The sequence below is a fragment of the Marinifilum sp. JC120 genome, assembly GCA_004923195.1.
Taxonomy (GTDB): Bacteria; Desulfobacterota; Desulfovibrionia; order Desulfovibrionales; family Desulfovibrionaceae; genus Maridesulfovibrio.
This window is the reverse complement of sequence record RDSB01000013.1, coordinates 1-115,343: the sequence shown is the minus strand read 5'-3', so window position 1 is coordinate 115,343 and position 115,343 is coordinate 1. Positions and strand designations below refer to the sequence as shown.

Here is a 115,343-nt window from a genome sequence, read left to right as displayed (position 1 = left end):
TGATCCATGATATGCGCAAGGGTTTTTCCCAGATTCGTCTGGCTGAAACAGGTCGTTTGTTTATTTTTGATAATGAAAAGAAGATACTGGTTCCGCCAAGGGGAGCCGGACCTGAATTTGCCAAGGCTTTGAATTTGAATACCGGTAAGACTTTAATCCACGATCTGAAAGAGATCGGTAAATTGGGTGAATGGCGTCTGGATTATAAGATTCGCCGTCAGGACGGCGAAATTGTCGGAAGGCAGTCCTACGTGCATTATTTTGCCCCTCTTGGCTGGTTTGTTGCTTCGACTGTGCCTATGCATGAAATTTATGCTCCGGTTAAGGATTTGATAGTGAAACAGGGGGCGATCAGTTTTATCATTCTGCTGCTGACTATCGGGGTTATTTATTATGTAATTCGAAGAATTTGTTTGCCAATTCGCAGCGTTTCCAAAGTGGCCTTCCATGTTTCCAAGGGTGATCTGCGTGAGGCCAAAAGGGTCTTTGCTATGGCTACGGATAAGGGGCATTTGAAGAAAGTTGTTGATTCTTTTGAAACTGGCAAGGAAAAGCGATTTGACGAAGTCGATCATCTTGTAAAATCTATTCACACTATGCTGCTGACGCTGAATTCGCTGGTCAGTCAGGTTCAGGTCTCCGGGGATCAAGTTACCGGTTCGGCCTTGAAGCTTGGTACCGCCATTAATCAACTTGAAGCCGCTGTGGAGAATCAGGCCGCGGCAACTCAGGAGCTTGGCAGTTCTTCTCGCGAAATCTCAGCAACTTCGCAGGAACTTGCGAGAACTATGAATGAATCAACCACTGTCGCTGTTTCTACCGGGGAATTGGCCACTCAAGGAGTTCAAGACCTCAGTGAAATGGGCGTAACCATGGATGCCATGCGTGATGCTTCCGGTGGTATTTTCTCAAAGCTTTCAGTTATTAATTCCAAGGCTGCCAACATCAGTTCTGTGGTGACATCTATTTCAAAGATTTCGGAGCAGATCAATTTGCTTTCCCTAAATGCAGCAATCGAAGCTGAAAAGGCTGGAGAGTTCGGGCAGGGTTTTTCTGTTGTAGCCCGTGAAATACGTAAACTTGCTGATCAGACCGCTATGTCCACCCTTGATATTGAGAAGATAGTGGCTGAGATGCTTTCCGCAGTTTCCGCCGGGGTTATGGAAATGGATAAGTTCCGCAAGCAGGTTGAGACCGGGGTCAGCAATGTGGCTCTACTTGGAGATGGTATTTCAGGTGTGGTGACTCAGGTTCAGACTTTAACTCCGCGTTTTGAGTCCGTAAACGAGGGCATGCAGAACCAGAGTGAAGGGGCGGAGCAGATCAGTAAGGCCATGATTCAGCTCAGCGAAACCTCCATTCAGACCAAGGATGCTCTCACTGAATTTGTTTCTATTACGGAGCAGCTTTCAAGTTCAGTTTCCAGTCTTGAAGAGGAAGTTGCGGCTTTTCAGGTTGATCAAGATTAGCCGGAGAGAAGTTCGGAGAGAATCCCGCCAGCATTGTGTGGCGGGATGTGTTCTGTGCCGAGAAATTCAGGGAATGATTCCTTAAACTTTGGCTCCAGCAGGGATTTCAGGCGCGGGTCATCTGCCAGCAGTTTGAATCCGCATTGAGGCTTTTTGTACATGACTTTAAAGCGTGCCGGGACGGCTGGGGGCAGGTCCAGAGAGTAGAGAAGCTCGTAGAATGAGTTGTCGGGGTTGTCAGTATCTGTTCTGGTCTTGATCACTATTTCCTGATTGAGTCCGCAGGGAACCAGCCATGGCATGTAGTAAAGCTTTGTTGATCTGAGTATTGAGTTGAGCTTAGCAGCGCATTCGAGCGTCTTGAAAAAAAGGACCGCTGTTTTTATATCTTCTTCCAACAGGCTCAAAAATCGTTCTTTTCGTTTTTTCGCACTGGCGATCATTTCTTCGTTCAGTTGTTTAAATATAGGATTGGCCTGTGATTGAAATGAGGACCGGAGGCTGACGAATTCGCGGGTTACGGCTGCCGGATTTATGTACATTCCCTGACCGTTCAGATGGTCGGGGTTTATTTCTTTAAGGATAATGCCCGGGTAAAGTTGCTGGACGTGGAAGGTGAGAATATCGCCGATGGCGGCATTGGTTTGAATGTTGGCCAGTAGTTCCAGATCCTGGATAACCACCCAGCCAAGTTTAGGCTGATGCCATTTGAGCAATTTGCCTTGTAGAATATCGCCTACAGAAAATTTCTTGCGGAACATGGCAGAGCGTGCCGAGGATTTGTTGCCGCTTCCGCCGAAGCCCTTATTACCAGATCTGGAAATTTTCATGGCATCTTAACTATGCTGATCAAGAATCAGTTCTACTTCTTCAATAGACAGCCCGGTAGCTTTGGCGAGCCTGCTGACGGGCTTTCCTTCCTTGTGTCCGGTAAGGATTATCTGGCGCAGGAATTGCGGTGACCGTGAAAATTCTTCGGCCTGAGCGAGGATTTTTTTGAGCTTTTTAGATTTACGATCCAGCATCATATCCAGCTGAGCCAGTTCTTCCTGCCTTTCGGCAAAGGTATTCATCAGTTCGTTTTCAAGCTGGGTGTTGAACTGAAGTTTCTTGATGAATTCTTCCTGCTTGCTCTGGAGCTGGGTTACCAGTTCTTCGGACTTGCGCAGCCTGAGGAAGAAAAAGATCACAGCGATAAGCAGGGCGATCTCAGTTACGGAAAAGAAAATGAGCAGGAATACAGTCATAATTAGCTAAGGTAGAGGTTCGTTGAATCCGTAACAGTTTGCCCTGTTTAATGAAGAAGGGCAATAGGTGTGGCTAATCAAATCTTTACATTGATGATATTGCCGGACCATGGAGACTTCTTGGGCTGCGTTTCATCTTCAGGCTCTTCTTTTTTCTTTCTTTTGCGTCCGGAGTGCTGCTGTCCGCCCTTGTTGCCGTCCTCATCTTTGACGGAGATGGCAGCTTCGTCTCTTTCGGTCTTCTGGACTTGCGACTGGGCTTTTTTGTTTTTGTCCTGTTCCTCGGGATTGATCATGAGGGTCTGCTGAAGCCCAGATTTGGTAACTTCTGAATTGGAAATCTTCTGTACATTCGCAAGCTGCGAAATGATCAGGGGCATATCCACAGGACCGGGCATGACGTTTACCTCACGAGATACTCCTCAAACAGGATTTTCTCAAATTCGCCTGCCACAATGTATTGGTTGATCACCATGAGCAGGTCTTTTTTTAGTTTCTCTACATTCTTCTCATCGGCTAAAAACTGTAAATCTTTATTTTTGAGATAGAAGTATACTGCATCGCGTAGAATAAGGGTCTTGCGTCCGTATTCGGCCACAACACGTTCATCGGTTGTGGTCATTGCAAAACGGGCAATGAGAAATCTGGTGCGGCTGTCCTTGTCTTTCTGTTCGATCCAGAACGGGTCCATACGCAGTAGGGTTACTCCGGGTTCTTCGGGCGGAGGCGGCGGAATATCATCAGGTATTTCCAAGGGGATTTCTTCCATTGTTTCTTCAACAGCGGTTTCTTCCTTGGACGGTGGTGGGGGAGAATCGAAAAAGAAAAGTTTTACCAGAATAGCTGCAAGCAGGAGTATTATTACTCCGATTCCGATGAAAATTAAGAGTTTTGTTTTTGGTTTTTTTCAGTGGGCTCTTCTTCAAGAGCATCCAGTTCTTCCGGTTCTTCGTCCGGAATATCATCTTCCTCGTCCTCATCTTCGAGAAAAGGCGCATCATCAAGGTCCAGCTCTACCTTTTGAGCTGCCTTGCTGGCAGGGGCTGAAGATTGAGTATCCTCCCCGGATTCAGATTCATCAATATCATCAACAGCGAGGAAGATCATGCACGCATCCTGATAAACAAGGTTCCGGACGGAAGTTTTTTAGCTGCCGTCTGAAATAAGGTTCAGCGGACATGCCGGGACATGTCCGCTGAACAATGAATTTTTATTCAAAAATTTTATTAATTTTCTGGCCGAGGGTGTCAGGGGTGAAAGGTTTGACAATGTAGTTGGAAACCTTGGCCTGAACAGCCTCAATGATGTTTTCCTGCTGTGCTTCCGCAGTAACCATCAGGAAAGGGAGGTCGGCGAATTCTTCACTTGCTCTTACTTTGCGCAGCAGTTCAATGCCGGTCATCTGGGGCATGTTCCAGTCGGATACGATGAATTCGATACTGTCATCCTTATTCAGGGTTTCCCATGCTGTTGTTCCGTCGTCAGCTTCCACAATATTTGTGAAGCCGATCTGGCGGAGGATGTTTTTGATAATACGACGCATGGTTGCGAAGTCATCCACAACAAGAACTTTCATAGAGTAATCAATCGCCATTTATTTCTCCTTAAGGTTCCGTATGATATTTATCGTGGAACATTTTTCTCAATTTTTTTAAAGCCTGAGAATGCAGCTGGGATACCCTGCCTTCAGTAATATCCATAACTTCGGAGGTTTCTTTCATATTGAGTTCCTCCCCGTAGTACAGTGATAATACCAGTTTTTCTCTCGGCGTCAAATTATCAATCAGATCAGCTACCTTGTCCACTGTTTCTTGAAAAACAGCAGACTGGAAAGGTTCGTCATTAATTTCGGAATCTTTGTTGCTTGGAATATTGTCGTTAAAAGCGTCAAGGTTTACACAGAGTTGATTCTGAAGAGCTTCAAGTCCTTGCTGGACTTCTTTAGCTGAAAAACCGGTTGCTTTTTCAATCTGGGCGCTGGTCGGTTTTTCACCTGTTTCGTGTTCGATATCTCGGATGCTGCTTTCTATCGTCTTAACTTTCTGGCGCAGCCCGCGTGAAAACCAATCCATGCGCCGGAGTTCGTCGAGCATGGCACCTTTGATGCGGTTCTCAGCGTAGGTTTCGAACTTGATTTTCAGCTCAGGACGAAATTTTCCAAGCGACTCAACCAGCCCGAGACTTCCGGCACTGATAAGTTCTCCCAACTCCACGTTTTGCGGGAGCTTGGATTTCATGCGGAGCGCGATTATACGGATTTTGGGTGAGTAATGCCGTACTATCGCCTCTTGATCTGAGGGCGAAAAATCTTCCCAATCAGTAGTTCCGGACTCTAAGTTAAGCCACGGACTGTTCTTGGAAGAGAAGTTTTTTCCAGAAGAACTTGATATTACCATCTAGCTCGGATGTCGCTTTCCATTTAGTTATTTTTTTAGCAGCTTCAGCAATCTGGGCACAAGCCGGGCTTGAGGGGGCAATCTTGCACAACGGTGTCTGTTTGATAACAGCCTGCCGCATGTTGAGATCGCGGGGGATGACTCCCACCAGGTCCAGTGAAACTCCACTCAGGAAATGGTCGCAGGCCATATACAGCTTCTTGAACACTTCCTTGGCTTCTTTCATGTCAGGTGCCATGTTTACCAGAACTTTGAATTTGTCAACCCCGTGTTGCAATTTCATGACCTTGATAAGGGCATATGCATCGGTCAGGGAAGTTGGTTCCGGGGTCAGTACCAGAAGTCGTTCCTGAACGGCAAGGTTGAAGTAGAGAACGTTGTCGTTGATTCCGGCACCGGTATCAACAATAAGGTAATCAATTTCTTCTTCAAGGTGGTCCATAGCTTCCAGTAGGTCAAGTTTCTGGCCTGTTGACAGGGACACCATATCACTTATGCCGGAAGAAGCAGGGAGAATGTCGAATCCATAATCAGTCTTGTAAATTACTTCCCGGATTCCTGTTCCGTCATGGAAGAGATGGAACAGGTTGTATTTGGGAGCAATTCCCAGCAGAACGTCAACATTGGCCAGGCCAAGGTCGGCATCCAGCAGTAAGACTTTCTTGCCCATGCGGCTTAAGTTGTAGGCCAAGTTAACGGAAATGTTTGTCTTGCCTACGCCCCCCTTACCGGAGGTTACTGAAAATACCATGGGAAGATTGGAATTCATTTGTATCACCCTGTTCTTATTTATCTATACTGTTTACGTTGCCAGCGTTTTTTATGCAACGAATATTGTGCCTGATTTATCTTATTTTCGGGAATAAGACGGTTAGACCGCCTTGGCGAATTTCAGTTTTTCTTCAGTGGGAAGCTGGTGTTTGAATACCAGTCTCCAGAAATCTTTTTCACATGCCGGTTTCATGCTGTTGCGGAGCCCTGAACCGTACGAGAGTAAGGAAACCGGAAGGCCGCTTTCGTATGATGTGTTGACCAGTGCTCCGTAGTTGCAGGCTTCATCCAGTTTGGTCCAGATGAGGCTTTTTACTTTGGAGGATTTGAATTTTTTGAGGAATGCGGTGTACTGCGCCGGAGCGTAGTAGGGGTTCATGACCAGATGAACGGCCAGATCGCACGGACCGGTCATGCCGCAAGCGGCCAGCCAGCCTTCAAGTTCAGCGTTTCCGGAGAGTCCGGGTAGGTCTATGAATACTCTGTCAAAATTTCGGCTTTCACCGATAAGTTTTGCAAAATCTTCACGGCTGGCAAGTTCCCTGAAATCGAGACCTGATAGGTCGGCGTAGTGACGAAGAACTAAACGTCCCTTGCCTTGTCCCTGATCTGCCGAGGCTAGACAGATGCGGGCTGCGGGGTTCTCTTTTTTTTCTTTGAGTGCAAGGCGGATAATAGTGGAAGTTTTTCCTGCGCCGTGCGGTCCGGCGAGGGCTTGAAATTTTTGAGGCCAGTTGTGTGAATCCAGTGCACGGACCGGAGCTATATTTTCCAGTTCGGGCAGGATGGCTTTGGACTTGTTGCCACGCAGCTGCTGGAAAAGATCGAGGATGACTTTGCTTTCAACTCCCTCACGCTCAAGGTATTCCAGTGCGAGGCGCTGGCGGGGGGCAAGCAGGTTCAGGTTCATCTGAGGCTTGAGCAGGGCCATCATGTGTCCCTTGATCTGGTTCCATTCCTGATTCCAGTCAGGGATGTTGCTCATGGCATCGTCAATTACTTCTTCCCTTGTATCCTGAGCAGGGACAGGTGCTTCCTGACCGTCAACGCCGACCATGATCTCGTGGATCTTACGCCCGCCCTCTTCAACCGATTTGTTGCTGAGGATTATTGCGTTGTCACCGAATTCCGCTTTGATTTCGGCGAAGACCACTGCAGTGCTGTTGCCTCTGAATGTTTTTACCCGCATATTACCAACCTTTTTAGAACTCTACGGTACCCGCAGACATGATTCTTACACTCGCAGGAATCTCGGCCTGCGATATTACAGGTATGGTAGGCAAGAAGCGTACCATCAGTTGTGCCAAGTGGCTTCTCAGCTGAGGAGCGCACAGGAGGACAGGTTGACCGTCAGTATCCAGTACATTTTCAGCCGCAGAGTTGACACTCTGGATGAGTTGCTGGGCACTGCCGGGGTCCAGAGCTAGAAAACCGCCATTCTCGGAGGAGCGAACCGCCTCGTTGAGCTTGGCATCCACGCTGGGGCCGAAGGTCAAGATAGGCAGGCTGCCGTCGCTGGCAAGGTAGGGCTTAATGATGGTCCTACTCATGTGGGAGCGGACATATTCAGTAAGCTGGTTTGGGTCCTGAATAGACGGACCGTAGTCAGCCAGAGCTTCTACAATGGTCAGCAGGTCGCGGATGGAAACGTTTTCGCGCACAAGATTTTGGAATACTTTCTGAACTGCGCCGAGAGAGAGGATGTTGGGGACGAGGTCTTCAACAGCCTTGGGCGCACGCTTGGAAAGGTTGTCCAGCAGATCCTGTGTTTCCTGTCTGCCGAGGAATTCGCCGAGGTTGCGGCGGAATACTTCGGTGAGATGGGTTGCGATAACAGTAGAAGGATCGACTACGGTGTATCCGGCGAGCATGGCTTCTTCCTTCTGGGTATCGGGAATCCAGATAGCGGGAAGGTTGAAGGCCGGTTCAACGGTGTCAATGCCTTTGATTCTGTGCTTTGCATCGCCCGGGTCCATCGCAAGCTGATGGTCGATGAGAATTTCCGCGGATGCCACAGCGTTACCTTTAATGAGTACACGGTATTCACCGGGTTTGAGCTGCAAGTTGTCACGCAGGTGCAGTGACGGAATAATGACACCCATATCCAGTGCGTATTGGCGGCGGATGGAACGGATGCGTGAGAGCAGGTTGCCACTTTGTTCTTCGTCTACCAACGGGATAAGTCCATAGCCCACTTCCAGCTCCAGAGAGTCCAGTGGCAGCAGGGCTTGAACTTCTTCGGGGCTGTCCAGGGAAGGTTGTTCGGACTTTGCTTTCTGGGCTTTTGCTTCGGTTTCCTGTTCATCTGCTTCAAGGTCGCGGTTCATCGTTGATACCCCGTAAATAATCGCGGCAAGGCAAAGGAAAGGAATAGTGGGCATACCGGGAACAATGCCGAATACAACAAGGATGATTGAGACCAGCTTGAGCGCACGGGAATGAAAAGTAAGCTGTCCGATGAATTCTTCACCCATCTTGGCTTCGGCTGCGGCGCGTGAAACAATGATACCTGCGGAGGTGGAGATAATCAGTGAAGGGATGGTGGATACAAGACCGTCACCGATAGTCAGCAGGGTGTAGGTCTGAGCTGCATCAGTCCAGTGCATTCCTTTCTGGAGAACACCGATGAGGATTCCGCCGATGATGTTGATGGCGGTGATGAGCAGACCCGCGTTTACATCCCCCTGTACGAACTTACCGGCACCGTCCATGGCACCGTAAAAGTCTGATTCACGGCGTAGTTTTTCACGTTGGTCCCGTGCTTCGTCTTCATCAATCAGGCCGGAGTTCAGATCTGCTTCAATTGCCATCTGCTTACCGGGCATGGCATCAAGAGTGAATCGTGCGGCAACTTCCGCGATACGTGTGGTACCGGTTACGATAACGGTTTTGTTCAGGATGAACAGGATCATAAAAATTACGATACCGATGACATAGTTACCGCCGACAACAAATTCACCGAAACTCTGAATAACATTACCCGCAGCCGAGGTTCCTTCATCACCATGGAGAAGGATGGCACGGGTGGTAGCTACGTTCAGGGACAGACGTAGTAAAGTGGTTACCAGCAGAAGTGAGGGAAATATGGAAAATTCGAGAGGGGATTGCAAAAACATAGAGGTAATCAGGATTACCAGTCCCAGAGAGATACTTACAGTCAGCATGAAGTCGAGAAACATGGTCGGCAGGGGGATGAGCATAACGAAGAGAATTACAACAACACCGCCCGCGAGAAGGACATCGCCCTGTTTGGCAAATTTTTCGTAATTTATTGCTTTTGATCCGGCCATGATTTTGACACCCCTTTCAGGTCTTTTTCTGGTGAGTTTGTTTTTCCCCGGAAGAGGTGTTCAGGCCTTTATTTGCGGGTAAATTTATTCAACTTAGCAAGTATTGCCGCAACGGCCTTGTAGAGTTCTTCCGGGATGATGTCACCGATCTCAACCTGTTTATACAAGGCCTGTGCCAAAGGTTTATTTTCACGGATGGGCACCTTGTTTTCGCGAGCTATTTCTTTAATGCGCTCAGCAACTTTGTTCATTCCTTTGGCTAGGACCAGCGGGGCAGGAGCTACCATAGGATCATACTTCATGGCAATGGCGTAGTGGGTGGGGTTGGTGATAACAACATCAGCTTTGGGGACTTCAGCCATCATGCGTTGCTGGAGGACCGCCATCATTTTCTGCTTCTGTTGCTGTTTGATCTGAGGGTCACCTTCCGCCTGCTTGCGTTCGTCCTTGACCTCATCCTTACTCATTTTCATTTCTTCTTGATAATTGTAGCGCTGGTACCATAGGTCTGCCAGAGCAAGGACGAGCATGGGCAGCATGGTGTAGGTTATCATTTTGTAGCCTATTTGCAGGATATAAATAGAAAGTTCGTGGGCACTGGAATAGAATAGGGGGATGAAATTCCCTACCTCATTCTTGATGATTATATAGGGAGCAATCCCCACAATTATGGCGAAGAGCAAGCTCTTAACAAGCCTGACCGCTGTTTTGAGGTTGAACATCAGTCTTTTCATGCCCTGTACAAGATTGAACATCTTGCTGAATTTTGGCTTGAATACTTTGGTGGTCCATAGACTTCCCACTTGCAGACGCAGGACGAGGAACGCAATAAAGGAAATAAAAATAAACAAGGGCAGCAGTAGGACAGCCAGCTTTCGGGAACACCATTGGAAAAGCTGATAAATCGATTGCTTATCCACCTCTATGAATATTCCTTTAGTGAGAAACCATTGAAATATTTCATAGAATTGTTCGTAGTACATATCCATGATGGCCCGCAGGCAGATGACCCCCGCAATGAGGGTCATTATCTTGCCCATTTCCTCCCCTTTGGCGACGCTCCCGTCTTTTCGGGCCTTGTTAATTCGTTTGGGAGTCGCCTTCTCGGTTTTACTAGGATCATTAGCCATATAGCTTCCTCCTAATTACCAATAGGCAGGGCCGGCGGACTTCCGGCCTTGATTATGCTTAATAAATATTGGGGCAGGTCGGCGACAAATTCTCCGACATGCAGTGCAAGAACATTAAAGACAAGGCCAAGGACAAAGAAACCGGCAACGATTTTAAGTGGAAAGCCGAGCATGAGTACGTTCATCTGCGGAGCCATCTTACTGATCAAAGCGAGGCCGAGGTCGACCACAAAGATGGTGGCAATAATAGGGGATGCGACTTTGGCTGCAAGGACAAACAGGTCCTTGGAGATTATCATTATCTGGCTGGTCAGGGTGGACGATATAAAAACCTGCCCTGGTGGTATATATTTAAAGCTCTCCGCCATGGCCGACATCAGGTAAAGGTGTCCATTGATGCTCAGAAAAACCAGAATCGCACACATGTACAGGAAGTGAGCTGTAACAGCCTCGTTAGTCCCGGTTAAAGGGTCGAGAACGTTTACCATGGAAAACCCCATCTGCACGCCTATCAGGTTACCCCCGGTTTGGATTGCGGCAAACATGACATGTACTGATATGCCTAGGACCAGACCGAGCACCAACTCTCCGAGAATCATCAGGGCTATATTGTAAGGACTGGCAGGCATGAGGCTGCCGTCAAAGGTGACGTGGGGCCAGATGCCGAGAGTCAAAACAATGGTCAATGCGGCTTTAACTGTTTTAGGAATGGAGTTACCACCAAAGAAAGGAAGCAAAAACAGCACGATACTCACCCTGAATAGGGTGAGGTAAAAGCTCATCAGGTCGCTGGGATTGAAATCGAAAAAAGTCATGCTGTCCTCATTTTAGATGGGTCTGCAAGATAAGGACCCATTCTTCCAAGTCTATTATCATCAAGAGGGAAAGAGGGCAAAGGCTGACTGTGGGGAATGGTTGTTTTTTATAAACAAATTCAATGAAAAAGCCCGTAAGAAAAATCTTACGGGCTTTGATTTGTTTTTGAATGTCACTCTTTAATTGAGAATGTAGCGCATGGGGTTTACCGGAACTCCGCCAAGTCGCACTTCGTAATGCACATGCGGTCCGGTGGAACGTCCGGTGTTTCCTGCGTAACCGATAAGTTCTCCTCGGGTTACGACTTGTCCTTTCTTAACGATGGGCTGCTTCATGTGCCCGTAGCGGGTGCCAAGGTTTGCTCCGTGGCTGATTTTGACCAGCTTGCCGTATCCGCCTTGGGTGCCGGAAAAGGATACGGTTCCTTTAGCCGGAGCGTAAATGGGGGTGCCGGTGGGACAGGAAATATCAATGCCCTTATGGTATTCACGCTTACCGGTGAAGGGGGAGCTTCTCCAGCCGAAGGGAGAGGTTACCCAGCCTTCAGCGGGCCAGATGGACGGGGTGGCATCAAGCGCGTCCTGCTTGGAGCGCATTGAGTGGATGATTTCTTGCTGTCTGACTTCTTCCAGTTTGGCTTCTGTGCTGAGCTGGGCAAGAAAATCATGCATTTTGCGGACAAGAAGTTCTTGTCTGTACAGCGGCAGGTAGTTTTGGGAAAAATCAGCTCCGGTTGATCCGCCTTTAGGGGCTACGTTTTGCACATTGCCCTGATCGAGGTTGATCATTACGCGCAACTTGGAGTCGAAGTTGCGGACCCGGTCCAGATCTTGCGAAATGTTCTTCATCTTTTGGGAAAGGGATATCAGTTGAGCCTTCTGCTCCTGTACCGCCTTTTCCGAATGGGCTAGGTTTGTTTCTAGTCCAGCGTAATTTTGATAGTATTTCCAGAGGTATACATTTCCTCCGGCAAGTCCGGCGATTAAAGCAAAAATGAAGAAAAATATCCAGCCTCGCAGCTGGAACTTGCGGGCATTGTCGCAGGGGTTTTTAAATATTACTATGTGATATTTTTTTAATAGCATGATTCAGTTTTGGCCTTGCTTAATTTATGACGTTAAGGTTGTCTCTGGTTAACAGGCACAATAAATTTGTGAAATTTTTAAGATGTTTTCATGTTTAAGTCAAGCTGCCAACGTCTTAAAGCATTAAAAGTATTGTTTCTTGAGCCGGGCATTTTGCGCCATTCCTCTTCCAGCCAGTTGTTAATTTCGCTGCGTTTGGTGTTGTCGTTGGAAGGGCATTTGTTGTTCCAGATTGGAAGATTCCATTGACGCGCTGCAGCTTTAATGTATTTTTTTTCCAGCATGAGTGTGGGGCGAATAACGTGCAGTTTTCCTTGAAAAAAAGACTCTTTTGCTGAAAGTCCTTGAACGCGTCCGCTCTGGAGCATGTTCATGTGAAATGTGGTTACCAGATCATCTGCTGTATGGCCCATAGCAAGATGGGTCAGGTCGTATTGGTCGCACAGTTCGAACAGTCTTTTGCGTCTCAAGCGGCTGCAATAAAAACATGCGGATTTTTTTTGGTTTTCCGGTCCGTGCGCCCTTGGTCCGTAGTCTGTAAGTTCAATGTGGGAGGCTACGCCGTTGTCGCGGCACCACTCTGAAAGCGGGTGGTGGTTTTCCGGGACAAATCCGGGATTAACATGCAGGACCATAAGTTCTATATTAAAAGGTAGGATGGCCTGCCTGATGAGCATAGTGCGGATAAGTACAAAGCTGTCCACCCCTCCGGATACGGCAATGCCGATACGGTCTCCATCTTTGATCATCTCAGTCTTCTGCATGAGCATGCCGACTGTAGATACGCATTTTTTTTGGGCAAATTTCAACTTTCCCCATTTGGCCATGATCTGCTCCGGATCGATTTAATAAGTTGTGGAAAAAATCGTTTTTATACTTTATTGATACTTATGATATCTCTGTCAGGGTGAAATGCTGACGGGATGGGGATTCTGCCTTAAAATAGGTTGACATGCAAGTTTATATCTCTTATTTTAGCAAATTGCTCCGTTGTTGAATAATGTCGTGAGTCTAGTAATCCCAAGGTGCTGTTTGTGCTGAAAAGGTTTTTAATATTTTTGACTCTGGTCTCCATTGTTTGCGGAGCCTTTTATTTAAGTTCGCCTAAAAAACCGGTCGAACGTGCTGAGCCTGTTTGGCCTGTTCTGGATAAGGGGCGGGTGGACAGGCTAGACGTGTGCCCGTTGGGACAGGACTGTTTTTCCCTTGTCCGCAGGACGGACGGTTGGGGTGTTGTACAGCATGGTTGGAATGGGACTGTTGAGGCAGACAATGAGAAAGTGGATTCTCTTCTCGGAGTTTTGGCTCAGGATAAGGCCCTTCGGTTTATGGGGGACGTTACAGAAGCTGTTCCCACTGAATATGGTTTTGAAACTCCCCGGATACGTATTGCCGCCGGTGGGGGGCAGGAATTGACCATGATAGTGGGGGCTGAGAGTGCTTCCGGTGAAGGTTTTTACGCTTTTAATTCCAAGGAAAAGGGTAGTCTTTTCCTGCTTGGTAAAGATTTTGTGAGCCGATGCGAATTTCCGGCTGAGCATTACTATAATATGCATCTTGTTTCAGGTAAAACAGCCGAAGTCAGCTCTATTTCTCTGGGGCACGGCGGTTCTTTTTCTTGGACTCTGGGCCGCAAGGATGGAAACTTTTTGTTTTCATTTCCCGCCTCCCTTGGGGGGAAGCAGGCCAGTAGCAGCGATGTTGATCTTTTTCTTCATTCTCTGCTCGCTGTTCCAGCGAAAGGTATTGTTGCTGAAATTCCTGACAGGGAAAGCAGAGTTCTTTTGAATATTGAAATTTTACAGCCCGGAAAGAAAGTGGAAACCTTGGAGGTTTTCAAGCCGGGTGAGGGTGAAAATTTTTATTTTGCCCGTTCTTCATCCCAAAACGGATATCTGGTGCTCAGCAAAGAACATTATGAGCAACTTGATAAAAAGGCTTTTGCAATGCAGCAGCGAAATATAGTTTCTGTTGCTACCGGAAAGCTCGGTTCTGTAAGGGTTGTGCAAGGCAATCAGACTTTTACCGGAATCAAATCCGATAAGAGCTGGGTTAATTTTGAGGATAAAAAGCCGCTGCTGGGCATTGACATGTCTCTATGGCGACTTAATGAATTAAAATTCGAGGCGGAACCGGCGGCTGTTCTTTCGGAAACTTCCGAAAAGGTCATGGATCTGGATTTGCTGGACGAAAACGGCGTAAGTGTCGTTAAAGTGTCTTTCTTTTCCGATCCTGAACTGCCCGACGGGCAATGCTGGCTATCATTAGGCGATGGCAGCGGATACTATCCTGTGTCCGACAAGCTGCTTGAAGACCTACAGGGTCAGATTCCTCTCAGAAAATAACCGGGAACACCCGGTAAAACCATTGTGTTGGAGATCGCATGGCAAGAATCACAGTTGAAGATTGTCTGGCTGAGGTTGGTAACAGATTCCTTATTGTCCAGATGGCCATTAAAAGAGTGAAGCAGTACCGTGAAGGCTACGCTCCTCTTGTTGAATCCAAAAACAAAGAAATTGTAACCGCACTCCGGGAAATTGCCGCTGCCAAGGTTCTTCCTGAGAGCTACCACACTGCTGACGGTAAAAAACCCGGCAGCGAATAAGTCATGACAAAACGTTGTTATTATGAAGTATTAGAAGTTTCCCGTGAATCCCAGGAAGGGGAAATTAAAAGGTCCTATCGTAAGAAGGCCATGGAATTTCACCCTGACCGTAATCCGGGTAATGCGGAAGCTGAAGAGAAATTCAAGGAAGCTGCGGAAGCTTATGATGTTCTGCGGGACCCTGAAAAAAGGAGTCGTTACGACCGCTTCGGCCATGAAGGCATGAACGGGATGAACGGCGGATTCGGGGGATTCCAGTCTTCCGAGGATATCTTTGGAGCTTTCGGCGATATTTTTGGCGATATCTTCGGATTCGGCAGCGGACGTGGCGGAAGCCGTATGCAAGCCGGTTCCGATCTCAGGTACAATTTGACCGTTTCTTTTCGTGAAGCGGCCAAGGGTACTGAGATTGAGCTGAATCTCCCGGTTACCGATACCTGTGAAACCTGTTCCGGCAGTGGTTCCGCTCCCGGAACTTCTCCTGAAACCTGCTCCCATTGCGGCGGCAGGGGGGCTGTTGAGCAGACTCAGGGATTTTTCCGCATTTCTGTTCCCTGTCCTTCTTGTAACGGACGCGGTAAGGTCATCACCAATCCCTGTTCTGAGTGCCATGGGGCAGGTTATGTGCGCAAACAGAAAGATCTGAATGTGCGCATCCCGGCCGGTGTGGACAACGGTTCCCGCCTGCGTCTGCGCGGAGAGGGGGAAGCCGGAATGAACGGCGGTCCCCACGGTGATCTTTATGTGGTCATTACTGTGGAGCCGGACAAGGTCTTCAGGCGTCAGGGACAAGATCTTGTCCTGAGCACCGAAATTAGCTTTGTTCAGGCCGCATTGGGGTACAAGCTTGAAGTTCCTACTTTGGATGAACCTATTGAGATGGACATTCCAAAGGGAACTCAGAGCGGCGAAGTTTTTCAGCTTCGCGGACTCGGCCTTCCTTATCTCGGCAGTTCCCATAAGGGCGACCTGCTGGTTGAAGTAAAGGTCGTAACTCCGACCAGCTTGAACGGTAAACAGGAAGAGCTTCTTAGGGAATTCGAAGCCCTTGATGAAGAGAAGCCCATGAAGAAAGTTAAAAAGCTTTTCAAAAAAGCAAAAGATAAAGTGATGGGTGAGTAGCATGAGTGAGTTTTCCCACATTGATGCCGAAGGCAATGCCGTAATGGTGGACGTGGCTGCCAAAGCCGATACCAAGCGCACTGCCATTGCCAAAGGAAGGGTCATCCTCAATGAGGAAACCTTCAATCTGTTGCAGAAGCAGGCTTTGCCCAAAGGGGACGCCCTTGCTTCCGCCAAGATCGCAGGTATCATGGGGGCCAAGGAAACTCATCGTCTTATCCCGCTCTGTCATCCCATTGCTCTCAGCTATGTTGATGTGCGTTTTGCAGTCAACGAAGCCGAACTGACCATCGAGGTGGAAGGCGAAGCGCGCTGTACCGGTAAAACCGGGGTCGAAATGGAAGCTCTCGTGGCCGTTCAGGTCGCATGCGCTACTATTTACGACATGTGCAAGGCCGTACAGAAGGACGTAATTATTTCCGACGTACGACTCGTCTACAAAGAAGGCGGCAAGTCCGGGACTTTCAGGGCAGAGTAAACTTTAGATTTTATAATCAAAAGCAGACCGCAATATCCTTCGAGATATTGCGGTCTTTTTTTATGGATTATAAATTAATTCCAAATGTCTTTGCGCAGGAGGTAGTGTCCGTCCTGCCGCGCCCCCCTTGCTTGAACATTGGTTTTGGAATACGGTAAATATAAAATTTATCATAAACCTACTAAAATAAGGGGTTGATTATGCTTATGACTGATTTGTTGTCTAAGGAAGAATGGAATGCTCTGGAAAAAAAAGTTCATGAGGAATGGGGTTTCAATGCGAGTGTTTACAACGCCGATGGGATGACTTTTACCGGTTATAATAATTTTGTTAACCCGCTGTGTGCTGAAATAAAATCTCATCCTGAAGGCATTCAGGCTATCTGTTCTGTGGCCCACCAGCACATGGCTCAATTGGCCCGTAATTCCGGAAAGACCGTCATTGAAGAGTGTGATGCCGGGATGGTCAAGGTCTGTACTCCGGTGATTGTCGACGGTGAATTTATAGGTATTGTAGGTGGCTGTGGAAGAATTGCTGATGATTCTGAGATCGAATCTTTCACCGTACATAAGGCTATCAATGTTGAACTGGAAAAAGTAGAAAACCTTGCTGATGAGGTGCCTGTCCTTTCAATGGAAAAAATTGAAAAGCTTGCAGATTTTTTGGAGAATTTTGTTGGTGATATTGATCGCACATAATTTGTGGTTTTAAACGATTTAGAGCTGATCAGGTTTAAGCCGTTTCTGCGGAGATCTTGTAAGATTTTGGCAGGGGCGGCTTCGTTGTTTTGTGTCTATGCTACTTGCGTTTATTCTTTAAAATGATTAGTTCGTAAACCAAAGACAATTCCCCTACTGCTTAGGATGCTATTCAGTAGTTATGTAAATCTCAAAACAGAGGTTCAGTTCATGTCAGAACATGTAGTTGTCATCGGTGCTGTGGCACTTGGGCCCAAGGCGGCCTGCCGTTTCAAAAGAATCAGACAGGACGCCCGCGTAACACTTATCGATAGAGACGAAATTTTCTCTTACGGCGGTTGCGGTATTCCTTACTATGTTTCCGGTGATGTGTCCGAGGCCAACCAGCTTCGCACCACTGCTTTTCATATGGTTAGGGACGAGCCGTTTTTTAACGATATCAAAGGCGTGGAAGTGCTTTCTTCCACAGAGGCCACCAAGATTGACCGTGAGAACAAGCAGGTTCAGATAAAGAACCTGAAAACCGGCGAAGAAAGCGTACTTGATTACGATAAGCTCGTTATTGGGACCGGCGCCACTCCGCGCAAGCTTGGTTTGCCCGGTGAAGATCTTGATAATGTTTTCTATGTCGGCAATATGCATGACGCTGAAAAAATTAAGGAAGGTATCACCAAGGGCCAGTACGGCAAGGCTGTAGTTGTCGGTGCCGGTTTTATCGGCCTTGAAATGGCTGAAGCTTTTTCCGACATGTGGGGCATTGAAACCACTGTTGTCGAAATTTTTGACCAGATTCTGCCCCGTATGTGCAGCCCTGTGCTGGCAAAGATGGGCCAGAAACACATGGAAGATGAGGGCGTTTCCTTTAAACTCGGTCAAACTGTTTCCAAGATCGAAGGCGACGGCAAAGTTGAGCGTGTAATTACCTCCGACGGAGAAGTTGAAGCTGATATCGTAATTATTTCCGCAGGTGTTATTCCCAATGACCAGTTGGCCCGTGAATGCGGCCTTGAGTGCAGCGAACGCGGCGGCATTATGGTCGATGAAGGAATGCGTACTTCCGATCCTCTGATTTTTTCCGGCGGTGACTGCGCAATTATCAAGAATGCTGTTGATGACTCTCCATTGTTTTTGCCCATGGGGTCTATGGCTAACAGACAGGGCCGTGTAATCGGCGGAAACCTTGCCGGACGTAAAGAGACTTTCCCTGCGGCAGCGGGTTCCTGGTGTGTGAAGATTTTCGAGCGGGCCATGTCCGGTACCGGAATGAGTCTTGGCGCAGCGCAGCAGGCTGGATTTGATGCTATCAGTGTTATGCTGATTATGGCTGACCGTGCTCATTTTTATCCTGAAAAGGATATGATGACTCTTGAAATGGTCGTGGACAAGGCTACCCGTCGTGTTCTCGGTATTCAGGGTATCTCCGCTGGTGGTGACGCTCTTGTGGGGCGTATCAATTCTGTGGCTGCAATCATGAAATTTCAGCCTAAGATCGAAGATGTCAGTAATCTCGAGGTTGCCTACTCTCCGCCGTTTGCATCAGCTATGGACGTTCTCAATGCCATTGCCAATATGGCTGATAACGCAGTAGCCGGAATGAACCATGGTCATGGTCCTGATACTTTTGCTCAGTACTGGGCTGATCGTGAAAGCGGTGAATACTGCTTCCTTGATGTTCGTGAAAAAGCCGATGCCGAGCCTTTTCTCGAAAAGTATCCCGAACACTGGCACAATATTCCGCAGGGTGAGATTCCCAGAAGGTACGAAGAGCTGCCCAAGGATAAAAAGCTGGTGTTGGTCTGCAATACTGGTGGACGTTCCTACGAAGCTCAGATTATGCTGGATGCCCTTGGATTTGAAGAAGTTCATAACACTCAGGGTGGAATGGCTGTTATCAAGGCCTACGGCGTTGATATTTAGGTTTTCCTAAGATTTATTGAAACGCCGTCTTTCTTGAAAGGCGGCGTTTTTTCGTTTGATATCAATAGGTAATTAAGCTTGCAGTCATTGTGTTATTTTTTGGGGATGCGGAAGTATTTTTTTGAATTTGACGTTGCTATGGTTTTTTATTTATTTTATTGTATAATATAGAAGTTAAACAAAATGTAGGTCTTGAACTATATTTAACTATTATCTTGTGCCAAGTGAGGGGATATGAGGTTTCTAATAATTGACGATGACGAAACCGTCCACATGTACCTGAGTAAATTGCTATCACCGTATGCTCGCTGTGAAGCAGTGTTCAGCGGAACTGATGCCATTGAACAGTACAAAAAGGCTTATGAAGATAATGACCCGTTCGATACGGTGTTCATGGATATTCTTATGCCCGAAATGGACGGCCACGAAGCAACCAAGCAGTTGCGTGATCTGGAGAAGGAATTGAAAATCGACGGTCCAGACGAGTTTAAGTTGGTCATGATTACTTCCCTGAAGGATACGAAAAATGTCAGTCAGGCCTTTTTCAAGGGATACGCCAGCTGTTATATAGTAAAGCCTTTCAATAAGGTGCAGGTCATGAATGAGCTGCGTGAGAATAGTATACTTTAATTTTTTTGATGAGTCTGAAAACGGGACCTTTTTTAAAAGGCCCCGTTTTTTTTATAAAAGCTCGTCAATAACGGATATGAAGAAACTTGCTGCAACAGGCAGGATTTCATCGTTGAAATCATATCTACTGTTGTGCAGGGCAGCGGAGTCGGAACCGTTACCGATCCAGACATAGCAGCCCTTGGTGTGTTTCATGAAGAAGGCGTAGTCTTCCGCAGCCATGGAAGATTTCATGTCAGTGACTACGTTTTCAGTACCCACTACCTTTTCGGCGGCTTTCAAGCCTATCTCAGGCACTGAGTTGACCAGTACCGGGTGTTTGCGGACATAATCAAGCTCCGCTTCAACTCCGTACATGGTTGCTACACCTTTTGCCACCTGTCCTATTGATTCCTCAATAAGATCCTGAACCTTTTCGTTGCAGGTCCGTACATTACCCTGAACCATTACGCGGTCGGGAATGCCGTTGCGCATGCTGCCGCCATGAACCTGTGTGATGGATATCACACCGCGTTCATGGGAAGGCACTTTGCGCACTATAATGGACTGCAAGCCTTTAATGATATCCGCTACTGCGGCAAAGGGTTCGTTGCTCACGTGAGGCATGGAAGCATGCCCGCTTTTCCCGGTTACATGGATTTCAAAGCGGTCCTCGGAAGCCATGCAGGCCCCGTTGTGGACGGCAATCTTTCCGGTTTCAAGTCCGGGCCAGTTATGGAAACCGAACATGTAATCCACTTTGTATTTATCAAAGAAACCGTCTTCGATCACCTTGAGCGCGCCCTCGTATCCTTCTTCCCCGGACTGGAAAAGAAGCAGCACTGTGCCATTAAAATCACGGTGCTTGGAGAGATAGGCAGCAAGGGCGATCAAAGAGGTGCAGTGACCGTCATGACCGCAGGCGTGCATCTTGCCTTCCACCTGAGATTTGTGGGCAAAGTCGTTTTCTTCGCACATCTCCAGAGCGTCGAAGTCCACCCTGAAGGCCACAGTGGTGTCACCGTCACCACCTTTTACTTCAGCCACAACTGAATTAACACCGCAGTCGGAATGGGGGATGTCGTATTCATCAAGCTTGGACTTGATCAGCTTTGCGGTTTCCACCGTATCAAGACCCACTTCTGGGTGGCGATGGATATTCCGGCGGATCTCCTTCATTTCATCAAGAAGGGCTAGAACTTCGGAATTCAAAGCCATCTAGATGTCTCCCATGAATTTCAGCACGCCCTGCGCGATGGCGGCAGAACCGATGTAAGTGGAGATCATTACGAAGAGACTTACGATAACGATGCGCCAGCCGCTTTTTTTGAAAGTGTCGAGATCCTTACCGATAGCTACACCTGCATAAGCGAGGATGGGAGTGGTCAGAGCCAGAAAATGAACTTTGGCCACGTATGCGTTAACAGTTTCGGACAGGGGGAATCCCGGAAGGCTGACAATTACGCCGTAAGTGATGACGAAGAGCACAGAGGGAATTTTTTTAAATACAAACATATTGGTGGCTACACCTGCAACGCAGAGCAGAAGCAGGATGCCCATGCCGGGCAGGGCTTCCACTATGTTGTTGTTGAAGCCTACATGGTTACCGATAAGAACCATGACGCTCACGAGAATGAGAACGGCAATTGATTCGATAAGGTTTTGCTGTTTAGTCATTACGCGGCCTCCGGAGCAGTTTTGTACTTGAGTTTGTAGATGTAGTTGTAAAGCTTGTTGGACATGGGCAGGGCCAGAATGAGGGACATGTATACGCCGTCAATTCCGGACAGGGTGTTACTTGCCACGCCGAAAGCCTGAATCTGCTCAGCCATTGCCGGGTATGCGGCACTGAGACTACCCACGGATGCGGTCATCATACTTGCGCTACCCACGCCGGATGCCATGGCCAGTGCGTAGGGATGGAAGATTTCAAAGGCTGCGAGAAAAGAAGCCATCAGCCCAAAGAAGATGGTGCCGAAAACGGTTCCGCAGATATATACGCCCATAACGCCGCGCCCTTCAGCGGAATCGAGGCCGTAAATATCGCCGATGAGGGCTACGTTAGGCTCACGTGCGATGGAGTGGGCTGCTCCGATGGTTTCGCGTTTCAGGCCGAGGTACATGGCAATGGGAATACCTAATAGCAGTGTCGCGATGTTACCGAATTCCTGAAGAACCAGAGCGGGACCGGCTTTAAGGATTTCATAGAATTTAGGACCGACAAGGGTGCCGTAACGGGCCATGAGCAGGAGCAGGGTCAGGCTTACGAGAGTACTGGCCTGAACCATATCCTTTTGCTTGACGATCTTTAAGAATTTGGGGCCGAGGAAGATACCCATGAACATGGCGTAAAGCATGGGCAGCAGAACCAGTTTGCCCGGTCCTACTTTGAAAGTCATAATTCCTATGAGTTCTGAAACTACAACTAGGGCCAGAACCACAAGGTGCAATTTTACATTTTTCACAGCTTCATTCATAAAACACTCCACTGAAGTTGGCTGCATGGGCAGCCGGAAAGTTGTTGAACAAAATGCCTTTTCAGGCAAGACCATAATTGTGTTTCGGACACGACACAAATATGTCCGAAATTCCGCCAAAAAAACAGACTCCCTTAAATCAACAAGCGGACCATCTTTTTAGGACGACCTACCTGATTAGCCACTTCCCTGCCGTGGATTTCGGCAAAACCGCTGTCGAGAAACTTTTTCAGTACCCTGCGTGCACTGCGCTCACCTATTCCGAGGCAGGCAGCAAAGTCTGATGAATCAAAAGTATCCTTGCGGGCTTTGTCCATAAGGGATCTGATTTTATCCAGATAGCTGGGGCTGATGCCTATTTTTTTCGACATTTCAAGCAACCTGTCATCAACGACATGGGTGCTGTACTCCAGCTCATCTTCCTCACCGATGGGGCCGCGTATCTGGGTGCCCTCGACAACAAAAAGGCCTCCTTTGTCGAGTTTTGCGGCGTTATCCAGAGCTTTGCGGGCTGATTTCTCAGCCTCAAAAGCGGTGGCCCCGATACCGATGCCGGAAGAAAAAATTATATTGCGCTCACGTCCCCAGCTGAGCAGTCTTTCAAAATGATCCCGGTGCGGTGAGCTGTCGATCAGTCCGCGGGTGGCGAAAATTACGTATTCCTCAGTTCCGAAATTGAAGAGGCTGCCCTGAATGGTCCGGACATATTCGAGGAGTTCAAGGTAGAACCTGCCGCCGTTTTTCATATCGTCATACTGGTTGATGGAACTGCGGGTGATGGATTTCAATTTGATGAGCTGAATGGCTATTCCGGCAGAGCGGAGACTCAGGTTTTTGATTCTCCCGGTCAACCGGGTCAGCGAATCTCTGATCTGCAAGGTGCTGGCGTAAAGCCTGAAGACCGGCAATCCCAGTTTTTTCAATTCGGTGTATACGTATCCGAATCCGGTGGCGATGGCCTCAACTTTGCCGGATTCGTAAAGCCCCACATGGCGGTCGAAATATTCCTGTTCGCTCAGGTGCAGGGCAAAGGGCATGGAGTGAATGTTTTCGAGTTCAACACCGAATTCGCGTACAACTTCCACCAAAATGTCATCATTGACTACGTCGATACTGAGTCTGCCGGACTTTATGCCCTTGCGGTTCATTTCCGAGAGGACCCGCAGCAGACTGTATCCTCCGCGCTGGATGTGCTCGTAGGGGTTGGTTATAGTCCCTCTGGCCTTGGCTCCTTCCTGTACCGCAATACCGGTAAAGAGAGTTCCGCTGGTTTCACGCTGGCACTGTTCAAGTACTTCCCATGAGTCTTCGGCCCGCTCTCTGATATAGGTGAGCAGAGTGATATCCGGGCAGCATCTGGCGGTGACTTCTTTAACAAGCCTGATGGAGTCGGAAGGTCCTATGCAGCCGATTTTCATGCTAACACCTGAAGATTACTTTATGATAAATTTATTGCGTTTTACGCAGTGTTTGAGTCTATTTTGAATTTTGGACATGTCACAAATATGCCCAAAACAAGGCTAATCTGCCTGTAAGAGATTTATCTGTCAAGCAAGTGAGTAGTTGATGATTTTGCAGAATAGCAATTATTGTGCGGGTAGATGGCTGTTTTGCGTGACTTAGAAGGGGGTGAAATTGTTGTTGGTTATTATTTGTGAATCGAGATTTCGTATTTCGTAATGAAATAGTTTTTAATCTCCAGAAAATGAAATGAGAATAAGTGTGAGTGCTCCCGTTGGCGGAACATAATTTTATGTGTGATCACTTTTTAAGCAGGGAGGTGTTGACCCGTTTCAGGTGAGAGGATAACTAAGTTAGCAAATGCTTATGCCAAGGAGTTTCATTATGCTTAAGAATAGAATTTTAGCACTCTGCCTTGTTTTTTCCATGTGCGTGGCCCTTTCGGGGTGTGCAGCTATCGTTCTTGGCGGAGCGGCAGCAGGTGGCACCTATGTTTATGTGACCGGTCAGGCTAAACAGAAATTTAATGCCGATCTGGGCAGTACATATCAGGCTGCGCTTAAGGGCTGTCAGAGCCTTGGTTTAAAGGTGAAAGAGAAAAAGAAAAGACTCAGCGATGCTTCCATAAAGGCTGTTGATGTTGATAAAGATGTCTCTATTGATTTTACCTATGTGTCTACAAAGGTAACTGAAGTGACCGTAAGGTACGGTATCCTTGGCGATGAGAATGCTTCCCGAAGAATTCTTGCTGCAATCAACAAAAATTTCTAACTGCTTTTAGAAACTAGTATATCTTTTAGCATCCTGCCCAACGGGCAGGGTGCTTTTCTTTTGCCTTCATCCCCCCTTTAAGGATTAGTTTCAAAGGGGGGGGCGGCCAATGTGATTGTGTCTGTTTTTTGAGAAGAGGCGGGAAGACGGTTAAAGACAATTTATTTATTGTCTCTTGCTGAATCCATCTGGCGGAAATCCGCATTCATAATGAAGGTACGGCTGTCTTGGGTATTCCAGTTGTCATTTGAGATCATGAACAGATCGTTTTTGTCCTTGAGTTTCATGATTGGGCAGGCCGTGATTTTGGGCTTCTTTTCCGGGTGCTTGCTTTGTTTCATGGCTTTCTCCATTGGTTAAATATAATTTATACCTATTAAGAAGATAACCTCTGTCGACAAACAAAACAACGGTTAAGAGCAAAATAAATGGATAAAAATCCGATCCTCTTGAATTGTTTGTGTATTTTATTTTAGTTGTAACTAGTTGAAATAAATAATTTAAAATTGTAACCGCGTGCCTAGGGATATAGAATATAACGATTAATTCGAGGTCAATTGTTCAGCTCGAATAAACTTAATAAGGTCCGTTGAAGCGGAGAGAAATTATCATCCGAAATGATGTAAATCCATTGTCTGCCGTTCGGGTCTGAAATAATGTCCATACCCTCATAATTATCGCGGGGAATGGGGAGATCTATTTCACAAAACAATTCAGGCTTAAGTATAGCCCCTTCTTTCAGATCTGTTTTTTTAATGGTGCTAAAGCGTATTCCCAACGTTCCGGGGCCGTCATACCGACGCTCTAAAATAAGGATTTTGTTGCCGTTAAGGTTGCCTGCTGAGGTCGGACGGTAGCTGGAGTTGCGTTGGTATTTAAAGCTGACCCATTTGCCTTCTTTTAGCAGCGCGGCTTCGGAAAGCGGGCCTGCTGAATCATCCCCTTCGGTGAGTGCGAAAAGAGTATTATCCGGGAGCAGGAGCATGGTTTCAATGCCACCGTTCAAGGGTGAATTTTTCAGTTGTTTCGTCAGAGGCAGGGCGGTTGCTTTTCCGGAGAGATCTAGCTTTTTATCTGTATGGTAACGGTTAATAAGGTGGACCCGTTCAAAGGCCACAAGATAGCCGGACCCCGGAGCACGGCATAGGGCTTCGGCATCAGCATCATACTTAACGGTAAAGGTTTTGCCCTTGGTGTTGAGCAATTGCCCTAATTCAGCTTTGTTTCGAGCCGCTTTTAAAGAGCCGTCAGGCTTGTAAAGTAATGAGCCTTTCAGCCAGAACCCCATATCAGATACAGCTAGAAAGGTTTTGCGGTCTTTGCTGACCAGCAGATCGGAAAAGCCCCCGAAAGCCGGATGCGGGCTGTTCAGGAGCAGGGTACCACGATATTTAAGTTTTATTTGTGATAAATCTACAGCTTCATTTGCCTGTGGGCCTTCCAATTCACTTACAAGAGTAACTTGAACCGGATTAATTTGCGGCTGGGCCGGATTGTCCAGTTTACTTGAAGCTCCGAAAAGCAGTGTAAGGGGGGTGCTGCACAGGATGAGAATGAAGATAATGATTTTTTTCATTTTTTTCTCCAGAATTGGAAGTTTTTGAATTATAACATATGCAGATGACGTGAAATTATACTCATTACGGTACGTTTCTTGTATATTGTAAAAGCTGGACAGGGAAGCCTCTGAGGGAGAACATTTGATAATATCCCGGCTTCACCCCTGCATTTAAGTATATTAACCGGAGAACATGGAAAGTGAAACAGATATTCACTATAACCTTTCTAATTATAAGCATATTTTTATCTTCTGTAGCTCTGGCTGAAAGTGAGAAGCGCAATGTCCTTTACCTTAATTCTTATCAGAACGGCTATAGGTGGTCTGATGATATACTGGATGGTGTGCGCAAATCTTTTTCAAAAAGCGGGCTGAATATTGACCTGCATATTGAATACATGGATACAAAGCGATTTAAGGAAATGGATTTCATGGAAATCCTGCATTCCTACTATGTCTTTAAATATCAGAAGTATAAATTTTCAGCCATTGTTGTATCTGATAATAACGCCCTTAATTTCATGCTTCGCTACCGGGATACTTTCTTTCCCGGTGTGCCTGTAATTTTTTGCGGAATTAATGACTTCCGCCCTGAATTGATCAAAGGTTTGGATAACTATTGCGGGGTTCTGGAGAATCCGGATATCAAGGATAATATCGATCTTGCCCTTAATATTAATCCCAATGTGGACAAGGTCGTTGTAGTCGGTGACCAGTCTGTTACTTCGCGTGCCATCAGGGAACAGATCAGAAAAGTGGAGCCGCTGTTTAAAGGTATTTTGAATTTCGAATATTGGAATGACATGCCGCTGGTGGATTTGCTGGCTAATTCACGGACTATGACTAAGAACGAGGTCCTGCTTTTTACCCCTTTTTACAAAGGTGCACATGGCGAACTCTTATCTTCGGAAGAAGTACTCAATATAATTTATCAGAATTCTCCGGTGATGATTTTCAGTGTTTGGGAATTTCTGCTTGGGCATGGCATTGTAGGCGGTAAGCTGCTCTCCGGTAATGATCAGGGCCGCAAGGCCGCGGAGATGGCACTGCATGTACTCAAGACCGGAGAAATGCCGAAGCAGAGGGTGGTCAAAGCCACCAACGAATATTACATGTTTGATTATAACGTGCTGGAGCGGTTCAATCTCAGCAGTGATTTGCTTCCTGAAGACAGCGTTATAATTAACGAACCGGATTATTTTTACAAACTGGATAAACAGGTTTTCTGGACCATCATCGTTTCTATTCTCGGATTGAGTATGATTTTGGTCATGCTGGTCATTTCTATTTTGCAGCGGCGTAAAGTGGAAAAACGTATCAAAGCCCAGCTTTCTTTTCAGGAAATCCTCATGGATACCATCCCGCTTTTGATTTGCTGGAAAGATAAGAAACAGCGCTATTTGGGTGCCAACCATTCTTTTACTGACTTTTTCGGGCTTGGTTCGCCATGGGCATTGGTGGGCTTGACTGACTCGGAGGTTGAGGTTCACCGAAGGTTTGCGGAGCAGGCCGCGGTCTGGGATAAGAAGGTGCTCCAGTCCGGTAAACCGCGTATGGGGATTAACTGGTCCCTGATCCGTGAAGGTGACGACCCGGTCTGGCTGGAGATAAACAAGGTGCCCCTTTACAATGAAAAAGGGGAGGTTGTGGGAACCCTTTCCACCGCCGAAGACGTAACCCGTAAGGTCAACCTTGAGAAACAGCTTCTTCAGTCTCAGAAGATGGAGGCTATCGGGACGCTTGCAGGTGGAATTGCCCACGATTTCAACAATATCCTTACTTCTATTATGAATTCGGTGGAACTTGCCTTAAGTGATATTGAGAAAGGGACCATCACTTGGAAGGATCTTGACCGGGCCATCAAGGCAGCCCAGCGTGGTAGCCGGGTGGTCAAGCAGATCCTGACTTTCAGCCGCCCATCGCAGGAGGGATTTAAGGCCACTGATATCGGCGAAGTTGTGAAGGAAACCGTGGATTTTATTAAGGCTTCCCTGCCGCGGAATATTCGAGTATCAGCCAATGTTCCGGAAGGCGCGCCGCATGTTATGGCCGACCCGACCCAGATCCATCAGGTTATCATGAACCTGTGTACAAACTCTTTCCATTCTTTGAAGGGTAGGGGCGGAAGCATAGATGTAACTCTGACCACTGTTGAAGTCGAGGATGAGCAGGCCCAGTTCATGCGTGTGGCTCCCGGTATCTATTTAAGACTGGAAATTGCGGATAATGGTCCGGGAATACCTGTTGAAATACTTGATAAAATTTTCGATCCATTCTTTACCACCAAAGGCAAAGCCGAAGGTACCGGACTGGGCTTGGCTGTTGTACATGGCTTGATTAAAGGTCATGGCGGCGGAATTTCAGTGAGCAGTACCCCGGAAGTGAGGACCTGTTTTGAGATTTTCCTTCCGGTACAAGGGCAGCTGCGTGATACTGCTCGCAAGATTTACGGGGCACTGCCCATGGGTCAGGAGAATATCCTTTTTGTTGAGGATGATGAGGATCAGTTGGAGACCACGCCCCGTATTCTGGAAAGTCTCGGCTATATGGTCACGCCTCTTGCTTCCCCGGAGAAAGCGTTTAACTTGATTGTTGACGAGCCCGGACGATTTGATTTGATGATAACCGACTACGATATGCCGCATACTAACGGGCTAGAGCTGGCCCGCATGGTTCAGGATGTGGCCCCGGACTTGCCTATTCTGGTTGTTTCCGGCAGGCGCAATGTGCTTAGTTACGTGGCCGATGTTGAATATGATGTTAAGAGTGTCAGGAAAGTTTTGATGAAGCCTTATAATAAAATAACGATAGCTGACGCGATTCGAGAAGTTCTGTCTTCGACGGAGAACATAGATGGGTAGAATTCTGATTATAGACGATGATGTGCAGGTCTGTGAAACAATTGAGAGTCTTATTGCCCGAACCGGGCATGAGTCTGTCAGTGCTTACAATCTGCGGAACGGTCTTTCCAAGGTTCAGGGCTCTGACTTTGATCTTGTCTTTTTAGATATTTCATTACCTGATGGTAATGGTCTCGATTATTTGCAGCAGGTTAAGGATTCCTCCGGTAGCCCTGAAGTGATCATCCTGACCGGGAAGGGTGATGCAGATGGAGCGGAACTGGCTATTCAGGGCGGGGCCTGGGATTTTTTGGTTAAGCCATCGTCAGTGAAGCAGATAACACTTTCCATGCGTCGCGCACTTGAATTTCACAATGAGAAACAGAACAAAGCTCAATGCGTGGCTTTGATTCTTGATAATATTGTTGGGAAAAGTACTGAAATAAAAGATTGTTATGATCTGGTTGCCCATGCATCCGGTTCAGATGCCAACGTACTTGTCAACGGTGAGACCGGGACCGGTAAGGAACTTTTCGCCCAGACCATTCACGAGAATTCTAGACGTTCTGTGAATAATTTTGTGGTGGTCGACTGTGCCTCTTTGACCGAGACGTTGGTGGAGAGCACTCTTTTCGGGCACAAACGCGGTTCTTTTACCGGAGCACAGGCCGACCGCAAGGGACTTATTCCGCTGGCTGATAAAGGGACCTTGTTTCTTGATGAGGTAGGGGAGATGCCGATCTCGGTGCAGAAGTCTTTTCTTAGGGTTTTGCAGGAGCGTACTTATCGCCCGGTGGGTGAGAATAAAGAATTTAAAAGTGATTTCAGGCTTATCGCCGCAACCAACCGTGACCTTGAATCCATGGTCGCTCGTGGTGAGTTCAGGCAGGATCTCCTTTACCGTATTCAGACTATCCACATTCATCTGCCGCCATTGCGAGCTAGAGAAGGGGATATTCGCGAACTGACTGCTTTTCATCTCTCACGGCTCAGCTTGCAGTACGGTGTTCCGCCCAAGGTTGCCAGTTCTGATTTTTATGAAGTGCTCGAGAACTACGATTGGCCCGGTAACGTGCGGCAGTTGTTTAATATAGTTGAGCAGGCTTTTGTGGCTTCAGGGTCTGGAAATACCATTTACGCAATGCACCTTTCTGATAACCTGCGTATTAAATTGGCTAAGTATAATCTCAAGAAAAGCGGAAGTGTCTCTTTGAAGGATATTCCAACTGAATCTGTAGCCAATTCAGTGTCTGAAAAAAAAGACACTCCTGAGTTGAACCGCAATTCAGTCTTTGACAATACTGTGTCGAATATCCTCACCGGAGAGTTGCCTCCTCTTAAAATTTTTAAGGGCATGGCTGAGAAGAAATATCTTGAAGAACTGCTGCTTAGATATGCCGGAGAAACAGCTACAATCCTTAAAATATCAGGTCTTTCACGTTCACATTTTTATGCATTGCTGAAGAAACATGGAATAAATGATTAACGTAAGTGAGTGCTTGATGTGAAATGTGCGTCACTATATAATCATTGAATAAGTGTTCAGTCTGGTTTTTAAGACTAAGCCTTGTCTTTTTTTGAGGACAAGGCTTTTTTTGTGTGCTCTGGGCTGAAATCGTTGGGGTGCGGGCTTTTGTACCAATGTTTTAGTTCAGTAACGGGAAAATGAAATTTTAAAGACGGTTTATTTGTCTTAAATTTCGGACAAAAAATGAGCGGTTACTATTAAGAGCAAAGACAAAAGTTCTTTAAGTGACTGAATCTCCTTGTCTTTATGCGGTTTCCGAAACTTGGCACGCAAATTGATAACTAGGGCTTATGTGAGTGTTCAACCTTGCGCCGTGGGTTCCGATTGTTTTTGCAAGGTTTTTAATTACTCGGTGAGGTTATTACATTAATTCTCTTAAGGAGCTTTTTTAATGGCTAAGAACATGAAAACTATGGATGGTAACACAGCTACCGCTCACGTTTCCTACGCGATGAGTGACACCGCTGCCATCTATCCCATTACTCCTTCATCCACCATGGGTGAAGTTGCTGAAGAATGGGCAGCGCAGGGCCGTAAGAACATCTTCGGTCAGGTCCTCAACGTAAAACAGCTTCAGTCTGAAGCTGGTGCTGCCGGTGCCGTTCACGGTGCTCTCGCAGCAGGCGCGCTTACTTCTACTTATACTGCATCGCAGGGTCTCCTGCTTATGATCCCCAACATGTACAAAATTTCCGGCGAACTTCTTCCCGGTGTTTTTCATGTTTCCGCCCGCGCAATCGCTGCACAGGCACTTTCCATCTTCGGTGATCATCAGGACGTAATGGCCTGTCGCCAGACCGGTTTCGCGATGCTGGCATCCAGTTCTGTACAGGAATGTATGGACATCGCCCTTATTTCCCATCTCGCATCCATTGAATCCAGCGTGCCTTTCCTGCACATGTTCGATGGTTTCCGTACTTCTCACGAAATCCAGAAGATCGAAGTCATCGATTACGACGACATGAAATCTCTGGTTGACTGGGATGCAGTTGCAGCTTTCCGTTCTAGAGGAATGAATCCTGAGAATCCTTCCATTCGCGGTACTGCACAGAACCCCGATATTTACTACCAGGCTCGTGAAGCAGCTAACGGTTTCTACGATCAGCTTCCTGCTATCGTTACCAACTGCATGAAGAAAGTCGGCGATCTCACCGGTCGTTACTACAAGCCTTTCGACTACGTGGGCCACGAAGAAGCTGAAAGAGTCATCGTTGCCATGGGTTCCGGCTGTGAAGCCATTGAAGAAGTCGTCAACAAGCTCGTTGCCGACGGTGAAAAAGTGGGTCTCATCAAAGTACGTCTGTACCGCCCCTTCCTCACCGAGTACTTCCTCAATGTACTCCCCGCAACTACCACCAACATCACTGTTCTGGACCGCACCAAAGAGCCCGGCTCCCTCGGCGATCCTCTGTATCAGGACATCTGTACCGCATTCATGGAAAGCGGCATGAACCCCGTTGTTACCGCCGGCCGTTACGGTCTCGGTTCCAAAGAGTTCCGCCCCAACATGGTTAAATCCGTGTTCGACAACATGAAAGCAGCTGGTCCCAAGAACCACTTCAACGTCGGTATTGAAGATGACGTTACCAACACTTCCCTCGCAGTAGGTCCTGAAATGGACACCACTCCTAAAGGAACTGTTCAGTGTAAATTCTGGGGTCTCGGTGCTGATGGTACTGTCGGTGCAAACAAGCAGGCTATTAAAATCATCGGTGACAAAACCGACATGTACGCACAGGGATACTTTGCTTACGACTCCAAGAAGTCCGGCGGTATCACCATGTCCCACCTGCGTTTCGGCGACAATCCTATCCAGTCCACCTATCTGGTAACCAGCGCTGACTTCATTGCTTGCCACAACTCCAGCTACGTACATCAGTACGATTTGCTCGAAGGCATCAAAGAAGGCGGAAGCTTCCTGATTAACTCCCCTTGGTCTGCTGAAGACATGGAGAAGGAACTTCCCGCAGAACTGCGTCGCACTATCGCTGAGAAGAACCTCAAGTTCTACACCATTGACGCTGTTAAAATTGCAGCTGAAGTAGGTCTCGGCGGTCGCATCAACATGGTTATGCAGACTGCATTCTTCAAGCTTGCTGATGTTATTCCTTTTGAAGACGCAGTTGCGTACCTCAAAGAGTCCATCAAAAAAGCATACGGCAAGAAGGGCGACAAGATCGTCAACATGAACAATGCTGCTGTTGATCAGGCTGTTGCCAACCTTGTTGAAATCAATGTTCCCGAATCTTGGAAAGACCTCACTGAAGGAGAGGCGGCCGTATCTGATGAGCCGGCTTTCATCACTGATGTTGTCCGTCCCATCCTTGCTCAGAAAGGTGACAACCTGCCTGTTTCCGCTTTTGAGCCTGACGGCCTCTTCCCTCTTTCCACTGCTCAGTTCGAAAAACGCGGCGTTGCTATCAACGTTCCCGAATGGCTGCCTGAAAACTGCATTCAGTGTAACCAGTGTGCATTTGTCTGCCCGCACGCAGCAATTCGTCCCGTACTCGTAACTGAAGAAGAACTGAAAGAAGCTCCTGAGTCTTTCGTAACCATCGATGCAAAGGGTAAAGAGATCAAAGGTCTCAAATACCGCATGCAGGTTTACGCTCAGGACTGCCTCGGTTGCGGTAACTGCGCAGATATCTGCCCCGCAAAAGAGACCGCGCTGGTTATGAAGCCCACCGCTTCCCAGCTCGGCACTGAAGTTCCCAACCTTGATTTTGCCATGACCATTCCTGAGAAGGACACCCTCATGAGCAGAACCACTGTTAAGGGTTCTCAGTTCCAGCGTCCGCTGATGGAATTCTCCGGCGCATGTTCCGGTTGTGGTGAGACTCCCTACGTTAAAGCTATCACCCAGCTCTTCGGCGAACGCATGATCATTGCAAACGCCACCGGTTGTTCCTCCATCTGGGGTGCATCCGCTCCGACCACTCCTTACTGCACCAACAAGAACGGTCACGGTCCCACTTGGGGCAACTCCCTGTTCGAAGATGCAGCTGAGTTCGGATACGGCCTTGAAATGGGTGTTTCCCACCGCCGTGAAAAACTGGCTGACCTCGTTGGCGAAGCTATCGAAGCAGGCGTTCCCGCTGAACTCGAAGCTGACATGAAGGGCTGGCTTGAAAATAAAGATAACGCAGCTCTCTCTGAAGAGTTCGGTCAGAAAGTTCTGGACGGTGTTTACTCCGTTCCCCAGACCGAAGTTCTGGCTGAAATTACTGAGATGGAAGACCTCTTCACCAAGAAATCCCTCTGGGTATTCGGTGGTGACGGCTGGGCATACGACATCGGCTTCGGCGGTGTTGACCACGTGCTCGCTTCCGGTCGCGACATCAACATCCTCGTAATGGATACTGAGGTATACTCCAACACCGGTGGTCAGTCCTCCAAGGCAACACCTCTCGGCTCCATCGCCAAGTTTGCTGCCAGCGGTAAGAGCACCGGCAAGAAAGACCTCGGCCGCATGATGATGAGCTACGGTTACGTATACGTTGCATCCGTATCCATGGGCGCAAACAAGCAGCAGTTCATGAAGGCAATCCAGGAAGCAGAAGCTTACCCCGGTCCTTCTCTCGTAATCTGCTACGCTCCCTGCATCAACCAGGGTATCCGCAAGGGTATGGGCAAGACCCAGCTCGAAATGAAGCTGGCAGTAGATTCCGGTTACTGGCCTCTGTACCGCTTCAACCCCCTGCTTGCTGACGAAGGCAAGAACCCCTTCGTTCTGGAGTCCAAAGCTCCTGACGGAACCATGCAGGAGTTCATGGCTGGCGAAAACCGCTACGGCCTGCTCGAGCGTCTCAACCCCGAAGCATCCAAAGAATACCGCGCGAAAATCGAAAAAGATTACAACGAACGGTATGAAATATTGAAATATATGGCTGAAGCTGATTACAGCGGAAGCAAATAGCACCACCCGCGCCTGCGGACGGGCCTGCACAGGTGCCCGTCCGCAGCACCCCCTCTCTCTGCGAATTGTGGAAGGTCTCGTAGCAAGAGGAGGGCAGGGCAGAAGTCATTTCAGCAGACTTTAAAAAAAACGTTGAGCCTATGCCGTACTTATGTGGTATGATGAAAGTGTTTTCGTCAGAGTGCGGCAAGAACAAAAGTGATTCTTTTGCTTTTAAGGAGGAAACATGTCTGTAGGAATTTTAGCCCTCGTTGCGATCATCCCGATCGTACTGGCATTGGTACTCATGGTCGGCCTGCGCTGGCCCGCTACTAAAGCTATGCCCGTTGCATGGCTCTCTGCTGTTGCAGGCGCAATTGCCGTCTGGAACCTGCCCGCATCTTATGTTGCAGCTCTTACCGTTCACGGTTTTATCACTGCTATCGGCGTCCTGATCATTGTTTTCGGGGCCATCATCATTCTATACACTCTGCAATATTCCGGTGGTATGGAAACCATTCAGTACGGTTTTCAGGGTATCAGCCGTGACCGCCGCGTACAGGTTCTGATCATCGGTTACCTGTTTGCCGCATTCATTGAAGGTGCCGCAGGTTTTGGTACACCCGCAGCTCTGGCAGCTCCGCTGCTCTTAAGCCTCGGGTTCCCCCCTCTGTGCGCAGTTGTAATGTGTCTGGTATACAACTCTTTTCCCGTAACTTTCGGTGCTGTCGGTACTCCGGTTATTCTCGGTTTTAAATACCTGACCACTTATGTTGATCAGGCTGTTGCCGCTGCTGTTCCCGGTCTGAACTTTCACTCCATGGAAGCTTTCGACGCAGTAGTAGGTCAGTGGGCAACCGTAATGCACCTTCCCATGATTTACCTCCTGCCCATCTTCATGCTCGGCTTCATGACTCGCTACTTCGGTGAAAACAAGAGCTGGTCTGAAGGTTTCGGCGCATGGAAATTCTCTCTTTTCGCATCCACCGCGTTCACCGTTCCTTACCTTTTCACTGCATGGTTTGTCGGACCTGAGTTCCCCTCTCTGCTTGGTGGTCTCGTTGGTCTCGGCATTGCTGTACTTGGTGCTAAAAAAGGTTTCTGCGTACCTGAAAAGACTTGGGACTTCGGCGCACCCTCCACTTGGGATGCTGAATGGACCGGTTCCGTTTCCGCTGAAAACTCCGGTGAATTCAAAGCCCACATGAGCCAGCTTAAAGCATGGACTCCTTACATTCTTATCGGTCTCATCCTCGTTGTTACCCGTATCCCTGAGCTTGGCCTCAAAGGCATGCTCGCCGGTGTTGCAATTCCCTTTAAGAATATTCTCGGTTTTGAATCCGTAAACAACTCCATCAAAGTTCTGTACCTCCCCGGTACTATTCCTTTCGCTCTCGTTGCAGTACTGACCATCTTTATTCACGGTATGCCTGCTGCTAAAGCTGCTACCGCATGGAAAGAAGCTATTGCAAAAATGAAGAACCCCACTATCGCGCTGTTCTTCTCCGTAGCACTGGTCTCCATCTTCCGCGGTTCCGGTATTGCTGATGCAGCACTTAACCCCAATGGCTACATGTCCATGCCTCTGGCATTGGCTGAAGCCGTATCCGGTATCGCTGGTCAGACCTGGCCCATGTTCGCATCCTTTGTTGGTGGTCTCGGTTCCTTCATCACCGGTTCCAACACTGTATCCGACTTGCTCTTCGCTGAATTCCAGTGGGGCGTAGCTGCTAAACTTGACCTGCCCCGCCAGCTCATCGTTGCATCTCAGGGTGTTGGTGGCGCAATGGGTAACATGATTTGTATCCACAACATCGTTGCAGCATGTGCGGTTGTAGGTCTCTCCGGTATGGAAGGCCAGATCCTTAAGCGTACCGTATGGCCCTTCCTGCTCTACGGTCTCGTAGTAGGTGTTGTTGTGTCTCTCATGTCCTTCGTATTCCTCCCCGGATTGTACTAATTAAATAACGTCCCCCTCAGGACCGGAGACGGCTCCGGTCCTGAGAGTTTAATTTGTCCGGGTTTGTTTTATAAATGATTGTTTTTTAGATTCAGGAGCAAAAAAAACATGTCCAACGCTAAATTAGCAAAAGACTTTGAAAAGATTGTAGGTGCTGGAAATGTCATGCACGAAGAAGCTGACCTCCATGCATATTCTTACGATTCCGCGGTACTCGATCCCCAGGTGCCCTCACTCGTAATCAAGCCTACTACTACCGAGCAGATCGGCCCCGTTACCGCACTCTGTAATGAACATGGCCTGCCCATGACCGTTCGCGGCGCAGGAACAAACCTTTCCGGCGGTACCATTCCCCACCCCGGCGGAGTTGTTGTTCTGACCAACGGTCTCAATAAAATCCTCGAAATCAATGAGCAGGATCTCTACGCAGTAGTAGAACCCGGTGTTGTAACCGCGCAGTTCGCAGCTCAGGTTGCCGCTAAAGGACTTTTCTATCCCCCGGATCCGGGTTCCCAGGCAGTTTCCACCATCGGTGGTAACGTTGCTGAGAACGCAGGCGGACTCCGCGGACTTAAATACGGTGTTACCAAAGATTACGTCATGGGCATGGATTTCTATGATGTAAACGGTGACCTGATCAAATCCGGTTCCCGCACCGTTAAATGTGTAACCGGCTACAACCTTGCCGGTCTTATGGTTGCTTCCGAAGGTACTCTGGGTGTGTTCTCCAACATCATCCTCAAGCTCGTTCCGCCGCCGAAAGCATCCAAAGCTATGATGGCTGTGTTCCCCGATGTTCACAAAGCATCCGAAACCGTTGCTTCCATCATCGCGAACCACATTGTGCCTTGTACTCTCGAATTCCTTGATAATTCCACCATCCGTTACGTGGAAGACTTCACCAAGGCCGGACTGCCCACTGATGCTGGCGCAATTCTGCTTATCGAAGTTGACGGCCATCAGGCTGAAGTTATCGAAGATGCTGAAAAGGTTGTTAATATTTGTAAGAAATGCGGTGCCAACGAAGTTAAGATGGCAGAAACCGCTGAAGAGCGTGAAGCTCTCTGGACCGCACGTCGTAACGCTCTGCCTGCTCTTGCTCGCGCGAAACCGACTACCGTTCTTGAAGACGCCACTGTGCCTCGTTCCCAGATTCCTGCAATGATGGAAGGCCTGGAAAAGATTGCTCAGAAATACAAAATCGACATCGGAACCTTCGGTCATGCCGGTGATGGTAACCTTCACCCCACCATCCTGTGTGACAACAGAAACAAGGAAGAGTTCCACCGTGTTGAAGAAGCGGTTAATGAAATCTTTGACGTTGCCCTTTCCCTTAAAGGAACCCTGTCCGGCGAACACGGCATCGGTATGGCAAAATCCAAGTGGATGGAAAAAGAAACTTCCAAGGCTACCCTTGAGTACTCCCTGAAAATGAAGCGGGCTATTGATCCGAAAGGCATCCTGAATCCCACCAAGATCATCGGAGACGTCTAGGATGGAAGATCTTAAGCAATTAGCTCAAAATCTCATGGAGCTGGATGACCAGATGGTCGCCTGCATGAAGTGCGGTATGTGTCAGGCTGTATGTCCTGTATTCGCCGAAACCATGCAGGAAGCTGACGTGACCCGCGGCAAGATCGCTCTTCTGGAGAAACTTGCCCATGAAATGGTCAAAGACGCTGATCAGGTTAACGAAAAGCTGAACAGGTGTCTGCTTTGCGGTTCCTGTGCAGCCAGCTGTCCGTCCGGCGTTAAGATCATGGACATCTTCATGAAGGCCCGTGTTATTGTTACCTCCTACAAGGGACTTTCTCCGGCCAAGAAGATGATCTTCAAGGGACTGCTTACTCGTCCCAAGCTTTTTAACACTCTGACCGAGATGAGCGCGAAGTTTCAGGGCCCGTTTGCAAAGATTGCCGACAAAGCCTCCGGTGCAGCAAGCTGTGCCATGCTGAATCCGCTCCTTGGTGAACGTCACTTCATGCCTCTGGCCAAAAAGCCTTTCCGTAAGGATTATCCTGAACTGGATAGCCCCCGCGGTAAGAGCGGCCTCAAGGTAGCTTTCTACCCCGGCTGTGTTGTGGACAAAATGTTCCCCAATGTTGGTCATGCAGCAATCAAGATTCTGGAACACCACGGTGTTGGAATCTTCTTGCCCAAGGGGCAGGCCTGCTGCGGTATCCCCACACTGGCTTCCGGTGATGCTGATACCATGGTTACCCTCATGAAACAGAATATCAAAGCTTTCGAAGACGGAACTTTTGATTATCTGGTGACTCCCTGTGCTACCTGCACAGCCACACTTCATGAAACATGGCCTAAGATGATTGATAACGAAGATCCTGTTTTCGTAGAAAAAGTTAAGGATCTCGCAGCTAAGACCATGGACATTAACGCATTCCTCGTTGATATCGTGGGCGTTAAGGCTCCTGCGGAACCCAAGAAGGGCGGAAAAGTCGTTACCTACCACGACCCCTGTCACCTTTCTAAATCTCTTGGTGTTACCGCACAGCCCCGTGCCTTGCTGAAGAGTAACGAAAGTTACGAGTTCAAGGAAATGAACGAAGCTAACCGTTGCTGTGGCTGCGGCGGTTCCTTCAACCTTTACCACTACGACCTCTCCAAGAGTATCGGTGAGCGTAAGGCGGGTAACGTCCGCGACGCCGGTGCACAGGTTGCGGCAACAGGTTGCCCTGCATGCATGATGCAGCTCGGCGATATGCTGTCCCAGACCGGTGGTGGAGTAGAGGTAAAACACGTCCTTGAAATCTACGCCGATTCCCTGAAGTAGTATACGAAAGTAGTCCAGAATGATTTCATTCTGGACTACTTCAACAAAAACAGTTCAAATAGGGATTGGTTGGATGAATTTTCGGGTTAGTAGGACAGTTTAGTAACGTCCGGCCCAATAAAAACTTAATGAAAATGCGTGAACTCTTCAAATGCGGCTCTGAAGGTTCCAGCCGTTCACGCTCTACACAGGAGATAATCCCAGTGTCTAAAAACCTTTACATCACTGCCACCGAAGAGAAGAGCGGTAAATCTGCCATTGCTCTGGGCGTGATGCAACTGTTGCTAAGAGACCTGCAGCACGTAGCCATCTTCCGACCCATCATTAATGATAACCAGACCGGTGCCCGTGATCACGATATCAATCTGATCATGGAACATTTCAAACTGGATATCAGTTATGAGGATACTTATGCCTACACCTTGAAGGAAGCAAGGGAACTCATCAACAGCGGCAAACACTCTTTGCTGCTGGAGAATATTCTCAACAAGTACAGCCAGCTTGAAGAGAAGTATGACTTCGTGCTTTGTGAAGGAACCGACTTTCAGGGTAAAGACCAGAACTTCGAGTTCGACATCAATGCGGAAATCGCCGCCAACCTCAGCTGCCCCGTTCTTCTTGTTGCAAATGGAAGAGGGAAGACCGCTGACGACATTATCGCTTCTACTCAGCTCGTTATCGATGCTCTCGAAGACAAAGGCGTAGACACCGTCGCCGCAATCATCAACAGGCTCACCGCAACTGATGATGAGAAAAATGAGATTCTGTCCAGCATCAAATGCAAGACCAGATGTTCGCAGGAACTCCTCGTTTACGGTATTGATGAAAACGAAAGTCTGGGTAACCCCAGCATGAACGACGTCCGCAAATGGTTGGACGGTGCTGTTCTTTACGGTCATGGAAGGCTTGATACTCTTGTTGATGACTACGTCATCGCTGCTATGCGTATCGGCAACTTCCTTGAGTACATTGAAGACGGCAGTCTGATCATCACTCCCGGTGACCGCTCTGATATTATTTTGAGCTCACTGGCCTCCCGTCTTTCAAGCTCTTTCCCGGATATCTCCGGTATCCTGCTTACCGGCGGACTTCAGCCCAGTGCAAGTGTACACCGTTTGATCGAAGGTTGGACCGGTGTTCCCACTCCCATCCTTTCCGTCTCTACCAATACCTACCGTACCACTCAGCTGCTGAGTGAATTGTACGGAAGAATTGATCCTGACGATCAGCGCAAGACAGCCTCCGCTCTGGGTACTTTTGAAGCCAGCGTGAAGACAGATGAGCTGAGACACCGTTTGATCACCAGCAAGTCCAGCAAAGTTACTCCCAAGATGTTCGAGTACAAGCTGGTTCAGAAAGCCAAAGCCAACAAGCAGACTATCGTCCTTCCTGAAGGAACTGGCGAAAGGGTTCTGCGTGCAGCTGATATGCTTACCCGTCGTGGTGTTGCCGATATCGTCCTGCTCGGTAAGGCTGATGAAATCGCTGGAAAGATTTCCCAGCTCGGCCTTGAAATGAACGATGTGCGTATCCTCGACCCCGAGTCCGCGCCTCAGTTCGATGATTATTGCGAAACCTACTACAAGCTTCGCGAGCACAAGGGCATCCGTATGTCTGACGCCCGTGACCGCATGCTGGACCCCACTTACTTTGCATCCATGATGGTTCAGAAGGGCGACGCAGACGGTATGGTTTCAGGTTCTGTTACCACAACCGCACAGACCATCCGTCCCGCTTTTGAGTTCATTAAGACCAAGCCCGGTGCGTCCATTGTATCCAGTGTCTTCCTGATGTGCCTGAAAGATAGGGTTCTTGTTTTCGGCGATTGCGCAGTTAACCCGAATCCCAATGCGGAACAGTTGGCCGAGATCGCACTGAACTCTGCCGAAACTGCTAAGATCTTCGGTGTTGAGCCTCGCGTGGCCCTCATGTCTTACTCCACCGGTCAGTCCGGTAAGGGTGCTGATGTTGAGAAAGTCAAGGAAGCGGTCAAAATTGCCAAGGAACGCAATCCTGAATTGAAGCTCGAAGGGCCTATTCAGTATGATGCCGCCATCGATCCTTCTGTCGCGAAAACTAAACTTCCCGACAGTGAAGTGGCCGGTCAGGCAACCGTATTTATTTTCCCCGATCTTAACACTGGCAATAATACCTATAAAGCTGTACAACGCTCCGCCGAACAGTCAGTCGCAATCGGCCCTGTACTTCAGGGACTCAACAAGCCTGTGAACGACCTTTCCAGAGGCTGCACTGTTCCGGATATTGTTAACACCGTCGCAATCACAGCAATTCAGGCAGCAGCCGAAAAAGGACTTATTTAAAATGAAAATCTTAGTTATCAACGCTGGTAGCTCTTCTATCAAATACCAGCTCTTAGACATGTCTTCCGGTGACGATCTCGCTTCCGGTATCGTAGAACGTATCGGCGAAGAAATGGGTAGCATCAGCTACAAGACTTCTGAAAAGTACACTGCCGAACAGCCTTTCCCCACCCATAGGGAAGGTATGGTTGAAGTTATCAACCTGCTTACCGATGCAGACAAGGGCGTTGTAAAAGACAAGGCTGAAATCGCAGCTATCGGTCACCGTATTGTTCACGGTGGTGAGCTTTTCTTCGAGCCTGTTGAAGTTGACGAAAAAGTTTTGCAGGGCATCCGCGATTGCATCCCTCTCGCCCCCCTGCACAACCCCGGTCATGTTATCGGTATTGAAACCGCTATGGAACTGTTCCCCGGTGTAAAACAGGTTGTTGTCTTCGACACCTCTTTTCACCAGACCATGGAGCCCAAGGCTTACATGTACGGCGTTCCTTACGAGTACTATGAAAAATGGGGCCTTAGAAAATACGGTATGCACGGCACTTCCCACAAGTTTGTTGCCCGCGAAACCGCAAAGCTTCTGGGCAAGCCTCTTGAAGAGTCCAACATCATTACTGTTCACCTCGGAAACGGAGCTTCCATTTCCGCAGTTAAGAACGGCAAATGCTACGACACTTCCATGGGCCTGACTCCTCTCGGCGGTATCATCATGGGTACCCGTTGCGGTGATGTTGATCCTGCAATCGTGGGTTTCATTGCTGAAAGAACCGGCCAGAGTGCTGCTGAAGTAGTTTCTACTCTCACCAATGAGAGCGGCCTGAAGGGTATCTGCGGTTCCAACGATCTGCGTGATATTCATGCCCGCATTGAAAAAGGTGATGAAAAAGCAGAACTCGCTCTGGAAATGGCTTGCCACCGCGTACGTCAGTTCATCGGTGCTTACGCATTTGAACTCGGCCGTGTAGATGCAATCGTATTCACCGCAGGTATCGGTGAAAACGACGAAATTTACCGTGCAAATTGCCTCTCTGGCCTCGAAAACTTTGGCATCACCATCAACAAAGATAAAAACGAGAACTGGGATAGAACTCCCTCTTTCATCAGTGATGATGACGGTGCCGTTAAGGTAGCGATTATCGCCACTAACGAAGAACTCGAAATTGCTAACGATACTGTAGCAGTTCTCGGACTGTAAGAGTATATATTGAAAAAAAACCGGGGTGAAGTGTGGAAGACTTCACCCCGGTAGAAGAATGGACAGGCCTCCTTACTAGAAGGACTGCCTGAAGGAAACGGTCCGTAACAGCCTTGAAGGAAGGGGCTGTGCCGCCAGTCTTGTGGAAGGGATACGGCGGAATTTACGGAAATATTAACGGACAGTGTTTTAATAACATCGTCCATCGTATTTGGGGGAAAAATGACAGCTAAAGCTGAAAGTGTAAAGCTTTTTACCGATAAAGCTGAGCTTGTATCCGCTGTAGTAACAGAGATTTCTTCTCTGGATGAAGCGTACAAGTACACAATGGATCTTTGCGGAAAAAAAGAAGCCTGTAAAATGCTTATTTCCGGTTGTGAACAGAACCTCTCCAACACTGCTGAGCAGCTCTGTGCAACCAAGACCGGCAAAACCATTGTAGCTCCTGCTCTGGCCAAGAAAGAGGCCGCCGCGCTGGAAAAACAATGTGAAGAAAACGGTTTTACTCTGATTAAAGACAGCGTCCGCAACCATCTCGGCGGTATTGATATCGCGTTTACCCGTGTTGACCACGGTATTGCCGAGACCGGTACTGTCGTTCTCAACTGTCCCAATGAAGAATTGAGACTGGCCACCATGATCAGTGAAGTACACGTAGCAGTTCTGCCCAAGTCCAAACTTGTGGATAACTCTTACGATCTCGAATCATGGATGGAAGGCAACATGATGAAAGGCGACTACACCGCATTCATCACCGGTGCCAGCCGTACTGCCGATATTGAGCGCGTTCTCGCCATCGGCGTACACGGTCCCCTTGAACTTCATATTCTTCTTCTGGAGGGCTAATCATGCAGGACGCTAAAAATCTTAAAGAATATAGAAAAGAGATCAGGGAATCCCTTGATAATGATTTCTTGAGAACTGCAATGGACAATTTTGCTGTTGCCTACCGCGGCAGCCGTGCAAATGCGTTCAAAGATATGGATGAAAAAGCTCTGATCCGCGAAATCGCTGATGCCAAAGACGCTGCCGCATCCAGACTGGACGAACTTTTTGCCCAGTTCAAGGAAGAAGCTGAAAAGCGCGGTGCAGTTGTTCACCTTGCCAAAGATGCTAAAGAAGCCAATGAAATCATCGGCCGCATCGCAATGGATGAAAACTGTAAGACCATCGTTAAATCCAAGTCTATGACTGCGGAAGAGACCCTGCTTAACCACCACCTCGAAGATGATCTGAACCTCAAAGTGGTTGAAACTGACCTCGGTGAGTGGATCATCCAGATGCGTAAAGAAGGTCCTTCTCACATGGTTATGCCTGCTATCCACCTTTCCCGTCATCAGGTCAGTGACCTTTTCTCTGACGTGACCGGCCAGAAGCAGGGTGACGATGTTCAGGCACTTGTTAAGGTTGCCCGCCGCGAACTTCGCCAGGAATTTGTTGATGCCGATATGGGTATCTCCGGCGGTAACTTTGCTATCGCTGAAACCGGTTCCATCGGTCTTGTTACCAACGAAGGTAACGCCCGACTGGTTACCACTCTGCCCAGAGTTCATGTGGCTCTCATGGGGCTCGATAAACTGACCCCTAAGCTTCATGATGCTCTGCGCGTTCTGAAAGCACTGCCCCGTAATGCTACCGGGCAGGCGATCACCTCTTATGTTACCTGGATCACCGGGTCCAACGAGTGTGCCGCGGCTGAGGATGACAGGAAGAAAGTGCACTTCGTGTTTTTGGACAATGGAAGACGCGCTCTCGCAAAGGACCCGGTGTTCTCTCAGGTTCACCGCTGCGTACGCTGTGGCGCATGCGCCAACGTTTGTCCTGTCTACCGTATGGTCGGCGGCCATAAAATGGGCCATATCTATATCGGGGCTATCGGCCTCATCCTTACTTACTTCTACCACGGTACTGAAAAGGCTAAGAACCTTGTTCAAAACTGCATTAACTGTGGAGCATGTAAGGAAATCTGTGCAGGTGGAATTGACCTGCCCGGTCTGATCAAAGACATTCAGGCCCGCATTCTGGAAGAAGAAGGACATCCCATGTACTCCTCCTTCCTTGCGAAAATGATGAAGAACCGCAAACTCTTTCACAAGTTCCTGCGCATCGCCAAGACTGCCCAGAAGCCTATGAAGGGTAAAGACGGCTTCATGCGTCATCTGCCCATGATCTTCATGCCTGATCATGACTTCAGGGCACTGCCTACTGTTGCTGAGGTTCCCTTCCGCGACATGTGGGCTAAGGTTCAGCCTGCAAAGGTTGCTGCTCCCAAGCACAAGGTTGCGCTCTTCTCCGGTTGTGTACAGGATTTCGTATACCCCGAACAGTCCGTTGCTACCGTGGAAAGCATGCGCAATAAGGATGTGAATCTTGAATTCCCTATGGATCAGTCCTGCTGCGGTCTTCCGCTACAGATGATGGGTGAAGTCACAGCCGCAAGAGACGTTGCCATCCAGAACATGGAAGCTTTTGAAGACACTGACTGCGATTACATTCTGACCATGTGTGCTTCCTGTGCATCCCACCTGAAGCATAACTACATGAAGATGCTCGGCAAAGATCCTCAGTACGCAACTCGCGTGCAGGAATTTGCTGATAAGGTAATCGACTACAGTTCTTTCATGAACGATGTGCTTGGTGTTGAAAAAGAAGACTTTCTTGATTCCGCAGGTGATGCTGTCACCTACCATGCTCCCTGCCACCTTTGCCGTGGACTGGATGTTAAAGCCGCTCCTCGCGAACTGATGGCTAAAGCCGGGTTGGATTACAAGGAAAGTGCTGAAGAAGAAGTATGCTGCGGTTTCGGTGGAACTTACTCTGTGAAGTTCCCCAAAATCTCCGAGCAGCTGCTTGCTAAGAAAGTTAATAATGCGAAGGAAAGCGGTGCTAAAGTGCTGCTGACCGACTGCCCCGGTTGCGTAATGCAGATCCGAGGTGGTGCCAAGAAGCAGGGTGCGGATCTCGAAGTTAAGCACATTGCTGAATACATGGCTGAACGCAGAAAATAAAATACGATACACGCTCACTGTCCGCGGCTATGTTTGCCGGTCGCGGACAGTGGTTTAAGCTGCGGCATGTAATAATGCCTCCAAACTCGGTACCTTCACCTCGCAACTGAAAAAACCGGTTACAGGCCGCGCACTTAAGGCTTTTCCATTCGCTCGCCCGATGGAAAAGCCTTTTTTGCGTATATTAGAATGTTTTTGGGTTAGGGGTAATTGCTCATTTATGGCTATCTTTGGGTCAACTTTTATTGTTTAAATGTCGATAGATGTGTATGTTTAAAGCTAAGATTTAAACATGTTTGTTGCGGTTTTGGGGCATAACAGTCTGATCTTTTTATTTTTATGGTGAATTTAGGGAGAGTCCTATGTTGAAAAATCTGTCTATTGGTGGGCGGTTTGTCCTTCTTCTAGCCTCCGTGCTTATTTTTTTGATGATTTGTGGGGCAATGTTTATCGCGGAGATTCGCGAAGTTGAGCATATTGGTCTCAGCGAGATTGAAAACGTCATGCTTCAGGGCCAAAAGGACAAAGTCGAAGTTGCGACTCGCGCTGCGGCTGAGTCTATGGGGTCACAGCTTAGAAGTGTAGATGGTAATGATGCCAAGATTGAATTCATCCGTAAATCCATTGATAGTTTCAGGTTTGAAAATGATAAATCTGGATATTTCTTTGTTTACAAAGGTACAGTAGTTGTTGCCTTGCCGCCTAAAAAAGCTTTGCAGGGTAAAGATCTCAGCGGAGCCAAGGATAAGAACGGTGTGTATTTTGTTAAAGACCTTGATAGACAGGCTCGTAATGGCGGCGGTTTTGTAGAGTATGTTTTTGATAAGCCCGGAAAGGGACTTCAGCCCAAGCTTGGGTATGCAGCGATGATTCCCGGCACGGACATGTGGATAGGTACCGGGGTTTACATTGATAATATCGAAGCGGAAAAAACTCGTGTCGGAACTATTATTGACGACGCAGTTAACAGTGGTACTACTAAGATTATTTTGATCATGCTTGGATTGCTTCTTTTCGCTCTTGCTCCGCTTTGTCTCACTATAGTCCGCTCTATTGTTAATCCTATCAAAGCTGCAACTGAGGCTGCTGTGAATGTTTCTGAAGGCGACTTGACCATTACCCTCAATCCCACCGGTAGGAGTGAAATCTCTACCTTGCAGCAGGCCATCAACACTATGACCACTACTCTTGATGATAACCTTACGGACATCAAGCGTAAGGAAGCTGAGTCTGCCGAGCAGGCCCGCGTGGCCCAAAAAATGGCTGCTGAGGCTGACGAAGCCCGCAAAGAGGCGGAAGGCGCAAAGCGTGAAGGTATGCTGACCGCTGCAAATAAGCTTGAGACCGTACTTAACAACATCGTTAAAATCTCCCGCGATGTTGAAAAGTCTACCAATGAAATTATGAACGGCAGTGACTTTCAGAAGCAGCGTATTGCTGAAACCGCAACTGCCATGGAAGAGATGAACGCTACTGTTCTAGAGGTTGCCCGCAACGCCACCGAGACCAACGAAGATACCGAACAGACCAGAGATAAAGCGACTGAAGGACAAAGTGTTGTTCAGGGGACCATCGAATCCATGGTCAGCATTCAGGACCAGACTAATGAGCTGGAAAGGCTTATGGATCAACTCAACACTCAGTCCATTGAGATCGGTACCGTCATGGGTGTAATTAATGATATTGCAGATCAGACCAACCTGCTGGCCCTGAACGCTGCCATTGAGGCCGCCCGAGCTGGTGATGCTGGTAGAGGATTTGCTGTTGTTGCAGATGAAGTGCGTAAGCTGGCTGAAAAGACCATCGGTGCTACTGATGAAGTTGATAAGTCTATTACTTCCATTCAGGGACTTGCTAAACAGAATATTGAAGGCATGCGCACTGCTGTGGAAGCTATCGGCGGGGCAACAGACCATTCTCGTTCTTCCGGTGAAGTGTTGACTGAGATTGTGAGTCTTGCTTCGAATGCAGCAGGGCAGGTACAGTCCATTGCAACTGCTGCCGAAGAGCAGTCCGCAACCTCTGATGAAATCAACCGCAGCATTGCGGAGATTGATTCCATGACTGAAGATAACGCCCGCAACAGTATGCTTGCAGCCGAAGCCGCCACGGATCTTTCCCGTGAGGTGGATGCGCTGGTAGCGCTTGTTGAAGAACTTAGAAGTTAAGTTTATTTAGGCTTGAATAGCCTGTAAAAATAGGCTCTAATGCAGCTTCGAATTGATAAATCCATTGTCCTGTTCTTCATATGCACTTAAGGAACGGAGGAAAAATGATTAAACATATTGTAATGTGGAATTTGAAAGAGGAAGCTGCCGGAGGAACCGCTGCTGAAAACGGGGTTAAAATCAAAGAAATGATTGAGGCTCTTAACGGCAAGATTGATGAACTCAAGCATGTTGAAGTCGGTGTGGATATTTTTGAAGCCACACAGAATTGGAATATTGTACTTTACTCTGAGTTCGACAGCAAAGAAGACCTTCAGGCTTATGCTGTTCATCCTCTGCATCAGGAGTGCGTTGCATTCATCAAGGAAGTTGTAACTTCTCGTGATGCAATTGATTACGTGATCTAGAAAAAGCGACATAAGTTTTAAAAGGCCGGAGGCAAAATGCCTTCGGCCTTTTTTGTTGCTGGCATTTCGGTTGTTAATGCTTATATTTAGTAAAGGAGATATTTTTTAAAGAGATAAAAATACAATGGTGAATGTTTTGCTGTATGATTTTTTATCTTGAATGTTTTTAAAAACTTTGAATTTCTCCACTAAAGGTGTATATTTTTATTAAGACTGGGATTTTGTCCATGACACTGTGTAAGGAACTTCTTCTCTAAATCCGCAAATACAGGGGGGGCTATGTTGAAGAATTTATCAATAGGCGCAAGGTTTTTCTTGCTGTTGGCTTTGATGGTGCTTTTCCTGATTGTAACAGGAGTTTTTTTTCTTGGAGCCATTCGGGATGTTACGGCTTTTGGTGTAGGTAACACCGAAGTCATTATGCTTCAGGATCAGAAGGATAAGATCAAGGTTGCAACCCGAAGTTTAGCCTTGTCCCTTGGCGAGGAGATCAAGCATTTTACCGATAATGAGGAACGGCTTCAGTTCATCCGTGAAGCTCTTGATCCCGTCCGCTTCGAGAAGGATAATTCCGGTTATTTCTTTGTCTACAAGGGCACCGTTAATATGGTCATGCCGCCTAAGAAGTCCTTACAGGGTAAGGATCTTAGTGGACTAAAGGATAAGAACGGATTGTATGTAATTAAGGAAATTAGCAAGGTTGCCCGTTCCGGAGGCGGTTTTGTAAAGTATTTCTTTGAAAAGCCTGGTTCCGGGGTACAGCCTAAGATTAGCTATGCCATGATGATTCCCGGCACGGATATGTGGATTGGTACCGGGGTTTACATTGATAATATTGATGTAGAGACCGGTAGGATGGGCGATGCCATGAAGGAGAGTGCCGATGGCTATACCATGAAGATTGTTTTCGGTGCCGGTGCCGTTTTGTTGTTGATTGTTCTTCCGCTTTCCATTTATCTGATCCGTTCTATAGTGACTCCGCTTACGGAATCTACAGCCGCAGCGACTCAAGTAGCTGAAGGAAACCTTGATGTTTCCCTTAATCCTGAAGGGCGTAATGAAATCGCCACCTTGCAGCGATCTTTGAATACGATGGTCGAAACGCTGTCGTCCAATCTTGAAAGTATAAAGGTTAAGGAGGCTGAAGCACAAGAACAGGCCCGTATTGCTGATCAGGCAGCATCTGAAGCACGTGCAGCACAGAGTATGGCTGAAGGTGCAAAGAAGGAAGGTATGCTTGCTGCGGCAAACAGGTTGCAGGAAGTAATTGATCGTGTATCCACCATTAGTGATGAGGTTTCCAGCAGTGCTGAGGAAATCCAGCGCGGAAGTGAATTCCAGAAGCAGCGTGTAACTGAAACCGCAACTGCCATGGAAGAGATGAATGTGACCGTCCTTGAGGTTGCAAAGAACGCTACTGAGACCAATGAGAGTTCCGCACAGTCTATGGAAAAGGCCAGTGAAGGAGCCAAGGTTGTTCAGAGTGTGATTGATGCCATGGGTAATATTCAGGAACGTACTTCCAAGTTGAAGGAGTCCATGGAACATCTGGATACTCAGGCCGTTGAGATTGGTAATGTACTGGGAGTGATTAACGATATTGCTGACCAGACCAATCTGCTGGCCCTGAATGCCGCCATTGAAGCTGCCCGGGCTGGGGATGCCGGTAGGGGCTTCGCTGTTGTCGCCGATGAGGTGCGTAAGCTTGCTGAAAAGACTATCGGTGCAACTGAGGAAGTTGAAAATAGTATCAATTCCATCCAGAAGTTGGCTCGTGAAAATGTTAAGGGTATGGATTCCACAGTAGATGCTGTGGAAAGTGCCACGGAGCTTTCACGGTCTTCCGGTGAGATGCTGGCTGAAATTGTTGAACTGGCTGAAAGTTCCGCCGATCAGGTGCGTTCAATCGCAACCGCGGCTGAAGAACAGTCTGCCACCTCGGATGAGATTAACCGTAGCGTTGGTGAAATTGATTCCATGACTGAAGAAAATGCTCAAAATAGCCAGGCAGCTGCGGAAGGAACCCGGGCACTTACCGCTGAAGTTCAAGAACTTCTTAATCTGGTTGAAGAATTACGCAGTGAAGAGTAATGTCAAAGAAGAGGGCAGGACTTCCTGTCCTCTTATCTTCAATTGACGGAGGCCTTCATGGGGTCAGAACTTGTTGAGATCGTTAAAGAACACCTGCTTGAAGAAGGCGGTATGTCCACTGATGAGCTGATTGTTTTTTTGAAAGAAACATCAGTTCAGTTGAAAGTGAGTCTGGACGCTCTTGATGAGGGGATTGATGAAGGTCAGTTTGAGACTGTGGTTTCCAGTGCCCGAATGTTAAAGGGAAGTTTGATCAATCTCGGTCTTGAAGAGATGAGCCAGATTGCGGGGAATTTAGAAGCTGCTGCCGTCAACACTTCTCCTCTTTATTTGAGTTGTTATCATATGCGATTACGCAAGGGGCTTACCTCCCTACTTGATTATGCGGATAAAAATTAAAAAGATCCCGGGACAGATGTCCCGGGATCTTTTTAATTATGTGTTCAGGAATCGTACTGTTCTGTTTTCAGACCAGAGTTGTTTTTCCATGGGCAGGTCCGCGAATCCTACATGTCCTCCGAAGTTGGTGATTTGCAGTGACAGGATCTGGCTGCTTTCAGCTTCCTGAATGGGATAACATTCAGGAGTCAGGAAGGGATCGTCCTTGGCACTCAGGATCAACGAGGGAACTTTGATGTTCTTGAGGTATTGTTTGCAGGATGATTTGCGGTAGTAATCGACAGCATCGGCAAAGCCGTTGATGGGTGCGGTGTATGCGTTGTCGAAATCAACGATATTTTTGATGGAAGGAAGCTTGTCGAGAGGGTAGAGATCCGGGAATTGTTTGTGTTTCAGTTTAATTTTCTGCTTCAATGATCGCAAAAAATAACTAGTGTATATGAAGTTGGATTTATCACAAAGTCTGAAAGCGGACGCTTCAAGGTCACAGGGGACTGAAATGCCGATAGCCCGTTTCACTTTGGCCGGAACTTTATCAGGATTTTCTCCGAGATATTTGAGAACATGGTTTCCGCCCATGCTGAAACCTACGAGGGCGGCATCTTCATATATTCCATGATCTAAACCGTATTCAAGAACGGTATGAAGGTCCCGGGTGTCGCCGCTGTGGTACATGCCGGGTTTTCTATTCATGTCACGGCTGCATCCACGGAAATTGTAGGTAATGCAATCCCATCCTGCAAGCACAAGGGCACGGGCCATGCCGAGCACGTAAGGTCTGCGGGAATTGCCTTCAAGGCCATGGGCGATAATTGCAAGGCGTGAACTGCTTGCAAGGTGCCAGTCAATATCAAGAAAGTCGCCGTCAGGAGTTTCAATTCTTCTTTTTACAACAGGCGGGAGGCTTACTTTCCGAAAAAGTCGAGGAAATATTGTTTGGATATGACCGGATTGGAGAGGAAATTTGGGTTTATAGGGAGGGGGTTGCAATAAAGGCATTTGGTAAAAATATCCGTCCTTTGGCTTGCTCAATTGAAGCCGGTTGATTGTTGCTTACAATTCGGAAGAGAATATACCCTTGAAGGGCTGCTGTCAAAAGGGTTATGCGCAAAGTAATTAATATCCTTTCCTGAATAGTCAAGCGGTTACTGTACGAGCAGTTTCAGGCCGATCAAAATGAGTACCCCTCCGCCGATTCTTTCCGCAATGTGACTGTAGCTGGAGGCTTTTGCAAATGATTTTCCAAGCCAGAGACCGAATGAAGTCAGTACCAGCGCGGTGATCCCGATCATGACGCAGGGAAACATAATGGGGTAATCCATGATGGAGAAGGATAGCCCTACAGCTAGAGCATCAAGGCTGGTGGCAACAGATAGAAATATTAGGGAAAATCCTTTGGTAGGGTCTTTGTAGGTCTCGCAGGAGTCGTCTGCTTGAAAGGATTCCTGAATCATTTTGCCGCCAACAAATGCCAGTAGGAAAAATGAAATCCAAGGTGCATAGGTTTCCACCATAGATTTTACAGCTAAACCTGCCAGCCAGCCTAAAAGAGGCATTAGGGCTTGAAATAGCCCGAAATGAAAGGATAGCCTGAAGTTTTGCCTTCTGCTTACTTCCGGCATGCACAAACCGCAGGCCACGGCTATGGTGAAGGCGTCCATGGCAAGAGCCACGGAGATAATGAATATTTCGTAAAACGGCATGGTTATGATTTGACTCCCTTATTGGTGGTGAGGAATCTTTTACCTTTACTATGGCAGAATGTTAAGTGAAATTGGTGATAAAAAAGGCGCGACCGATCTCGGCCCCGCCTTATTATGCAGGTGGAGGGACCTGCATAAGTTACATGGAAATATTAAAATCCTGCTGCCTTGAGAAATCGTTGCGATACAAGGCCGCTGGCGATATGGCGGCGTGTTTCCTCGGAAAGTTCCAACCTGCCGCTTACGTCAACAGGATGGCTATCATATGCTTCTTTGAGTATTGTCTCAAAGTTTTCCCGTAATTTTGTAAAGGATTCTTCCACTTCAGGGTAGTCGCAATCTGCCCGCCAAGGGAGTGTGAATTTTCCTTCGACTTCACCCTTTTTATGGTCCGGGGTATATAATCGGTAGGTGGTACAGTCTGCACCACATCGTTCACATTTGCCGGGCAAACAACTTGCTGACCATGAGTTCGGAGGTTCTGGTATGCTGGATTCCAGTATTACCTGCGGCAGTCCCAGTTCTTTTTCGAAATCTTCCAGCTTGATTGTGTAGGTCAGCACCGGGCGGAAGTTTCCACGTTTTTTGTTTAAATTCCATTCAATAATCATTTTAGCTCCTCCTTAAAAAAATCAGCAGACATCAATCATTTCACCGAATGGCGGGGCATATCCCGCTCCGCCTGTTCTAGCCCAGAGCACCGGGTAATCCGGTTCATGCTCGGGAAACTGCCCGCATTCCATGTCACTCAAATATACAAGGCAGGCCGGGGCGATGTTCTTGTGTTCAATGAAATTAAAGACGGGGCGGAAATCGGTTCCACCGCCTCCTTGCGGTTGCAGTTCAAGGGGCAGGTCCGCACGGCTGAAAACCTGTTCTCCTGTTATTTCAATGTCGCACCAGAGCACCCGGATGGTGGTGTCGTATGCTTCCAGAATGGAAGATAATTCTGCTGCGAATTGTTCAAGTTCCTGCGGGGCGATGCTTCCTGACGTATCCACAGCCAATACTACTTCGGGCAGCTGTTCGGTTGAAAGCGAGGGCAGGTAAAGCCCCATGTGCAAATAACGGCGGTTGGGCGGGGTCCATGCATAATCGTTGCGTGCCCGTGCACTGATGAATCGATCCAGCAGTTCCCGCCAGTCTAATTTGGGGTAGAGCAGTTTTTCCACCAGCCGTTCAAGGCCGCCGGGCAAATCTCCGCAATCTCGGGCTTGATTGGTGGCCTGTGCAAGAGCCAGCAGCCAGTCTTTATCAGTTTCATCACCGGAATCACCATCGCCGGATTCCGCTTCGTCTGCGTCGCGGACTTCTCCGGTTCCGCCGGGATCTGCGGATTGTTCCTGATCGGTATCACCTTCGGAATCTTCTATTTCGTCCGAGTCCATACCTTCTGCGGATGACTCGCCCTTATCCCCGGTTTGGGAACGTTCGTCATCATCGCCGGATTCAAGATCATTGCCTTCGCCATCGCCGTCTTCGTATTCAACATCAATGCGCTTGGGGCCGTCCTGCTTTTTGCCGATTTCAGGGTTTCCGGCCTGATCGAAATTCTTGGTCAGATCAGTGAAAATATCCTCGGCATTCTTGCCATGGTATTTCTCGTCATCCAAAAAACCTTCGGGAAGGTCGAAACCAGCTTCCAGCAGAATCCAGTTGATGGAGTAGTCGCAGGCCATATTCCAAAGCCGTTCATCGCGGTTCCCGCGTCTTTTGTGATGCTGGCAGGCCGGGTGCATGATGGTATGGGCTAGAACACCCTGCAATTCTTCATGTGAAAGCTTGTCCACGAAATGAGGGTTGTAGGCAAATTTCTTGCCATCGGTCCATGTTCCATCACAGGTGCGGTCTTCCTGTGGCTCCATGCGCAAGCAGAGGGAGCCGAAGAAAGGATGTTGTAAAAGCAGGTCGGCACGAGCCTTGAGTAGTTTGCGGTCAGCGTTCATTCGCAATTCCTAGAAAAGAATGTCCGAGTTGGCAGTGGCCCAGCGATTGAATCCGTCTGATTCAACAATGGAGCGGTCCTTCTTGACCGCATTGCGCACCAGCAGCACTGCGAATTCAGCAGGCAGTCTTGAAGCAAAGATCATGATAGAATCAGCATGTTCCGGGGCGGCCTTGGAGGCCACTGACTCGCAGAGAGCGTAAGCTGTTGCCGGATCTTCAGGGATGGCGACTTTGTCCGGTGATTTGAGTACGAACTCAGGATCGGGAAGTTTACGGTAAATTTTGCAAAATCCACTGAATTCAGCAGCTGCACCTTCTCCCACTGTACCTTTGAAAAGTTCATATTCAACGTCCGGGGAGGGGCTTGATTTGATTATCCCGGATACAAATTCCCAAGAGCGGGGAGAAGGAAATGCTTTCTCGTTGCGGGCGGGATCAAAATCGTGAAGCAGGCCGGGTCTGAATTTTATAAAGGCGAGTAGTTCTTCTGCAATGCCGCTCTCTGCGGCCCAGTCCAGCCAGTCCGTTACGCTGACTTCAAAATCAAGATGCACAAAGCGGTTGGCAAGGGCCGAAGGCATACGATGAGTTACGGCTTTGTCTGACTCGCGGTTACCGGCGGCAATGACGATCCAGCCTTCAGGCAACTCATATTCACCCAGCTTACGGTCGAGGACCAGTTGGTAGCAGGCGGCCTGCACCAGCGGCGGGGCGGCATTCAGTTCATCAAGAAAGAGGATTCCTTTGCCTTCTTTGGGGAGGAAGGAGGGCGGGCACCAACTGGCATCTCCTTCTTCGGAAATACGGGGCAGGCCGCGCAGGTCCACCGGATCAAGAAGCACCGCGCGCAAGTCGGTCAACTCAAGATTCAGTTCATTGGCCACCTGAGCTACAACCTGACTCTTTCCCACGCCGGGAGGTCCCCAGATAAAAGTGGGTTGTTTGGTTTTGAGTAAAGTATGCAGTGAATTGGCTATTAATTTAGGATTCATATGTTCAGACTCTTTTATTTTTTGTTTGGGTTGATGCAAAATCTGAGTTATTGATATTGAAAACGATTTTCGATGTCAACAACGAAGTGTTGAAAAAGCCGGATACAAATTGCATCCGGCTTCGTAGGATCAAATTGGTCAGGGAATATTATTCTATTACTGCTTCAGCCTGATTGCGATATTTGCGGTAGATTTTGAATCCCAACAGGGTGGAGATGACAAAGAGCACCACGGCCATAATCATGCGGAGGGTAGAGGATACTTCCACACCGCTGCCGAACAGAGCAAAAACCATGTTTTGGGGTAGGTAACCAATAGTGGAACCGAGTATGAAAGGCAGGGCCGGGATGCTGGTTACCCCTGCCAGCACGTTAGTGACCACGTTACTACCCAGTGGAAAAAAACGGATAGTCAGAGCCATGTTAAAGGGGCTGCGGCTCAGGAAATCATCTACCTTCTGGATGCGGGCGCCGAACTTTCTTTTAATAAAAGAGCGTCCCACCAACCGGGAATAAACAAATGCCCCGGCACAGCCAAGTCCGGTACCGATGGTCCCGAGCAGGGTTCCTAGGGCGAAGCCGTACGCGTATCCACCCATGAAGCAGATCACCTGTCTGGGAAAGCCGACAGCCGAAAAGAATGCCGCCAGTCCCACATAGGTGAGTACTCCGGTAAGGCCGCGAGAACGCACATGTGTGTCCATCCAATGGGTATCAAGGGCGTCAGCAAGCCCAGCATACCTGATCAGGTAAACCGAAAAGCCCATTACCGCCAGCATAGCCAGACCTTTAATCAGGGCTTTCACGCTGACTTTTGATTCGCTGCTTACTGCACTCATTTATTTATCGTCGCTACGGTCTTTTACACTGTAAGAAAAATGGCGGCCCAGCAGCCAGCGCACACCCAGCAGGTCGTATCCTCCGGCAATGGCCCGGTCGAGGGTGCCGTATTTGGATTCGCCCTGATGGCGAGGACGGTGGTTGACCTTCATTTCCGCAACGGATGCGCCCTGCATTTTCATGAGCGTGGGCAGGAAGCGGTGCATACCGTTGAAGCGGGGGATGGCCCGGACCATGGCGGTATCCATAATTTTAAGGGAGCAGCCTGTGTCCTTAACGGTTTCACGGGTAAGCCTGTTACGGATAGCGTTGGCGACCTTGGAGCCGATACGCTTGATCCAGACATCCTTGCGTTTCTGACGCCAGCCGATGGTCATGGTGTGTCCTTCATTATAAAGAGCATACATGGCCGGAAGATCAGCGGGGTCATTTTGCAGGTCGGCGTCCATGGTGGCAATTCGCGGTGCACGGGCTTCATCAAATCCTGCGCAGAAAGCCGCGGACTGGCCCCGGTTCTCCGCAAAGGAAATATAGCGGGCCTTGGGGTAGGTTGATGAAATATCTTTGAGAACGGCAAGGCTGTTGTCTTTGCTGCCGTCATCTACAAATATAACTTCGTAGGGAATATTGGTGGGTTCAAGGGCCGCATCAATTTCCTGCATCAGTTTTCGTAAATTGTCCTGTTCGTTGTAAACAGGGATCACGAGGGAGAGTTCGTAGTTATTTGTCATGTCGAAAGATGAGATAAGAAAATTTAAATAATTTGTAAATAGCTGTTGACACGAAGCGGCCCCATCTGTAGTTCTTCTCTTCTCAGTGACGCGGGGTGGAGCAGCTTGGTAGCTCGTCGGGCTCATAACCCGAAGGTCGTAGGTTCAAATCCTGCCCCCGCAACCACCGATATTTCCGGTCATGACGGAAATGTTTGAGGCAAAAGGCAGGATCGCTTTAAGCGGCTCTTTTGACTGAGTGTCAGGGTAGGATTTATGTAAAAATCTTTTAACTCCTGGTAATATTTAAGATAATCTGAAAGAAGCTACACCAAGTAGTTGACAGCAGATACCGGAGCATGTAGTTATGCTCTCAGTGACGCGGGGTGGAGCAGCTTGGTAGCTCGTCGGGCTCATAACCCGAAGGTCGTAGGTTCAAATCCTGCCCCCGCAACCACATAGCTTCATATGAAAGGCTCAACCGAAAGGTTGAGCCTTTTTTTGTTGCTAATATTTACTTGATTTTTATCTGTTTTACTCCTCTGGAATCCAATTCTGCTTATATCCAATTCCCCTTTGTTTTGTTTCGTGTTTGAAACAGGTTGCTACTTGTTTTAATCTTTTCTTTGTTGGGAGCATCCTTTGAAATTATGAATACCTTGTCTTCATAGATGCGTTCTCTTCGTGGAATCGTCTCATGAATGAAAACGTAATAAAATTCATTCAGCACGGAAAATATTGATAAAATCATTTTCGGAAACGAAAATTTTAAACTTTTTATAAAAATAATTTTAATGGAAGCGAAAAAAAAGGCGTTCATTTGTCGACAACGCGTTTCAATTGATTTAATGTTCTGTGCACATAAGGAACCTAGAACCAGAGGTGATTTTTACTATGAAAAAATTGATCAATGATGTTGAAAATGTGGTTAAGGAACAGCTTGAGGGTATGGCCCTTGCCCACCCTGAATTGAAAGTCAACTACGATCCCTACTACGTAGTTCGCGAAGACGCTCCGGTTAAAGGAAAAGTCGCTATTGTTTCAGGCGGCGGTTCCGGTCACGAACCCATGCATGGCGGTTTTGTCGGTAAAGGTATGCTTGACGGTGCCTGCCCCGGCGAAGTTTTCACTTCCCCCACTCCTGACCAGATGTATGAATGCGCCAAGGCCGTAGACAGCGGCGAAGGCGTTCTTTTTATGGTAAAGAACTACACTGGTGATGTAATGAACTTTGAAGCCGCAGCCGAGCTGGTTGCCGCTGAAGGTGTTAAAGTTCAGAATATTTTGATTGATGATGATGTGGCAGTAAAGGACAGCCTTTATACTGCTGGTCGTCGCGGCGTTGGAACTACTGTTCTGGCTGAAAAGATTGTCGGCGCAGCTGCTGAAGCTGGCTACGACCTTGAAAAATGCTCCGATCTCTGCCGCAAGGTCAACCAGTATGGCCGCTCCTTCGGCGTGGCTCTGACTTCCTGCATTGTTCCCGCAGCAGGCAAGCCCACTTTCGATCTCGGTGAAGACGAAGTTGAAATGGGTATCGGTATCCACGGCGAGCCCGGCATCGAGCGCATGCCCCTCAAGTCTGTTGATGAAATGACCCAGTATGCTGCTGAGCAGATTATTGATGATCCCGCATATTTCCGCACCGTCCGCGAATGGAACGGCAGCGAATGGGAAGACAAAGATCTTACTGACGAGCCTTTTGCCAAGGGCGATAACGTCATCGCATTTGTTAACAGCATGGGCGGAACCCCGGTTTCCGAGCTTTACGCTGTATACAGAAAGCTTGACGAAGTCTGCAAAGCCAAGGGTATCAACATTGTCCGTAACTTGGTCGGACCTTACATCACTTCTTTGGAAATGCAGGGCTTCTCTATTACTCTGCTCAAGGTTGATGATGAAATGCTCAAGTTCTGGGATGCTCCTGCACAGACTCCCGGTTATGTTCGCTAAGCATAACTTTGCAAAATTATTAGTTTAAAATGCGCAGGCGTGGGAGAGTTCTTTCACGCCTGCGTTCCCATTTTTTCGAAAGAGAAGCTTCAGGGCTGGCGCTGTTACACGTATATGCCCGTCATAATTTAAATCCTGACCCAGTTTTAGATGGCGTCACCTTTTGGAGGATTAAAAATGTCCATGAACAAGGCCCAACTTATTGCATGGCTCGGCAAACTCAACGAAGTTTATGCCGACAAAAAAGAATATCTCACTGAACTTGATGCCGCCATCGGCGATGCCGACCACGGAATCAATATGACTCGCGGTTTCGGTAAAGTTGCTGAAAAACTGCCTACCGTGGAAGAAAAGGACATTGGTACCATTCTCAAAACCGTGGGAATGACCCTCATGTCCAGCGTCGGCGGTGCCAGCGGTCCCCTTTACGGAACTTTCTGGATGAAGGGCGGCATGCTCATGGGTGGTAAAGAGGAACTTAATTCCGAAGATTTTGCCAAGGTTATCGAAGCTGGTGTTGAAGGTATCCTTCAGCGCGGCAGACCTAATCTGGGCGACAAGACCATGTACGATCTCTGGGCACCTGTGCTTGAAGTGATCAAGGAAAAAGCAGGAAACGGTGATGATGTGCTCGCCATCGTAGATGCTGCGTTGCCCGTAGGTGAAAAGGCCCTTGCCGATACCATCCCTTTGCAGGCCAAGAAAGGACGCGCCAGCTATCTCGGCGAACGTTCAATCGGGCATCAGGACCCGGGTGCTACTTCCTCTTTTTACATGCTTGAAACTCTGAAAGAAGTACTTTCATAATATATGATGCCTCCGGCGGCTGGGGAAGGGGAAACTCTTGCAAGAGTTTCCCCTTCCCCAGACCCCATCCCCTTCAGAACCTTTCATTAGGTCTTCGACGCTGGGGGCAGGAATTTGTAGTTTATTTAAATATAATTTTCCCACGCCAATTAGTGCGTTTTATAGAATCAAACTATTAATTTGTTTTTTAACGGGTGATTTTGCGTAATTAGAGGCGAAGCCCTATTAAAAGTTTTTGAAGAGTCCAGAGAAACTTTTTTCAAAAAGTTTCTTTGGCCCTCGGAGAGCCGCCGGAGGCACTTAAATATGGTAGGATTAGTAATTGTTTCCCATAGCCAGACATTGGCTCAGGGTGTTCTGGAACTGGCTGAGCAGATGACTCGCGGTTCCGTGGTTATGGAAGCCGCTGGCGGCATTGACGATCCCGACAATCCCATTGGCACTGACCCTATGAAGGTCATGATGGCCATTGAATCTGTGGCGGCCCAGTCCGAAGAGGGCGTGCTGGTCATCATGGACCTTGGCAGCGCGCTCATGAGTGCTGAAACCGCTCTCGATTTCCTGCCTGATGAGGTTAAGGAAAAGGTGCTGCTTTGCTCCGCTCCTATTGTGGAAGGAACCATGGCTGCTGCTGTGCAGGCTTCTGTTGGGGCTTCACTTAAAGAGGTTAGTGCCGAAGCTGGAACTGCCTTGAATGTGAAGATCGAACAGCTGGCTCCTATTACCGGGGAGACCGTACAACCTGTTGCAGTTGCGCAAGAAGAAGTTCAGGAAGGCGAAGAGCTGAGCGTTGATTTGCTGGTCATTAATAAGCTGGGGCTGCATGCCCGCCCGGCAGCCAATCTTGTTGCCGAGGCTGGAAAATTCCAAGCTACCATTAAGATTCGCAAAGAAGATAAGACCGCATCAGGCAAGAGCATTAACCAAGTGGCTTTGCTGGCGGTCAAAAATGGTGAAACCATTACCGTCACTGCCACCGGACCTGATGCGCAGCTGGCAATTGATGGCCTGAAAGCGTTGCATGCCGATAATTTCGGCGAACGCGATGAAGATGTGGCTGAAGTGGTCATGGAAACCGAGCCTTGCAAGGTCGGCGGTGAAGGATTTGTTTCCGGTGCTCCGGCATCCACAGGTTACGCAGTCGGTCCGGTTTACGCTCATCTGGCGACCCTGCCGGAAGTGAAGCGGACTGAAATTTCCGACAGTGCTGCCGAAGCTGCCCGTCTTGATCAGGCAATAACCACTGCGCTTGCTGATATTCAGGCTTTGCAGTGTGAAACTGAAAAGACTGCGGGTAAGGCCAATGCCGCAATTTTCGAAGTTCATGGATTGATCCTTGGCGATAAGGATATGCGCGACAAGGCAGTATCCTTGATTTCTGATGAAAAGGTCAATGCCGAGTTCGCATGGTTTCAAGTCATGGATAAAATGGCTGCTGATTACCGCGAACTGGATGACAGCTACATGCAGGCCCGCGCCGCAGATGTTATGGATTGCGGTGGGCGTGTGTTGCGCGTGCTGACCGGGGAAGGTGAACAGGCCATCAGACTTGAGCGTGAATCCATCATCGTGGCTCACGACCTTACTCCTTCTGATGTTGCTGGAATGGACCCGGAAAAGGTGCTCGGCATTGTTACCGAGATCGGCGGGGCTACTTCCCACGCCGCTATCCTGTCCCGTTCCATGGGCATTCCCGCTGTTATAGGCACGGGTGAATGCTTCCAGCAGATTTCAGATGGTCAGATGATCGCGTTGAACGGTTTTGAAGGTACGGTTTGGACTGCACCGGATCAGGGCAAACTTGATGAAATCTCTGCCAAGCGTGAGAAGTGGCTAGCTGAGCGAGAGGAGGCTAAGGCCAAAGGTGCTGCCCCGGCTAAGACTGTGGATGGCACTGAAATCATGGTCATGGGTAATATCGGTACCCCGGCAGATGCTCCTCGTGTTCTTGAATACGGCGCAGAGGGCGTAGGGCTTTTCCGTACTGAATTTCTTTTTCAGGATCGTGATCAGGAACCGGATGAAGACGAGCAGTGCGAAGCCTATGTGGAAGCTGCCAAGGCTATGAATGGCAATCCGGTTATCATCCGTACTCTTGATATCGGTGGTGATAAGCCTGTTAAATATTTAGAAACCCCGGTGGAAGAAAATCCGTTTCTCGGTGAACGCGGGGTGCGTTTTTGCATGGCCCGGCCCGAACTTTTCCGTACCCAGTTGCGTGCCTTGCTGCGTGCTGCAAGCGCGGAAAATATTTGGATTATGTTTCCCATGATTTCCGGGGTGGAAGAGCTTCAGGGAGTGCTTGATTTTCAGGCTGAGGTCCGAGAAGGGCTTCTGTCCGAAGGCGTAAAGATCGCTGAAAAGATCAAGACCGGAATCATGATTGAAGTTCCTTCTGCTGTTGCCGAGGCTGAAAAGCTTGGCGCAATTTGCGATTTTTTCAGCATCGGTACTAATGACCTGACCCAGTATGTTATGGCTGCGGACCGCGGTAATAAGTCAGTTGCTAAAATCTGCGACAGCCTTAATCCCGCTGTATTGCGTATGGTCAAGATGACCTGTGATGCTGCCAAAGTTACTGGAATTGAAGTCGGAATGTGCGGTGAGCTGGCAGGGAATCCCAAGGCTTCTGCGTTGCTGCTCGGCCTCGGACTTGATGAACTGAGCATGAGCGGTCCTTCCATACCCGAAGTAAAGGAAGCTATTCGCGCAGTATCTATGGATGATTGCCGTGCGCTGGCTGAAAAGGCACTGGCTGCTAAATCCGGTGACGAGATTCGGGAATTTTTATAGCCTCCGGCGGCCAGAGGGGAAAAACTTTTGCAAAAGTTTTTCCCCTCTGGACTCCCCTTTTCAAAACCTTTCATTAGGGCTTCGCCTATAGCTTAGCAGGGCGGAGTGTTAAATTTTAAAGGCCCGTTCTTATTGAGCGGGCCTTTGTTGTGTGCATCAAACACTCATGGCTTTCTGGGCCAGATTATACGCAATAACCCACATAGTCAGGCATACCGCGCTGTCGAGTACTCGCCATGTTACGGGTTTCTTAAAGAGTGGTGCCAAGGCCCTCCCGCCGAATCCTAGGGTGTAGAACCAGACAAATGATGCTGAAACTGCCCCGAATCCAAAAAGATACCGTTCCATGCCGTCATACTGTCCGCTGATTGATCCGAGCATGACTACCGTATCAAGATAGACGTGCGGGTTGAGTAGGGTGATGGTCAGGGTTAGCAGGATTACGGACTTTAGGCCCGTTGTCGCGGTTTCCTCTGCTTCAAGCTGACCTCCTTTAAGGGCCGAGCGAAAAGAACCGAATCCGTACCATGTTAGAAAAGCTGCGCCGCCCCATGCCGCAGGTTTGAGTAGCATGGGGTTGGAGGCGATAAGTTCGCCTGTTCCCAGTACTCCCAAGCAGATCAGCAACGCATCGCAGATGGCGCAGACCAGACAAATAGTCATATGATGATTTTTCCTGATACTCTGGGTGAGTACAAAAGCATTTTGCGCTCCGATGGCGATGATCAGCCCGGCCCCGGTTCCGAATCCCTGCATATATGGAATGATTGATGACATTGTTTGCTCCGTCGTGTTTTTCAGGAATATAGAGCGATGATGTTAATTAGTAAAATTAAACATTTTCATTTCTGATAAGTTTAACTTATAATCCAGTCATGCTTGATAATATTTTTCTGGAAGCACTGGCAGCGGTAATCGAAGAGGGCGGTTTTGATAAGGCGGCCTTGAAACTGAATATTTCTCAATCCGCAGTTTCGCAGCGTATACGAAATTTTGAAGAACAACTGGGGCGGGTGCTGGTGGTCCGTTCCACGCCACCTGAGCCAACTGAGGACGGGCGCAAACTGATTAAACATTTGCGAACCATCCGGTTAATGGAGTTTGAACTTAGCGATTCCATGGGCCTTAATCCCAGTGGTGAATTCGTAGCTCTGCCCGTTGGAGTGAATGCGGACAGTCTTGCCACATGGTTTCTGGATGCCCTTGATGGCTTTTTGAAAGAACATAATATCTTACTTGATCTTTATGTGGATGATGAAAACCGAACCCATGAAATGCTTCGCCGGGGGGAGGTTGTCGGTTGTATCGGCACAGTGGCTAAGCCTGTGAAAGGTTGTCGCAGTGATTTTTTATCCACATTTGACTATCTTTGCTTGAGTTCTCCTGAATTTCATGAACGGTGGTTCTGTGACGGTTTTAATCGTGAAACCGTGGCTAAGGCTCCGGCTGCTGTGTTTAACCGCAAGGATGAAACTCAGTCTCAGATGCTGGAAAAGATCTTTCCCGGCGAGATGGTGGCGCACCCAATCTTTTATGTACCCTCTTCGGAATCTTTTGTGGATGTGGTTTGCAGGGGGCTGGCTTACGGAATGGTGCCGGAGTTTCAGGCTGAGCAAGAATTGGATTCAGGCAGGTTGGTGGAAATTCTGCCGCAGGGCAGGGTTCCGGTTTCGCTTTACTGGCATTCATGGAATGTGGAAACGCCGTTACTGGATGGGTTGCGCCGTGAACTGGTAAAATACTTTTAGCAAAAAAAACATATAAACCAGCTTTATTGTTGAAATATCTTTCGCTTTCAGTTTTATTTTTGTTTTTTACGTTGACATCCGTTGGGTGTACCTGTAGTTCTACTCCTCTCAGTGACGCGGGGTGGAGCAGCTTGGTAGCTCGTCGGGCTCATAACCCGAAGGTCGTAGGTTCAAATCCTGCCCCCGCAACCACCGATATTTCCGGTCATGACGGAAATGTTTGAGGCAAAAGGCAGGTTCTCTTTTAGGAGTTCTTTTGACTGAGTGTCAGGATGGAATTTATATAAAATTCATTTAACTCCTGAGAATCTTTGAAATAATCTGAAAGAAGCTACGCCAAGTAGTTGACAGCAGGTTCTGGAGCATGTAGACATGCTCTCACAGTGACGCGGGGTGGAGCAGCTTGGTAGCTCGTCGGGCTCATAACCCGAAGGTCGTAGGTTCAAATCCTGCCCCCGCAACCACATAGCTTCATATGAAAGGCTCAACCGAAAGGTTGAGCCTTTTTTTTGGCTTTTCGGTTTATGATTCATTTATCATTTTTTGAATCTTGGACACTGTGCTTAGCACATAATTTTCCGGTGTTCGTTTTTCACGTAGTAAGTAAGCCCGTTCATGAGGGGGCAAGTCCGCTCCCTCACATAGTAGCTTGCAGTCGAGTGAGCCGTGGCTGTCAGCAAACCAGTTTATAAATTCATCTGAGGCAGCAAGTACTCTGATCCTAGCTTTTGTTTCTTCAGGTGATGCTGGGCCCAAGACCAACCCTAATACGATAATCCCTGCGACTACCACGCCGCAGGTTTGTCCCGAGAAACCGATTCCTCCTGCCAGACCGCTAGACAAGCGGATACAATCTTCTTCCGATATGTTTAATTGCGAGTTGAAACTTGCTAATACGGCTTCTGAGCAGGACATACCTTTGTTGAGATTTTTGAGGGCGAGGTTTTGATTCATGGTTTTCTCCTAATTTACTTGCTTAGGCAAATAGTTGGTTAAAAAAAGTGGCGTTCAACCGCAAATGTTTTTTTCAATTGCACTCAACATTCTTGTCAGTTCGGCAAGATCTCTACGGGAGAAGCCAGTGTAAAAATTCTCCTTGGTTTCAAGGAGTTCTGGCAATATATTTGATATGTATTGTTCCCCTTCTGTCGTCAGGCTGACAAGCCGCCCCCGCTTATCTTCAGGGTTTGTTATTCGTTGAACCAGCCCATTTTTTGATAACCCATCGATCATTCTGGTAATATTTGGGTAGTCGTTGAGATCTGCGTCAACCAAAAGTCCAATTGAGCAGGGTCCTGTTTCATTAATTTTGAGTAGGACGGACCATTGCTCCGGGGTAATAACTGGGGTTTGTGCGGACAAGAATTTTGCTGCTTCGTAGCGGAGTAGTCTGCCAACCCGGTAGATCATGTAAGTGGCACTTTCGTTTGTTGTAATCATGGTTGCACTTGAGTTAGATTGTTTCTTATTTGCCTAGGCAACTATTGTGGGTTTGTCAAATGTAAATAAACCATTTTTGTTGTTTTGGCTTGGACTTACTTTTGCACAGCAATCAACGGTAAAAAATGCGTTACCTGTTCGTTTTTTATTTGTTTCAATTTTTACATCTTTTTTTCATTATTTTGACTGCTTAGGTTCTGGTGACATTAAATATGTTGTTATATCAATGTGTTGTCGTAAGGTCTTGAGTTGTTGAGAAAAAGCAAAAAAGTTTCAAATATATTTATTTTGAGACTAAACACATCCGAAAATCTGTGGTAAGGGGTAGATATCTAGCAGTGCCAATTATGGATTTGGATGAATTTTCATGTGAAGATAATGTGTTGATTTTACACTGTTTTTCAATTTAAAGCACGGGAAGGTACGTATGACTACTGAAAATGAGCTTCGAGAAATTGAGAATGGTTTAATTGATATTATTGATGAAGGAATCTCCGCATCAGCTCTGGCTGAACAGGTTGAACGGTTCAAGACTGGTTTTGCGCCGACACAGCTTGAGCGGGCCTGTACCTTGACCGATGGAATTTATCGTATTCAGCCTGCTGAAAAGGAAGAGTTGCTCGATTGTTTTGAAGAAGCAGCCGATGAAGGTCGTTTTACCAAGTTTGTCCCAGCTTCCGGTGCTGCCACTCGTATGTTTAAGCATCTGCTGGCAAAGCTGAATGGTGAAGATATTTCTGAAAAGGATACCGAAATGGTTCAGGATTTTATGGACCTGCTTCCGGTGCTTCCTTTTTATTCAGACTTACAGGATGTCATGAATGCAAACGGTTTGAGTCTTGAGGATGCCTATGCTGATCAGGATTTTAATTTAATTCTTGAATATTTGCTTACTCAAAAAGGTTTGAACTATGCTGTCTTACCCAAGGGATTGATTCCATTTCATAATTACGATGGCGGATATCGTACTCCTTTTGAAGAGCATATTGCTGAAGCTGCCGCTCACATTAAGGATCGCCGAGGCAAGGCCAAGCTGCATTTTACTGTTTCCCCGACCCATGAGCAGGCTATACGCGAACATGTAGAGGAAGCAGTCTGCAAGTATCCTGATTGCCGGTTCGATATTAATTTTTCCCGGCAGAACAGAAGAAGCGACACTGTTGCAGTGGACATGAATAACGACGTCTTCCGCACTGATGATGGCAAAATTCATTTCAGGCCCGCCGGACACGGTGCTTTACTGGATAACCTGCATAAGCTGCGCGGTGACATTGTTTATCTGAAGAATATTGACAACGTGGTTCCCGACAGCGTGAAGGGTGATACTCTTGAATACAAGAAGTTGCTTGGCGGGTTGCTGATCAAGTTGCAGGATCAGATTTTTGAATGCCTAAACATGTTGGAAAATCATAATTGTAGTGAGTTTGAAGTAGCTGCGGTGGCGATATTTGCGGTCTCGCACTTGTCCATGCAGTTGCCGGATAATTTTGGGCAGATGAGCCTTGAGGATAAGATCACCATGTTGAGGGTCCGTTTATCCAAGCCGATACGGGTATGCGGAATGGTTAAGAATGAAGGTGAACCGGGGGGCGGACCTTTTTGGGTTAATGGCCCGGACGGATTTGTTTCCGCGCAGATTGTGGAAAAGAGTCAGGTGGACATGAATGATCCCGAACAGGCTGCCATTGTAAAGGCGGCAACTCACTTTAACCCTGTTGATTTGGTCTGTGGAATGAGGAGCCATCGCGGAGAATGGTACGCCCTGAAGAATTTCACCGATCCTGAGACCGGATTTATTTCCACCAAGTCCAAGGACGGGCGTAAGCTCAAGGCAATGGAGCTTCCAGGATTATGGAACGGTTCCATGGCTGATTGGATAACCGTGTTTGTTGAAGTTCCACTGAGTACTTTTTCTCCGGTCAAGACCGTAAACGATCTGCTGAAGGAAGAGCATCGTAAGTAATTTTAATTTACAGAATTTATCTCTGATCCGCCTCTGCATATATTTGCTGGGGCGGATTTTAAATTATAATCGACCAAATGTATGTTGAATTATCTTTAGTTGCGGCAGTGCAACTTTTTGTGTTATTTAATCATATGATTAAGGAAGTTGAGAATCTTGAGTTTTTGATAGGGGAGATTTTTAACGGCGGAGGAAAGTGTGAAAGAAGTTTTGGAGATGAGAAAATTTGTAGCTCCTGAGCTTGTTTTCGGTGTCGGATCATCAAAACTTGCCGGACAATATGCTGAGAATTTCGGTGTCAGTCGGTCCTTAATAGTTACCGATCCCGGTATTGTCGGGTGTAGCTGGGTGCAGGCTGTAGAACAAAGCTTGCAGGATGCCGGAATTGAAACTTTTATTTTCAGTGATGTGTCTGAGAATCCGCGTGATGTTGAAGTTATGCGCGGAGCGAAATTTTACCTTGAAAACAGGTGCGACTGTATCATTGCCGTAGGTGGTGGAAGCCCAATGGATTGCGCAAAGGGAATTGGCATTGTTACCACCAACAACTCCCATATTTTGAATTTTGAAGGCGTGGACATGGTTGAAGTGCCCGGTCCGCCCTTGGTCTGTATTCCCACCACTGCGGGTAGTTCCGCCGATGTCTCGCAATTTGCCATTATCACAGATACCGAGCGGGATGTGAAAATAAGCATTGTCAGCAAAGCTATGGTTCCCGATGCCGCCTTGATTGATCCAGAACTTACATCCACCATGGACCCTCAGTTGACGGCTGCTACAGGCATGGATGCATTGACTCATGCTATCGAGGCCTATGTTTCTAATGCCAACTCAGCTTTGACCGACTTGCTGGCCCTTGATGCCATTGCGCAGGTTGCCGGTAATCTGCCGGGTGTGATTAATGACCCTGATAATATTGAATTACGGGGTCAGGTTATGCTGGGCAGCATGGAAGCCGGTCTTGCTTTTTCAAATGCTATTCTTGGGGCTGTGCACGCTATGGCTCATAGTCTTGGCGGGCATCTTGATCTGCCGCATGGTGAATGTAACGCTATTTTGCTGCCCCATGTGATCAGGACAAATTTTCCGTCAGCGGTTGAAAGATATTCCCGTGTTGCTGAGAAAATGGGCGTGCCCATAACAGGAAAGACAAGTGATCAGATTTGTGATGAACTTGTGCAGGCCATTCTGGATTTGAGCAGAGCTGCGGGCATAACCCAGTCTCTGGGGGATCTTGGTCTTACTCATGATGAAATTCCAAAACTTGCTGAAATGGCTCTTAAAGATGCATGTATGGTTACTAATCCGGTAGAACTCAATCAGGAAGATGTAGAGAAAATTTATGAAGCGGCGCTCTAAGTCAAAGCCCAATGAAAATGTCCGCAATAAGCTTATTGGTCTGGGTGAAAATTCCATGCGCAAAAGCTATTATCCTGAATTGCGCGAAAGGATTAATGAACTGGAGCGTTTTCGGGCGTTGGTGGAAAATGCTAATGATGCCTTGTTTGTGCTCGATGCATTTTCTTGGAGTTTTGCAGATGTTAACAAGACCGCCCTCAATAAGACGAATTATAGTAGGAATGAATTATTAGACAGTCCTCCGGAACTTGTTTTCCCTGAAGAAACTTGTTTCCAGTTGCATGAAGCCCTGATTGATGATGACGTTTATTCTTCTTGGGAGAAAGAAGATGTTTCCATGACCGACCTGCTTGGCAAGTGCGGTTCTAGTATTCCCGTGGAGATGACCCTTAGGGTGCATTTCGTTGGGGGCAGGCTTTATATTGTTATGGTTGCCCGTGATGTAAGGCGTAGGCTGGCTGATCAGAGAGCGTTGCAGCGTACACGAAATTATCTTGGTAACGTTATTGATTCCATGCATTCCGTGCTTGTGGGAGTCGATGAAGGCTCAAATGTAGTGCTATGGAATGACTATGCCCACAAGGAGACCGGACGGGCTGCCGAGGATGCGGAAGGTAATTTTGTTTATGAGATGATGCCTGAGCTGCGCCGTTTTGAGCATCTGATTTCAGCGACTATACGTGGTGAGATTAAAGGTGGGACTGAAATTTTTTACATGGACCGGGACGGATATAATGTTTTTTATGAAGTTGTGGTCTTTCCGTTTAAGGGCGACGAATCCGGAGCGGTCATCCGGGTTGATGACATAACCGCTCGAACCCGCATGGAAGAGGTCATGGTTCAGACTGAAAAAATGATGACCGTAGGCGGGCTTGCCGCAGGGATGGCCCATGAAATCAACAATCCATTGGGCGGTATTCTTCAGGGTATCCAGAATATTCAGCGCAGGATTTCAAGACACCTGCCTAAGAATCGGGCAGTGGCCGAAGAGATAGGAATTCCTTTTGAGGCAATTCATGAATATTGCGAGAAAAGAGGTATCTTGCCCAAGCTTGAATCAGTAAAGGAAATGGGCGAAAGATCTGCGCGCATTGTCTCCAATATGCTTCAGTTCAGCCGCCAGTCCGGTGGTGAACGGGTTTGTTCCGACATCAAGCAAATAGTTGAAACCGCCATTGAGTTGTCTTTCAGCGGCTATGATTTTTACAGCAAGTCCGGGGGCGGGGGATTGGAAATTGTACGGGAATTAGATGATTCCATTTCCTGTCTGCAATGTTCTCCGTCAGAAATTGAGCAGGTCCTGATTAATTTGCTCAAGAATTCAGTACAGGCAATCCTTTCTGACCCGGAAAGAAAGGAAGATAGTGTTGCCCGTATTACTGTTCGTTTGAAGCCTGATGGTGATTTTGTCCGTATTGAAATTGAAGATAACGGTCCGGGCATGGATGCTGAAACACGTAAAAAAGCCTTGGAACCTTTCTTTACCACCAAAGCCGCTGGTGAAGGAACAGGGCTCGGATTATTCGTTTCATACTTTATAATTACTCAGAAGCATGGCGGGACTTTCGATATTGATACTAGCCCCGGTGAGGGAATGAAGGTTATTATAAAGATTCCTGTCAAATGCTAGCTTTTCAGGTTTGCCTGCTGTCTACATAGACTTTTCAATCGCTTCGGCCCTTTCAATCATCATGGTGGAGATGCTGTTCAGAGTTTCGCTGCCGGAGCCAATAGCTTTGAGTTTTTTCTTATCAGTATGGACTCTTCTGAAGACCCACTGGGCGATATAAAAAGAATCGTCCGGTTTATCGCATTTTCCGGCACAATAGGATTTTATTTTCTGGGTAATTCCGGTCTTAATTTTTTCCCTGATGGTAATGGCGTCTTTTAAAATTTTCCCGGAATGGGCGGCTTTGTTTCGTGCTATTTCGGATTTGGAATTGCGGGAATTATCCAAATCCAGCTGGAAAATACCATTGGCGGAATCGACCCGCTTTTCTGCCTTTATGTAACTGTCCAGAGCCTGCATGAGATCAGGATTATCAGCCACTGCTTTAAGTACGGCGGCAACATGTGTAAGGGGTACACTGCTAGTGCGGAACATTTCAGCCCGTTGTGTTCTGGTCAGTTCACGGGTGGAGAAGGTGTCCCCTTCCGAGAATTTCCTTTCAGCAAGGATTCCCTTTTCTTCAATCAGGTCAAGCAGAGGACCTATTTCAGATTTTGAAAGGGCGGTTAGTTTTCCGGGAGTGAGCAGGTAGGACCAGATAGATTTGCGTGCTGTGATTAGGTTCTCGGCTTCCGGCATGAGTCCTCGCAGATTTAGGCCGAAGTGCATGTTGATTCCCTTGAATGAGGCGGAACTGAAATCTTGCTTTGCTTTGTAGGGGAGCGCACCTGCCGGATGATAGCTGTCCGCGATGTATTGCGCGAGGTTATCAAGGAATACTTCGGTGATGATGGTTTCCTTGATTTTATCTACGGTCTTTGCAACCGGGGATAGCGCGGTTTTATTAGCTGTGGGTGCGGTTTTATTGGTTTTCGCGATTTCTTTTTTATCTTTAATTTCAGCGGCTGTCTGTTCTTCCGATCCGGTTTTTATTGAATTTCCGGATCTGGCTACCTTACCGGATATGGGCATTTTTCCGCTGGAACCGTTTTTGTTGACCCATGCCGGGGCGTCCACTTCTGTTCCGGTTTTTTCACCCAAATCCTTTTTTACGTATAAAAAAAGGGCTGCTGCGGAAACAACGAAAACGACTCCAAAGATGAGTGCGGGAATTTTATATTTATTCATTGCGGCTCCAGCTTGGTTACCAGTGACGGTTCCATGCGAATTTTACGGTATTGGTCGGGCAACAGATGCCTGATTCCGGTCGTATGGCTGCAAGGTATACTGCACCTTTGGCGGCTTGCCGGGCTATGCGCCGGATTTTTGAGAAAAGCTCAAGTTGTTCGACCATTTCTGGGACGGGGATATCTCCTGTCCCCCCGGCAGAAAGCAATTTTGCTTTCAGGTCGTGATAAGCTGATAACATGTCATGTATCATGTTGTCGATTTTACAAAATTCTTCGGAACATGGATTTTCTGCAACATTTAGGACTCCTATGCAGGAGTTCTGAAAGACGGTAACCATGTCCGCGTCAGGACCGAGAAGTTCAAGAGCAGGTTTGATGTCTTTTTTTTCAAGGGATGCGCAAAGAGCCCCGGCTGTACGGAAGTATTGCAGTACGCGCAGGGCGGTTGCTACCTGCTGTCCTTGTAATTCGGTCAGGGGGCGTGATTGCAGTTTGGCGCAGAAAGATCGGGCCGCTTCGATGAGGCTGTCCTGTGCTTCTTTGTCCGCCGGGAGTGCCCCGTAGCTGAAGTTGGAATTCAACCCTTTGCGCACGATTCTGCGTGTAAGATGTCCGATTCTATCCATTTCTAAAGTCAGGGCGTCAAGGGCAAGGGGAGGGGTGCCTATGACATTGTTATCCAGATATTTGGGACGTCCCCGCTCGTCAGCCACTGAGGCAAATCTTTTTTCAATAAAAGAAACAAGCTTGCTGGTGAACGGCCAGAGCAGCATTACTCCCATAAAATTAAACGCAGTGTGGAACAGAGCCAGAACTACGGCCGGTTCATGGGTCAGGTCTAGAATATCCATGCAGAAAAGAATGGATTTAATGAGTACAGGGAGCATTATCAGGGCTGCCAAGGCTGTGATGATATTAAAGATGATGTGTCCGGTGGCAACCTTCTTGGCATTGATGGTCGCGCCGATAACCGAAAGGGCGGCTGTGGAAGTGGTACCTATATTGGTCCCGATAACTGCCGCTGCGCCCTGATTGAGGTCCATCAACCCACTGACCGTTGCCGTGAGCACAAGGGCCATTGCTGCGCTGGAGCTTTGCATGAGCAAAGTCAGCATCAGACCGATGCCGATGAAAATGGGAATGGACAGTCCTTCCATGGTGGCGATTGAGGAAAGATCAATGGAAGATTCAATGCCTTTGAAAGCCATTTGTAAGGTGGAGATACCCATGAGAAAAAGGCCGAATCCAGCAAAAGCATCGCCGAAAAATGCGCGTCGGGAATTTTGTCCGCTTAGCCGCAGCAGGGCGCCGAGAGCGATGACCGGCAGGGCAAACGCTTTCATGTTAACGCTGAACCCAACAGCAGCAACAATCCAGCCGGTAACGGTGGTTCCGATATTACTGCCGTAAATAACGCCGATGGATTGGGAAAGGGTAATCAGTCCGGCATTTACAAAGCCAATGACAGCAACTGTAACTGCGCTTGATGATTGAACCAGCGCGGTAATCAGGAATCCGGAAAAAAGGCCGCGACCGGGACTTTTAGTCCATTCTCCAAGAATTTTTTTCAGTGATTTTCCGGCTGCCTGTTTTAGACCCGTGGTCATCAAGCGCATTCCGATTAAAAAAAGACCCAGTCCGCCAAAAAGATTTCCAAATAATGCTAAAGTCATATTCAATTATTCACTAGTTTGTTGAAATTAAGAGAGAAAATATGATTTAATACTCTCCTGTGCGGTGGGAAAAATCAAGGAAAAGGTTGTGGGGATAAAGCAAAAAGTGTTATTTTGTAACAAAAAATCCCTCAATTGCCATAAGCAAATGAGGGATTTTTAAGATCTAATGAAATCAAACCTAATTATTCAGGCTTGATTTTAATGTCCATTTTGTTCATTGATTCGATGATTTTGTCGCTGAGGTCAGCGGACTTGTCGTAGCTGATGGCGGATTCGGTGGACAGGATAGCGGAGTAGCCGTTGGCCTGACGGTAATCGTCAACTGCTTTGGTGAAGCCGTTCTGGAGAGCTTCTACGATGCGATTCTGTTCTGCACCCATTTTGTTCTGGTACTCGCCGAGGGCTTCCTGAAACTTGCGGGTATTTTCTTCAGTCTGGTTACCAGCTAAGGTTTTTTGCATTTCAGCGAATTTTGTCTGAAATTCTTCGCTTGATTTTTTGAGGTATTCCATGCCTTCTGTTCCGGCTTTGCATTCCTTGAAAACTTTGTTGGTATCAACGAATCCGACTTTAGCACCGGAAGATGCCTGTTGCTGACATCCGGCAACAAAAGCGGCCATGGCAATAATCAATGCTACTTTCAGCATGTTTTTAAACATTTAATTCTCCGTTAGTTAAAATTATTTTCATTTAGAGTTATTCGGTATAAACTCGGAAAGGTGTCATGTAAAATAAAAAAAACATTTGAGGGAATTTAGGCGGACTTGAAATTAAAATTTTGTACATTTCCGAAAATTATGGTATAAATATTTTCGAAAGTGAACATCGAATAGCGGTGGATCCGTATTTTTCCAATCAATTGGGGACAGTAAAATTTTTACCCAAATAAAATATTGAGGACAAGATCATGAGAACCAAAGTTGTTGCCACTCTCGGCCCCGGCTCAAGCAATGTGGATACCATTACTAAGATGGTCCAGAACGGCGTCAGAATCCTTCGCCTGAACTTTTCACACTCTGACGCGGAGAGCTTTAAGCCCGTCATTGCTATGATTCGTCAGGTAGAAAAAGACCTTTCCACTCCTCTGACCATCATGGGTGACCTGTGTGGACCGAAGATCAGGGTTGGTGTTATTGAAGATGCTCCCCACGATATCGAGTCCCGTGCTTATGTTTATCTGGGTCTCCCCGATGCAGCAGATAAGGCCAAAGATCTGCCTTTTATTCCTCTTGATCAGCCGGAATTATTGCAGGGTCTTGAAGATGGTATGGAAGTTTCTCTCAGTGACGGAATGCTTCAGTTTTTCGTTACCGAAACTATTGAAAAGGACAAGCTTTACAAGCTTCAGGCTCAGAATGCCGGACTTCTTGCTTCCAAGAAGGGTATCACCTTCCCCGGCAAGCACATCGCACTGCCCGCTTTTACTGAAAAGGATAAAGTTGACCTGGCAGGATGCATTGAAATCGGTGTTGATTCCATTGCCATGTCTTTTGTGCAGACCGCGCAAGACGTTGAAGATGTGCTGGCGGCAATGAATAAGCATGGTGTCCAGCTGCCCATCATCGCTAAAATCGAACGTCAGAATGCTGTTGAGAATATTGAGTCCATTCTGGAAGTTGCCAGCGGTATCATGGTTGCTCGTGGTGACCTTGGTCTTGAGTGTAAACTATCCACTGTTCCTGTAATTCAGAAGAAACTCATCCGCGCAGCCCGTCATGCTCAGAAGCCTGTCATCGTTGCAACTCAGATGATGCTTTCCATGGTCAAAAACCCCATCCCCACCCGTGCGGAAGCGAATGATGTTGCTAACGCAATTATGGACGGTGCGGATTGCTGTATGCTTTCTGAGGAAACCGCCATCGGCGCGTATCCTGTGGAAGCTGTCGGTTATATCAAGGAAATAGCAGAAGGAACTGAACCCTACTACCTTCACCGCACTAAGGGGCCCTACAAGCCTGCGGATGAGGCTGTGCCTAATCCTGTTAAGTATTTGAGTTATTCCGCTTGCTTGCTTGCAAAGAACATCGATAGTCCGGCAATTATCTGCCACTCTTCAAGCGGTTCCTCCGCAAGGCTCGTGTGCAGCCGTAGACCGGAACAGCCTATCTATTGCCTGACTCCTGATAAAAGTGTTCCCGCGTATCTTAACTTTTTCTGGGGTATAACTCCGGTTGTGACCGAGTCCAAACTCTCCAATCATAGGGATCGCCTTGTGGAGTTTCTTGAGGCAAATGATAAATTTTCTCAGGGCGAGGGCTTTGTCCTTGTTTCTGGTCAGCCTACTCCCGGACAGACCATGCCTAAAACCAATGAAGTTAAGCTTTACTACAAGTAATCTTAGCAGTTTATAGCAATAAAAAACTCCCGACACCATCCGGTGCCGGGAGTTTTTTTATTCTTTGATTTTATCTTTGATCAGTCCGTAAAACGAGTTTGAGTCGGATTGGAATCGCCAGCCGAGATGGGTCATGCACTGTGAGCATGCTGTTATTTGCCACGTACATCCTGCAAACCATGTGAATTCACTGGAGGGTTCTCCCGATGTTACGCAGCCCCTCGCGGCAGAAAAACATCTGATTTGAAATACATAGCCGTGAGGATTGAAAAATGAGTGTTCGTGGTTGCCGTTTATTTTTGTAGAAAATGAATTGTCTGTAATTTGGAATCCGCACTCCCGGCAGGTGATAGCTTTCTTTTCAGATTCGTGTAGCTCGCTTTTGTCTTCAACTTCACTGCCGGAACCCGGGCCGGGGGGTGTTGATTTCAGAAAAGAGCAGGGGAGTGGGGTGTGGATTAATTTCATAGGCTTAATATAGCCTGTGGGAAAGGGAAGCGCAAAGAAAAGTATTCATAAAGTATAGAATGGCAAAAAAAAGGCTGTTTTCTTGCGAAAACAGCCTTTGAGCTATCTGGCTCCCCGGGAGGGACTTGAACCCCCAACCTAGTGATTAACAGTCACCCGCTCTGCCGATTGAGCCACCGAGGAAGATTTACGTGTTGCACAGTTTCCCGCTGCAACGAAGATTGGTTTTACGGATTTGCTTTCAAGTTGTCAAACATTATCTTTAGATTAATTCATTTTTTTGTCTGTCGCTGAAAGCGGGGTTTTCAAAGTCGTTTGGATAACAGTTTTGAATCAAGAACATTTTGTCAGAAAATTCAGGTAAAGAAAAAGGCTGCTTTCTTACGAAAACAGCCTTTGAGCTATCTGGCTCCCCGGGAGGGACTTGAACCCCCAACCTAGTGATTAACAGTCACCCGCTCTGCCGATTGAGCCACCGAGGAAGATTTACGTGTTGCGCAGTTTCCCGCTGCAACGAAGATGGGTTTTACGGATTTGTTTTGCACATGTCAAATGTTATCTTTGATTTAATTTAAATTTTCTTTAGACTTTCTTTTAAGGTTGATTCTTAGCTTTGCAAATTGGCTATTACATGAGCTGGTGAACTTGCTAGATTTGGGCAGTTTGGGAAGCTTTTTTCGGATATTTATTTCAGGGTATATATATTTAATGTAGGGAGGAAGTACGACAGAGTTCTGTTTTATTGCTGCAAGAGTGGGTAATTGCTTGAAATAAAAGAAAAAGGCTGCTTTCTTACGAAAGCAGCCTTTGAGCTATCTGGCTCCCCGGGAGGGACTTGAACCCCCAACCTAGTGATTAACAGTCACCCGCTCTGCCGATTGAGCCACCGAGGAAGATTTACGTGTTGCGCAGTTTCCCGCTGCAACGAAGATGGGTTTTACGGATTTGAGTCACACTTGTCAAACACTTTTTTCAAAAAATATTTGTGAGCGAAAGTGAACTATAAAAGATGTACTTTCTTGACGACAAAGGGTAATTAGCTTAGGCAATCAACGGATCTTGTATTTATCTAGACTTTATTCGGTTACGGAGAATTAATAACTTGAGCGGCAAGAAGAAAAAGCAAATCAAGCTGGCAACCAAATCAGAGCATGCGCAATCATTTATGCCCATGCTTGAGGCTCTGCAAGCTCAGAACGAACTCAATCAGGTTCTGAAGAATCGTGTGGAAAAGGCCTGTGCCCTTCTCGACGAAGGCATTCCGCTTTATCCCAACGACTTCAATAAAGATACAGAAGTCTCAGATATCTGGGGCAATTATGACGAACTCGGAGGAGAGGAGCTGGAGGCCCTGGGCAAGAAATTCAAGCTTGCAGGCAGGGTTATCACTCACAGATCTTTCGGTAAGGTCGCATTCTTTCATCTTCAGGATCCGACAGGCAGGGTTCAGGTGTACGCAGCGAGGGATGACCTTGGTGCTGACCTGTACAAAATTTTTAAGAAATTCGATATCGGCGACATTGTCGGCGTTGAAGGAACTCTCTTCAGGACTAAAACTGATGAGTTGACCGTCAAGGCTGAAAAGGTAGACCTGATTACCAAATCCATGCGTCCGCTTCCCGAGAAGTATCACGGGCTCAAGGATGTGGAGACCAGGTACCGCCAGCGTTATGTTGACCTTATCGTAACCCCCCGCGCACGCGATATTTTCCAGAAGCGTACCCTGATTGTAAGGGCTATTCGCAACTATCTGGATTCCAAGGGTTTCATGGAAGTTGAAACTCCTATGATGCACCCTATTGCAGGTGGCGCGGCGGCTCGTCCTTTTACCACCCACCACAATGCCCTTGATATGCAGCTCTATATGCGCATTGCGCCTGAGCTTTACCTCAAGCGTCTGCTGGTCGGCGGGTTTGAAAAGGTTTACGAAATCAACCGTAACTTCCGTAATGAGGGTATCTCTGTACGGCATAACCCTGAATTCACTATGCTTGAATTCTACTGGGCCTATGCCGACTTTGAAGACCTCATGGACCTGACTGAGGAGATGGTTTCTTCTGTCTGTAAGGAAGTTAACGGCGATACAGTCATTGATTATCAGGAAGAGAAGATCGATCTGACTCCGGGCGCGTGGCATCGCATGGCTTTTCACGAATCTCTTGAGAAGGTCGGTGGCGTTTCCCCTGAAGTCTATAATGATTACGATAAGTGTAAGGAACTGGTTAAGAAACTTGGTGAAAAGGCAGTTGAAGGCGAAAAACTCGGCAAACTGCAAGCCAAGCTCTTTGACCAACTGGTTGAGCCTAAGCTGATCCAGCCGCACTTTATTTATCATTATCCTACAGATATCTCTCCGCTTTCCAGAAGGAATGAGGATAACCCGGATATTACTGACCGTTTTGAACTTTTTATTTACGGTCGTGAACTGGCTAACGCTTTTTCCGAATTGAACGATCCCGTGGATCAGCGTTGCAGATTTATGGATCAGGTTGAGGAAAAAGATGCCGGTGATGACGAGGCTCATAACATGGACGAGGATTATGTCCGCGCCCTTGAGTATGGTATGCCTCCGGCCGCTGGGCAGGGGATCGGTATTGATCGTTTGGTCATGCTTTTAACCGACAGTGCTTCCATTAGGGAAGTTATCCTGTTTCCGCTTCTTAGAAGCGAAGGTGCTTCCGGCAATGGTGGCTCATGAAGTTTGAACTCTTCGTCGCACTGAGATATCTTTTTACCCTGAGAAAGAATAATTTTATCTCAGTTATATCTCTCTTTGCCGTGTGCGGCGTTGCTTTGGGCGTAGCAGCCCTGATTGTGGTGATAGGGGTTATGAACGGTTTTTCAACCGACTTGCGGGACAAGATTCTCGGAGTTAATGCCCACGTCATTGTGACCGCTTATGACGGCACGCTTGAAAACTACCACCACATGACCGATAGAATAGAAAAGATTTCGGGCGTTACAGGTGTAACGCCCTTTATCTATTCTGAGGTTATGCTTTCCAGTGGCGGTGGAGTTAAAGGTGTTGTTTTGAGAGGAGTGGATGCTGAAACCGCAAAAGGCGTACTCAGTTTACCCGGTGACATGGTTTCAGGAAATGTTGACTGTCTCGCAAAAGAGAGTAAACTACCTGAAATAGTTATAGGAAATCAGCTTGCCAAACGTCTCGGCCTTGTGGTCGGTGATACCGTTAATTTGCTTTCCCCTTCAGGCACACGCACTGCCGCCGGATTTACACCGAAAGTACGGGTGTTTAAGGTTGGTGGGATTTTCCGCACAGGCATGTATGAGTACGATTCCTCACTGGCTTACATAAGCAATACCGCGGCTCAGAAATTACTCGGATTCAAGCGGGATTTTGTGTCCGGACTTGAAATTCGTCTTGCGGACGTATATGCAGTTGATAAGATAGGCGAAGTTCTGGACAAAGAGCTTGCCGGATATCCGGTGCAGATCAAGAACTGGCAGGAAATGAATGCCAATCTGTTTGCAGCTCTCAAGCTAGAAAAAACAGCAATGTTTATCATTCTGGCAATGATTGTCATGGTCGGTTCATTTAGCATCATTACTACCTTGGTCATGCTGGTAATGCAGAAAACCAAGGATATTGCAGTGTTGATGTCTATGGGAGCCACGTCCGGGAGTATCAGAAGAATTTTTATGTTGCAGGGGACTTTTATCGGACTTTTTGGGACAACCATCGGCTACCTTATAGGTATTCCGGTGGCACTTCTGCTTAAGAAGTACCAGTTCATTAAATTACCCAGCAACGTCTATCCGGTGGACTATCTGCCCATCCGGATGGATTGGTTGGATTTGACAATTATCGGTGTTGCGGCGTTTTCGCTTTGTTTTCTGGCTACTTTGTATCCGGCAAGGCAGGCAGCTGCTCTGGAACCGGCGCAGGCTTTAAGGTATGAGTAATTTACTTTACGAACTTACCGATATCGTAAAAGAATACGAAGGACCGAACGAGACTGTGAGGATTCTGGACCACATCGACCTTACGGTTGATGCTGGGGAATCCCTTGCCATTCTCGGTTCGTCCGGGTCGGGTAAGACAACGCTGCTGCATATTCTCGGTACTTTGGATACTGTTTCCAGTGGAAATATCCATTTTGCGGGAATGAATATTAATGATATGACACCTGAAAAGCGGGCCGAAGTGAGGAACAGGGGAATCGGTTTTGTTTTTCAGTTTCATCACCTTCTTCCGGAGTTTACCACTCTGGAAAATGTCGCTCTTCCTGCCATGGTGGCAGGCATAGGTCAGGGGGAAGCCTCTGACATGGCCCGTGAAGCCCTTGAACTGGTAGGGTTGCAGAATAGGATTGACCACAGGGTGACAACTTTGTCCGGTGGGGAGAGGCAGAGAGCCGCCATAGCGCGTGCGATCCTGCTGAAACCCAAAGTCCTACTCGCTGATGAACCTACCGGTAACTTGGATGAGAAGACAGGGATGATGGTCGGTGAAATGCTGGCCACCCTTAATGAAGAGCTTGGAATGACGCTCATTGTTGTGACCCATAACATGGATTTAGCCGGTGTAATGAAACGCCGGCTTGAGTTGCGTTCCGGAGAACTGTATGCCCAGAACTAGAATTCTGCTTTTACTGATTGCGGCAACTCTTGCGTTTCTGATTAATTTCGGAGCAGGCAAGGCTCAGGCAGAAGATGCCTCAGGTATTATTCTTGCCGTACTTCCTTTTGAAGTTAATGCTGATGCTGACACACAATATCTCAAAGACAGTTTACCCACTCTTCTTTCCGACAGATTACGCGAAGCAGGATTCCGTGTCGTCGATCAGAAAAAGGTTATGGGACTTGTTAGTGAGCAAGGTTACGAGTTTTTAAATATTCAGGCAGCGAAAGATATGGCTTTGCTGGCCGGAGCCGGATACTCCGTCTACGGTAGTTTTAGTCAGATCGGCGAAGATTTAAGCCTTGATGTCCGTCTTGTGGAAGCGTTCGGTATGAAGCCTGCGGTTCCTCTTTTTGTTTCCAAAAAAGGACTGATCAACCTTCTGCCTGCTGTTGATGAACTTGTTTCAAAGATGAAACTGGAGTTGCTTAGTCAGGATAAAATCGCAGACGTTGAAGTTCGTGGATGCCGGGTCCTTGATAAGGACGTTATCCTGATGCGCACTAACATCAAGACCGGCGATCTTTACACTCCTTCCAAAATTAACGCGGATCTCAAAAATATTTACGCTCTCGGTTATTTTGACGATGTTAAGGTCAAAATTACCGATGTTCCCGGTGGCAAGAAGATCATTTTTGACGTTAAGGAGAGGCCTCGTATTCAGGCAATTTCTGTCAAAGGTGAAGATGCTCTTGATTCCGAAGATATCCTAGCGGCGGTTAATACCAAGAAGGGCGCGGTTATGAACCCCAAAGTTCTTTCCGATGACCTGAATACCCTGCGTGAGATGTATCGTAAGGAAGGGTATTACAACGCCAAAATTGACTACAATATTGAAGGTGAAGGTGCACAAGCCCGTTTAAATCTTAATATTAATGAAGGCCAAAAGCTTTATATTGAAGGTATTAAGATTGAAGGTGCCAAAAAGCTTGATCCTGATGAAGTCAAGGAACAGCTTGCTCTTACTGAAAGGGGCTGGCTCTCCTGGTTCACCAAAACCGGGGTTCTTAAAGAAGAACTGCTGGAACGTGATGCAGCGGCAATCCTTGCTTACTACGGTAACCGTGGATTCATCGACGCAAAGGTAGGTGAGCCTGAGCTGGACATTAAAGAAGACGGTATCTACGTAACCTTTAAGGTTGCCGAAGGTGATCGTTACAAGGTCGGTAAGGTCAGCTTACGTGGTGATCTTATCGTAAAAAAATCCAGACTGCGCGAGCTTATCAGTGCTGACGATATGGCAGACGGCGGTGAATATCTTGACCGCTCCCTCCTGCGTGAAGACATGAGGGCCATTTCTGATTTCTATTCCAACTACGGATATGCCTATGCTGATGCAAACATCAAGTTTGATCAGCATAGAGAAGATAAGACCGTTGATATTACCTTTATTGTTGCCAAGCGCCAGAAAGTACACATCCGCAGAGTTATTGTTGAAGGTAATTCTAAAACCAGAAACAATGTCATTCTGCGCGAAATGCGTCTCGCTGACGGTGACCAGTTCAGTGGTTCCAAATTGCAGCGTTCAATTGTCCGTCTGAATAAACTGGACTATTTCAGTGAAGTGGATATCGAGCCTGTTCCCACCGGTGATCCCGGTGAAATGGACTTGAAAGTCAAGGTCAAGGATAAGAACACCGGTATGGTAAGTGGTGGTATCGGTTACTCCACTTCCGACAGTGTGTTTGTTTCTGCAAAGATTACCGAGCGCAACCTTTTTGGTCGCGGTATGGAATTCGCTCTTAGCGGTGGCTGGAGTTCCAAGACAATCAGTTACGGCATGAACTTCTATAACCCCCGTATCAATGATACCCTCTGGGGTGGTGGTTTTAATACTTACTGGCGTAACGATGACTTCACTGATTACGATAAACAGACTATCGGTGGTGTTGTCTCTGCCGGTTATCCCCTTGGTGAGTACACTCACTTTTATAGTAACTATCGCTTGGATTTTTACACCATCTCTGAAGTTGCAGACAATGCAGCGCAGTCAATTAAGGATATTGAGGGTGACAACTGGTCCAGCGTAATTACTGCCGGGATAAAACGCGATACCACTAACAAGGCTTTTAACCCCTCCTCCGGTACTGTTAACAACTTTGTTGTTGAAATGGGTGGCGGTGTTCTCATGGGTGATGACTCTTATGTGAAATACACCTATGACTCCAACTACTTTACCCCGGTATTCTGGGATCTGGTTTTCCACTGGAAGGGTAGTGGTGGTTTTATCCATGACAACTTTGGTGGTGGCGAAATTCCCGTGTTTGAAAGATTCTACCTCGGTGGTATCAACAATGTCCGCGGTTATGACAGCCGTGAAATTTCGCCCCGTGACAGTGAATCAAATGATCGTATCGGTGGTAACAAGATGTTCTACATGAACTTCGAACTCTTGTTCCCCATCAACGAAGAGCTCGGACTCGTAGGTGTCGGTTTCTTTGACATCGGTAACTCTTGGGATGACGGTCAGAGTTTCTTCCACGATACCAAGCAGGAAGACGGAACAGCCCTCTTCCTCGGCATGTATAAAAGTATCGGTGCCGGACTGCGCTGGTTCTCCCCCATGGGGCCGATCAGAGTTGAATATGGTTACGGACTTGATAAACTTGAAGACAGTTCAAGACATAAGATTGAGTTCTCTATGGGACAGTTCTTCTAGCAGAATTTGACATATTAATGTAAACGAAGGGCATGCCGGATATCGGCATGCCTTTTCGGCTGATTATTAGACAGGAATTATAAGGAGTAATTTTAAATGCGTAGAATTCTTTTTGCAGTACTGGTTCTGGTTTTTGCTTTTCAGGCTCCGGCGTTTGCTGCCCCCCAGAAAATTGCAGTTGCCTCTATGGGGAAGCTGATTCAAGATTCTGAAGTCGGTCAGGATGCCCAGAAAAAGATGGAAAAGAAGTTTGAAACTGCAAAAAAACAGATTCAGACCAAGCAGAAGGAACTGGAAGCTCTGAAGCAGTCCTTGCAGAAGCAGAGTCTCGTTCTTTCCCTTGAAGCTAAGCAGGATAAAGAACTCGAGTTCAAGCGCAAGGTTAGGGATTTTCAGGACCTTACTCAGGCTACCCAGCGTAAGATGCAGCTTGAAGAGAAAAAAGTAGGTACCCCGGTACTTGAGCTTATTCAGAAGATCGTTACCGAATATGGTAAGAAAAATGGTTACACTGCCATCTACGATAAAAAGACCTCCGGTCTGCTTTACGTTGATGACACTGTTGATATTACCAACCAGCTGCTTCTTGAAATGAACCGTGCTTTCAGAGCAGGCAAAAAGTAGGACCTTATGCTTCTTTCAGAACTTGCAGGTCTTATCGGCCTAAAGATGGCTGGAAAGGATAAGGAAATCTCGGGCTTGAATACACTTGAGCTGGCCGGGGCTTCCGAACTCTCCTTTTTGGCCAATGCCAAGTACGAATCCGCACTTAAGACCACGAAGGCTGCTGCCATCGTGCTCGAAGAGAAATATGCCGATCAAGTGGAGTCTGCGCTTATCAGCGAGAATCCCTATATGGATCTGGCCAAGGCCATGCATGTCTTCTCCCGCCCGCAGGGGTGTTTGGAAGGCATTCATGAGTTAGCCTTTATTCATCCTGATGCCGAAGTTGATGATAGTGCCACCATTTATCCTTTTGCTTTTGTGGGCAAGGGAGCCAAGGTAGGTTCAAACAGTAATATTTTTGCCGGGGCTTATATCGGCGAAGATGTTGTGCTCGGACCCGGCTGTGTTATCTACCCCAACTGTTCAATCATGGCCGGGACCGTTCTCGGGGCCGGTGTCATTGTGCAGCCAGGGGCAGTTCTAGGTGGTGATGGATTTGGTTATGCGCAGGTTTCCGGTAAGCATATGAAGATCCCCCAGATCGGGACTGTAGAGCTTCAGGATCAGGTTGAAATAGGTGCCAATGCCTGTGTAGACCGTGCAGCCCTTGATGTGACCAGAATAGGTGCCGGTTCAAAGATCGATAACCTTGTCCAGATCGCTCACAACGTAACTACCGGTGAAGACTGCCTCGTTATTTCGCAGTCCGGTATAGCGGGCAGCACCAAGCTTGGTAAGGGCGTTATCCTTGCGGCACAGGCCGGATTGGTGGATAATATTGAGATTGGCGATGGTGCCGTTATCGGTGCTCAGGCCGGGGTAACCAATGATGTCCCCGCCGGATTCATGGGCGCCGGTTCTCCTCTTCTTGAAAAGGGGAACTTTTTACGGTCCTCCATTTATCATAGAAAATTGCCTGATATGGCAAAGAAGATGTCTGCGCTTGAAAAGCGTATCAAGGCATTGGAAGCAGAGTTAAGCAAGGAAGATTAAAGTGAGTAAAACCACTATAGATTATATCGATATCAAGGAAATTATGGGGATGCTTCCCCATCGTTACCCATTTTTACTTGTTGACCGGGTTGAAGAAATTGAACCTGGTAAATCCATCAAGGCCTACAAAAACGTCACTATGAACGAGCCCTTTTTTCAGGGCCATTTTCCTGGTCTTCCGGTCATGCCCGGAGTCTTGATTGTAGAGGCTCTCGCTCAGGCTGGCGGAATCATTGTTCTCAGTACTGATGATATTGACACTGAAGATAAGGTTTTCCTGTTCACCGGAATCAATAAGCTTAAATTCCGCAGACCAGTTGTTCCCGGAGATAAGCTTGTTCTTGAAGTCAATGAAGTTAGACGCAAGATGAATATCTGGAAAATGAAATGTGTTGCTACTGTTGACGGTGAAGTTGCCGCTCAGGGTGAAGTCTCTGCTGCAATTGTCGACAAGGAGTCCATGTAGTGGCTACTGAAATTCATCCCTCTGCCATTGTTGATTCTGGTGCGCAGTTGGGAGAGAATGTTAAGATTGGACCTTTCTGCATTATTGAAGGGGACACTGTTATCGGTGATAACTGCATTCTTGACGCGAATGTTCAGATCAAGGCATTCACCCGTATGGGAAAGGGCAACACCCTCGATAGTGGAGTTGTTCTCGGCGGCCTGCCTCAGCATCTTGGCTTTAAAGGCGAGGAAACATGGGTAGAGTTGGGTGATAACAATATTCTTCGTGAGTATGTGACCGTTCACCGCGCTACGGGTGTTGATATAGGTCGCGAAAACACTGTGGTCGGCAGTAATTGCATGCTCATGGCCTTCGCTCATGTTGCTCATGATTGTATTCTTGGTGACCATGTTATCATGGCTAATTCTGCCACTCTTGCCGGGCACATCGATGTAGGTAATTACGTTACTATCGGTGGTATGTCCGGTTTTCACCAGTTTATTCGCATCGGGGATTATGCTTTTATCGGTGGTATGTCCGGTTTTGGGCAGGATGTCCCTCCGTACATGATTGCGACTGGTGTACGTGGAGGCCTGCAAGGTCCTAACTCCGTCGGGCTGCGTCGAAATGGATTTAAAGCCAAGACTTGTAATGCCCTTAAGAAAGCATACAAGCTTATTTTCCGTTCAGAAATATCTCGTGCCGATGCTCTAGAAGCGGCAGAGAAGCAGTTTGCCGATATTCCAGAAGTTTTGAATCTAGTTGAATTCATCCGCTCCAGCAAACGAGGAGTTACCTCCGCTGGACATGGTTCTTCATAGAAATATGACAAATAAAATAGAGACAATCGGTCTTATTGCCGGGGGGGGACAATTTCCCCTTCTGGTTGCAAAGGGAGCCGCAGCACAGGGAAATCGTGTTGTGGCTGTTTTTTTTAAAGGCCATTCAAATATTAATGTTAGTGAATATGCTGATGAAACAGTTGAACTTAAGCTCGGGCAGTTCTCAAAACTGATTTCTTTTTTTAAAAAGAACGGGGTCAGTAAAGTGGTTATGGCCGGAACTATCAATAAACCCAAGGCTCTTGATATTCGACCTGACCTGCGCGCAGCCAAACTTCTTTTCAAGCTAGCTACTAAGGGCGATGATGTATTGCTTCGCGCCATTACAGGGGAGTTTGAGTCTGAAGGTATGGAGGTCGTCGGACCTCATCAATATGCCCCAGAGCTGCTAACTCCCGCAGGATTTTTGACCAAGCGTAAACCTAATGAGATTGAGCGCGCCGATTTGGCCTTTGGCTGGAAGATTGCCCGCGAACTGGGCAAGCTGGATATCGGTCAGTGTGTGGTTGTTCGTGAGGGAATTGTGGCCGCAGTGGAAGCCATTGAAGGAACTGATGCCGCAGTAAAGCGCGGATGCGAGCTTGGTGGTAAGGGCTGCTGCATTGTGAAAGTTTTTAAGCCCGGTCAAGAAGGGCGAGTGGATATGCCCTCAACTGGCTTGAAGACTATTCAGGGTATGAAAAAGCTTGGAGCGACCTGCCTCGGTGTTGAAGCGGGGAAAAGTCTTTTTTTTGATCTGGACGAGTCAGTACGTTTTGCAGAAAAACACGGCATTACGATTGTCGGGCTGACTCAAGAGCTTATGGACGAAATTTCTAATTAAAATTGTTCTCAGCTAATGCCTTCGGCGGTCCTGCCGGAGACCTACCAAGTCACGCCATAAAATAGTAAGGCACAACCTTTAAAAAAGATTGTGCCTCTTATTTTAAGCCTTGCCGCAGCAGGAACCGGGGACGCAGCCCTTTGATGACGGGTTGGCACCGCAGCATCCTGTTCCGGTTGCATCCGGAACATTGGGAGTGTCCTTACCGCTCAGCGATGATGTTGATGAGATGAGCTTTTCTCCGGCTTCCTTTCCACAGGATGGACAAGGACCGGGAGCTGATCCTGAACTGACGATTTCTTCGTATACGGCACCGCATTCACGGCATTTGTATTCATATATAGGCATGTTCTGAAATTATTCGGCGAAAATGTTTTCGGGAATGTACGGGTGTGTACCTTCAATGACTTCACATCCGGCCTTGGCCTTGATCTTTTTGAGTAATACGTCCTTGTGGGGACAGTGCATGGTTATGCAGGGGGCAACATAAACTTTGTTTGGAACTTCGTCCATAGGCGCGTTCCATAGCTTCATGTGGGCCATTCTGGTGACAATGCCGCTGCCGGGGCATCCGCCGCAGCCGACGATCGCGGTCAGTTCCGCGTCTTCCGCACAGTTTTCGAATTCTCCGGTACGGCGGTTAAATCCGACCATGCAACGGGAACAACCGATACAAATGTCGTCCATAGCCTGACTGCATCCAAGAATTACAATTTTTTCCTTACCCATGCTTACTCTCCTTTAAAGGTTTGCTTCCATCCTATTCCAGATAGCCTCAATCTTTTTCCCCATGCCATCCGGATCGTATTCAACAGCGGATTGTCCCGCCAATTGTGCCTTTGAAAAAATGGTGTCGTAGGGCAGTTCACCCGCAAGGAGGACTTCTTTTTCTGCACAAAAGGATTTGATCTCGTTCTCCTGCTCAGCGTTAATTCCGCATTTGTTGATGATCGCCATGGAGGGAATCTTGAAATGCTCGGTCAGCTTATGGACCCTCTTCAGGTCATGCACGGCAGAAATGGTCGGCTCGGCTACAAATACTGCTAGGTCGGCATTAGTCAATGAAGCAATTACCGGACAGCCTACACCGGGAGAACCGTCCACCAGCACAAGTTCGGCACCGAGTTCTTCTCCCAATTCAGCGGAAGCATTGCGCACAGTTGTGACCAGTTTGCCTGAGTTTTCTTCGCCGATTCCCAGTTCTGCATGGATCATTTGTCCGAAACGGGTGTCGGATCTGTACCATTCTCCGCAGAGTCTGGGGCCGCTTGTTACCGCTTCGACCGGGCAGATGTAGGAGCATACACCGCAGCCTTCACATTTTTCGGGCATTATGCTGAAATTTTTGGATATCGCATCGAACTTGCAATGTTCGGCGCAGAGGCCGCACTGGGTGCATAGTTCGGGATTGATTTCCGGGCGTTCGCCGCTGAAGAAGTCATGTCTATCCTGAATTTCAGGATGCAGGATCAGGTGCAGGTCCGCCGCATCCACATCACAATCCGCAAGAACTTTTTTCGGGCCGAGGGAAGCAAGGCCGGAAACCACACTGGTTTTTCCGGTACCGCCTTTACCGCTGATAACTACTAACTGTTTCATTCTATTTTGCTCCGCTCACTTGTTCTTGGATGGAAGACCAGATTTTGGCGAATTCGTCTTTGAATCCGGGAATACTTTCATAAAGCAGATGTCCTTTAGAATATTGAGATGCGGCTTCCCGACTGTGCGGAAGTGAGCCGAGCAGGGGGACGTTTTTTCCTGCAAGATATTTTTCCACTCGGTCATCACCCATTCCGGCTCTGTTAATAATCACACCGCAGGGCATGTTCAGAGTCTGCATGAGCTGCACAGCCAGATTGAGGTCGTGCAGGCCGAAGGGGGTGGGTTCGGTTACCAGCACCACAAAGTCAGTATCGTCAACGGATTCCACCACCGGGCAGGAAGTTCCGGGGGGGCAGTCCAGAATGTTCACTTCTGCCCGGGGGGAAATGTTTTTGACCGCTTTGATCAATGGCGGGGACATTGCTTCGCCTATGCGCAGCAATCCTCTTGAAAAATCGATATTGCCCGATTTGCCTGTAGAAGTTGTGCCGATAAGGCGTTGACCTTCGCTGATGGCGTCAGCAGGGCAGGCCAATTCGCAAAGTCCGCAACCGTGGCAGAGTTCGGAAAAGCTGAGTACGGAATCCACCATCCAGATCAGGGATTTGAAGCGGCAGAGCTCAATACATTTTTTGCATGATTCACCGATACATTTGTCTTCATCAATGGCTGGAACAGGTAGAAATTCGTCTTTTTCTGCACTGAGTTCAGGATTCAGGAAAAAGTGGGCGTTGGGTTCTTCTACATCACAATCTGTGAAGCTTACGGTTTTGCCCATAGAATCAAGATAGGCTGCAAAGTTGACGGCAACAGTGGTTTTACCGGTACCGCCCTTGCCGCTGGCAATTGCTATTTTCATATATAAATTCCTCAAAAAAGGTTCCGAGATTTATGTCCCGGAACCATTCACTATTTATTTGCTTCAGCTCTAAGTCTTTGGTTTTCAGCCTCAAGATCGGCGATGCGTCTTTCAAGATCGTTTGCATACTGATCGGGACCAAAACCCTGATTCTGCATCTGCTGGCAGGAACCGTCTCTGCGTCTTAAGCCGAGTCCTTGTCCACGTCCCTGTCCGCGTCCGCTCATACCGCGTCTCATTCCGGACCCCGTGCTGTAGTTAGATCCTGCGTTTTGCCTGAAGCCTGCGCCTCTTCCTCTTGCCATTCCGGCTCCACAAGGACCGAGTCCTCGACCAGCCCGTTGGGAGCTATTGTTATTTCTGTTAGTAAGTGGCATTGTCGCTCCTCTGTTTAAGTTATTGTCACTTTGAGATTAGCAACAGCCGTGCCTTGATGGTAAATATTATTAATTCAGTATGTTATTGCGCGGCGTATATGTTTTAATATTGATGTTAGGGCTTAAAATTAGTCCGTTTCTATGAATAATGGGATCAAAATTAGCCCTGCTCGTCCGGGCAGGGAAAGGTATAGTTATGAGAACTCATTTGGATTGCTTGCCATGCTTTTTGAAAATGGCCATTGCCGGGATCAGGGAGACCTGCCCTGGACAGGAAGATATTCATGAAAAGGTTGTAAAGCATTGGGCTGCGGGGTTCGCTTCTGCCGACCTGAATGAGTCTCCGCCTTCTCTTGCGGGGAGGCTTTTTCGCGAGACCGCAGAATACGTGGGTGAGGTGGATATTTTCAAAGCCCAGAAGGAAAAAGCAAACCAGCGGGTTCTGGAACTTTTGCCTGAAGTGAAGGCCAAAGTCCTTGGCAGCGGAGACCCGTTGCTGGCGGCCATGGGTGTTTCCATCATCGGTAATTACATGGATTGTGCGGTGATGGGTGAATATGATTGGGAAGATGAACTCGATAATCTTGAGCATGGTCTTGACCTAGAAGCATTCGGAAAGTTTCTTGGCGAAGTGCGCAGTCATAAATCCTTGCTGGTCCTAGGGGATAATGCCGGGGAAATTGGGCTTGATACGATTTTAACCGGTTTGTTGCGCGATGAAGGCGTTAAGGTCACCTATGCTGTGCGCGGAAAGAATATCCTCAATGATGCCACCTTTGTAGATGCAAAAATAGTTGGTATGACCGATCTTTGTGAGGTGGTTACCTCCGGTGTGGATACCCCCGGAACCGTTCTGAACCGCTGTAGTCCTGAATTCCGTTCTCGACTTGACGAATCGCCTGTCGTTCTCAGTAAAGGACAGGGCAATTTTGAATCCCTCTGGGGAGTCAGGCCTGATGTTTATTATGCTTTTAAAGTGAAGTGTCCGGTCGTGGCAGATGTTACCGGAGCAGAAATGAAGACTTCGCTTTTTTGTCAGGAAAAATAGTTTTCATACGGGGAGTCTGCGCAGTGGATTTCCCTTACCTTTTTTTTTCTTATAACGTATTCATTTATAGTCGGGCCAATCTTTTAGATGCAGGTGTTATCTGTGTTTGTGCGGGTAAAAAAAATATTTTGGATTCTCTTTCTCCTTTTCGATCTCTGCCTTCTGGCAGCAGTGGCCGGGGGAGTGTTTTATCTGGAATCAGATGAACCGCGTATCGCACTGGAGAATTTCCTCAGCGAGAAGCTTGACCGCGAAGTTCGGTTTCATGAAAATTTCAATCTGATTTTTTATCCCTGGCTCGGCGTGGATACCGGTCCGGTAACGGTTTCTTCTCCTGAAAATTCAGCCTACCCCCACCAACTTACAGTTGAAGATATTGACTTCAAGGTTAGACTTATTCCTTTGCTTAGCGGTGAACTGGAGGTGGATACCATTATTGTGGATTCCCCTTTCCTGCACGTGGACCGATTGAAAAATGGTTCGCTTAATCTGCCTTTGCTCGAATCAGAAGGCGGGGCAGAGGGCAAGAATGTGGGACTCAAATACTTCAATTGCATCAGTGTGCGCGGGGTCAGTGTCCTTAATGCTACCTGTTCATACAATGACATGGGGAGCGGCAATTCTTTCAAGGTTTCCGGGGTAAATGTTCGTACCGGACTTCTGCGCAAGGATACGCCACTGGCCTTTAATCTCAGTGCCATGCTTGATGCCGAGCTTTTTAATCTTAAGGCCAAGGCGGACCTTAAGGGGCTGCTGGATTTTTCCGTACAGAAAAAAGAAGTTTCCCTGTCTGAGACCTCTCTTTCTCTTAAGGTGGAGAGTGATGAATTGTTTGGCAAAGATGAAGTGGTGGAAGGGATCGCATCCCTTGATTTCAATCTTGTTGAGGGAATGATAGATGTTAAGGGGCTGGTCCTGCAAGGCGCGGGAGTGCGCTTAACCGGTTCCGCGAATTGCACTGATATTTATCATGCTCCCGATTTCAAGGGCAGTTTGAAATCCACCCGTTTTGATCCCAAGAAGGTCTTTTCCAGATTTACGCCCATCCCTATTCCTAAAGGTTATAAGGATATCCTCAATATTGCTTCTTTTGAGATGGATTTTCACTCAACTTTAGAAAAGACAGAACTTTCTAAAATGGTTCTGGCTGTGGATGAGACCGTCATCAAGGGTGATTTCTCACTCAAAAATTATCGCAGCCCCTGGTTGGAATTTGATGTGCGGGCTGATTCCATTATTTTTGATCCCTATGTGAAATTGTTTGATCTTGAGAAAAAGATCAACGGAAACGGGACTGTAGTTAAGGTTAATTCCAAGCCGCAGCATAGTGTCTTTCGCGAGATGGTCATTGCTGATCTGGTTAAGAAAATTCCCTGTAATGGTAAAGTGGAGGTGGACCGTTTTGCTTATGACGGAATCAGGCTCGAAAATGTTAAGCTCGCGCTTTCGCCGGGACCTAAAGTTGCCAGTCTGAGTATCGGCAAAGGGTCGTATCTTGATGGCGATTTCGGTCTGTCTGTTGATCTTGCTTTTGATAAACGCAGGGAGAAGGATGTTCTTTATCTGAAAGGTGAGGGGGCTGTTTCACCATTTTCTCTTGCCCGTATTCCACTTAAGGTTGACGGTGTTAAATTTCATGCTGGCAGAGCTGCTTTTAAACTTAACCAGCTGCGTTCAAAGGGGCGTACTCCGGGGGAACTGTTCCGCAATCTCAAGCTTGATTCCAACCTTGAAGGTACGGGCGTTGTGGCTGATATGGGGTTTGAGGGAGTTCCTGATGAGCTGAAGAAATTGCGTATAAAGCGTGTCGGATTGTCCCTTAAATTTGAACCATTGGTCGGAGATGTACCACAGGATTTGGTGGGTCGTAAGGTTGATTTGAAATTGTCCGGGGCTTTTTTGGAACCGCAAGGGGAATTCAAAGGCGGTTTCATCGGCGGTCTTTTGTGCAGCAGGTATGACCCTGAAAGTGTAGTCATCAAAAACGGAAAATTGAAATTTTCCATTGGCGGCAAAGGCCTTCCGGTTATCAAAAAGAATCTTTCATTTGTTGTGGCAGGCAGCGGCGGGGTTAAGGCTGGGAATCTTAAGCTGGATCATTTTGCCCTGAAAAGCGGCAAGATGAACCTGCACGGCAGCATCGATGCCCGCAGGCTTGGAACTGAAACCGCCTCCGCAAAGGGAGTACTCAAACTTCCCAAGGTTGCCTGTTCTGAGATTTTTGATCTTTTCGGAGTGGAAAAGCCGCAGGTTCAGGATCCTGATGCATTTGACAGTGTTGGTCTTGATTCATCGTTTCAATTGCATGGTGAAAATCTGACCCTGCGTGTGAATAAGGCCAACCTTGATAATGCTGAGGCTGAGGCAACTTTTCAACTTACTGACTTCAAAAATCCGGTTCTGAGCTTTGTTATCAAGGGTGACAAGGTGGATGTTGATCATTTTCTGCCACCGGATACCATGAGTGCTCGTTCTGAGAGCAAGGAAAGTGGATTCAAAGAAGTCGAGAAGTTCAAATTTCCAGAATGGCAGTTCCCGGATAAATTACTTGGTGCTATTAATGCCACCGGAAAGGTGGAGTGTAATTATTTTCGTATTTTTGATTTCGCGGGCAGCAAGCTTAGTGCTGATGTGGACATGCAGGATCAGGTTATCAGCATTCACAATCTGAAGGGCAATTTCCATGAAGGAAATCTGGCAGGCAAGCTTGATCTCGGCCTTAAGAATGGAACTGTTTCACTGGGCACGGATATTGAGGTCCGGGGTTTTCAGGCCGGATTGTTCTTTGCTGATTACGTGGGCCGTGATTGTGTGCGGGGGCTTACCGATGCTTCCCTTAAACTTCATGGACATTCCACTGCCAATATTGATTTTGTAAACACCATGACCGGGGGACTGGCCTTCAAGATTGTTGACGGTTCTTACCTTTTCGTTGCCACAGCGGAAAAAGACATCAAGGAGAAAAAGACTCCCAACCCGACATCGTTTTCCATTATGAAAGGAGTCGTAGACGGCAAGGATGGAAAATTTAAAGTGGGTAACTACCTTCTTAAAACCAATTACCTGACTGCTACGGCAAAGGGCGGATTCAGTTTTCCTGACGATTCCATCAATCTTCAGGTTAATGCCGATATTATTAAGCTTCCCAATCTTTATTTGAAGCTGGTTAATGCCTTTCTTGATGCCATGACCGGAGTTAACGTCACTGTGACCGGCAGGCTTAGCGATCCCAAAGTTGAGGTTAAAGGGTTGGAGCGTTGGGGCGATGTACTCGGCGATGTTCTCGGTCTTCCAGAGCAGTCTTTTATGTTTTTCAGGAAGCTTATATTCTGATATGGTTCAACAAAACTGATATTTATGTGCTGATGCTTGCTGTTACTTCTTCATAATCCAGCCGGGGGACGCGATGACCAGTGGGAAGGTAGGACAACGTATTTCCGAGTTTTTCTTAAATGATATTTGGGATTGGAGTTCTTCCCATGTCAGCGGCCCTTTGAAAGTCCTGCATACTGTTGCTCGAGTGGGCTATCTTGTCACAGTGGGATTTCTTAAGGATCAGTGCATTATCCGTGCTTCCGCGCTTACCTTTACCACCATGCTTTCCATTGTCCCGTTTCTTGCGGTGGCCTTTTCGTTGATGAAGGGTATGGGCTTTCAGGATTCCAGCTATATTCACGATATGCTGCTTAAGGTTTCCGCCGGAAGGGAAGAGGTGGTTGGTAAGATTCTTGAGTATGTGGATAATACCAATGTTCAAACTCTCGGTTGGATCGGGGTGGCAACCCTTCTTTTTACCGTTCTTTCCACTGTTGGTACTGTTGAGAAAGCTTTTAATATTATTTGGAAGGTCCGCCACGGGCGTTCTTTCTGGCGCAAATTTACGGATTTTTTCTCAGTTATTTTTATCTGCCCGGTGGCGGTGATTGTAGCCACCAGTGTCAGTGTTTCCATTAAAAAGCAGGCCGTGCTGCAATCGTTTGAAAGTATTTACGGTGTATCGGAATTGGAGAGTTTTCTGATCGGACTAACCCCGCTGGTACTGATCTGGCTTTCATTTACTTTTATCTACGCCTTCATGCCTAATACCAGAGTGCGCCTTAGCAGTGCGCTGGCAGGCGGGGTGGTAGCCGGGACCGTCTGGCAGATGGCCCAGTGGGCTTACATCAACTGGCAGATCGGGGTGAGTAAGTATAATGCCATTTACGGCAGCTTTGCGCAGCTGCCTCTTTTTCTGATCTGGCTTTATGCCAGCTGGGTTATTGTCCTGCTTGGTTCTGAAATAAGCTACGCCGTGCAGAATGTGATGCTTTATCGCCAGCAGAAATTCATGCCCGATGCCGGTGTGGAAGATATGCAGAAATTTTCTCTGCTGGCACTTAGCTTGATGACTTTGCGGTTTGAACAATCCGAGCATCCGTATGAACTGGAAGAGCTGGCCGGGGAGGTAGGTGTTCCGGTCAGGTTTATTTCCCCTTTGCTGGATAAATTTGTGGAAAACGGGATTCTGGTCAAAGGAGCGGAAGAAGGTAGTGAAATATATGCCTTCGCTGTTTCTCCACAAAAACTGACCATGCTGCAAGTTATGGGCATCCTTTCCGGTACAGGCAAAGGGGCCAGCTCTGTGGTGGAAAACCCGGGCATGCTTTTCGTTTCTAAAATGATAGATGATATTAAGACGGTCATTCGTGAAAGCGGGTCTGATGTTTCGCTTTCTGAGTGTGCGGAGAATATGGATAAGTATATTAAAAAACTTCCTGCTGCGCCCGAGGAAAGCTGAGTATGAAGTTTTCCGGTATCAATCTTCTGGACGAACTTGAGCGGGATGAATTTGAAGATATCCGCAGTGTCTTTGGCGAACGCAGGTTTAAAAAAGGTGCCATGATCTTTGCTCCCGATACTGAAGAAGATCTTGTCTTCATTGTTGCAAAGGGCAGGGTGCGTATTTATCTCGCTTATGAAGCCAAGGAGTTCACTCTGGGAATTCTCGGTCCCGGAGACCTTTATTCAACTCATGCCGGATGTTTTGTGCAAGCCTATGAAGACGGTATGTTGTTGACTACCGATGTTCAATCGGTAAAGCGGTGCATGGCTGATATCCCAATTTTTAACCGCACTATGGTCCGGGTGCTGGGCAAAATCCTGCAAAATTCTTTTTCTGTAATTGATGGACTGGTCTTCAAAGATATTAATTCCCGCCTTTGTGGCTACCTGCACAAAGAAGCCACCCAATACGGGAAGACCGTTGACGGTGGAATAGAGATCAATCTTAATCTGACCACCGAACAGCTTTCCACTCTTCTCGGTGCCACCCGCCAGACCGTCTCCACTTTGCTTAACAACCTCACCCGTGAAGGAATTCTCACTCGCATTGATCGTTCCAATTGGCTTGTTGTTGATCCTGAGCAACTGAAAGCCATCGCTGAAAATTAGCCTGTCGCTGAAAGTAAAATTATGCGATTATCGCAATGGTATATTTTTTAATAAAATATACTTCTTTTGTCGGCTACCCGACAAACAGATTGTGCCCGACTTGTTACGTTCGTTTAACAGGAATGGATCGGGAGCGGGAATCAACCAGCTTCCGGCAAACAGGGAGGATAGGTTAATGGCTAAAGAACCCCGTCCGGCTGAAGAGTTGACAATCTGGGATGATGCTCGTGCAATGATCAATAAAGCACGTGCAGAGGGCATTGATACTGTCCATGAAAGATTACAGCAGCAGACCCCGCATTGTAAGTTCTGCGAGCTTGGGACAAGCTGCCGTATCTGTACCATGGGGCCGTGTAAAATTACCCCGAAATCTCCGCGCGGTGTATGCGGTGCTGATGCGGATGTTGTGGTGGCAAGGAATTTCGGTCGTTTTGTAACGGGCGGAGCTGCTGGCCATTCTGATCATGGTCGTGATTTGATTGAGGTGCTTGAGGCGATAGTTGAGGGCGAGACCAAGGATTATAAAATAACTGATGAGGATAAACTGCGCCGTATTTCCGCAGAAATCGGTGTTGAAGTCGAAGGGCGTGATATCAAGGATATTGCTCGCGATGCAATGGAGTGTTTCTTTGCTGACTTCGGCAGCCGTAAAAAACAGGTTTCCTTCCTTTCCCGCGTTCCTCAGAAACGTAAAGATATCTGGTCCAAGCTGGGAATAACCCCGCGCGGTGTTGACCGTGAAATTGCTGAAATGATGCACCGCACCCACATGGGTTGCGATAACGACGCTCCCAACACTCTTCTCCATGCTGCCCGTACTTCACTGGCTGACGGTTGGGGCGGTTCCATGATCGGCACCGAATTGTCAGACGTTATTTTCGGAACCCCGACCCCGTCCATGTCGCAGGCCAACCTCGGGGTAATTAAAGAAGACAAAGTAAATATTCTTGTCCATGGGCATAACCCTGTGGTTTCCGAGATGATTTTGGCGGCCTCCCGTGAACCTGAGATCGTCGCTGAAGCAAAAGCTGCCGGAGCCGCAGGTATCAATATCGCGGGTCTATGCTGCACGGGTAATGAACTGCTCATGCGCAAGGGTATCCCCATGGCCGGGAACCATCTCATGACAGAGCTTGCAATTCTGACCGGAGCGGTTGAGGCTGTGGTTGTGGATTACCAGTGCATCATGCCCAGCCTTGTAACGATTTCCGGCTGCTACCACACCAAGTTTATCGATACCGCTCCTAAGGCTCGTTTCACCGGGGCAGTCCATTTTGATATTCATCCGCATAATGCATACGAGCAAGCTTGCGAGATCGTCCGCCTCGCAGTGAAAGCTTATGTTGAGCGTGATGCTTCTCGTGTGGATATTCCATGTGAGCCTGTGGAGATCATGACCGGATTTTCTAATGAAGCGGTTATTTCAGCATTAGGCGGTTCTCTTGATCCGTTAGTGCAGGCCATTGCTGCCGGGGATGTTCGCGGCGCAGTAGGAATTGTTGGCTGTAATAATCCTAAGATCAAGCAGGATTCCATGAATGTTGGGCTTGCCAAGGAATTGATCAAAAAAGATATCCTTGTGCTGGTTACCGGATGCGTAACCACTGCGGCAGGCAAGGCCGGATTGCTGGTTCCAGATGCCATTGAAATGGCTGGTCCGGGACTTAAAAAGGTCTGCGGCGCGTTGGGAATCCCGCCCGTGTTGCATTACGGTTCCTGTGTGGACAACGCTCGAATCCTGCAACTCTGCGCCGCATTGGCTGATGCCCTTAATGTGGATATCAGTGATCTGCCTGTGGGTGCTTCCTCTCCTGAGTGGTATTCAGAAAAGGCTGCTGCTATCGGGCTTTACGCTGTAGCCAGTGGCATCTACACCCACCTCGGTCATCCTCCGAATATTCTTGGTTCTGAGACTGTAACTAATATTGCGGTTTCCGGTCTTGAGGATCTGGTAGGTGCCTCTTTTGTCATTGAACCGGACCCGGTCAAAGCTGCCGAACTCTTTGATGTACGGATCAAGGCCAAACGTAAAGGCCTTGGTTTGAGCGAGTAGGAGAGGGTTATGAAACTGGCATTTGCAGGCAAAGGTGGCGTAGGCAAAACCTCAATTACTTCGTGGATGGCTGACTGGATGGCCCGTAGCGGGCAGAATGTCTGGATGATTGATGCCGACACGGCTTTGTCATTGGGGCAGGCTTCCGGGCTGGCTAATGGTGCGTTGCCTGATCCTGTATCATCAAGGACTGATCTGGTCAGGGAGCGGATTCATGAGGAAGGTTTCCTCAATCTTAATCCCGAGGTCGGCGACCTGCCGGAAGAATTGGCAGTGGAGCTTCCGCTTTATGAAGAGCCTTTTCCCGGTGTTGATCCCGGTAAGAAAAGGTTGCTGGTCATGGGCGGTCTGTCCAATGCCGGGGGTGGCTGTGCCTGTGATGCCAATGCCCTGCTAAAAGCTCTGCTGGCCCATATAGTCATGGATAGCGATGATTGCGTGTTGGTTGATCTTGAAGCCGGGGTAGAACATCTCGGACGGGGAACAGCCATGCATGTGGATGGGATTGTGGTGGTCAGCGAACCTTCCATGCGCAGTTTTCAGACTGCTTCGGAAGTGGGGCGCATGGCCGGTGAATTGGGGCTTGAAAATCAGGTACTGATCATTAATCGTTATCAGGGCGGTGAGCCTCCTGAGTTGGAGCATCTACCCGATAAGCGGTTCACCATGCCGCAACTGCCCGGACTGGTTGAGCGGCAGATGTCCGACGGTAATGTGCTCAATCTTCCTGAATCCGTTGAGATTGATGCTATAATGGAAAAGATAGTCCGGTCATTGCAAGCGTGACTAAAGTATAAAACAAAAGACCTTCTGAAAATTCAGAAGGTCTTTTTTGTTAATTGGCAATTTCTTCCGAGCTTCTGAAAGCTCCGCCCAATTCGTAATAAAGGGTCTTGGCTACTTCCAGTACCACAAATGGTGCGGTCCGGAAATTGGTCCACCATTTATCAGGTGTTATTTCATAGGGAGTGCCGACCACTATTATTTTAACATCCGGGGGCAGAATTTCCCTGAAGATAATCCCGGCACGGCGGGTGTGCATGGGGGAGGTCACCAGAATGATGGATTTAATTTGTGAAGTGAGTTGATCTTTTAATTTTTCCGCTTCATCAAGGGTGCTGATATTGGCTTTGCCGAAGAATTTAATTTTGTCAGCAGGTACCTCTTTTTTCAGCAGCACATCCCGGAATACTTCCCACTGATACGGAAAGTGTATTCCGAGGTTGCGCACATCTTCTACTTCCGGGGTTACTACCGGCTTGCTGGACAGAATCAGCGGAGCGTAGCCTTCATTGTAGAGATCTGCTGCGTAGACCGGGCGGTAGTAATGTCCACCAAGGACCACGATTGCGTCAGCTTTTTCAAGCACATCCTCTTTCTGAAGCAGGACCGGGGCAAAAAAGAAAAGCACTGCCGCCGCCAGCATTCCGGCAACGGTCAGTGCTCCCATAAGCGTTAATAACGGCCTGATAATTCTCATTATCTCACGACCGGTTCGTAGACCGCTTCGTACTTTTTGCGCAGGTCATCGAAAGTGCCTTTCTCAATGGCTTCCCGTGCTTCTTCAGTGAGCTTGAGGAAGAAACGCAGGTTGTGAATTGAATTCAGCTGGCTGGAGAGCAGTTCCTTTGCCGTGTACAGATGGCGCAGGTAGGCCTTGCTGAAGTTGCGGCAGGTATAACAATCGCAATTGGGGTCCAGCGGGGAATCATCCTCACGGTACTGGGCGCGTTTGATGTTGACCTTGCCTTGGCTGGTGTACAGGGTGCCGTTGCGGGCGTTCCTTGTGGGCAGCACGCAGTCGAACATGTCCACGCCGTTGGCAATACCTTCGAGAATGTCGAGCGGAGTTCCTACACCCATGAGGTAACGGGGTTTATCCGCAGGCAGCTTGGGCCCGATGTGCTGTAAAATATCGTACATATCCGGGATGGGCTCGCCAACGCTCAGGCCGCCGATGGCGTATCCTTCAAAGGGGATTTCGCTGAGCTGCTCAAGGGAGACTTCACGCAGGTCCTTATGGAAACCTCCCTGTACTATGCCGAACATGAGCTGATCGCCGGAGCCTACGGGGTAGGCATCGCGACAGCGTTTGGCCCAGCGGGTGGTCATTTCAAGGGATTTCGCAGTGTAATCGCGGTCATGTCCATAGCCCACACATTCATCCAGAACCATCATGATGTCAGAGCCGATGTTGTTCTGGATGGAAATGACTTTTTCAGGGGAAAAGAAATGTTTTGATCCGTCAATGTAGGAGCGGAATTCCACGCCCTGCTCGGTGATTTTACGGATGGATTCAAGGCTGAAGACTTGAAATCCGCCGCTGTCGGTGAGGATGGGCTTGTCCCAATTGGAAAATTTATGCAGGCCTCCACGGCGGGCAATAAGTTCGTCACCGGGGCGCAGGTAAAGGTGATAAGTGTTACCGAGGATGATCTGGGAATTGATTTCATGCAGATCACGCGGTGAAACAGCTTTTACTGCTCCCTGAGTTCCCACAGGCATGTAGACCGGGGTCTGGATTTCGCCATGGGCGGTCATAAGGGTTCCGCGGCGGGCGTTGCCGTCGGTGGCATGTACAGTAAAGTTTCCGGGTTTCTTTTTTTCTTCGCTCATTATTTTTTCTCAATTCCGTTTTGCGGACAGATATCGTTTAGTTCGCAGATGTCGCATTTGGGGTTTCGGGCCGAACATATTTCACGTCCGTATAGAACCAAAACATGGTTTGCATCGCCCCAATTTTCGCGTTTAAAAAGCGGCATCAGGTCTTTTTCTATGACATTTGGATTGGTGCTTTCGGTCAAGCCCATCCTGAATGAAAGCCGTTTAACATGGGTATCAACGGCAACCCCCTCGTGAACGTCCATGGCATTGGAAAGCACTATGTTGGCGGTTTTGCGAGCCACACCGGGCAGCTTGATCATATCTTTCATGGTTTGGGGCATTTCGCCGCCGAATTCATTTATGACTACTTCCGCTGCGCCTTTCAGGTTCTTGGCCTTGTTACGGAAAAGCCCGGTAGAGCGGATCACTTCTTCGACTTCCGCCACATCCGCTTTGCTCATTTCCGCTGGGCCGGGCCATCTGCGGAAAAGTTCCGGGGTAACCTTGTTGACCCGCACATCCGTGCATTGAGCCGCAAGAGCAGTGGCTGCCATCAGTTCCCATGCATTGGACCAGTCTAATTCCGGTTCCGGGTTCGGGTACCGTTTTATCAGACGGTCATAGATGGTAGTTGCTCTTTCCAGTGTGCTTTTATCAGGAGTTTTCATTTTCATATTGTCTGGTGTGGGCTATCATTTCTTTTTGTAACTTACAATCATCGAATATGCTGTCTACAGCCTGATAAATGTTGCCGTTCATGTCAATTCATGTATCATTTAATACAAATAAAAGCGGAGGAACTGAAAATGAAAATAGCATTAAGTTTGGTCGTTGCGGCTCTTTTTACCATATCAGGACTTGGACTCTCTGTTTCTGGTGCGGAAGATGGTTCCAGTCTTGTTTTTGCAAAATGTGGAAGTTGTCACAGTATGAAGCGGGTCTGTCGGGGACTTGGCAAAAAAGATCTTGCCGCATGGGAAAAGACCAACCAGCGTATGGCTGAAATGGGAATGACTACTACCGCTGACGAGCTGGACGCGATCAGTAATTATCTTGCAAACGCCAAACCCGGTGAGAGTCCTGTTTGTAAATAGGAGGGCTTTATGTCCATAATGCTGGTTTATATTACTGCCGGAGATGTGGAAGAAGCGCGTGAGATTGGCGGAGAGTTGCTCATGCGTCATTTGGCCGCCTGCGTGAATATCTTTGATAAAATGGAATCCATGTATTGGTGGGAAGGAAAGCTTGAGCGTTCCGAAGAAACAGTAATTATTGCTAAAACAACACCGGAACTGGTTGAAAAATTGATCCAGACAGTCAAGAATCTTCACAGCTACGATTGTCCAGCTATTGTGGCACTTGAGTCGAAGCATGGTAACGGGGAGTTTTTTGAGTGGGTGAAGAGTCATACTTCGTAGCCTGTTTATTGACTTTTCCATACAAGCAAGCATAGTCTCTGTCCGCAAAACTTACGCGGGCAGAGATTTATTTTGCCTGATTAAAATCTCAATTCAGGAGTTTATACAAATGCAGATATTGGTTTCCGGTTCCTTGGCCTACGACAGAATTATGAGTTTTCCCGGTAGTTTCGCCGATCATATCCTGCCTGATAAAATTCACATGCTTAACGTGTGTTTTCTGGTGGACGGCCTTGATGAGCGTTTTGGCGGCACAGCCGGAAACATTGCTTACGCTCTTTCCATGCTGGACGAAAAGCCTGTGATCCTTGGTACTGCGGGTAAGGATTTCGACGGTTATGAAAAATGGCTGGACGACAACAAAATTACTCGCGAAGGAATCAAGCGTGTTGATGATGAATTTACCGCCGGAGCCTACATCACCACTGATAAGTCCGACAACCAGATTACCGGATTCAACCCCGGTGCCATGAAATACGGTTGCGATTATGATTTTTCCGGCGTGAATCCCGCAGATGCGCTGGCTATCGTTTCCCCCGGCAACCTTGATGATATGCAGAATTTTCCCAAAGTATACCGTGAAAAGGGTGTATCTTACATCTATGATCCGGGCCAGAACATCCCCGCATTTAGCGGTGAGCAGCTGCTGGAAATGATCGGCGGTTGCAAGATTCTCGTTTCCAACGACTATGAGCTGGAAATGATCATGAAATCCACAGGCAAGACTCGTGATGAGCTCATGGAAATCTGCGATTCCATCATCGTAACTCTTGGTGAGCACGGTTGTCTTGTTGTTGAAAAAGACGGCGAAACTAAAGTTTCCGCTGCCAAGGCTGAAGTTGTGGAAGATCCCACCGGAGCAGGCGATGCTTTCCGTGCCGGTCTGATCAAAGGCCTCGCCATGGGCAAAAATCTTGTTGAAGCTGCCCACGTAGGTGCTGTCAGCGCGGTTTACTGCGTTGAAAAACTCGGTACTCAGGAACATTCCTACACCGAAGAAGAGTTTTGGGCTCGTTACGAAACCAACTTTGGCTCAGTCAGCCGATAAAGCACCATCTGCTTCGTTGCTGCAAAAAAGACTGAAACTCACGTATGCGTAATACGCATCGTTCCAGTCTTTTTCTTGCGCCTCCCATCTGGCACTTTCTCAATTGTCTGAGTGGCTTTGTATAATTAGCCGGGATCCTGCACGCAGGATTCCGGTTCAGACAGATGATAAAGCACCATCTGCGTCGTCACTGCAAAAAAGGCTGAAACTCGCGTATGTCTATATACGCGTCGTTCCAGCCTTTTTCTTGTTCCTAGCATCGGGCACTTTCTCATCAGTCTGTCTGTGTTAATTTTAAATGGTTTGTATTATTTTTTGTCAAAAATAGTTTGTAAGTAAGTTCTCAGTTCCTGTATCCTTGGGTTAAACCCCGGAGGATTGATCATGATTGAAATCACAGCCGCTATGCTTGATGCATACCTGAAAGATGCTTTCGGACCCGGTGCGTCCCTTGTGGACTACGGGGATATAGGCTCGCTGGACAAGCAGGGTATGAAGAAATTCGGGTACGGAAAGCCGTTGCTGGTTCTCTTCACTGTGGACGGAGAGGAGCGGGAAACTGTGATTTCGGTCATGAAAGGGGATAATTACGGACATCAGTTCTATTGGGACCGGGCGGCGGTTCTAATGTTTCAGTATGAAACCTCAGCCCGTTTGCCGCGTCATGTAAAACCTATGGGGATCGGTTATATCAGTAGCGATGGGATTATGCGTTCGCTTAAGGAGCCGCAGGAATTTTTCATTTTGAATGAAAAGTTGCAGGGCTACGATTATTTCCACGATCTTGACCGTATTCGCAATGGGGAATTTCTTGAGCAGGATCAGCATAATGCAGTAGATCTTGCTGAGTGGCTGGCAGAAATCCATTCTGTGAAAAAGGATGATCCTCATCTGTATATGCGTCGCATCCGGGAGTTGATCGGTTCCAGCGAATGCATAATGGGATTGGTGGACGAAGCATTCAAGCATCCTTGCGATTTTTTTTCACAGGACCGCTTTGTTAGTCTTGAGAAAAAACTTATCGACTGGCGCTGGAAGCTATTTCATTACACCCACCGTTTATCTGCCGTGCACGGTGATTTTCATCCTTGGAATATTCTTATGGGCGGGCCGGATGGATTTAGTGTGCTGGACCGCAGCAGGGGGGAGTGGGGTGAACCTGCCGGAGATCTTTGCTGCATGGCGACTAATTATATTCTCTTCGGGCTTTATTCAGGGGGAAAGTTTTCTAATAAACTGCGTACCCTGTACATGACTTACATGGAAGCGTATCTTGAAAAGACCGGGGATGATGAAGTATTACAGGTCATGGCTCCATTTTTCGTATTTCGGGGGTTGGTTATTGCCTCTCCGGTCTGGTATCCTGATCATCCGCAGGAAGTGCGGGATGCATTGATGCGATTTATAGAAAACGTTCTTGAGGATGAGGTCTTTGATTATGTCCAATTCGAACGGTATATGCGTTAATAAAAACTGGGCTATCTGGATTACCGGATTACCGGGGTGTGGCAAGAGTACCATAGCCGGAAAGCTTTATGAGCAATTGCGTGCGGAGGGAATCAGGGTTGTTCTGCTTTGCATGGATGAGCGGCGTAAGATCTATATTCCCAATCCTGAATATACATGTGATGAACGACAGCGTGCCTACAACCTTTTTGTGGAAGACGCCATCTCCATTATGGAATCAGGACGGTGTGTAATTATGGACGGTTCTGCTCATGAGCTTTGCTGGCGTAATGACGCCCGTGAAAAAATAGAATATTTTGCTGAGGTTTACTTGCGCTGTCCGGTGAATATGGCCATGAAGCGCGAATCAGGGCGGCAGCAGGGGCTGGTTATGGCCGGACTATACGAAAAAGCTCTTGAGCGGCAGCGTACCGGTAAGGAATTTAAGGATCTTGGGGTAGTTATCGGAGTGGATGTTAAATTTCAGGAAGACCACAACGCCGAATGCATTGTGGATACTGATGGAAGAAGTCCTGATGAGACTTTCGATGAGGTAAAGACCTGCTTGCAAAAGTGGCGTAGAATGAACGGGATTTGCTGATTTTTATTTCGAATTGTTTTAAAAGGAATGCAGTTGCATATAAAAACATATCAGAAGGTGTTTGCTGTGAAGAAAATTTTGCTCTCAATGTTGATGTTGTCGGTTCTTGTTTGCGCTGCTGTTTCTGCCGGAGCTGCTGCTGAAGAAGATGTGCGGGTTCAGATCAAGGATGTGCTTTTTGATTATAAGGACGCATATAATTTAAGGGATTTCGATGCTATCCGCGGGCTGTATGCTGACAATGCCGTGATTAAATCTTTTCCCTGTAATTCCAAAACAGAAGATTTGTTTATGGGATTCAGTGAAAGTTTGCCCCGTTGTGCATCTTACTGGGTGGATAGTTCGTTCAAGTTGCGCTTGTTCAAGATTACTGAATTCAAGGTTGAAGGTAACAAATGCAGCGCAAGGGTTTCCTGGGATTACCGGAGCAATGATGGGCGCGGCAAGTTTACCCCTTCATTTGAATTTTTGCTCAAAGATGGAAAGTGGCTCATTGAGATGGAAACCTACGGGCGCAAAGGTAAGTAAAAACAAAGAGTTTCGTAATTAAGGGGAAAACTATTCTAATAGTTTTCCCCTTTTTTGTTCGGTAAAGTCCGCACAGGAAGATTATGCAAAAGCAGAATGTTAAAAGCCGGCAGGCCGCACTTGCGCTGGGCGCGTTGGGTGTTGTTTTCGGTGACATTGGAACCAGTCCGCTTTATGCCATGAAGGCCTGCTTCAGTGGGCATCATGCCGTTGTGCTTAATGCAGCCAATGTGCTTGGGGTGTTGTCCCTGATCATCTGGTCTCTGCTGATTGTCATCTGCCTGAAGTACGTTACATTCGTCATGGCAGCAGACAATAAGGGCGAGGGCGGTATTTTTGCGCTTTATGAACTGGTCAGTCGTAAGGGGCAGCGCAGGACTGCGTCATTCATGCTATTTGCGACTATGATCGGCGGGGCATTGCTTTACGGGGACGGAGTCATCACTCCTGCTATTTCAGTGCTTTCTGCAATTGAGGGGCTGGATGTAGCAACCACTGCCGCGCATCAGTATACAACGCACATAGCTTGCACTATTTTGCTGGTCCTCTTTGCTTTTCAAAGTAGCGGTACGGATAAGATCGGGCGGTTGTTCGGTCCGGTTATGCTGGTCTGGTTTACGGTCATCGGTGTTTTCGGACTGTTTTCAGCAGTGGGCAACCCAGAAGTTTTGCAGGCTTTCAGTCCTTATTATGCATTAACATTCTTTGCTCAAAACGGTCTGGCCGGGGCTATGGTTCTTGGTGCGGTTGTCCTCTGCGTTACCGGGGGGGAGGCCCTTTTTGCCGATATGGGGCATTTCGGGCGTAAGCCTATCACTCTAGCCTGGTATTTTGTGGCCTTGCCCTGTCTGTTACTCAATTATCTGGGACAGGGGGCCATGCTGATTGATAATCCCAAGGCGATAATCAATCCATTTTTCAGCCTATTTCCCAAGTTCCTGATGCTGCCCATGGTTTGCTTGGCTACCCTTGCGGCGATAATTGCTTCACAGGCCATTATTTCCGGGGCTTTTTCATTGACCGCGCAGGCTGTGCATCTGGGTTTTGTACCCCGGATTCGCATTTTGCAGACCTCGAAGGATAATCCGGGGCAGGTTTTCGTGGGTTCAGTTAATTGGATCATGGCTGCGCTGTGCATCCTGCTGGTGATATTTTTCAAGCAATCGGAGAATCTGGCAGGGGCATACGGGATTGCCATTACCGGAACCATGGTTGTTACTACCTATCTATTCTGGTTTTACCTGCGCAAGATACGTAACTGCCCGTGGATTTTAGCCGCAATACTGACCGGATTTTTCGCGATCTTTGATCTTGGATTTTTCTTCGTCAATTTCACCAAGATTGCCGGGGGCGGCTGGTTCCCCATCCTTCTGGCTGGGCTTATTGCCTACGGGATGTTTGTCTGGATATGGGGCCGCGCAAAGCTCAGAGAGCGATTGCAGGAGCGGGGTCTTGAAGTTTCCGATCTGGAATCTGAAATTGAAAAGTACATGCTGGCAAAGGTTCCGGGGGAGGCTGTATTTCTTTCTGCATCGGAATTTGTACCCCATGCATTTTTACAGCATTTGCGAAATAACCGTGTTGTGCATGAAAAACTTGTTTTTCTGCGGGTGAATACCTCCAGCGAGCCTTATCTTGATCCGCATAGTCGTATCACGCTTAAAAATATTGATAAAAATATTTATTGGATGACCGTGAATTATGGTTTTATGGAAAAACCCAATCTTTCTTTAATACTGGTTCAATCATGGAATCAGCTTGGGCTGAGCAGCACAGACAGTTATTTTTACATCGGGAGGATGTTGCTGCGGTTCAACAAGGAAAATAAAAACCGTCCGCTGAGGCGTAAATTTTTTATCATGTTTAGTTCCATGTCTGAAGACCCGCTCGATTATTTGCGGATTCCGGCGGATAAGGTGATTACCATTGGTACGACGATTAAAATATAAAGAAATATAAAGTAAAAAAACCGGGAAAATCCCGGTTTTTAAAGTCTGAAATTCAAATTTAAATTTATTTAAGCTGGTTTGTTACTTAATGAACTCGCTCATGAAATCGTAAACAAGTTTCATTTCGTCTTCAAGAATATGCAGGTTCTTTTTTGAGAGTTCCGTGTCTTCGTCGCGGGCACTGTATTCCAAATTCAGACAGGCTTCACGGACTCTGTCGGCTCCCATGGTGGCGGCGGCGCCTTTAAGAGAGTGGGCAAGGTATTTCAGTTCGTCCATTTGTCCGGCTTCGAAGGCTTCCCTTATCTTGACTACCCGCGCAGGCTCATCGTGCAGGAATACGGCAAAAAGCTTGGTCAGGAATTCTTTTTTGGTGGAGACCATGGAGGCCAGCCAGTCTTTGTTGATTGCTTCAATATTTTCCATCCGAATAACTTAATCCAAAACATAATCTATTACTACAATTTTCAGCCTTTTATGCATAAAATCGGTCGCAATCGGGCAACCTTTTCAGATATTCCGGCGGCTTGGGTTGATTCGACAATCATATTAACATCCTTGTAGGCAAGAGGGGCTTCCTCGGCAATACCTTTGATTGAGCCGCTGCGAATGATGATTCCGTGCCTGCCGAGTTCTTTTTGGATTTTATTTCCTTTGAAATTCTTGCGCGCTTTGGTTCGGCTCATAACCCGTCCGGCTCCGTGGCAGCATGAAGAAAATGAGATTTCCGCAGCCTGTTTTGTTCCGGCAAGGATGTAGGAGGCTGTACCCATGCTGCCACCGATAATTACCGGCTGGCCGTGTTTCTTGAATTCACGGGGCAGTTCCGGGTGGTCCGGCCCCAGTGCGCGGGTTGCTCCCTTGCGGTGTACCCAGAGATTGCGCTTTTTGCCGTTTATTTTAAATTCCTCACGCTGGCAGGTGTTGTGACTCACATCATAAAGCAGTCGCAAATCAGCCTGCGGTAAAAGATCGGCAAAGCATTGGCGCACAAGGTGGGTGATTACCTGACGGTTGGCAAGGGCGCAGTTAATGCCTGCTCCCATGGCCCCAAGGTAGTCTTGACCTAATTTTGACTGTATAGGGGCACAGGCAATATCGCGGTGGGGTAGTTTGATGTCGAAATCGGGCGCTGCTTCTGCCATCATGGGCAGGTAATCTTTGGCAATCTGGTGCCCCAGGCCGCGCGACCCGCAATGAATGCTGACCACCACATCATCAATTCCGACGCCGAAGGCCGCAGCTTTTGCCGCATCATAAATTTCTTCCACATACTGCACTTCCAGATAGTGGTTGCCGGAACCCAGCGATCCCAGCTGATTGCGCATACGTTGTTTGGCCCTTTGCGGAACTTTTTTCGGATCGGCAAATTCATTTCTGCCATTTCCCTCAATCCTGCCGAGGTCCTCCGGTTGTCCCATGCCCTGACCTACCGCCCAAGAAGCACCGCCGAGCAGCATTTCATCCAGCAGGTCGCCTTCAAGGATAATATCACCGCCAACGCCCGTTCCTGATGGTATTTGTTTAAAAAGCAAATCTTCAAGTTTTTCATCGCAGGTGATCAAGTCCTGCCGGGTCAGTCCGGTGGTCAGGGTACGCACGCCGCAGGAAATATCAAAACCGACCCCGCCAGCAGAAACCACCCCGTGTTTCTCATCAAAGGCACCGACCCCACCGATGGGAAAGCCGTAACCGGAATGGGCGTCCGGCATAGCGCAGACCGGGCCGACCACGCCCGGAAGTGAAGCCACATCACGCACCTGCGAGACTGTGGTATCGTCCAGTTCAAGGATAATGTTTTTGTCTCCAAAAAATACAGCGTCCACTCGCATGGAGCCGTATTTATCCATGCGCCAGCGGCAGGGGGCTTCTTGTTTGAGTAATTTGATATTCATAGATTTGATGCGCTTCGCACTTTTGATGAATGGATTTTGCCTCCGGCGGCTTAAACCCTTTTGCAAAAGGGTTTAAGAATCCCAAAACCTTTTATTAAGCTTCGCCATTTTTATTTATTAAAATGCATTGTAGCAAAAAAACGCAATATCAACCAAGATATTGCGATTAAATCTAAGACGCCTAAATGCGCTATATGCGAAGCATACTAAAAGGTTCTGAAGGGGCTGGGGGCTGGGGAAGGGGAACTCTTGCAAGATTTTCCCCTTCCCCAGCCGTCGGAGACATTCTTAAAGCTTACAAAGTTCTTCGCTGGGAAGCATTTTGATATTCTTTTCAGTGAGAAGTTCAATTGCCTGATCGGTGCGGTCAAAGCGGAAGATAATTACGGCATTGGCACCGGACTGATGTACGAAGGCGTACATGTATTCCACGTTGATACCGGACCCGCGCAGCATTTCGAGCAGGTTGTGCAGTCCGCCGGGCTGGTCGTCGACTTCTACTGCCACAACGGAGGTTTTACCAACTGTGAAGCCTGCTTCTTTAAGCACTTTCTGCGCAGTTTCAAAGTCGGACACGATTACTCTCAGGATGCCGAAATCAGAAGTATCGGCAAGAGAGAGAGCACGGATATTGACTTTGTTTTCAGTAAGCAGACGGGTTACTTCGGCAAGTCTTCCGGCACGGTTCTCAAGGAATATGGATAGCTGGTCACATTTCATGGTGTTTCCTCGCTTTTGATAGGTTCTATTGCTGGTTCTGATTACGCAGGTCGATAATTCTCTGGGCCTTACCCATGGAACGTTCAATGGATTTGGGTTCCACAAGCTTGACTCTGGCTGTTACGCCAAGGAATTCCTTAATAGTTTTTTGTATCTTTCTTTCGAGACGCTGTAAATTTTTAATTTCATCGGAGAAGGAGGCACCTGAAATTTCAACCTTAACGGTGAGAATGTCGAGGTTGCCGTCACGTTCAACAACGAGCTGGTAATGCGGGGAAATGCCTTCGGTCTCAACGAGGATGGACTCGATCTGGGACGGGAAGACGTTTACGCCGCGGATGATGAGCATGTCATCACTGCGTCCGGTTACCCGCTGCATGCGGGCAAAGGTGCGGCCGCAACGGCAGGCGGTGTAATTGAGACGGGTCAGGTCGCGGGTGCGGTAACGGATGAGCGGAATGCCTTCCTTGGTCAGGGTGCTGATTACCAGCTCGCCCACTTCGCCGGGTTCTACATGCTCTCCTGTTTCAGGGTTGATGATTTCAGGCAGGAAATGGTCTTCCATGATGTGCAGACCTTTCTGTTCTTCGGCACATTCCATGGCTACGCCGGGGCCCATGATTTCGGACAGGCCGTAAATGTCGAGGGCCTTGATGTTGAGTTTATTCTCAATGTCGCGGCGCATGGATTCAGTCCACGGTTCAGCACCGAAAATACCAATTCTAAGAGGCAGTTTGCTGAAATCAATGCCCATTTCCTTACCAGTTTCATAGAGAAACAGAGCGTAGGAAGGAGTGCAACAGATTACGTCCGCGCCGAAATCTTTGAGCAGCATGATCTGGCGTCTGGTACCGCCGCCGGAAACCGGGATGATGGTCGCGCCCAGTGCTTCTGCACCGTAATGCGCGCCGAGGCCTCCGGTAAAAAGACCGTAACCGTAAGCATTGTGGATGCTGTCTTCAGGAGTAGCTCCGGCAATTGCGAAGGAACGGGCCATCAGGTCCGCCCAGTTCTTGATATCGCGTTTGGTGTAGCCGACGACCGTTGCCTTTCCGGTGGTGCCGGAAGAAGAGTGGATGCGAACGATGTTCTCGCGGGAAACAGCAAAAAGGCCGAAGGGGTAGTGGTTACGCAGGTCCTGCTTTTCAGTAAAAGGGAGTCTGGTAAGATCGGATAGGGAATTGATATCCTTGGGTTCAATACCAAGTTCCTTAAATTTGTTGGTGTAAAAAGGAACGTTGGCATAAACGCGTTCGCAAAGTTGCTTCAAACGTCTGAGCTGTAATTCTTCCAGCTCTTCCCTCGGCATTGTTTCCTTGTCTACGTCGAAGATCATCGCTTGCCTCCTGATATGGCTGATCCCGGTACAGGGTTTGTGTTAAAAAAAAATAAAAAAAGGCCACGGGGTTTGCGCCCGTGGCCCGGTAAACTCTCAATCAGTGTTTTTTCCATAACCACGGGATGACTATATTTCAGTCCTAAAAAAGAAAAAAAAGAAAAGGGAAAAAAAGGTGTGGTTAAGCATGACGAAGTTTATTGCATAAGTGTTTACCCACCGTCAACAAGTCATTGAATTTTCGATAGTGTTTGTTCGAATTCGAAAATAATTTTCACAATTGAAAATGATTTAAAACTAGGCTATAGTATTGATTGCGTAGCGGGCGTAAATTCTCTATATAATCATATTGTACTTTGGACGAAATGTGAGAACTGCGTCAGGCCGGATGTGTTGGATGTCAGGCGCGCAGGGGCTTTAAGTCCTATATTCCCGCTGTTTGCGGTCCGGATTCAAGCGCGTTTTCCGTAAGGGGAGAACGCCGGTTAATCAAACCAAAAGAATGAAAACTAAAGAAAAGAAATTTAAACAGATCGATACTAAGGATAAAGTTCAGCTTGTTGCTGAATGGATGGACGAAAAACAAGCCAGTGACGTTTCCGCCGTGGATGTGCAGGGAATCTGCCCCATTGCCGAAGTTGTAATGGTTGCCGGAGCAAAGGGTGTGCGTCATGCACAGGCTCTGGCTGATTTCGTACTGGAGCAGCTTTCTAACGATAATATCGAGTATCTTGGTATGGAAGGCTACAAAACCGGAGACTGGATCCTTCTCGATCTGAACGATATCATCGTCCACATTTTTCAGGAAGAAAACCGCGGATTTTACAACGTGGAAGGTCTCTGGTCCGAAGGCACCAGAATGGATCTTAACCTAAAGCCGCAGGATTAAGCCTGCGCAAGGAATTTAATCATGTCTCAGCAAACCGGTGCCCCCGCAGTCCTGCTCATTCTGGACGGCTGGGGAATTGCCCCCGAAGGTAAAGGCAACGCAGTTAAACTTGCCAACACTCCCGTTCTGGACGGGCTGCTGGAAAGCTGTCCTACTACCCAGCTTAAATGCGCTGGTCGTGCGGTGGGGCTTCCTGACGGATTCATGGGTAACTCCGAGGTTGGGCATACCAACATCGGAGCCGGACGTGTTGTATATCAAGACATGACCCGCATTGACATTACCATTGAGAAAAAAGAGCTGGCTTCCAATAAGGTTATCAGCTCCCTCATGGATAATGTAAAAGCTGCGGACGGACGTCTGCATTACATGGGCCTTCTTTCTGACGGCGGTGTGCATTCCCATATCAATCATCTTTATGCATTGATTGAAGTGGCTAAGGATGCCGGGATCAAGGAAATATTTGTCCATGCCTTTATGGATGGCCGTGATACTTCACCTACCAGCGGTAAAGTTTACATGCAGCAGCTCGTGGATAAAATGGCTGAAATAGGTGCCGGTAAAGTGGCTTCCATCTCAGGTCGTTATTACTCCATGGACCGTGACAAGCATTACGAACGCAACGAGCTTTCCTACAAGGCTCTGGTTCTTGGTGAAGGTCAGGAAGTGTCTGATCCGGTCAAGGCTGTTGAAGATGCTTATGCTGCCGGTGAAACTGATGAATTCATCAAGCCGCGCATTGTTTCCGGTGTTGACGGAACCTTGAAAGACGGCGACGGTGTTTTCTTTTTTAATTTCCGCGCAGACCGTGCCCGCCAGATTTGCCGGGCACTTGCGGTGAAGGATTTCAGCGAATTTGATCGTCCCAAGGCGCCTCAATTCAGCGGGTTCGTGACTATGACTCAGTACGAATCGGACTTTCCTTTCCCCAATGCCTTCCCTCCGCTGAATATCAGCAACCCCATCGGGGAAGTTGTGGCGGATAAGGGGCTGAAGCAACTGCGTATTGCGGAGACCGAGAAATATGCCCACGTTACATATTTCATGAACGGCGGACGCGAAGAGCCTTTCGAGGGTGAGGATCGTATTCTTGTTCCTTCTCCGCGCGAGGTGGCAACTTACGACCTCAAGCCGCAGATGAGCGCTGAAGAAGTTACCGATAAGCTTATCGCTGCTCTTCCGAAATATTCCCTGTGTATCTGCAACCTTGCCAACCTTGACATGGTCGGTCATTCGGGCATTATCCCGGCAGCGATCAAAGCCTGCGAGACTGTTGATGCTTGCGTGGGTAAGATAGTGGAAGCGGTTAAGGAAATAGGCGGGGTTATCCTGCTGACTGCTGATCACGGTAATGCCGAGGAAATGATCGACGGTAACGGCGGGCCGCAGACTGCGCACAGTCTGAATAATGTGCCGCTGGTCTTCATCGGCGATGCATTCGAGGGTTCTAGCCCTGCTGAAGGCGCGCTTTGCGACATTGCACCCACAATTTTGAATCACATGGGCATTTCCGTTCCTGAAGAAATGACCGGTAAAGACCTTTTGAAAGGATAATTGATGTCTGAAAACCGCAAACCTTTATCTCCGGTCAAGCCCTGCGGGATGGAGATAATATTTATGTTTCCCTGTCCTTTTTGCGGCCGGGAGGTTCCTTACATCGCACCTACACAGCCTGCCATGGCTACCTGCGATGCCTGCCGGAAGAACTTTCCGATAGTTCCGGTGGATGAAAAGGCAATCAGATTTTACAAAACCATGCTTGATAACGGCAAAGCTGCTGTTGATCCTGATTTTTTTTAAATCAGCAAGCTAAAGTTACAAATATTTAGGGGAGAGATTATTGCGAAAGCATGAATCTCTCCCTTTTTTTGTGCTGAGTATTTTATTTGAATGATGGTTTTTACATTTTTAAGGGCGGACTTGAGTTGGGTAACTCAGGTCCGCCTTGCCAGTTAATTGTGAGTTGTAGGGATAATTATTTGAATCACGGGGATTCAGATTATTTTACCGAAAACTTTAATACTGGAGAAATGAGATGAACTTTTCTGATTACCGAATGGAGCTTAGACCTCGAAAAGAACTGACAACTGGTCTTGTGCTTTACGGAGAAAATGAGCCCGCCGAGATGCAGATCGACAATCTCTGGAAAATCGTTGATCGCAGAACAGGTGAAGAATTGGCAGACCCCAAAGGGGATTTTTCTGAGTTCTCAACTGGTGACCGCATGTATCCTTCCATGATGAAGCCGGAAGTCAAACGTAGATGGGACCAGAAAAATTATGAGTGGGAAGAAACCAAAGCCATGCATGCCAAGCTAAGGCGCATGGTCCATGCTCAGTTCATGCAAGAAAACCCCAATCTGCCTGTGGTGCAGGGGTTGAAACAAACCACCTACGGAAACGAAGTCCAAACCGAGTTCAAGAAGCATGTAAATG

General features: G+C 47.7%; 102 protein-coding genes, 7 tRNA genes and 1 pseudogene (1 of these 110 running past the window's edge). 61 read left to right on the top strand and 49 right to left on the bottom strand.

Going from position 1 to position 115,343, the window contains the following annotated elements; genetic code table 11:
- Positions 1 to 1,469, top strand: the 3' portion of a protein-coding gene (locus D0S45_13740; GenBank protein ID TIH14118.1) for a methyl-accepting chemotaxis protein. The gene continues 664 nt to the left of window position 1, outside the view; only the last 1,469 of its 2,133 coding nucleotides appear in the window; the start codon falls outside the window, past its left edge; its stop codon occupies positions 1,467 to 1,469.
- Here D0S45_13740 and D0S45_13735 read toward each other — a convergent pair.
- The 13 genes and pseudogenes from D0S45_13735 to D0S45_13675 form a co-directional block, all read right to left on the bottom strand.
- Positions 1,466 to 2,299: a hypothetical protein gene (locus D0S45_13735; protein ID TIH14117.1), complete on the bottom strand. Its 834-nt coding sequence runs from the start codon at positions 2,297 to 2,299 to the stop codon at positions 1,466 to 1,468. The two genes, D0S45_13740 and D0S45_13735, sit on opposite strands and share 4 nt — an antisense overlap.
- Positions 2,300 to 2,305: 6 nt before the next feature.
- Complete coding sequence (locus D0S45_13730) at positions 2,306 to 2,716, bottom strand: hypothetical protein (GenBank protein ID TIH14116.1); 411 nt, start codon at positions 2,714 to 2,716, stop codon at positions 2,306 to 2,308.
- Between the two features lie 77 nt (positions 2,717 to 2,793).
- The gene (locus D0S45_13725) at positions 2,794 to 3,114 is read right to left on the bottom strand and encodes a hypothetical protein (GenBank protein ID TIH14115.1); all 321 of its coding nucleotides are present in this window, start codon (positions 3,112 to 3,114) and stop codon (positions 2,794 to 2,796) included.
- 5 nt (positions 3,115 to 3,119) lie between these two features.
- Positions 3,120 to 3,823: pseudogene (locus D0S45_13720) on the bottom strand (flagellar basal body-associated protein FliL).
- A gap of 103 nt (positions 3,824 to 3,926) precedes the next feature.
- Positions 3,927 to 4,310: a response regulator gene (locus D0S45_13715; GenBank protein ID TIH14114.1), complete on the bottom strand. Its 384-nt coding sequence runs from the start codon at positions 4,308 to 4,310 to the stop codon at positions 3,927 to 3,929.
- 10 nt (positions 4,311 to 4,320) lie between these two features.
- A complete protein-coding gene (locus D0S45_13710) occupies positions 4,321 to 5,112 on the bottom strand; it encodes a FliA/WhiG family RNA polymerase sigma factor (protein TIH14113.1) in 792 nt (263 codons plus the stop codon).
- Positions 5,054 to 5,881, bottom strand: coding sequence for a flagellar synthesis regulator FleN (locus tag D0S45_13705; protein ID TIH14112.1), 828 nt, complete (start codon positions 5,879 to 5,881; stop codon positions 5,054 to 5,056). The genes D0S45_13710 and D0S45_13705 overlap by 59 nt, the downstream gene beginning before the upstream one ends.
- 102 nt (positions 5,882 to 5,983) lie before the next feature.
- Positions 5,984 to 7,072 carry a flagellar biosynthesis protein FlhF gene (locus D0S45_13700; protein TIH14111.1) on the bottom strand — a complete coding sequence of 363 codons (1,089 nt, stop codon included), beginning with the start codon at positions 7,070 to 7,072 and terminating at the stop codon, positions 5,984 to 5,986.
- A gap of 13 nt (positions 7,073 to 7,085) precedes the next feature.
- Positions 7,086 to 9,173 carry a flagellar biosynthesis protein FlhA gene (gene flhA, locus D0S45_13695; protein ID TIH14110.1) on the bottom strand — a complete coding sequence of 696 codons (2,088 nt, stop codon included), beginning with the start codon at positions 9,171 to 9,173 and terminating at the stop codon, positions 7,086 to 7,088.
- A gap of 68 nt (positions 9,174 to 9,241) precedes the next feature.
- Complete coding sequence (flhB, locus tag D0S45_13690) at positions 9,242 to 10,303, bottom strand: flagellar biosynthesis protein FlhB (GenBank protein ID TIH14109.1); 1,062 nt, start codon at positions 10,301 to 10,303, stop codon at positions 9,242 to 9,244.
- A gap of 11 nt (positions 10,304 to 10,314) precedes the next feature.
- On the bottom strand, positions 10,315 to 11,118 hold the full coding sequence (fliR, locus tag D0S45_13685; GenBank protein ID TIH14108.1) for a flagellar biosynthetic protein FliR: 804 nt from the start codon (positions 11,116 to 11,118) through the stop codon (positions 10,315 to 10,317).
- 180 nt (positions 11,119 to 11,298) lie between these two features.
- Entirely contained in the window at positions 11,299 to 12,204 is a 906-nt protein-coding gene (locus D0S45_13680; GenBank protein ID TIH14107.1) for a M23 family metallopeptidase, read from the bottom strand.
- 77 nt (positions 12,205 to 12,281) lie between these two features.
- A complete protein-coding gene (locus D0S45_13675) occupies positions 12,282 to 13,031 on the bottom strand; it encodes a tRNA 2-thiocytidine biosynthesis protein TtcA (protein TIH14106.1) in 750 nt (249 codons plus the stop codon).
- 207 nt (positions 13,032 to 13,238) lie between these two features.
- Here D0S45_13675 and D0S45_13670 point away from each other — a divergent pair, with 207 nt between their 5' ends.
- From D0S45_13670 to D0S45_13640, 7 genes are all read left to right on the top strand, one after another.
- On the top strand, positions 13,239 to 14,549 hold the full coding sequence (locus tag D0S45_13670) for a DUF4340 domain-containing protein (protein TIH14105.1): 1,311 nt from the start codon (positions 13,239 to 13,241) through the stop codon (positions 14,547 to 14,549).
- Positions 14,550 to 14,587: 38 nt separating this feature from the next.
- Entirely contained in the window at positions 14,588 to 14,809 is a 222-nt protein-coding gene (locus D0S45_13665) for a DNA-directed RNA polymerase subunit omega (protein ID TIH14104.1), read from the top strand.
- 3 nt (positions 14,810 to 14,812) lie between these two features.
- Positions 14,813 to 15,931 carry a molecular chaperone DnaJ gene (gene dnaJ, locus D0S45_13660; GenBank protein TIH14103.1) on the top strand — a complete coding sequence of 373 codons (1,119 nt, stop codon included), beginning with the start codon at positions 14,813 to 14,815 and terminating at the stop codon, positions 15,929 to 15,931.
- Position 15,932: 1 nt separating this feature from the next.
- Complete coding sequence (gene moaC / locus D0S45_13655) at positions 15,933 to 16,409, top strand: cyclic pyranopterin monophosphate synthase MoaC (GenBank protein TIH14102.1); 477 nt, start codon at positions 15,933 to 15,935, stop codon at positions 16,407 to 16,409.
- A gap of 200 nt (positions 16,410 to 16,609) precedes the next feature.
- Positions 16,610 to 17,107 carry a hypothetical protein gene (locus tag D0S45_13650; protein ID TIH14101.1) on the top strand — a complete coding sequence of 166 codons (498 nt, stop codon included), beginning with the start codon at positions 16,610 to 16,612 and terminating at the stop codon, positions 17,105 to 17,107.
- A gap of 210 nt (positions 17,108 to 17,317) precedes the next feature.
- Positions 17,318 to 19,024, top strand: coding sequence for a pyridine nucleotide-disulfide oxidoreductase (locus tag D0S45_13645; GenBank protein ID TIH14100.1), 1,707 nt, complete (start codon positions 17,318 to 17,320; stop codon positions 19,022 to 19,024).
- A gap of 234 nt (positions 19,025 to 19,258) precedes the next feature.
- Positions 19,259 to 19,654, top strand: a complete 396-nt coding sequence (locus tag D0S45_13640) for a response regulator (protein TIH14099.1) — start codon at positions 19,259 to 19,261, stop codon at positions 19,652 to 19,654.
- A 51-nt stretch (positions 19,655 to 19,705) separates the two neighbouring features.
- Here the strand turns inward: D0S45_13640 and D0S45_13635 are convergent, their stop codons facing one another.
- From D0S45_13635 to D0S45_13620, 4 genes are all read right to left on the bottom strand, one after another.
- A complete protein-coding gene (locus D0S45_13635) occupies positions 19,706 to 20,851 on the bottom strand; it encodes an amidohydrolase (GenBank protein ID TIH14098.1) in 1,146 nt (381 codons plus the stop codon).
- Positions 20,852 to 21,310, bottom strand: a complete 459-nt coding sequence (locus D0S45_13630) for a hypothetical protein (GenBank protein ID TIH14097.1) — start codon at positions 21,308 to 21,310, stop codon at positions 20,852 to 20,854.
- A complete protein-coding gene (locus tag D0S45_13625; protein TIH14096.1) occupies positions 21,310 to 22,110 on the bottom strand; it encodes a DUF3100 domain-containing protein in 801 nt (266 codons plus the stop codon). The genes D0S45_13630 and D0S45_13625 overlap by 1 nt, the downstream gene beginning before the upstream one ends.
- 134 nt (positions 22,111 to 22,244) lie before the next feature.
- Positions 22,245 to 23,528 carry a hypothetical protein gene (locus D0S45_13620; protein TIH14095.1) on the bottom strand — a complete coding sequence of 428 codons (1,284 nt, stop codon included), beginning with the start codon at positions 23,526 to 23,528 and terminating at the stop codon, positions 22,245 to 22,247.
- 427 nt (positions 23,529 to 23,955) lie between these two features.
- On the opposite strand from D0S45_13620, the gene D0S45_13615 reads away from it, so the two are divergent.
- Entirely contained in the window at positions 23,956 to 24,342 is a 387-nt protein-coding gene (locus D0S45_13615; GenBank protein ID TIH14094.1) for a DUF3568 domain-containing protein, read from the top strand.
- Positions 24,343 to 24,503: 161 nt separating this feature from the next.
- Here the strand turns inward: D0S45_13615 and D0S45_13610 are convergent, their stop codons facing one another.
- Positions 24,504 to 24,683, bottom strand: coding sequence for a hypothetical protein (locus tag D0S45_13610; GenBank protein TIH14093.1), 180 nt, complete (start codon positions 24,681 to 24,683; stop codon positions 24,504 to 24,506).
- 212 nt (positions 24,684 to 24,895) lie between these two features.
- Positions 24,896 to 25,918: an esterase-like activity of phytase family protein gene (locus D0S45_13605; GenBank protein ID TIH14092.1), complete on the bottom strand. Its 1,023-nt coding sequence runs from the start codon at positions 25,916 to 25,918 to the stop codon at positions 24,896 to 24,898.
- Positions 25,919 to 26,100: 182 nt separating this feature from the next.
- Between D0S45_13605 and D0S45_13600 the strand changes: the two genes are divergently transcribed.
- The 14 genes from D0S45_13600 (at position 26,101) to D0S45_13535 (ending at position 50,500) form a co-directional block, all read left to right on the top strand.
- Positions 26,101 to 28,761 (top strand): response regulator, encoded by a 2,661-nt coding sequence (locus D0S45_13600; GenBank protein ID TIH14091.1) that lies wholly within the window; start codon positions 26,101 to 26,103, stop codon positions 28,759 to 28,761.
- Complete coding sequence (locus tag D0S45_13595; protein ID TIH14090.1) at positions 28,754 to 30,226, top strand: sigma-54-dependent Fis family transcriptional regulator; 1,473 nt, start codon at positions 28,754 to 28,756, stop codon at positions 30,224 to 30,226. Before D0S45_13600 ends, D0S45_13595 begins: the two co-directional genes overlap by 8 nt.
- 433 nt (positions 30,227 to 30,659) lie before the next feature.
- Positions 30,660 to 34,184, top strand: coding sequence for a pyruvate:ferredoxin (flavodoxin) oxidoreductase (gene nifJ, locus D0S45_13590; protein TIH14089.1), 3,525 nt, complete (start codon positions 30,660 to 30,662; stop codon positions 34,182 to 34,184).
- Positions 34,185 to 34,410: 226 nt separating this feature from the next.
- On the top strand, positions 34,411 to 36,123 hold the full coding sequence (locus D0S45_13585) for an L-lactate permease (protein ID TIH14088.1): 1,713 nt from the start codon (positions 34,411 to 34,413) through the stop codon (positions 36,121 to 36,123).
- Between the two features lie 108 nt (positions 36,124 to 36,231).
- Entirely contained in the window at positions 36,232 to 37,617 is a 1,386-nt protein-coding gene (locus D0S45_13580) for an FAD-binding protein (protein ID TIH14087.1), read from the top strand.
- Position 37,618: 1 nt separating this feature from the next.
- The gene (locus tag D0S45_13575) at positions 37,619 to 38,914 is read left to right on the top strand and encodes a (Fe-S)-binding protein (GenBank protein TIH14086.1); all 1,296 of its coding nucleotides are present in this window, start codon (positions 37,619 to 37,621) and stop codon (positions 38,912 to 38,914) included.
- A gap of 203 nt (positions 38,915 to 39,117) precedes the next feature.
- The gene (locus D0S45_13570; GenBank protein TIH14139.1) at positions 39,118 to 41,235 is read left to right on the top strand and encodes a phosphate acetyltransferase; all 2,118 of its coding nucleotides are present in this window, start codon (positions 39,118 to 39,120) and stop codon (positions 41,233 to 41,235) included.
- A gap of 1 nt (position 41,236) precedes the next feature.
- Entirely contained in the window at positions 41,237 to 42,427 is a 1,191-nt protein-coding gene (locus D0S45_13565) for an acetate kinase (GenBank protein ID TIH14085.1), read from the top strand.
- Between the two features lie 222 nt (positions 42,428 to 42,649).
- Entirely contained in the window at positions 42,650 to 43,273 is a 624-nt protein-coding gene (locus D0S45_13560) for a lactate utilization protein (protein ID TIH14084.1), read from the top strand.
- Positions 43,274 to 43,275: 2 nt separating this feature from the next.
- On the top strand, positions 43,276 to 45,435 hold the full coding sequence (locus D0S45_13555) for a 4Fe-4S dicluster domain-containing protein (protein TIH14083.1): 2,160 nt from the start codon (positions 43,276 to 43,278) through the stop codon (positions 45,433 to 45,435).
- Between the two features lie 362 nt (positions 45,436 to 45,797).
- Entirely contained in the window at positions 45,798 to 47,603 is a 1,806-nt protein-coding gene (locus D0S45_13550) for a methyl-accepting chemotaxis protein (protein ID TIH14082.1), read from the top strand.
- Positions 47,604 to 47,707: 104 nt separating this feature from the next.
- Positions 47,708 to 48,010: a Dabb family protein gene (locus tag D0S45_13545; protein ID TIH14081.1), complete on the top strand. Its 303-nt coding sequence runs from the start codon at positions 47,708 to 47,710 to the stop codon at positions 48,008 to 48,010.
- A gap of 279 nt (positions 48,011 to 48,289) precedes the next feature.
- Positions 48,290 to 50,101 carry a HAMP domain-containing protein gene (locus D0S45_13540; protein TIH14080.1) on the top strand — a complete coding sequence of 604 codons (1,812 nt, stop codon included), beginning with the start codon at positions 48,290 to 48,292 and terminating at the stop codon, positions 50,099 to 50,101.
- A 57-nt stretch (positions 50,102 to 50,158) separates the two neighbouring features.
- Positions 50,159 to 50,500, top strand: coding sequence for a phosphotransferase (locus D0S45_13535; GenBank protein ID TIH14079.1), 342 nt, complete (start codon positions 50,159 to 50,161; stop codon positions 50,498 to 50,500).
- A 36-nt stretch (positions 50,501 to 50,536) separates the two neighbouring features.
- Here D0S45_13535 and D0S45_13530 read toward each other — a convergent pair whose 3' ends face one another.
- The 7 genes from D0S45_13530 to D0S45_13500 all read right to left on the bottom strand — a co-directional run bounded on the left by D0S45_13530 (position 50,537) and on the right by D0S45_13500 (position 56,712).
- On the bottom strand, positions 50,537 to 51,499 hold the full coding sequence (locus tag D0S45_13530; GenBank protein TIH14078.1) for an alpha/beta fold hydrolase: 963 nt from the start codon (positions 51,497 to 51,499) through the stop codon (positions 50,537 to 50,539).
- Positions 51,500 to 51,645: 146 nt separating this feature from the next.
- Complete coding sequence (locus D0S45_13525) at positions 51,646 to 52,203, bottom strand: manganese efflux pump (GenBank protein ID TIH14077.1); 558 nt, start codon at positions 52,201 to 52,203, stop codon at positions 51,646 to 51,648.
- Positions 52,204 to 52,355: 152 nt separating this feature from the next.
- Positions 52,356 to 52,814 (bottom strand): hypothetical protein, encoded by a 459-nt coding sequence (locus D0S45_13520; GenBank protein ID TIH14076.1) that lies wholly within the window; start codon positions 52,812 to 52,814, stop codon positions 52,356 to 52,358.
- A gap of 21 nt (positions 52,815 to 52,835) precedes the next feature.
- Positions 52,836 to 54,149: a hypothetical protein gene (locus D0S45_13515; GenBank protein ID TIH14075.1), complete on the bottom strand. Its 1,314-nt coding sequence runs from the start codon at positions 54,147 to 54,149 to the stop codon at positions 52,836 to 52,838.
- 9 nt (positions 54,150 to 54,158) lie between these two features.
- Positions 54,159 to 55,142 carry a MoxR family ATPase gene (locus D0S45_13510; GenBank protein ID TIH14074.1) on the bottom strand — a complete coding sequence of 328 codons (984 nt, stop codon included), beginning with the start codon at positions 55,140 to 55,142 and terminating at the stop codon, positions 54,159 to 54,161.
- Between the two features lie 148 nt (positions 55,143 to 55,290).
- Positions 55,291 to 55,980, bottom strand: coding sequence for a TVP38/TMEM64 family protein (locus tag D0S45_13505; protein TIH14073.1), 690 nt, complete (start codon positions 55,978 to 55,980; stop codon positions 55,291 to 55,293).
- Complete coding sequence (locus tag D0S45_13500; GenBank protein TIH14138.1) at positions 55,981 to 56,712, bottom strand: glycosyltransferase; 732 nt, start codon at positions 56,710 to 56,712, stop codon at positions 55,981 to 55,983.
- An 89-nt stretch (positions 56,713 to 56,801) separates the two neighbouring features.
- Here D0S45_13500 and D0S45_13495 point away from each other — a divergent pair.
- Both D0S45_13495 and D0S45_13490 read left to right on the top strand, forming a co-directional pair.
- A tRNA-Met gene (locus D0S45_13495) sits at positions 56,802 to 56,878 on the top strand.
- Between the two features lie 193 nt (positions 56,879 to 57,071).
- Positions 57,072 to 57,148 (top strand) — tRNA-Met (locus tag D0S45_13490).
- Between the two features lie 102 nt (positions 57,149 to 57,250).
- Here the strand turns inward: D0S45_13490 and D0S45_13485 are convergent.
- Positions 57,251 to 57,511 (bottom strand): hypothetical protein, encoded by a 261-nt coding sequence (locus D0S45_13485; protein ID TIH14072.1) that lies wholly within the window; start codon positions 57,509 to 57,511, stop codon positions 57,251 to 57,253.
- Positions 57,512 to 57,585: 74 nt separating this feature from the next.
- Between D0S45_13485 and dhaK the strand changes: the two genes are divergently transcribed.
- The 3 genes from dhaK (at position 57,586) to ptsP (ending at position 62,244) form a co-directional block, all read left to right on the top strand.
- On the top strand, positions 57,586 to 58,644 hold the full coding sequence (dhaK, locus tag D0S45_13480) for a dihydroxyacetone kinase subunit DhaK (protein TIH14071.1): 1,059 nt from the start codon (positions 57,586 to 57,588) through the stop codon (positions 58,642 to 58,644).
- Between the two features lie 177 nt (positions 58,645 to 58,821).
- Positions 58,822 to 59,451 carry a dihydroxyacetone kinase subunit L gene (gene dhaL, locus D0S45_13475; protein ID TIH14070.1) on the top strand — a complete coding sequence of 210 codons (630 nt, stop codon included), beginning with the start codon at positions 58,822 to 58,824 and terminating at the stop codon, positions 59,449 to 59,451.
- Between the two features lie 306 nt (positions 59,452 to 59,757).
- Positions 59,758 to 62,244, top strand: a complete 2,487-nt coding sequence (gene ptsP / locus D0S45_13470) for a phosphoenolpyruvate--protein phosphotransferase (protein ID TIH14069.1) — start codon at positions 59,758 to 59,760, stop codon at positions 62,242 to 62,244.
- A 156-nt stretch (positions 62,245 to 62,400) separates the two neighbouring features.
- Here the strand turns inward: ptsP and D0S45_13465 are convergent, their stop codons facing one another.
- A complete protein-coding gene (locus D0S45_13465; protein ID TIH14068.1) occupies positions 62,401 to 63,021 on the bottom strand; it encodes an amino acid transporter in 621 nt (206 codons plus the stop codon).
- A gap of 98 nt (positions 63,022 to 63,119) precedes the next feature.
- Between D0S45_13465 and D0S45_13460 the strand changes: the two genes are divergently transcribed.
- The 3 genes from D0S45_13460 (at position 63,120) to D0S45_13450 (ending at position 64,456) form a co-directional block, all read left to right on the top strand.
- A complete protein-coding gene (locus D0S45_13460; protein TIH14067.1) occupies positions 63,120 to 63,992 on the top strand; it encodes a LysR family transcriptional regulator ArgP in 873 nt (290 codons plus the stop codon).
- Between the two features lie 115 nt (positions 63,993 to 64,107).
- Positions 64,108 to 64,184 (top strand) — tRNA-Met (locus D0S45_13455).
- Between the two features lie 195 nt (positions 64,185 to 64,379).
- A tRNA-Met gene (locus D0S45_13450) sits at positions 64,380 to 64,456 on the top strand.
- A 58-nt stretch (positions 64,457 to 64,514) separates the two neighbouring features.
- Here D0S45_13450 and D0S45_13445 read toward each other — a convergent pair.
- Both D0S45_13445 and D0S45_13440 read right to left on the bottom strand, forming a co-directional pair.
- Complete coding sequence (locus D0S45_13445; GenBank protein ID TIH14066.1) at positions 64,515 to 64,946, bottom strand: C_GCAxxG_C_C family protein; 432 nt, start codon at positions 64,944 to 64,946, stop codon at positions 64,515 to 64,517.
- Between the two features lie 54 nt (positions 64,947 to 65,000).
- Positions 65,001 to 65,432 (bottom strand): MarR family transcriptional regulator, encoded by a 432-nt coding sequence (locus D0S45_13440; protein TIH14065.1) that lies wholly within the window; start codon positions 65,430 to 65,432, stop codon positions 65,001 to 65,003.
- Between the two features lie 427 nt (positions 65,433 to 65,859).
- On the opposite strand from D0S45_13440, the gene D0S45_13435 reads away from it, so the two are divergent.
- From D0S45_13435 to D0S45_13425, 3 genes are all read left to right on the top strand, one after another.
- Positions 65,860 to 67,395 carry a DUF4301 family protein gene (locus tag D0S45_13435; GenBank protein TIH14064.1) on the top strand — a complete coding sequence of 512 codons (1,536 nt, stop codon included), beginning with the start codon at positions 65,860 to 65,862 and terminating at the stop codon, positions 67,393 to 67,395.
- 216 nt (positions 67,396 to 67,611) lie between these two features.
- Entirely contained in the window at positions 67,612 to 68,754 is a 1,143-nt protein-coding gene (locus tag D0S45_13430) for an iron-containing alcohol dehydrogenase (protein ID TIH14137.1), read from the top strand.
- Positions 68,738 to 70,384, top strand: coding sequence for a PAS domain S-box protein (locus D0S45_13425; GenBank protein ID TIH14063.1), 1,647 nt, complete (start codon positions 68,738 to 68,740; stop codon positions 70,382 to 70,384). The genes D0S45_13430 and D0S45_13425 overlap by 17 nt, the downstream gene beginning before the upstream one ends.
- A 21-nt stretch (positions 70,385 to 70,405) precedes the next feature.
- Here the strand turns inward: D0S45_13425 and D0S45_13420 are convergent, their stop codons facing one another.
- From D0S45_13420 to D0S45_13410, 3 genes are all read right to left on the bottom strand, one after another.
- Positions 70,406 to 71,551, bottom strand: coding sequence for a hypothetical protein (locus tag D0S45_13420; GenBank protein TIH14062.1), 1,146 nt, complete (start codon positions 71,549 to 71,551; stop codon positions 70,406 to 70,408).
- A 16-nt stretch (positions 71,552 to 71,567) separates the two neighbouring features.
- Positions 71,568 to 73,226: a Na/Pi cotransporter family protein gene (locus D0S45_13415; GenBank protein ID TIH14061.1), complete on the bottom strand. Its 1,659-nt coding sequence runs from the start codon at positions 73,224 to 73,226 to the stop codon at positions 71,568 to 71,570.
- A 185-nt stretch (positions 73,227 to 73,411) separates the two neighbouring features.
- The gene (locus tag D0S45_13410) at positions 73,412 to 73,888 is read right to left on the bottom strand and encodes an OmpH family outer membrane protein (protein ID TIH14060.1); all 477 of its coding nucleotides are present in this window, start codon (positions 73,886 to 73,888) and stop codon (positions 73,412 to 73,414) included.
- Positions 73,889 to 74,136: 248 nt separating this feature from the next.
- On the opposite strand from D0S45_13410, the gene pyk reads away from it, so the two are divergent.
- Positions 74,137 to 75,564: a pyruvate kinase gene (gene pyk, locus D0S45_13405; protein TIH14059.1), complete on the top strand. Its 1,428-nt coding sequence runs from the start codon at positions 74,137 to 74,139 to the stop codon at positions 75,562 to 75,564.
- Between the two features lie 57 nt (positions 75,565 to 75,621).
- On the opposite strand, the gene D0S45_13400 is transcribed toward pyk, so the two are convergent.
- The 4 genes from D0S45_13400 to D0S45_13385 form a co-directional block, all read right to left on the bottom strand.
- Positions 75,622 to 76,032 carry a hypothetical protein gene (locus D0S45_13400; GenBank protein ID TIH14058.1) on the bottom strand — a complete coding sequence of 137 codons (411 nt, stop codon included), beginning with the start codon at positions 76,030 to 76,032 and terminating at the stop codon, positions 75,622 to 75,624.
- A gap of 107 nt (positions 76,033 to 76,139) precedes the next feature.
- Positions 76,140 to 76,215, bottom strand: a tRNA-Asn gene (locus D0S45_13395).
- Positions 76,216 to 76,438: 223 nt separating this feature from the next.
- A tRNA-Asn gene (locus D0S45_13390) sits at positions 76,439 to 76,514 on the bottom strand.
- A 335-nt stretch (positions 76,515 to 76,849) separates the two neighbouring features.
- Positions 76,850 to 76,925 (bottom strand) — tRNA-Asn (locus tag D0S45_13385).
- Between the two features lie 278 nt (positions 76,926 to 77,203).
- Between D0S45_13385 and lysS the strand changes: the two genes are divergently transcribed.
- The 9 genes from lysS to D0S45_13340 all read left to right on the top strand — a co-directional run bounded on the left by lysS (position 77,204) and on the right by D0S45_13340 (position 87,105).
- A complete protein-coding gene (gene lysS, locus D0S45_13380) occupies positions 77,204 to 78,730 on the top strand; it encodes a lysine--tRNA ligase (protein TIH14136.1) in 1,527 nt (508 codons plus the stop codon).
- Positions 78,727 to 79,956: a lipoprotein-releasing ABC transporter permease subunit gene (locus tag D0S45_13375; GenBank protein TIH14057.1), complete on the top strand. Its 1,230-nt coding sequence runs from the start codon at positions 78,727 to 78,729 to the stop codon at positions 79,954 to 79,956. Before lysS ends, D0S45_13375 begins: the two co-directional genes overlap by 4 nt.
- The gene (locus D0S45_13370) at positions 79,949 to 80,632 is read left to right on the top strand and encodes an ABC transporter ATP-binding protein (protein ID TIH14056.1); all 684 of its coding nucleotides are present in this window, start codon (positions 79,949 to 79,951) and stop codon (positions 80,630 to 80,632) included. The genes D0S45_13375 and D0S45_13370 overlap by 8 nt, the downstream gene beginning before the upstream one ends.
- Entirely contained in the window at positions 80,619 to 83,333 is a 2,715-nt protein-coding gene (gene bamA, locus D0S45_13365; protein ID TIH14055.1) for an outer membrane protein assembly factor BamA, read from the top strand. The genes D0S45_13370 and bamA overlap by 14 nt, the downstream gene beginning before the upstream one ends.
- A gap of 96 nt (positions 83,334 to 83,429) precedes the next feature.
- Positions 83,430 to 83,957, top strand: a complete 528-nt coding sequence (locus D0S45_13360; GenBank protein TIH14054.1) for an OmpH family outer membrane protein — start codon at positions 83,430 to 83,432, stop codon at positions 83,955 to 83,957.
- A gap of 6 nt (positions 83,958 to 83,963) precedes the next feature.
- A complete protein-coding gene (gene lpxD, locus D0S45_13355; GenBank protein ID TIH14053.1) occupies positions 83,964 to 84,992 on the top strand; it encodes a UDP-3-O-(3-hydroxymyristoyl)glucosamine N-acyltransferase in 1,029 nt (342 codons plus the stop codon).
- 1 nt (position 84,993) lies between these two features.
- A complete protein-coding gene (gene fabZ / locus D0S45_13350) occupies positions 84,994 to 85,458 on the top strand; it encodes a 3-hydroxyacyl-[acyl-carrier-protein] dehydratase FabZ (protein ID TIH14052.1) in 465 nt (154 codons plus the stop codon).
- Complete coding sequence (locus tag D0S45_13345) at positions 85,458 to 86,261, top strand: acyl-ACP--UDP-N-acetylglucosamine O-acyltransferase (protein ID TIH14051.1); 804 nt, start codon at positions 85,458 to 85,460, stop codon at positions 86,259 to 86,261. The genes fabZ and D0S45_13345 overlap by 1 nt, the downstream gene beginning before the upstream one ends.
- Positions 86,262 to 86,265: 4 nt before the next feature.
- Entirely contained in the window at positions 86,266 to 87,105 is an 840-nt protein-coding gene (locus D0S45_13340; GenBank protein TIH14050.1) for an LpxI family protein, read from the top strand.
- A 102-nt stretch (positions 87,106 to 87,207) separates the two neighbouring features.
- On the opposite strand, the gene D0S45_13335 is transcribed toward D0S45_13340, so the two are convergent.
- The 5 genes from D0S45_13335 to D0S45_13315 are packed head-to-tail and all read right to left on the bottom strand — an operon-like array spanning position 87,208 to position 89,805.
- A complete protein-coding gene (locus D0S45_13335; GenBank protein ID TIH14049.1) occupies positions 87,208 to 87,453 on the bottom strand; it encodes a zinc ribbon domain-containing protein in 246 nt (81 codons plus the stop codon).
- A 9-nt stretch (positions 87,454 to 87,462) separates the two neighbouring features.
- Entirely contained in the window at positions 87,463 to 87,834 is a 372-nt protein-coding gene (locus tag D0S45_13330) for a CGGC domain-containing protein (protein TIH14048.1), read from the bottom strand.
- Positions 87,835 to 87,846: 12 nt separating this feature from the next.
- A complete protein-coding gene (locus D0S45_13325; protein ID TIH14047.1) occupies positions 87,847 to 88,704 on the bottom strand; it encodes a 4Fe-4S dicluster domain-containing protein in 858 nt (285 codons plus the stop codon).
- A gap of 1 nt (position 88,705) precedes the next feature.
- Complete coding sequence (locus D0S45_13320; GenBank protein ID TIH14046.1) at positions 88,706 to 89,566, bottom strand: (4Fe-4S)-binding protein; 861 nt, start codon at positions 89,564 to 89,566, stop codon at positions 88,706 to 88,708.
- Between the two features lie 50 nt (positions 89,567 to 89,616).
- Complete coding sequence (locus D0S45_13315; protein TIH14045.1) at positions 89,617 to 89,805, bottom strand: hypothetical protein; 189 nt, start codon at positions 89,803 to 89,805, stop codon at positions 89,617 to 89,619.
- Positions 89,806 to 90,139: 334 nt separating this feature from the next.
- Between D0S45_13315 and D0S45_13310 the strand changes: the two genes are divergently transcribed.
- The 6 genes from D0S45_13310 (at position 90,140) to D0S45_13285 (ending at position 99,260) form a co-directional block, all read left to right on the top strand.
- Positions 90,140 to 90,991: a DUF89 family protein gene (locus D0S45_13310; protein TIH14044.1), complete on the top strand. Its 852-nt coding sequence runs from the start codon at positions 90,140 to 90,142 to the stop codon at positions 90,989 to 90,991.
- Between the two features lie 93 nt (positions 90,992 to 91,084).
- Positions 91,085 to 94,324, top strand: coding sequence for an AsmA family protein (locus tag D0S45_13305; protein ID TIH14135.1), 3,240 nt, complete (start codon positions 91,085 to 91,087; stop codon positions 94,322 to 94,324).
- Positions 94,325 to 94,397: 73 nt separating this feature from the next.
- Positions 94,398 to 95,768 carry a YihY/virulence factor BrkB family protein gene (locus D0S45_13300; GenBank protein ID TIH14043.1) on the top strand — a complete coding sequence of 457 codons (1,371 nt, stop codon included), beginning with the start codon at positions 94,398 to 94,400 and terminating at the stop codon, positions 95,766 to 95,768.
- 2 nt (positions 95,769 to 95,770) lie between these two features.
- Positions 95,771 to 96,421 (top strand): Crp/Fnr family transcriptional regulator, encoded by a 651-nt coding sequence (locus D0S45_13295; protein ID TIH14042.1) that lies wholly within the window; start codon positions 95,771 to 95,773, stop codon positions 96,419 to 96,421.
- Between the two features lie 175 nt (positions 96,422 to 96,596).
- Positions 96,597 to 98,474, top strand: a complete 1,878-nt coding sequence (gene cooS / locus D0S45_13290) for an anaerobic carbon-monoxide dehydrogenase catalytic subunit (GenBank protein ID TIH14041.1) — start codon at positions 96,597 to 96,599, stop codon at positions 98,472 to 98,474.
- Positions 98,475 to 98,483: 9 nt separating this feature from the next.
- Positions 98,484 to 99,260, top strand: a complete 777-nt coding sequence (locus D0S45_13285; GenBank protein ID TIH14040.1) for a carbon monoxide dehydrogenase — start codon at positions 98,484 to 98,486, stop codon at positions 99,258 to 99,260.
- Positions 99,261 to 99,309: 49 nt separating this feature from the next.
- Here the strand turns inward: D0S45_13285 and D0S45_13280 are convergent, their stop codons facing one another.
- The 3 genes from D0S45_13280 to nth are packed head-to-tail and all read right to left on the bottom strand — an operon-like array spanning position 99,310 to position 101,752.
- Positions 99,310 to 99,954: a YdcF family protein gene (locus D0S45_13280; GenBank protein TIH14039.1), complete on the bottom strand. Its 645-nt coding sequence runs from the start codon at positions 99,952 to 99,954 to the stop codon at positions 99,310 to 99,312.
- Positions 99,954 to 101,090, bottom strand: coding sequence for a tRNA guanosine(34) transglycosylase Tgt (locus D0S45_13275; GenBank protein TIH14038.1), 1,137 nt, complete (start codon positions 101,088 to 101,090; stop codon positions 99,954 to 99,956). The genes D0S45_13280 and D0S45_13275 overlap by 1 nt, the downstream gene beginning before the upstream one ends.
- A complete protein-coding gene (nth, locus tag D0S45_13270; protein ID TIH14037.1) occupies positions 101,090 to 101,752 on the bottom strand; it encodes an endonuclease III in 663 nt (220 codons plus the stop codon). The genes D0S45_13275 and nth overlap by 1 nt, the downstream gene beginning before the upstream one ends.
- A 132-nt stretch (positions 101,753 to 101,884) precedes the next feature.
- Between nth and D0S45_13265 the strand changes: the two genes are divergently transcribed.
- The 7 genes from D0S45_13265 to D0S45_13235 all read left to right on the top strand — a co-directional run bounded on the left by D0S45_13265 (position 101,885) and on the right by D0S45_13235 (position 108,068).
- Complete coding sequence (locus D0S45_13265; GenBank protein ID TIH14036.1) at positions 101,885 to 102,172, top strand: hypothetical protein; 288 nt, start codon at positions 101,885 to 101,887, stop codon at positions 102,170 to 102,172.
- 9 nt (positions 102,173 to 102,181) lie between these two features.
- Positions 102,182 to 102,496: a divalent-cation tolerance protein CutA gene (locus tag D0S45_13260; GenBank protein ID TIH14035.1), complete on the top strand. Its 315-nt coding sequence runs from the start codon at positions 102,182 to 102,184 to the stop codon at positions 102,494 to 102,496.
- Between the two features lie 109 nt (positions 102,497 to 102,605).
- Entirely contained in the window at positions 102,606 to 103,544 is a 939-nt protein-coding gene (locus tag D0S45_13255) for a carbohydrate kinase family protein (protein ID TIH14034.1), read from the top strand.
- A gap of 384 nt (positions 103,545 to 103,928) precedes the next feature.
- Positions 103,929 to 105,011: an aminoglycoside phosphotransferase family protein gene (locus D0S45_13250; protein TIH14033.1), complete on the top strand. Its 1,083-nt coding sequence runs from the start codon at positions 103,929 to 103,931 to the stop codon at positions 105,009 to 105,011.
- Entirely contained in the window at positions 104,983 to 105,591 is a 609-nt protein-coding gene (locus D0S45_13245) for an adenylyl-sulfate kinase (GenBank protein ID TIH14032.1), read from the top strand. The genes D0S45_13250 and D0S45_13245 overlap by 29 nt, the downstream gene beginning before the upstream one ends.
- Positions 105,592 to 105,678: 87 nt before the next feature.
- Positions 105,679 to 106,119: a nuclear transport factor 2 family protein gene (locus D0S45_13240; protein ID TIH14134.1), complete on the top strand. Its 441-nt coding sequence runs from the start codon at positions 105,679 to 105,681 to the stop codon at positions 106,117 to 106,119.
- Between the two features lie 83 nt (positions 106,120 to 106,202).
- On the top strand, positions 106,203 to 108,068 hold the full coding sequence (locus tag D0S45_13235) for a potassium transporter (protein TIH14031.1): 1,866 nt from the start codon (positions 106,203 to 106,205) through the stop codon (positions 108,066 to 108,068).
- Between the two features lie 81 nt (positions 108,069 to 108,149).
- Here D0S45_13235 and D0S45_13230 read toward each other — a convergent pair whose 3' ends face one another.
- The 4 genes from D0S45_13230 to D0S45_13215 form a co-directional block, all read right to left on the bottom strand.
- Positions 108,150 to 108,494 (bottom strand): Hpt domain-containing protein, encoded by a 345-nt coding sequence (locus D0S45_13230; GenBank protein ID TIH14030.1) that lies wholly within the window; start codon positions 108,492 to 108,494, stop codon positions 108,150 to 108,152.
- 41 nt (positions 108,495 to 108,535) lie between these two features.
- Entirely contained in the window at positions 108,536 to 109,963 is a 1,428-nt protein-coding gene (locus tag D0S45_13225) for an RtcB family protein (GenBank protein ID TIH14029.1), read from the bottom strand.
- 288 nt (positions 109,964 to 110,251) lie between these two features.
- The gene (locus tag D0S45_13220; protein ID TIH14028.1) at positions 110,252 to 110,683 is read right to left on the bottom strand and encodes an ACT domain-containing protein; all 432 of its coding nucleotides are present in this window, start codon (positions 110,681 to 110,683) and stop codon (positions 110,252 to 110,254) included.
- A 25-nt stretch (positions 110,684 to 110,708) separates the two neighbouring features.
- Complete coding sequence (locus D0S45_13215; GenBank protein TIH14027.1) at positions 110,709 to 112,019, bottom strand: phenylacetate--CoA ligase; 1,311 nt, start codon at positions 112,017 to 112,019, stop codon at positions 110,709 to 110,711.
- A gap of 502 nt (positions 112,020 to 112,521) precedes the next feature.
- Between D0S45_13215 and rsfS the strand changes: the two genes are divergently transcribed.
- From rsfS to D0S45_13195, 4 genes are all read left to right on the top strand, one after another.
- Positions 112,522 to 112,908, top strand: coding sequence for a ribosome silencing factor (rsfS, locus tag D0S45_13210; protein TIH14026.1), 387 nt, complete (start codon positions 112,522 to 112,524; stop codon positions 112,906 to 112,908).
- A 21-nt stretch (positions 112,909 to 112,929) separates the two neighbouring features.
- Positions 112,930 to 114,462, top strand: coding sequence for a 2,3-bisphosphoglycerate-independent phosphoglycerate mutase (locus tag D0S45_13205; protein TIH14025.1), 1,533 nt, complete (start codon positions 112,930 to 112,932; stop codon positions 114,460 to 114,462).
- Entirely contained in the window at positions 114,463 to 114,708 is a 246-nt protein-coding gene (locus tag D0S45_13200; GenBank protein ID TIH14024.1) for a hypothetical protein, read from the top strand. It abuts the gene before it with no gap.
- A gap of 235 nt (positions 114,709 to 114,943) precedes the next feature.
- The coding region (locus tag D0S45_13195) for a hypothetical protein (GenBank protein ID TIH14023.1) at positions 114,944 to 115,343 on the top strand (400 nt) is incomplete at its 3' end.

Coding starts and splice junctions, on each gene's coding strand:
- D0S45_13325 (TIH14047.1), bottom strand. CDS start 88,704: ATGAAACAGTTAGTAGTTATCAGCGGTAAAGGCGGTACCGGAAAAACC.
- D0S45_13445 (TIH14066.1), bottom strand. CDS start 64,946: ATGAATCAAAACCTCGCCCTCAAAAATCTCAACAAAGGTATGTCCTGC.
- D0S45_13220 (TIH14028.1), bottom strand. CDS start 110,683: ATGAAATGTGACCAGCTATCCATATTCCTTGAGAACCGTGCCGGAAGA.
- D0S45_13245 (TIH14032.1), top strand. CDS start 104,983: ATGTCCAATTCGAACGGTATATGCGTTAATAAAAACTGGGCTATCTGG.
- D0S45_13580 (TIH14087.1), top strand. CDS start 36,232: ATGTCCAACGCTAAATTAGCAAAAGACTTTGAAAAGATTGTAGGTGCT.
- D0S45_13550 (TIH14082.1), top strand. CDS start 45,798: ATGTTGAAAAATCTGTCTATTGGTGGGCGGTTTGTCCTTCTTCTAGCC.
- moaC (TIH14102.1), top strand. CDS start 15,933: ATGAGTGAGTTTTCCCACATTGATGCCGAAGGCAATGCCGTAATGGTG.
- D0S45_13205 (TIH14025.1), top strand. CDS start 112,930: ATGTCTCAGCAAACCGGTGCCCCCGCAGTCCTGCTCATTCTGGACGGC.
- flhA (TIH14110.1), bottom strand. CDS start 9,173: ATGGCCGGATCAAAAGCAATAAATTACGAAAAATTTGCCAAACAGGGC.
- D0S45_13375 (TIH14057.1), top strand. CDS start 78,727: ATGAAGTTTGAACTCTTCGTCGCACTGAGATATCTTTTTACCCTGAGA.
- D0S45_13595 (TIH14090.1), top strand. CDS start 28,754: ATGGGTAGAATTCTGATTATAGACGATGATGTGCAGGTCTGTGAAACA.
- D0S45_13620 (TIH14095.1), bottom strand. CDS start 23,528: ATGAAAATCGGCTGCATAGGACCTTCCGACTCCATCAGGCTTGTTAAA.
- D0S45_13675 (TIH14106.1), bottom strand. CDS start 13,031: ATGGCCAAATGGGGAAAGTTGAAATTTGCCCAAAAAAAATGCGTATCT.
- D0S45_13400 (TIH14058.1), bottom strand. CDS start 76,032: ATGAAATTAATCCACACCCCACTCCCCTGCTCTTTTCTGAAATCAACA.
- D0S45_13255 (TIH14034.1), top strand. CDS start 102,606: ATGCAGATATTGGTTTCCGGTTCCTTGGCCTACGACAGAATTATGAGT.
- D0S45_13280 (TIH14039.1), bottom strand. CDS start 99,954: ATGAGAATTATCAGGCCGTTATTAACGCTTATGGGAGCACTGACCGTT.
- D0S45_13630 (TIH14097.1), bottom strand. CDS start 21,310: ATGACTAAACAGCAAAACCTTATCGAATCAATTGCCGTTCTCATTCTC.
- D0S45_13285 (TIH14040.1), top strand. CDS start 98,484: ATGAAACTGGCATTTGCAGGCAAAGGTGGCGTAGGCAAAACCTCAATT.
- D0S45_13635 (TIH14098.1), bottom strand. CDS start 20,851: ATGGCTTTGAATTCCGAAGTTCTAGCCCTTCTTGATGAAATGAAGGAG.
- D0S45_13465 (TIH14068.1), bottom strand. CDS start 63,021: ATGTCATCAATCATTCCATATATGCAGGGATTCGGAACCGGGGCCGGG.
- cooS (TIH14041.1), top strand. CDS start 96,597: ATGGCTAAAGAACCCCGTCCGGCTGAAGAGTTGACAATCTGGGATGAT.
- D0S45_13410 (TIH14060.1), bottom strand. CDS start 73,888: ATGTTTAAAAACATGCTGAAAGTAGCATTGATTATTGCCATGGCCGCT.
- D0S45_13440 (TIH14065.1), bottom strand. CDS start 65,432: ATGATTACAACAAACGAAAGTGCCACTTACATGATCTACCGGGTTGGC.
- dnaJ (TIH14103.1), top strand. CDS start 14,813: ATGACAAAACGTTGTTATTATGAAGTATTAGAAGTTTCCCGTGAATCC.
- D0S45_13215 (TIH14027.1), bottom strand. CDS start 112,019: ATGATCTTCGACGTAGACAAGGAAACAATGCCGAGGGAAGAGCTGGAA.
- lpxD (TIH14053.1), top strand. CDS start 83,964: ATGCTTCTTTCAGAACTTGCAGGTCTTATCGGCCTAAAGATGGCTGGA.
- D0S45_13645 (TIH14100.1), top strand. CDS start 17,318: ATGTCAGAACATGTAGTTGTCATCGGTGCTGTGGCACTTGGGCCCAAG.
- D0S45_13430 (TIH14137.1), top strand. CDS start 67,612: ATGAGAAAATTTGTAGCTCCTGAGCTTGTTTTCGGTGTCGGATCATCA.
- D0S45_13275 (TIH14038.1), bottom strand. CDS start 101,090: ATGAGCGAAGAAAAAAAGAAACCCGGAAACTTTACTGTACATGCCACC.
- pyk (TIH14059.1), top strand. CDS start 74,137: ATGAGAACCAAAGTTGTTGCCACTCTCGGCCCCGGCTCAAGCAATGTG.
- D0S45_13730 (TIH14116.1), bottom strand. CDS start 2,716: ATGACTGTATTCCTGCTCATTTTCTTTTCCGTAACTGAGATCGCCCTG.
- D0S45_13310 (TIH14044.1), top strand. CDS start 90,140: ATGAGAACTCATTTGGATTGCTTGCCATGCTTTTTGAAAATGGCCATT.
- D0S45_13705 (TIH14112.1), bottom strand. CDS start 5,881: ATGAATTCCAATCTTCCCATGGTATTTTCAGTAACCTCCGGTAAGGGG.
- D0S45_13260 (TIH14035.1), top strand. CDS start 102,182: ATGTCCATAATGCTGGTTTATATTACTGCCGGAGATGTGGAAGAAGCG.
- D0S45_13680 (TIH14107.1), bottom strand. CDS start 12,204: ATGCTATTAAAAAAATATCACATAGTAATATTTAAAAACCCCTGCGAC.
- D0S45_13615 (TIH14094.1), top strand. CDS start 23,956: ATGCTTAAGAATAGAATTTTAGCACTCTGCCTTGTTTTTTCCATGTGC.
- dhaL (TIH14070.1), top strand. CDS start 58,822: ATGTCCATGAACAAGGCCCAACTTATTGCATGGCTCGGCAAACTCAAC.
- D0S45_13435 (TIH14064.1), top strand. CDS start 65,860: ATGACTACTGAAAATGAGCTTCGAGAAATTGAGAATGGTTTAATTGAT.
- D0S45_13520 (TIH14076.1), bottom strand. CDS start 52,814: ATGATTATTGAATGGAATTTAAACAAAAAACGTGGAAACTTCCGCCCG.
- D0S45_13460 (TIH14067.1), top strand. CDS start 63,120: ATGCTTGATAATATTTTTCTGGAAGCACTGGCAGCGGTAATCGAAGAG.
- D0S45_13560 (TIH14084.1), top strand. CDS start 42,650: ATGACAGCTAAAGCTGAAAGTGTAAAGCTTTTTACCGATAAAGCTGAG.
- D0S45_13505 (TIH14073.1), bottom strand. CDS start 55,980: ATGAGTGCAGTAAGCAGCGAATCAAAAGTCAGCGTGAAAGCCCTGATT.
- D0S45_13335 (TIH14049.1), bottom strand. CDS start 87,453: ATGCCTATATATGAATACAAATGCCGTGAATGCGGTGCCGTATACGAA.
- D0S45_13725 (TIH14115.1), bottom strand. CDS start 3,114: ATGCCCGGTCCTGTGGATATGCCCCTGATCATTTCGCAGCTTGCGAAT.
- D0S45_13360 (TIH14054.1), top strand. CDS start 83,430: ATGCGTAGAATTCTTTTTGCAGTACTGGTTCTGGTTTTTGCTTTTCAG.
- D0S45_13640 (TIH14099.1), top strand. CDS start 19,259: ATGAGGTTTCTAATAATTGACGATGACGAAACCGTCCACATGTACCTG.
- D0S45_13370 (TIH14056.1), top strand. CDS start 79,949: ATGAGTAATTTACTTTACGAACTTACCGATATCGTAAAAGAATACGAA.
- D0S45_13485 (TIH14072.1), bottom strand. CDS start 57,511: ATGAACGCCTTTTTTTTCGCTTCCATTAAAATTATTTTTATAAAAAGT.
- D0S45_13525 (TIH14077.1), bottom strand. CDS start 52,203: ATGCCGTTTTACGAAATATTCATTATCTCCGTGGCTCTTGCCATGGAC.
- D0S45_13330 (TIH14048.1), bottom strand. CDS start 87,834: ATGGGTAAGGAAAAAATTGTAATTCTTGGATGCAGTCAGGCTATGGAC.
- D0S45_13625 (TIH14096.1), bottom strand. CDS start 22,110: ATGAATGAAGCTGTGAAAAATGTAAAATTGCACCTTGTGGTTCTGGCC.
- D0S45_13535 (TIH14079.1), top strand. CDS start 50,159: ATGGGGTCAGAACTTGTTGAGATCGTTAAAGAACACCTGCTTGAAGAA.
- D0S45_13295 (TIH14042.1), top strand. CDS start 95,771: ATGAAGTTTTCCGGTATCAATCTTCTGGACGAACTTGAGCGGGATGAA.
- D0S45_13510 (TIH14074.1), bottom strand. CDS start 55,142: ATGAATCCTAAATTAATAGCCAATTCACTGCATACTTTACTCAAAACC.
- D0S45_13610 (TIH14093.1), bottom strand. CDS start 24,683: ATGAAACAAAGCAAGCACCCGGAAAAGAAGCCCAAAATCACGGCCTGC.
- D0S45_13715 (TIH14114.1), bottom strand. CDS start 4,310: ATGGCGATTGATTACTCTATGAAAGTTCTTGTTGTGGATGACTTCGCA.
- D0S45_13340 (TIH14050.1), top strand. CDS start 86,266: ATGACAAATAAAATAGAGACAATCGGTCTTATTGCCGGGGGGGGACAA.
- D0S45_13320 (TIH14046.1), bottom strand. CDS start 89,566: ATGAAAATAGCAATTGCCAGCGGCAAGGGCGGTACCGGTAAAACCACT.
- D0S45_13250 (TIH14033.1), top strand. CDS start 103,929: ATGATTGAAATCACAGCCGCTATGCTTGATGCATACCTGAAAGATGCT.
- D0S45_13665 (TIH14104.1), top strand. CDS start 14,588: ATGGCAAGAATCACAGTTGAAGATTGTCTGGCTGAGGTTGGTAACAGA.
- D0S45_13530 (TIH14078.1), bottom strand. CDS start 51,499: ATGCCTTTATTGCAACCCCCTCCCTATAAACCCAAATTTCCTCTCCAA.
- D0S45_13500 (TIH14138.1), bottom strand. CDS start 56,712: ATGACAAATAACTACGAACTCTCCCTCGTGATCCCTGTTTACAACGAA.
- D0S45_13515 (TIH14075.1), bottom strand. CDS start 54,149: ATGAACGCTGACCGCAAACTACTCAAGGCTCGTGCCGACCTGCTTTTA.
- D0S45_13540 (TIH14080.1), top strand. CDS start 48,290: ATGTTGAAGAATTTATCAATAGGCGCAAGGTTTTTCTTGCTGTTGGCT.
- D0S45_13555 (TIH14083.1), top strand. CDS start 43,276: ATGCAGGACGCTAAAAATCTTAAAGAATATAGAAAAGAGATCAGGGAA.
- D0S45_13710 (TIH14113.1), bottom strand. CDS start 5,112: ATGGTAATATCAAGTTCTTCTGGAAAAAACTTCTCTTCCAAGAACAGT.
- D0S45_13415 (TIH14061.1), bottom strand. CDS start 73,226: ATGACTTTAGCATTATTTGGAAATCTTTTTGGCGGACTGGGTCTTTTT.
- D0S45_13420 (TIH14062.1), bottom strand. CDS start 71,551: ATGAATAAATATAAAATTCCCGCACTCATCTTTGGAGTCGTTTTCGTT.
- D0S45_13735 (TIH14117.1), bottom strand. CDS start 2,299: ATGAAAATTTCCAGATCTGGTAATAAGGGCTTCGGCGGAAGCGGCAAC.
- D0S45_13565 (TIH14085.1), top strand. CDS start 41,237: ATGAAAATCTTAGTTATCAACGCTGGTAGCTCTTCTATCAAATACCAG.
- D0S45_13545 (TIH14081.1), top strand. CDS start 47,708: ATGATTAAACATATTGTAATGTGGAATTTGAAAGAGGAAGCTGCCGGA.
- D0S45_13300 (TIH14043.1), top strand. CDS start 94,398: ATGACCAGTGGGAAGGTAGGACAACGTATTTCCGAGTTTTTCTTAAAT.
- D0S45_13240 (TIH14134.1), top strand. CDS start 105,679: ATGTTGATGTTGTCGGTTCTTGTTTGCGCTGCTGTTTCTGCCGGAGCT.
- D0S45_13235 (TIH14031.1), top strand. CDS start 106,203: ATGCAAAAGCAGAATGTTAAAAGCCGGCAGGCCGCACTTGCGCTGGGC.
- D0S45_13700 (TIH14111.1), bottom strand. CDS start 7,072: ATGCGGGTAAAAACATTCAGAGGCAACAGCACTGCAGTGGTCTTCGCC.
- D0S45_13585 (TIH14088.1), top strand. CDS start 34,411: ATGTCTGTAGGAATTTTAGCCCTCGTTGCGATCATCCCGATCGTACTG.
- D0S45_13230 (TIH14030.1), bottom strand. CDS start 108,494: ATGGAAAATATTGAAGCAATCAACAAAGACTGGCTGGCCTCCATGGTC.
- flhB (TIH14109.1), bottom strand. CDS start 10,303: ATGGCTAATGATCCTAGTAAAACCGAGAAGGCGACTCCCAAACGAATT.
- D0S45_13225 (TIH14029.1), bottom strand. CDS start 109,963: ATGAATATCAAATTACTCAAACAAGAAGCCCCCTGCCGCTGGCGCATG.
- rsfS (TIH14026.1), top strand. CDS start 112,522: ATGAAAACTAAAGAAAAGAAATTTAAACAGATCGATACTAAGGATAAA.
- D0S45_13265 (TIH14036.1), top strand. CDS start 101,885: ATGAAAATAGCATTAAGTTTGGTCGTTGCGGCTCTTTTTACCATATCA.
- ptsP (TIH14069.1), top strand. CDS start 59,758: ATGGTAGGATTAGTAATTGTTTCCCATAGCCAGACATTGGCTCAGGGT.
- nth (TIH14037.1), bottom strand. CDS start 101,752: ATGAAAATGAAAACTCCTGATAAAAGCACACTGGAAAGAGCAACTACC.
- D0S45_13650 (TIH14101.1), top strand. CDS start 16,610: ATGCTTATGACTGATTTGTTGTCTAAGGAAGAATGGAATGCTCTGGAA.
- D0S45_13575 (TIH14086.1), top strand. CDS start 37,619: ATGGAAGATCTTAAGCAATTAGCTCAAAATCTCATGGAGCTGGATGAC.
- dhaK (TIH14071.1), top strand. CDS start 57,586: ATGAAAAAATTGATCAATGATGTTGAAAATGTGGTTAAGGAACAGCTT.
- bamA (TIH14055.1), top strand. CDS start 80,619: ATGCCCAGAACTAGAATTCTGCTTTTACTGATTGCGGCAACTCTTGCG.
- D0S45_13605 (TIH14092.1), bottom strand. CDS start 25,918: ATGAAAAAAATCATTATCTTCATTCTCATCCTGTGCAGCACCCCCCTT.
- D0S45_13425 (TIH14063.1), top strand. CDS start 68,738: ATGAAGCGGCGCTCTAAGTCAAAGCCCAATGAAAATGTCCGCAATAAG.
- D0S45_13315 (TIH14045.1), bottom strand. CDS start 89,805: ATGAGACGCGGTATGAGCGGACGCGGACAGGGACGTGGACAAGGACTC.
- nifJ (TIH14089.1), top strand. CDS start 30,660: ATGGCTAAGAACATGAAAACTATGGATGGTAACACAGCTACCGCTCAC.
- lysS (TIH14136.1), top strand. CDS start 77,204: ATGCTTGAGGCTCTGCAAGCTCAGAACGAACTCAATCAGGTTCTGAAG.
- fliR (TIH14108.1), bottom strand. CDS start 11,118: ATGACTTTTTTCGATTTCAATCCCAGCGACCTGATGAGCTTTTACCTC.